This is a genomic window from Parasphingorhabdus sp. W113, from assembly GCF_055693205.1.
This window is the reverse complement of record NZ_CM146328.1, coordinates 3,421,856-3,532,607: the sequence shown is the minus strand read 5'-3', so window position 1 is coordinate 3,532,607 and position 110,752 is coordinate 3,421,856. Positions and strand designations below refer to the sequence as shown.

Annotated in this window: 117 protein-coding genes, 1 tRNA gene and 4 pseudogenes (2 of these 122 cut by a window edge); 54 read left to right on the top strand and 68 right to left on the bottom strand. The window is 57.4% G+C overall.

The window, feature by feature from the left end; translation table 11 throughout:
* The 7 genes from ACZ1GS_RS17210 to ACZ1GS_RS17180 all read right to left on the bottom strand — a co-directional run.
* Positions 1–100, bottom strand: partial view of a DUF4402 domain-containing protein gene (locus ACZ1GS_RS17210; protein ID WP_472696385.1) — the 5' portion only. 389 nt of this gene lie to the left of the window's left edge; only the first 100 of its 489 coding nucleotides appear in the window; it begins with the start codon at positions 98–100; its stop codon lies beyond the left edge, outside the window.
* Between the two features lie 214 nt (positions 101–314).
* On the bottom strand, positions 315–1,271 hold the full coding sequence (locus ACZ1GS_RS17205; RefSeq protein ID WP_472696384.1) for a ParB/RepB/Spo0J family partition protein: 957 nt from the start codon (positions 1,269–1,271) through the stop codon (positions 315–317).
* A complete protein-coding gene (locus ACZ1GS_RS17200; RefSeq protein WP_472696383.1) occupies positions 1,271–2,053 on the bottom strand; it encodes a ParA family protein in 783 nt (260 codons plus the stop codon). The genes ACZ1GS_RS17205 and ACZ1GS_RS17200 overlap by 1 nt, the downstream gene beginning before the upstream one ends.
* A gap of 41 nt (positions 2,054–2,094) precedes the next feature.
* Positions 2,095–2,712, bottom strand: a complete 618-nt coding sequence (gene rsmG / locus ACZ1GS_RS17195) for a 16S rRNA (guanine(527)-N(7))-methyltransferase RsmG (protein ID WP_472696382.1) — start codon at positions 2,710–2,712, stop codon at positions 2,095–2,097.
* Entirely contained in the window at positions 2,709–4,574 is a 1,866-nt protein-coding gene (gene mnmG / locus ACZ1GS_RS17190; protein WP_472696381.1) for a tRNA uridine-5-carboxymethylaminomethyl(34) synthesis enzyme MnmG, read from the bottom strand. The genes rsmG and mnmG overlap by 4 nt, the downstream gene beginning before the upstream one ends.
* Before the next feature lie 81 nt (positions 4,575–4,655).
* Positions 4,656–5,951 carry a tRNA uridine-5-carboxymethylaminomethyl(34) synthesis GTPase MnmE gene (gene mnmE, locus ACZ1GS_RS17185; protein WP_472696380.1) on the bottom strand — a complete coding sequence of 432 codons (1,296 nt, stop codon included), beginning with the start codon at positions 5,949–5,951 and terminating at the stop codon, positions 4,656–4,658.
* 20 nt (positions 5,952–5,971) lie between these two features.
* Complete coding sequence (locus tag ACZ1GS_RS17180) at positions 5,972–6,241, bottom strand: DUF6489 family protein (protein WP_472696379.1); 270 nt, start codon at positions 6,239–6,241, stop codon at positions 5,972–5,974.
* A gap of 131 nt (positions 6,242–6,372) precedes the next feature.
* Here ACZ1GS_RS17180 and ACZ1GS_RS17175 point away from each other — a divergent pair, with 131 nt between their 5' ends.
* Together ACZ1GS_RS17175 and ACZ1GS_RS17170 are read left to right on the top strand one after the other, a co-directional pair.
* Complete coding sequence (locus ACZ1GS_RS17175; RefSeq protein WP_472696378.1) at positions 6,373–7,071, top strand: dienelactone hydrolase family protein; 699 nt, start codon at positions 6,373–6,375, stop codon at positions 7,069–7,071.
* The gene (locus ACZ1GS_RS17170) at positions 7,068–7,469 is read left to right on the top strand and encodes a nuclear transport factor 2-like protein (RefSeq protein WP_472696377.1); all 402 of its coding nucleotides are present in this window, start codon (positions 7,068–7,070) and stop codon (positions 7,467–7,469) included. The genes ACZ1GS_RS17175 and ACZ1GS_RS17170 overlap by 4 nt, the downstream gene beginning before the upstream one ends.
* Positions 7,470–7,509: 40 nt before the next feature.
* Here the strand turns inward: ACZ1GS_RS17170 and ACZ1GS_RS17165 are convergent, their stop codons facing one another.
* The 5 genes from ACZ1GS_RS17165 to hemE form a co-directional block, all read right to left on the bottom strand.
* Positions 7,510–8,238: a TerC family protein gene (locus ACZ1GS_RS17165; protein ID WP_472696376.1), complete on the bottom strand. Its 729-nt coding sequence runs from the start codon at positions 8,236–8,238 to the stop codon at positions 7,510–7,512.
* The gene (locus ACZ1GS_RS17160) at positions 8,235–8,531 is read right to left on the bottom strand and encodes an antibiotic biosynthesis monooxygenase family protein (RefSeq protein ID WP_472696375.1); all 297 of its coding nucleotides are present in this window, start codon (positions 8,529–8,531) and stop codon (positions 8,235–8,237) included. Before ACZ1GS_RS17160 ends, ACZ1GS_RS17165 begins: the two co-directional genes overlap by 4 nt.
* A 17-nt stretch (positions 8,532–8,548) precedes the next feature.
* The gene (gene rho / locus ACZ1GS_RS17155; protein WP_472696374.1) at positions 8,549–9,805 is read right to left on the bottom strand and encodes a transcription termination factor Rho; all 1,257 of its coding nucleotides are present in this window, start codon (positions 9,803–9,805) and stop codon (positions 8,549–8,551) included.
* A 178-nt stretch (positions 9,806–9,983) separates the two neighbouring features.
* Entirely contained in the window at positions 9,984–10,427 is a 444-nt protein-coding gene (locus ACZ1GS_RS17150; RefSeq protein ID WP_472696373.1) for a CopD family protein, read from the bottom strand.
* Complete coding sequence (gene hemE / locus ACZ1GS_RS17145) at positions 10,427–11,458, bottom strand: uroporphyrinogen decarboxylase (protein ID WP_472696372.1); 1,032 nt, start codon at positions 11,456–11,458, stop codon at positions 10,427–10,429. Before hemE ends, ACZ1GS_RS17150 begins: the two co-directional genes overlap by 1 nt.
* Before the next feature lie 303 nt (positions 11,459–11,761).
* On the opposite strand from hemE, the gene ACZ1GS_RS17140 reads away from it, so the two are divergent.
* From ACZ1GS_RS17140 to ACZ1GS_RS17090, 11 genes are all read left to right on the top strand, one after another.
* Positions 11,762–12,607, top strand: coding sequence for a pyruvate, water dikinase regulatory protein (locus ACZ1GS_RS17140; protein WP_472696371.1), 846 nt, complete (start codon positions 11,762–11,764; stop codon positions 12,605–12,607).
* Between the two features lie 16 nt (positions 12,608–12,623).
* Complete coding sequence (locus ACZ1GS_RS17135; RefSeq protein ID WP_472698166.1) at positions 12,624–13,217, top strand: Maf family protein; 594 nt, start codon at positions 12,624–12,626, stop codon at positions 13,215–13,217.
* A complete protein-coding gene (locus ACZ1GS_RS17130) occupies positions 13,214–14,044 on the top strand; it encodes a shikimate dehydrogenase family protein (RefSeq protein ID WP_472696370.1) in 831 nt (276 codons plus the stop codon). Before ACZ1GS_RS17135 ends, ACZ1GS_RS17130 begins: the two co-directional genes overlap by 4 nt.
* Positions 14,041–14,655 (top strand): dephospho-CoA kinase, encoded by a 615-nt coding sequence (gene coaE, locus ACZ1GS_RS17125; RefSeq protein WP_472696369.1) that lies wholly within the window; start codon positions 14,041–14,043, stop codon positions 14,653–14,655. Before ACZ1GS_RS17130 ends, coaE begins: the two co-directional genes overlap by 4 nt.
* Before the next feature lie 27 nt (positions 14,656–14,682).
* Positions 14,683–15,381 (top strand): DNA polymerase III subunit epsilon, encoded by a 699-nt coding sequence (gene dnaQ, locus ACZ1GS_RS17120; RefSeq protein WP_472696368.1) that lies wholly within the window; start codon positions 14,683–14,685, stop codon positions 15,379–15,381.
* A 60-nt stretch (positions 15,382–15,441) separates the two neighbouring features.
* Positions 15,442–16,014, top strand: coding sequence for a ribosome hibernation-promoting factor, HPF/YfiA family (gene hpf / locus ACZ1GS_RS17115; protein WP_472696367.1), 573 nt, complete (start codon positions 15,442–15,444; stop codon positions 16,012–16,014).
* A 139-nt stretch (positions 16,015–16,153) separates the two neighbouring features.
* Positions 16,154–16,627, top strand: a complete 474-nt coding sequence (locus ACZ1GS_RS17110) for a PTS sugar transporter subunit IIA (RefSeq protein ID WP_472696366.1) — start codon at positions 16,154–16,156, stop codon at positions 16,625–16,627.
* 21 nt (positions 16,628–16,648) lie between these two features.
* Positions 16,649–17,125: a PaaI family thioesterase gene (locus tag ACZ1GS_RS17105; RefSeq protein WP_472696365.1), complete on the top strand. Its 477-nt coding sequence runs from the start codon at positions 16,649–16,651 to the stop codon at positions 17,123–17,125.
* 41 nt (positions 17,126–17,166) lie between these two features.
* The gene (locus ACZ1GS_RS17100) at positions 17,167–17,466 is read left to right on the top strand and encodes a DUF1491 family protein (protein WP_472696364.1); all 300 of its coding nucleotides are present in this window, start codon (positions 17,167–17,169) and stop codon (positions 17,464–17,466) included.
* A gap of 196 nt (positions 17,467–17,662) precedes the next feature.
* Positions 17,663–18,367, top strand: coding sequence for a cell wall hydrolase (locus ACZ1GS_RS17095; protein WP_472696363.1), 705 nt, complete (start codon positions 17,663–17,665; stop codon positions 18,365–18,367).
* Positions 18,368–18,455: 88 nt separating this feature from the next.
* Complete coding sequence (locus tag ACZ1GS_RS17090; RefSeq protein WP_472696362.1) at positions 18,456–19,007, top strand: MmcB family DNA repair protein; 552 nt, start codon at positions 18,456–18,458, stop codon at positions 19,005–19,007.
* Positions 19,008–19,028: 21 nt separating this feature from the next.
* Here the strand turns inward: ACZ1GS_RS17090 and ACZ1GS_RS17085 are convergent, their stop codons facing one another.
* Positions 19,029–19,649 carry an ankyrin repeat domain-containing protein gene (locus ACZ1GS_RS17085; RefSeq protein WP_472696361.1) on the bottom strand — a complete coding sequence of 207 codons (621 nt, stop codon included), beginning with the start codon at positions 19,647–19,649 and terminating at the stop codon, positions 19,029–19,031.
* 145 nt (positions 19,650–19,794) lie between these two features.
* On the opposite strand from ACZ1GS_RS17085, the gene ACZ1GS_RS17080 reads away from it, so the two are divergent.
* The 3 genes from ACZ1GS_RS17080 to ACZ1GS_RS17070 are packed head-to-tail and all read left to right on the top strand — an operon-like array spanning position 19,795 to position 21,618.
* A complete protein-coding gene (locus tag ACZ1GS_RS17080) occupies positions 19,795–20,412 on the top strand; it encodes an SCO family protein (protein ID WP_472696360.1) in 618 nt (205 codons plus the stop codon).
* Positions 20,409–20,846 carry a YcgN family cysteine cluster protein gene (locus ACZ1GS_RS17075; RefSeq protein ID WP_472698165.1) on the top strand — a complete coding sequence of 146 codons (438 nt, stop codon included), beginning with the start codon at positions 20,409–20,411 and terminating at the stop codon, positions 20,844–20,846. Before ACZ1GS_RS17080 ends, ACZ1GS_RS17075 begins: the two co-directional genes overlap by 4 nt.
* Positions 20,815–21,618 (top strand): M48 family metallopeptidase, encoded by an 804-nt coding sequence (locus ACZ1GS_RS17070; RefSeq protein ID WP_472696359.1) that lies wholly within the window; start codon positions 20,815–20,817, stop codon positions 21,616–21,618. Before ACZ1GS_RS17075 ends, ACZ1GS_RS17070 begins: the two co-directional genes overlap by 32 nt.
* A gap of 15 nt (positions 21,619–21,633) precedes the next feature.
* Here the strand turns inward: ACZ1GS_RS17070 and ACZ1GS_RS17065 are convergent, their stop codons facing one another.
* Both ACZ1GS_RS17065 and msrB read right to left on the bottom strand, forming a co-directional pair.
* Complete coding sequence (locus tag ACZ1GS_RS17065; protein WP_472696358.1) at positions 21,634–23,745, bottom strand: transglycosylase domain-containing protein; 2,112 nt, start codon at positions 23,743–23,745, stop codon at positions 21,634–21,636.
* An 89-nt stretch (positions 23,746–23,834) separates the two neighbouring features.
* Positions 23,835–24,233 carry a peptide-methionine (R)-S-oxide reductase MsrB gene (gene msrB / locus ACZ1GS_RS17060; RefSeq protein WP_472696357.1) on the bottom strand — a complete coding sequence of 133 codons (399 nt, stop codon included), beginning with the start codon at positions 24,231–24,233 and terminating at the stop codon, positions 23,835–23,837.
* Positions 24,234–24,327: 94 nt separating this feature from the next.
* Here msrB and ACZ1GS_RS17055 point away from each other — a divergent pair, with 94 nt between their 5' ends.
* Positions 24,328–24,882 carry a DUF4402 domain-containing protein gene (locus ACZ1GS_RS17055; RefSeq protein WP_472696356.1) on the top strand — a complete coding sequence of 185 codons (555 nt, stop codon included), beginning with the start codon at positions 24,328–24,330 and terminating at the stop codon, positions 24,880–24,882.
* On the opposite strand, the gene holA is transcribed toward ACZ1GS_RS17055, so the two are convergent.
* The 4 genes from holA to ACZ1GS_RS17035 are packed head-to-tail and all read right to left on the bottom strand — an operon-like array spanning position 24,879 to position 29,525.
* On the bottom strand, positions 24,879–25,907 hold the full coding sequence (gene holA, locus ACZ1GS_RS17050; protein WP_472696355.1) for a DNA polymerase III subunit delta: 1,029 nt from the start codon (positions 25,905–25,907) through the stop codon (positions 24,879–24,881). The genes ACZ1GS_RS17055 and holA overlap by 4 nt on opposite strands.
* A gap of 28 nt (positions 25,908–25,935) precedes the next feature.
* Positions 25,936–26,460 (bottom strand): LPS assembly lipoprotein LptE, encoded by a 525-nt coding sequence (gene lptE / locus ACZ1GS_RS17045; RefSeq protein ID WP_472696354.1) that lies wholly within the window; start codon positions 26,458–26,460, stop codon positions 25,936–25,938.
* The gene (gene leuS, locus ACZ1GS_RS17040; protein WP_472696353.1) at positions 26,457–29,015 is read right to left on the bottom strand and encodes a leucine--tRNA ligase; all 2,559 of its coding nucleotides are present in this window, start codon (positions 29,013–29,015) and stop codon (positions 26,457–26,459) included. The genes lptE and leuS overlap by 4 nt, the downstream gene beginning before the upstream one ends.
* A gap of 57 nt (positions 29,016–29,072) precedes the next feature.
* Entirely contained in the window at positions 29,073–29,525 is a 453-nt protein-coding gene (locus tag ACZ1GS_RS17035) for a DUF3576 domain-containing protein (protein ID WP_472696352.1), read from the bottom strand.
* A 381-nt stretch (positions 29,526–29,906) separates the two neighbouring features.
* On the opposite strand from ACZ1GS_RS17035, the gene ACZ1GS_RS17030 reads away from it, so the two are divergent.
* The gene (locus ACZ1GS_RS17030) at positions 29,907–30,653 is read left to right on the top strand and encodes a hypothetical protein (RefSeq protein WP_472696351.1); all 747 of its coding nucleotides are present in this window, start codon (positions 29,907–29,909) and stop codon (positions 30,651–30,653) included.
* A gap of 65 nt (positions 30,654–30,718) precedes the next feature.
* Here the strand turns inward: ACZ1GS_RS17030 and ACZ1GS_RS17025 are convergent, their stop codons facing one another.
* Positions 30,719–31,279, bottom strand: a complete 561-nt coding sequence (locus ACZ1GS_RS17025; RefSeq protein ID WP_472696350.1) for a thiamine phosphate synthase — start codon at positions 31,277–31,279, stop codon at positions 30,719–30,721.
* Between the two features lie 57 nt (positions 31,280–31,336).
* On the opposite strand from ACZ1GS_RS17025, the gene ACZ1GS_RS17020 reads away from it, so the two are divergent.
* A complete protein-coding gene (locus ACZ1GS_RS17020; RefSeq protein WP_472696349.1) occupies positions 31,337–31,999 on the top strand; it encodes a YggS family pyridoxal phosphate-dependent enzyme in 663 nt (220 codons plus the stop codon).
* A gap of 30 nt (positions 32,000–32,029) precedes the next feature.
* On the opposite strand, the gene ACZ1GS_RS17015 is transcribed toward ACZ1GS_RS17020, so the two are convergent.
* The 6 genes from ACZ1GS_RS17015 to pdeM form a co-directional block, all read right to left on the bottom strand.
* Positions 32,030–33,874: a cation:proton antiporter gene (locus ACZ1GS_RS17015; protein ID WP_472696348.1), complete on the bottom strand. Its 1,845-nt coding sequence runs from the start codon at positions 33,872–33,874 to the stop codon at positions 32,030–32,032.
* Between the two features lie 83 nt (positions 33,875–33,957).
* Complete coding sequence (locus ACZ1GS_RS17010) at positions 33,958–35,217, bottom strand: adenosylmethionine--8-amino-7-oxononanoate transaminase (RefSeq protein WP_472696347.1); 1,260 nt, start codon at positions 35,215–35,217, stop codon at positions 33,958–33,960.
* On the bottom strand, positions 35,214–35,843 hold the full coding sequence (bioD, locus tag ACZ1GS_RS17005; protein ID WP_472696346.1) for a dethiobiotin synthase: 630 nt from the start codon (positions 35,841–35,843) through the stop codon (positions 35,214–35,216). The genes ACZ1GS_RS17010 and bioD overlap by 4 nt, the downstream gene beginning before the upstream one ends.
* A complete protein-coding gene (locus ACZ1GS_RS17000) occupies positions 35,840–36,676 on the bottom strand; it encodes an aminotransferase class I/II-fold pyridoxal phosphate-dependent enzyme (RefSeq protein ID WP_472698164.1) in 837 nt (278 codons plus the stop codon). Before ACZ1GS_RS17000 ends, bioD begins: the two co-directional genes overlap by 4 nt.
* On the bottom strand, positions 36,625–36,981 hold the full coding sequence (locus ACZ1GS_RS16995) for a hypothetical protein (protein WP_472696345.1): 357 nt from the start codon (positions 36,979–36,981) through the stop codon (positions 36,625–36,627). The genes ACZ1GS_RS17000 and ACZ1GS_RS16995 overlap by 52 nt, the downstream gene beginning before the upstream one ends.
* Before the next feature lie 24 nt (positions 36,982–37,005).
* Positions 37,006–37,743, bottom strand: a complete 738-nt coding sequence (pdeM, locus tag ACZ1GS_RS16990; protein ID WP_472696344.1) for a ligase-associated DNA damage response endonuclease PdeM — start codon at positions 37,741–37,743, stop codon at positions 37,006–37,008.
* A gap of 81 nt (positions 37,744–37,824) precedes the next feature.
* On the opposite strand from pdeM, the gene trhO reads away from it, so the two are divergent.
* Both trhO and ACZ1GS_RS16980 read left to right on the top strand, forming a co-directional pair.
* Positions 37,825–38,775 (top strand): oxygen-dependent tRNA uridine(34) hydroxylase TrhO, encoded by a 951-nt coding sequence (gene trhO / locus ACZ1GS_RS16985; protein ID WP_472696343.1) that lies wholly within the window; start codon positions 37,825–37,827, stop codon positions 38,773–38,775.
* The gene (locus ACZ1GS_RS16980) at positions 38,772–39,416 is read left to right on the top strand and encodes a glutathione S-transferase (RefSeq protein WP_472696342.1); all 645 of its coding nucleotides are present in this window, start codon (positions 38,772–38,774) and stop codon (positions 39,414–39,416) included. The genes trhO and ACZ1GS_RS16980 overlap by 4 nt, the downstream gene beginning before the upstream one ends.
* A gap of 25 nt (positions 39,417–39,441) precedes the next feature.
* Here the strand turns inward: ACZ1GS_RS16980 and ACZ1GS_RS16975 are convergent, their stop codons facing one another.
* The 9 genes and pseudogenes from ACZ1GS_RS16975 to ACZ1GS_RS16935 all read right to left on the bottom strand — a co-directional run bounded on the left by ACZ1GS_RS16975 (position 39,442) and on the right by ACZ1GS_RS16935 (position 48,709).
* The gene (locus ACZ1GS_RS16975; RefSeq protein ID WP_472696341.1) at positions 39,442–40,413 is read right to left on the bottom strand and encodes an aspartyl protease family protein; all 972 of its coding nucleotides are present in this window, start codon (positions 40,411–40,413) and stop codon (positions 39,442–39,444) included.
* Positions 40,414–40,468: 55 nt separating this feature from the next.
* Complete coding sequence (locus tag ACZ1GS_RS16970; protein ID WP_472696340.1) at positions 40,469–41,443, bottom strand: aspartyl protease family protein; 975 nt, start codon at positions 41,441–41,443, stop codon at positions 40,469–40,471.
* Positions 41,444–41,503: 60 nt separating this feature from the next.
* A complete protein-coding gene (locus ACZ1GS_RS16965; protein ID WP_472696339.1) occupies positions 41,504–43,939 on the bottom strand; it encodes a ligase-associated DNA damage response DEXH box helicase in 2,436 nt (811 codons plus the stop codon).
* Between the two features lie 58 nt (positions 43,940–43,997).
* A complete protein-coding gene (locus ACZ1GS_RS16960) occupies positions 43,998–44,948 on the bottom strand; it encodes an MBL fold metallo-hydrolase (protein ID WP_472696338.1) in 951 nt (316 codons plus the stop codon).
* Between the two features lie 43 nt (positions 44,949–44,991).
* Positions 44,992–45,408: a DUF1801 domain-containing protein gene (locus ACZ1GS_RS16955; protein ID WP_472696337.1), complete on the bottom strand. Its 417-nt coding sequence runs from the start codon at positions 45,406–45,408 to the stop codon at positions 44,992–44,994.
* Positions 45,405–45,923, bottom strand: a complete 519-nt coding sequence (locus ACZ1GS_RS16950) for a GFA family protein (protein ID WP_472696336.1) — start codon at positions 45,921–45,923, stop codon at positions 45,405–45,407. Before ACZ1GS_RS16950 ends, ACZ1GS_RS16955 begins: the two co-directional genes overlap by 4 nt.
* Positions 45,913–47,321, bottom strand: a pseudogene (pgmG, locus tag ACZ1GS_RS16945) (phosphoglucomutase/phosphomannomutase PgmG). The gene ACZ1GS_RS16950 and the pseudogene pgmG overlap by 11 nt, the downstream one beginning before the upstream one ends.
* A gap of 128 nt (positions 47,322–47,449) precedes the next feature.
* A complete protein-coding gene (locus ACZ1GS_RS16940) occupies positions 47,450–47,893 on the bottom strand; it encodes a J domain-containing protein (protein ID WP_472696335.1) in 444 nt (147 codons plus the stop codon).
* A 3-nt stretch (positions 47,894–47,896) separates the two neighbouring features.
* Positions 47,897–48,709: a division plane positioning ATPase MipZ gene (locus ACZ1GS_RS16935; protein WP_472696334.1), complete on the bottom strand. Its 813-nt coding sequence runs from the start codon at positions 48,707–48,709 to the stop codon at positions 47,897–47,899.
* A 178-nt stretch (positions 48,710–48,887) separates the two neighbouring features.
* On the opposite strand from ACZ1GS_RS16935, the gene panC reads away from it, so the two are divergent.
* Both panC and ACZ1GS_RS16925 read left to right on the top strand, forming a co-directional pair.
* Positions 48,888–49,733, top strand: coding sequence for a pantoate--beta-alanine ligase (gene panC / locus ACZ1GS_RS16930; RefSeq protein ID WP_472696333.1), 846 nt, complete (start codon positions 48,888–48,890; stop codon positions 49,731–49,733).
* 167 nt (positions 49,734–49,900) lie between these two features.
* Entirely contained in the window at positions 49,901–50,197 is a 297-nt protein-coding gene (locus ACZ1GS_RS16925) for a hypothetical protein (protein ID WP_472696332.1), read from the top strand.
* A 15-nt stretch (positions 50,198–50,212) separates the two neighbouring features.
* Here ACZ1GS_RS16925 and ACZ1GS_RS16920 read toward each other — a convergent pair whose 3' ends face one another.
* From ACZ1GS_RS16920 to ACZ1GS_RS16900, 5 genes are read right to left on the bottom strand one after another with little or no spacing between them, the layout of a single operon-like run.
* Positions 50,213–51,367, bottom strand: coding sequence for a GNAT family N-acetyltransferase (locus ACZ1GS_RS16920; protein WP_472696331.1), 1,155 nt, complete (start codon positions 51,365–51,367; stop codon positions 50,213–50,215).
* Between the two features lie 15 nt (positions 51,368–51,382).
* The gene (locus tag ACZ1GS_RS16915; RefSeq protein WP_472696330.1) at positions 51,383–52,159 is read right to left on the bottom strand and encodes a glycerophosphodiester phosphodiesterase family protein; all 777 of its coding nucleotides are present in this window, start codon (positions 52,157–52,159) and stop codon (positions 51,383–51,385) included.
* Positions 52,122–52,589, bottom strand: coding sequence for a RidA family protein (locus ACZ1GS_RS16910; RefSeq protein WP_472696329.1), 468 nt, complete (start codon positions 52,587–52,589; stop codon positions 52,122–52,124). Before ACZ1GS_RS16910 ends, ACZ1GS_RS16915 begins: the two co-directional genes overlap by 38 nt.
* A gap of 25 nt (positions 52,590–52,614) precedes the next feature.
* Positions 52,615–53,274, bottom strand: a complete 660-nt coding sequence (locus ACZ1GS_RS16905; protein ID WP_472696328.1) for an HAD family hydrolase — start codon at positions 53,272–53,274, stop codon at positions 52,615–52,617.
* On the bottom strand, positions 53,274–53,558 hold the full coding sequence (locus ACZ1GS_RS16900; protein WP_472696327.1) for a DUF3572 domain-containing protein: 285 nt from the start codon (positions 53,556–53,558) through the stop codon (positions 53,274–53,276). The genes ACZ1GS_RS16905 and ACZ1GS_RS16900 overlap by 1 nt, the downstream gene beginning before the upstream one ends.
* A gap of 52 nt (positions 53,559–53,610) precedes the next feature.
* On the opposite strand from ACZ1GS_RS16900, the gene ACZ1GS_RS16895 reads away from it, so the two are divergent.
* Positions 53,611–53,979, top strand: coding sequence for a response regulator (locus tag ACZ1GS_RS16895; protein WP_472696326.1), 369 nt, complete (start codon positions 53,611–53,613; stop codon positions 53,977–53,979).
* 58 nt (positions 53,980–54,037) lie between these two features.
* On the opposite strand, the gene rpmG is transcribed toward ACZ1GS_RS16895, so the two are convergent.
* Positions 54,038–54,205, bottom strand: a complete 168-nt coding sequence (gene rpmG / locus ACZ1GS_RS16890; protein WP_066741431.1) for a 50S ribosomal protein L33 — start codon at positions 54,203–54,205, stop codon at positions 54,038–54,040.
* 227 nt (positions 54,206–54,432) lie between these two features.
* Between rpmG and ACZ1GS_RS16885 the strand changes: the two genes are divergently transcribed.
* From ACZ1GS_RS16885 to ACZ1GS_RS16875, 3 genes are all read left to right on the top strand, one after another.
* Complete coding sequence (locus tag ACZ1GS_RS16885) at positions 54,433–54,768, top strand: hypothetical protein (protein WP_472696325.1); 336 nt, start codon at positions 54,433–54,435, stop codon at positions 54,766–54,768.
* A 9-nt stretch (positions 54,769–54,777) separates the two neighbouring features.
* Complete coding sequence (locus ACZ1GS_RS16880) at positions 54,778–55,344, top strand: TMEM165/GDT1 family protein (protein WP_472696324.1); 567 nt, start codon at positions 54,778–54,780, stop codon at positions 55,342–55,344.
* Positions 55,345–55,474: 130 nt separating this feature from the next.
* A complete protein-coding gene (locus tag ACZ1GS_RS16875) occupies positions 55,475–55,942 on the top strand; it encodes a Dps family protein (protein ID WP_472696323.1) in 468 nt (155 codons plus the stop codon).
* 115 nt (positions 55,943–56,057) lie between these two features.
* Here ACZ1GS_RS16875 and ACZ1GS_RS16870 read toward each other — a convergent pair whose 3' ends face one another.
* Positions 56,058–56,720 (bottom strand): cold-shock protein, encoded by a 663-nt coding sequence (locus ACZ1GS_RS16870; RefSeq protein ID WP_472696322.1) that lies wholly within the window; start codon positions 56,718–56,720, stop codon positions 56,058–56,060.
* 187 nt (positions 56,721–56,907) lie between these two features.
* A complete protein-coding gene (locus ACZ1GS_RS16865; RefSeq protein ID WP_472696321.1) occupies positions 56,908–57,249 on the bottom strand; it encodes a DUF4870 family protein in 342 nt (113 codons plus the stop codon).
* Positions 57,250–57,437: 188 nt separating this feature from the next.
* Here ACZ1GS_RS16865 and ACZ1GS_RS16860 point away from each other — a divergent pair, with 188 nt between their 5' ends.
* From ACZ1GS_RS16860 to rpoN, 5 genes are all read left to right on the top strand, one after another.
* Positions 57,438–58,055: a ribonuclease D gene (locus ACZ1GS_RS16860; RefSeq protein ID WP_472696320.1), complete on the top strand. Its 618-nt coding sequence runs from the start codon at positions 57,438–57,440 to the stop codon at positions 58,053–58,055.
* A 61-nt stretch (positions 58,056–58,116) separates the two neighbouring features.
* The gene (gene lptC, locus ACZ1GS_RS16855) at positions 58,117–58,761 is read left to right on the top strand and encodes an LPS export ABC transporter periplasmic protein LptC (protein ID WP_472698163.1); all 645 of its coding nucleotides are present in this window, start codon (positions 58,117–58,119) and stop codon (positions 58,759–58,761) included.
* Positions 58,762–59,310 carry an LptA/OstA family protein gene (locus tag ACZ1GS_RS16850; protein ID WP_472696319.1) on the top strand — a complete coding sequence of 183 codons (549 nt, stop codon included), beginning with the start codon at positions 58,762–58,764 and terminating at the stop codon, positions 59,308–59,310.
* Between the two features lie 262 nt (positions 59,311–59,572).
* Positions 59,573–60,313, top strand: a complete 741-nt coding sequence (gene lptB, locus ACZ1GS_RS16845) for an LPS export ABC transporter ATP-binding protein (protein ID WP_472698162.1) — start codon at positions 59,573–59,575, stop codon at positions 60,311–60,313.
* Positions 60,314–60,347: 34 nt separating this feature from the next.
* Complete coding sequence (gene rpoN / locus ACZ1GS_RS16840; RefSeq protein WP_472696318.1) at positions 60,348–61,874, top strand: RNA polymerase factor sigma-54; 1,527 nt, start codon at positions 60,348–60,350, stop codon at positions 61,872–61,874.
* Positions 61,875–61,892: 18 nt separating this feature from the next.
* On the opposite strand, the gene ACZ1GS_RS16835 is transcribed toward rpoN, so the two are convergent.
* From ACZ1GS_RS16835 to ACZ1GS_RS16810, 6 genes are all read right to left on the bottom strand, one after another.
* The gene (locus tag ACZ1GS_RS16835; protein WP_472696317.1) at positions 61,893–62,432 is read right to left on the bottom strand and encodes a GNAT family N-acetyltransferase; all 540 of its coding nucleotides are present in this window, start codon (positions 62,430–62,432) and stop codon (positions 61,893–61,895) included.
* Positions 62,429–62,638, bottom strand: coding sequence for a DUF5818 domain-containing protein (locus ACZ1GS_RS16830; protein WP_472696316.1), 210 nt, complete (start codon positions 62,636–62,638; stop codon positions 62,429–62,431). The genes ACZ1GS_RS16835 and ACZ1GS_RS16830 overlap by 4 nt, the downstream gene beginning before the upstream one ends.
* Before the next feature lie 23 nt (positions 62,639–62,661).
* Positions 62,662–63,633 carry an oxidoreductase gene (locus ACZ1GS_RS16825; protein ID WP_472696315.1) on the bottom strand — a complete coding sequence of 324 codons (972 nt, stop codon included), beginning with the start codon at positions 63,631–63,633 and terminating at the stop codon, positions 62,662–62,664.
* A gap of 75 nt (positions 63,634–63,708) precedes the next feature.
* A complete protein-coding gene (gene ald / locus ACZ1GS_RS16820; RefSeq protein WP_472696314.1) occupies positions 63,709–64,830 on the bottom strand; it encodes an alanine dehydrogenase in 1,122 nt (373 codons plus the stop codon).
* Positions 64,831–64,918: 88 nt separating this feature from the next.
* The gene (locus ACZ1GS_RS16815) at positions 64,919–65,884 is read right to left on the bottom strand and encodes a peptidylprolyl isomerase (protein WP_472696313.1); all 966 of its coding nucleotides are present in this window, start codon (positions 65,882–65,884) and stop codon (positions 64,919–64,921) included.
* Between the two features lie 307 nt (positions 65,885–66,191).
* Positions 66,192–67,244 carry a peptidylprolyl isomerase gene (locus ACZ1GS_RS16810; protein WP_472696312.1) on the bottom strand — a complete coding sequence of 351 codons (1,053 nt, stop codon included), beginning with the start codon at positions 67,242–67,244 and terminating at the stop codon, positions 66,192–66,194.
* A gap of 172 nt (positions 67,245–67,416) precedes the next feature.
* On the opposite strand from ACZ1GS_RS16810, the gene ACZ1GS_RS16805 reads away from it, so the two are divergent.
* The 5 genes from ACZ1GS_RS16805 (at position 67,417) to ACZ1GS_RS16785 (ending at position 73,522) form a co-directional block, all read left to right on the top strand.
* Positions 67,417–67,504 (top strand) — tRNA-Ser (locus ACZ1GS_RS16805).
* 251 nt (positions 67,505–67,755) lie between these two features.
* On the top strand, positions 67,756–69,207 hold the full coding sequence (locus ACZ1GS_RS16800) for an O-antigen ligase family protein (RefSeq protein ID WP_472696311.1): 1,452 nt from the start codon (positions 67,756–67,758) through the stop codon (positions 69,205–69,207).
* A 257-nt stretch (positions 69,208–69,464) separates the two neighbouring features.
* Positions 69,465–70,016 carry a polysaccharide biosynthesis/export family protein gene (locus tag ACZ1GS_RS16795; protein ID WP_472696310.1) on the top strand — a complete coding sequence of 184 codons (552 nt, stop codon included), beginning with the start codon at positions 69,465–69,467 and terminating at the stop codon, positions 70,014–70,016.
* Between the two features lie 36 nt (positions 70,017–70,052).
* Positions 70,053–72,239: a GumC family protein gene (locus ACZ1GS_RS16790; RefSeq protein WP_472696309.1), complete on the top strand. Its 2,187-nt coding sequence runs from the start codon at positions 70,053–70,055 to the stop codon at positions 72,237–72,239.
* An 80-nt stretch (positions 72,240–72,319) separates the two neighbouring features.
* Complete coding sequence (locus tag ACZ1GS_RS16785; RefSeq protein ID WP_472696308.1) at positions 72,320–73,522, top strand: hypothetical protein; 1,203 nt, start codon at positions 72,320–72,322, stop codon at positions 73,520–73,522.
* On the opposite strand, the gene ACZ1GS_RS16780 is transcribed toward ACZ1GS_RS16785, so the two are convergent.
* From ACZ1GS_RS16780 to ACZ1GS_RS16720, 13 genes and pseudogenes are all read right to left on the bottom strand, one after another.
* Positions 73,511–75,037, bottom strand: coding sequence for a lipopolysaccharide biosynthesis protein (locus ACZ1GS_RS16780; RefSeq protein ID WP_472696307.1), 1,527 nt, complete (start codon positions 75,035–75,037; stop codon positions 73,511–73,513). The genes ACZ1GS_RS16785 and ACZ1GS_RS16780 overlap by 12 nt on opposite strands.
* A complete protein-coding gene (locus ACZ1GS_RS16775) occupies positions 74,985–76,241 on the bottom strand; it encodes a hypothetical protein (RefSeq protein ID WP_472696306.1) in 1,257 nt (418 codons plus the stop codon). Before ACZ1GS_RS16775 ends, ACZ1GS_RS16780 begins: the two co-directional genes overlap by 53 nt.
* Positions 76,242–76,628: 387 nt before the next feature.
* A complete protein-coding gene (locus ACZ1GS_RS16770) occupies positions 76,629–77,135 on the bottom strand; it encodes an acyltransferase (protein ID WP_472696305.1) in 507 nt (168 codons plus the stop codon).
* Positions 77,132–79,005 (bottom strand): annotated as a pseudogene (gene asnB, locus ACZ1GS_RS16765) (asparagine synthase (glutamine-hydrolyzing)). The gene ACZ1GS_RS16770 and the pseudogene asnB overlap by 4 nt, the downstream one beginning before the upstream one ends.
* A 156-nt stretch (positions 79,006–79,161) precedes the next feature.
* Positions 79,162–80,067: a class I SAM-dependent methyltransferase gene (locus tag ACZ1GS_RS16760; RefSeq protein WP_472696304.1), complete on the bottom strand. Its 906-nt coding sequence runs from the start codon at positions 80,065–80,067 to the stop codon at positions 79,162–79,164.
* A 48-nt stretch (positions 80,068–80,115) separates the two neighbouring features.
* Complete coding sequence (locus ACZ1GS_RS16755; RefSeq protein ID WP_472696303.1) at positions 80,116–81,264, bottom strand: DegT/DnrJ/EryC1/StrS family aminotransferase; 1,149 nt, start codon at positions 81,262–81,264, stop codon at positions 80,116–80,118.
* A gap of 9 nt (positions 81,265–81,273) precedes the next feature.
* Positions 81,274–82,269, bottom strand: coding sequence for an NAD-dependent epimerase/dehydratase family protein (locus ACZ1GS_RS16750; protein WP_472696302.1), 996 nt, complete (start codon positions 82,267–82,269; stop codon positions 81,274–81,276).
* Between the two features lie 3 nt (positions 82,270–82,272).
* Positions 82,273–83,462, bottom strand: a pseudogene (locus ACZ1GS_RS16745) (DegT/DnrJ/EryC1/StrS family aminotransferase).
* The gene (locus ACZ1GS_RS16740; protein ID WP_472696301.1) at positions 83,372–83,980 is read right to left on the bottom strand and encodes an acyltransferase; all 609 of its coding nucleotides are present in this window, start codon (positions 83,978–83,980) and stop codon (positions 83,372–83,374) included. Before ACZ1GS_RS16740 ends, ACZ1GS_RS16745 begins: the two are co-directional and overlap by 91 nt.
* Positions 83,977–84,930 carry a Gfo/Idh/MocA family oxidoreductase gene (locus ACZ1GS_RS16735; protein WP_472696300.1) on the bottom strand — a complete coding sequence of 318 codons (954 nt, stop codon included), beginning with the start codon at positions 84,928–84,930 and terminating at the stop codon, positions 83,977–83,979. The genes ACZ1GS_RS16740 and ACZ1GS_RS16735 overlap by 4 nt, the downstream gene beginning before the upstream one ends.
* A gap of 102 nt (positions 84,931–85,032) precedes the next feature.
* Positions 85,033–86,307: a Vi polysaccharide biosynthesis UDP-N-acetylglucosamine C-6 dehydrogenase TviB gene (gene tviB, locus ACZ1GS_RS16730; RefSeq protein ID WP_472696299.1), complete on the bottom strand. Its 1,275-nt coding sequence runs from the start codon at positions 86,305–86,307 to the stop codon at positions 85,033–85,035.
* A gap of 3 nt (positions 86,308–86,310) precedes the next feature.
* Positions 86,311–87,339, bottom strand: coding sequence for an SDR family NAD(P)-dependent oxidoreductase (locus ACZ1GS_RS16725; RefSeq protein ID WP_472696298.1), 1,029 nt, complete (start codon positions 87,337–87,339; stop codon positions 86,311–86,313).
* 31 nt (positions 87,340–87,370) lie between these two features.
* Entirely contained in the window at positions 87,371–88,468 is a 1,098-nt protein-coding gene (locus tag ACZ1GS_RS16720) for an NAD(P)/FAD-dependent oxidoreductase (protein ID WP_472696297.1), read from the bottom strand.
* 116 nt (positions 88,469–88,584) lie between these two features.
* Between ACZ1GS_RS16720 and ACZ1GS_RS16715 the strand changes: the two are divergent.
* Both ACZ1GS_RS16715 and ACZ1GS_RS16710 read left to right on the top strand, forming a co-directional pair.
* Positions 88,585–88,878: pseudogene (locus ACZ1GS_RS16715) on the top strand (sugar transferase); the annotation flags it as partial.
* A gap of 86 nt (positions 88,879–88,964) precedes the next feature.
* On the top strand, positions 88,965–89,141 hold the full coding sequence (locus ACZ1GS_RS16710; RefSeq protein ID WP_472696296.1) for a sugar transferase: 177 nt from the start codon (positions 88,965–88,967) through the stop codon (positions 89,139–89,141).
* On the opposite strand, the gene ACZ1GS_RS16705 is transcribed toward ACZ1GS_RS16710, so the two are convergent.
* Positions 89,138–89,995: an NAD-dependent epimerase/dehydratase family protein gene (locus ACZ1GS_RS16705; protein WP_472696295.1), complete on the bottom strand. Its 858-nt coding sequence runs from the start codon at positions 89,993–89,995 to the stop codon at positions 89,138–89,140. The genes ACZ1GS_RS16710 and ACZ1GS_RS16705 overlap by 4 nt on opposite strands.
* An 81-nt stretch (positions 89,996–90,076) precedes the next feature.
* Here ACZ1GS_RS16705 and ACZ1GS_RS16700 point away from each other — a divergent pair, with 81 nt between their 5' ends.
* Both ACZ1GS_RS16700 and ACZ1GS_RS16695 read left to right on the top strand, forming a co-directional pair.
* Positions 90,077–91,198 (top strand): glycosyltransferase family 4 protein, encoded by a 1,122-nt coding sequence (locus tag ACZ1GS_RS16700; RefSeq protein WP_472696294.1) that lies wholly within the window; start codon positions 90,077–90,079, stop codon positions 91,196–91,198.
* Positions 91,199–91,278: 80 nt separating this feature from the next.
* The gene (locus ACZ1GS_RS16695) at positions 91,279–92,427 is read left to right on the top strand and encodes a hypothetical protein (protein ID WP_472696293.1); all 1,149 of its coding nucleotides are present in this window, start codon (positions 91,279–91,281) and stop codon (positions 92,425–92,427) included.
* A 16-nt stretch (positions 92,428–92,443) separates the two neighbouring features.
* Here ACZ1GS_RS16695 and ACZ1GS_RS16690 read toward each other — a convergent pair whose 3' ends face one another.
* The 3 genes from ACZ1GS_RS16690 to ACZ1GS_RS16680 all read right to left on the bottom strand — a co-directional run bounded on the left by ACZ1GS_RS16690 (position 92,444) and on the right by ACZ1GS_RS16680 (position 96,125).
* Positions 92,444–94,024 (bottom strand): right-handed parallel beta-helix repeat-containing protein, encoded by a 1,581-nt coding sequence (locus tag ACZ1GS_RS16690; RefSeq protein ID WP_472696292.1) that lies wholly within the window; start codon positions 94,022–94,024, stop codon positions 92,444–92,446.
* 359 nt (positions 94,025–94,383) lie between these two features.
* The gene (locus tag ACZ1GS_RS16685; protein ID WP_472696291.1) at positions 94,384–95,517 is read right to left on the bottom strand and encodes a M14 family metallopeptidase; all 1,134 of its coding nucleotides are present in this window, start codon (positions 95,515–95,517) and stop codon (positions 94,384–94,386) included.
* Complete coding sequence (locus ACZ1GS_RS16680) at positions 95,514–96,125, bottom strand: DUF4136 domain-containing protein (protein ID WP_472696290.1); 612 nt, start codon at positions 96,123–96,125, stop codon at positions 95,514–95,516. Before ACZ1GS_RS16680 ends, ACZ1GS_RS16685 begins: the two co-directional genes overlap by 4 nt.
* Positions 96,126–96,273: 148 nt before the next feature.
* Here ACZ1GS_RS16680 and galE point away from each other — a divergent pair, with 148 nt between their 5' ends.
* From galE to ACZ1GS_RS16660, 4 genes are all read left to right on the top strand, one after another.
* Positions 96,274–97,272, top strand: a complete 999-nt coding sequence (gene galE / locus ACZ1GS_RS16675) for a UDP-glucose 4-epimerase GalE (protein ID WP_472696289.1) — start codon at positions 96,274–96,276, stop codon at positions 97,270–97,272.
* 69 nt (positions 97,273–97,341) lie between these two features.
* On the top strand, positions 97,342–98,361 hold the full coding sequence (locus ACZ1GS_RS16670) for an NADP-dependent oxidoreductase (protein ID WP_472696288.1): 1,020 nt from the start codon (positions 97,342–97,344) through the stop codon (positions 98,359–98,361).
* A 134-nt stretch (positions 98,362–98,495) separates the two neighbouring features.
* Positions 98,496–98,621: a type B 50S ribosomal protein L36 gene (gene ykgO / locus ACZ1GS_RS16665; protein ID WP_007165381.1), complete on the top strand. Its 126-nt coding sequence runs from the start codon at positions 98,496–98,498 to the stop codon at positions 98,619–98,621.
* A 9-nt stretch (positions 98,622–98,630) separates the two neighbouring features.
* A complete protein-coding gene (locus ACZ1GS_RS16660; RefSeq protein WP_472696287.1) occupies positions 98,631–99,266 on the top strand; it encodes an HAD family hydrolase in 636 nt (211 codons plus the stop codon).
* Positions 99,267–99,296: 30 nt separating this feature from the next.
* Here the strand turns inward: ACZ1GS_RS16660 and ACZ1GS_RS16655 are convergent, their stop codons facing one another.
* Positions 99,297–100,496 (bottom strand): PQQ-dependent sugar dehydrogenase, encoded by a 1,200-nt coding sequence (locus ACZ1GS_RS16655; RefSeq protein WP_472696286.1) that lies wholly within the window; start codon positions 100,494–100,496, stop codon positions 99,297–99,299.
* Positions 100,497–100,654: 158 nt separating this feature from the next.
* On the opposite strand from ACZ1GS_RS16655, the gene ACZ1GS_RS16650 reads away from it, so the two are divergent.
* The 6 genes from ACZ1GS_RS16650 (at position 100,655) to ACZ1GS_RS16625 (ending at position 108,253) form a co-directional block, all read left to right on the top strand.
* Entirely contained in the window at positions 100,655–101,098 is a 444-nt protein-coding gene (locus ACZ1GS_RS16650; RefSeq protein WP_472696285.1) for a hypothetical protein, read from the top strand.
* A gap of 142 nt (positions 101,099–101,240) precedes the next feature.
* On the top strand, positions 101,241–103,076 hold the full coding sequence (locus ACZ1GS_RS16645; RefSeq protein ID WP_472696284.1) for an acyclic terpene utilization AtuA family protein: 1,836 nt from the start codon (positions 101,241–101,243) through the stop codon (positions 103,074–103,076).
* Positions 103,073–104,695 carry an acyl-CoA carboxylase subunit beta gene (locus ACZ1GS_RS16640; RefSeq protein WP_472696283.1) on the top strand — a complete coding sequence of 541 codons (1,623 nt, stop codon included), beginning with the start codon at positions 103,073–103,075 and terminating at the stop codon, positions 104,693–104,695. The genes ACZ1GS_RS16645 and ACZ1GS_RS16640 overlap by 4 nt, the downstream gene beginning before the upstream one ends.
* A gap of 12 nt (positions 104,696–104,707) precedes the next feature.
* Positions 104,708–105,514 (top strand): enoyl-CoA hydratase/isomerase family protein, encoded by an 807-nt coding sequence (locus tag ACZ1GS_RS16635; RefSeq protein WP_472696282.1) that lies wholly within the window; start codon positions 104,708–104,710, stop codon positions 105,512–105,514.
* Positions 105,514–107,553: an acetyl/propionyl/methylcrotonyl-CoA carboxylase subunit alpha gene (locus ACZ1GS_RS16630; protein ID WP_472696281.1), complete on the top strand. Its 2,040-nt coding sequence runs from the start codon at positions 105,514–105,516 to the stop codon at positions 107,551–107,553. Before ACZ1GS_RS16635 ends, ACZ1GS_RS16630 begins: the two co-directional genes overlap by 1 nt.
* A 4-nt stretch (positions 107,554–107,557) precedes the next feature.
* Positions 107,558–108,253 carry a TetR/AcrR family transcriptional regulator gene (locus tag ACZ1GS_RS16625; protein ID WP_472696280.1) on the top strand — a complete coding sequence of 232 codons (696 nt, stop codon included), beginning with the start codon at positions 107,558–107,560 and terminating at the stop codon, positions 108,251–108,253.
* A gap of 13 nt (positions 108,254–108,266) precedes the next feature.
* On the opposite strand, the gene pyk is transcribed toward ACZ1GS_RS16625, so the two are convergent.
* Complete coding sequence (gene pyk, locus ACZ1GS_RS16620; RefSeq protein WP_472696279.1) at positions 108,267–109,718, bottom strand: pyruvate kinase; 1,452 nt, start codon at positions 109,716–109,718, stop codon at positions 108,267–108,269.
* Between the two features lie 101 nt (positions 109,719–109,819).
* On the opposite strand from pyk, the gene ACZ1GS_RS16615 reads away from it, so the two are divergent.
* The 3 genes in view from ACZ1GS_RS16615 to ACZ1GS_RS16605 are tightly spaced (at most 55 nt apart) and all read left to right on the top strand, a layout consistent with a single transcriptional unit that may run on beyond the window.
* On the top strand, positions 109,820–110,128 hold the full coding sequence (locus ACZ1GS_RS16615) for a DUF1244 domain-containing protein (RefSeq protein ID WP_472696278.1): 309 nt from the start codon (positions 109,820–109,822) through the stop codon (positions 110,126–110,128).
* A 55-nt stretch (positions 110,129–110,183) separates the two neighbouring features.
* On the top strand, positions 110,184–110,426 hold the full coding sequence (locus ACZ1GS_RS16610; protein ID WP_074203789.1) for a DUF2312 domain-containing protein: 243 nt from the start codon (positions 110,184–110,186) through the stop codon (positions 110,424–110,426).
* 42 nt (positions 110,427–110,468) lie between these two features.
* On the top strand, positions 110,469–110,752 hold the 5' portion of the coding sequence (locus ACZ1GS_RS16605) for a heavy metal-binding domain-containing protein (RefSeq protein ID WP_472696277.1). Its footprint extends 37 nt past the window's final position; 284 of the gene's 321 nt are visible here — the first part of the coding sequence; the start codon lies at positions 110,469–110,471; the stop codon falls past the right edge of the window.

Genomic DNA, 110,752 nt, shown 5'->3' with positions numbered 1-110,752 from the left:
GTGCGTCGGCAGAAGCGGTCGCAGCGTGAGCGGCATTGGCACCCATTGCAGACGCAACAAGCACGGAAGAAGCCACAGCGGCTTTGATAAATTTAGACATATGTTCTGGTCCCTATATATTACTACTTAACAGTCGAAAGAGCATCCCGAGCGCAATCACCAAACCCACTGGTCATTGCTGGTATGCCAACATTCAAAAATGCTTATCCACGGGAAAGGATAAGGTTTTGCTGCCAGTCATAGTTAATTTTGCCTTAAGATATTAAGACATTGTTTTATAAGTGTTTTTAGCGGGCCATTCGATCAGGCGGCAACTAGATATGCTCACCGGTCAAGCGCTGGCAGATCAGATCGAGCTGGTCGAGATTGCTATAGTCTATCGTCATCGACCCCGCGCCCCCTTGCCCATGGGTCTGAATCGTCACCTTCAATCCAAGCAGATCCCCGAGATGGTTTTCGACCGCCCGGATGTCGGCATCGTTCTCGGTCACCGCAGATCGGCGCTTCGCCGTCTTGCGGCCCGGGCCGCCGAGGGCCTTGCGGACGAGCTTCTCGGTGTCGCGCACCGATAGCCCCTGTTTGACGATCCGTTCAGCGAGCTCTTCGCTTTCAGGCGCATTGATGAGGGCGCGGGCATGGCCCATGGATAGTTTGTCATCGCTGACCAACGCCCGCACGGGCTCCGGCAGTTCCAGCAGACGGATCAAATTCGCGATATGGCTCCGCGATTTTCCGACCAGGTCGGCCAGTTTCGACTGGCTATGGCCAAAATCTTCCTTCAGCTTGGCATAGGCCTCGGCTTCCTCAATCGCGTTGAGGTCCCGACGCTGAACATTCTCGACAATCGCTATCTCAAGGGTTTCCGCATCGTTCAAGCTGCGGACAATGGCCGGAATCTGGTGCAAGCGCGCCCGTTGGGCCGCGCGCCAGCGCCGTTCGCCAGCGACAATCTGAAAATTCTTGCCATGCGGCCGCACGACAATTGGCTGAATCACGCCGCGGGCTTTCATGCTGTCCGCCAGTTCATCGAGCGCATCGGTATCAAAATGCTGGCGTGGCTGATCGGGATTCGGCCGAATATCAGAAATCGCGACCAGACGCAGACCATCAACCGGACTATCTGCGCCGCTAACCACTCCATCTCCAGGCGGCGATTCTTCTATCGATTCTTCGCGGCGGATATCACCAAAGAGCGAATTTAATCCACGCCCCAGCCCCGTCGGCTTCTTGCTGGCCTTTTTCGGCGTCTGGGTTTCATCCTTGTCAGCCATTATGCCGCCACCTTTCGCTCAGGCAGACGGGAGATCAGTTCCCGCGCCAGATTTATATAGGCCTCGGATCCGCTGCAGCGATGATCATAGATCAGCGCCGGCAAGCCATGGCTGGGTGCCTCGGAAAGCCTGACATTCCGCGGAATGACGGTTTCAAAGACGACATCCCCAAGGCAGGCCCGCACGTCATCCGATACCTGCTCGGTCAGTTTATTGCGGCGATCATACATGGTCAATACAACGCCCATGACCGACAGCACCCGATTAAACCGAGCGCGAATACGTTCCACGGTTTGCAACAGCTGACTGAGCCCCTCAAGCGCGAAAAACTCGCATTGCAAGGGAACCAGCAGCGATTCCACCGCCACCATCGCATTGAGCGTCAGCAATCCCAAAGAGGGCGGACAATCGATCAGACAAATATCCCACTGTCCTTCGTCACCGGCATCAATCGCCCGCTTCAGACGATGGGTGCGCTCCTCAAATTCGACAAGCTCCACTTCAGCACCGGACAGATCGACCGTGGCCGGCACGACATCAAGCCCAGGCACGCGGGTGGTCAGAACACAGTCCTTAAGCGGGGTTTCCGACACCAGAAGATCATAGCTACTATGCACCCGAACCGCCTGATTCAAGCCGAGTCCGGTCGACGCATTGCCCTGGGGATCGAGGTCAATTAACAGGACTTTCCAGCCACTGGCGGCCAAGGCTGTGGCCATGTTGATAGCTGTTGTCGTCTTGCCGACACCGCCCTTTTGATTGGCTATTGCTATCCGAATCATAATTCGAAGACCCTTTGCATCATCACCGCAAAACCAGGGTTTCAACCCAATCCGATTAAAATTCCGGCATCGGTATCGGTCAAACTCTGTTCCACGTGAAACATTTTTTGCTTTTCTGCCGGCAAGCTCTTCATCTCCCTTACCGCATTTTTCCCTTTTGGTAAGAGCCAAACCGTCTTTTCTGTGGAAAACCGGTGCGAAAGTGCCAAAAGTCTGTCGAGCGGAGCAAAGGCGCGCGCGCTGATCACATCAACAGGAAGCGTCGGAATTTTTTCAAGGCGATCGCCAAATATCACGGCATTCCCTGCAATGCCGGCTTTTTCCACGACCGACTGCAGAAATTCTACACGGCGGTTTCGCGATTCCACCATATGGACTTTGAACGAACTCAATATCGCAATCACGATACCGGGAAAGCCAGCACCCGTTCCCAGGTCCAGCCAGACCTTGTCCTGCTGCTCCTTGGGGGCGTGCAAAAGAAGCTGGGCGCTATCGACAACATGGCGGGCCCAGATATGGTCCGCGCTGGCGCGCGAGATCAGATTCTGCCGTTGCATCTCTTCGGCCAGCAGCGCCAGAAAAAGCTCCAGCTGGGCCCATGTTTCACGCGAAACATCGCAGTGGCTGCGCAACCATGTTTGCGCTTCTTCTTCCGTCACGCAGCGATGGTCCCGGTTCCGAGGCGCCGCGCATGGACCAGTATTGCCGCCAGGGCAGCCGGTGTCACCCCGCGCACCCGCGCCGCTGCCGCCAGCGATTCCGGACGCGCGCTATTGAGCCGTTCGACCATCTCGTTCGACAGACCGGCTATCGCGGCATAATCAATCGCGTCACCCAGAGCGATCTTCTCATTCGCTCGCAATTCGCGGAGCTCCGATTCCTGGCGTTCGAGATAAGGCGCATAGCGCGCATCCTCTTCAATCTCGGCCACGATGTCGGCATCATAGTCCGCAAAGCTGGGATCCACAGACTGCAGATCAGCAATGGCAATGTTGGGAAAGCGCAGCCAGTCAAACAGAGATTGCTTGGTCCCGTCGCGACGGACATTGATCCCCGCATCAGCCAGTGTTTCGCTTGAAGAGACGGTCTGCAATTGTTGCAACAGCGCAGACCGATCCGCGTCGCGCTGGGTAAACCATCGGCTGCGCTTTTCGCCGAGGCAGCCCCATTGTTGCGCCACCGGCGACAGCCTTGTGGTCGCATTGTCGGCTCTCAGACGCAGACGATATTCCGCCCGGGCCGTCAGCATCCGATAGGGCTCGGTTACCCCTTGCAGGATCAGATCATCGATCATCACCGCCATATAGCTGGTACCGCGATCGAGCTCCGGGGCAGCCCGTCTCTGTATTGCACAGGCCGCGCCCATCCCAGCGATCAGGCCCTGAGCCGCCGCTTCTTCATAACCGGTCGTGCCATTAATCTGCCCCGCACAGTAGAGACCCTCAAGATCCCGGACCATCAAGTTACGATCCAGCGCGCGCGGATCAATATGATCATATTCCACCGCATAACCTGGTACGACAATTTCAGCCTGCGACAGACCTTCCATCGTACGAACAAAGTCCAGCTGCACATCGGTTGGCAATGAGGTGCTGATACCATTGGGATAGACCAGAGCCGTATCAAGACCCTCGGGTTCGAGAAATACCTGGTGGGAATCGCGATCCGCAAACCGGTGAATCTTGTCTTCGATTGACGGACAGTAACGTGGCCCCTGCGCATCAATGGCCCCGCTAAACAGCGGTGACCGGTCGAGCGAGGCGCGAATAATATCATGGGTTGCCGGAGTGGTCCGGCTCACTGCACAGAAAGTCTGCGGGACGGTGCGTCGCTCGGATAGGGCTGACATCGTCCACGTACCACCATCAGATGGTTGTTCAGGCAAAGCAGCCCAGTCAATCGTCCGCCCGTCTATCCGAGGTGGTGTCCCTGTTTTCAGGCGGGCGATCGGCAAGCCAGCATCACGAATTTGCTGGCCGAGCGAAACCGCACTGGCTTCCCCGGTGCGGCCGCCAGCCACCGCCTCTTCCCCGCGAAACAATTTGCCATTGAGAAATGTCCCGGTGGCCAGAACAACCGCCGCTGCTGATATTATGGTGTCATCGACCATTCGGATTCCGCGCACCGACCGATCGACGATAACCAGCGAAGCGACTTCGCCTTCGACAATCGACAAATTCTTCTGTGCGTCGAGCATCTCGTGGATCGCTGCTTTATACAGCTTGCGATCCGCCTGCACCCGCGGCCCTTGCACTGCTGCACCCTTGGACAGATTCAGCATGCGATAGTGAATCGCCGCAGCGTCGGCCGCGCGGCCGATCAATCCATCAAAAGCGTCGACTTCGCGGACGAGATGGCCCTTGCCCAGCCCGCCAATCGCGGGATTGCAGGACATTGCGCCAATGCCATCTTTGGTGAAACTCACCAGTGCCGTGCGCACGCCCATCCGTGCCGCAACCGCAGCCGCCTCGCAGCCGGCATGGCCGCCGCCCACAACTATCAGATCAAAATCTTGAGTCATGCCGCGCCCATACCGCAACCCCCGGTCGAGGTCAAAATGATCCGGCATCGATTCGGCTGTTCCACGTGAAACATCTGTCGATCATTTGCCGATACAGAATTTTCCAAACAGGCTGTCGAGCATATCCTCCGTACTCGCGGTTCCGGTTAACGCATCGAGCGCCGCGCGCGTCAAACGCAATTGCTCGGCGATAATCAGATAATCATCTGTTTCACCGACAGCATCCAATTGCGCCAGCGCGGCCTTCAAATGACCGGCTTGTCGTTCGTTGACACTGGTTTCATCAGCGCGCGGCAGGATCGTCCGTGCACGCTCTACCAGCAAAGCCGTCAAGGTCTCCATCCCCTCTCCGGTCGTCGGCGACAGGGTCAGAGCCGCTCCGCTCTTCGGTTGATGGTCGGGATGATCCAGCCGGGACGCAATTTCCAGCACATGGGGATGGTCTGGCCCCTCGCCTTCTGCGCCCAGCCACAAAATCATGTCCGCTTGCGCAAACTGATTCCGCGCCCGACCAATACCAATCCGTTCAATCTCCTCGGCCCCTTCATCACGAACGCCGGCAGTGTCGACAAACACAAAGGGAATGCCGTTAATTGCCACCGGGACCTCGATCACATCGCGCGTCGTTCCGGCGGTCGCGGACACGATAGCGGCTTCACGCTCGACCATTGCGTTAAGCAAAGTCGATTTGCCGCTATTGGGTGGACCGCCGAGCACAATCCTGATGCCATCGCGCAGCTTTTCTGCCCGCGGTCGCGCCAGAATGGCTTGGACCTCCCCGCACAGATCGGCGGCAATGCCGCGAACCTCGTCCAGCTTGGCTGGAACCACATCATCTTCGTCAGAGAAATCCAGTTCGGCTTCGACAATTGCTGACAGGCGCAAAATCTGTGCCTGCCATTGGGCGATCTGGCGCGACAAGCGGCCACCAGCCACTTGGATCGCGGCCTGACGCTGCAATTCGGTTTCGGCAAATAGCAGGTCCGACAGACCCTCCGCCTCGGCCAGGTCCATTCGGCCATGGGCAAAAGCCCGGCGGGTGAATTCGCCAGGCTCCGCCTCGCGCAGGCCGTCTTGCGCAATTAATGCGCGCTCGATCGCCCGCACCACCGCCCGACCACCATGGCAATGAATTTCAGCCAGATCTTCGCCAGTCGCTGTATTGGGTCCCGGGAACCAGAGCAGTAACGCGCTATCCAGCAGGTCGCCGCTATCCGGGTCATGCAAATTGGCCAGACTGGCGCGCCGCGGCTTCGGCAACGCGCCGTTCAGCAGCCGGATCGCATCCCCGGCGCGCGGCCCGCTGATACGCACGATCGCAATCGCTGCTGGTGGCTGTCCACTGGACAATGCGACAATCGTATCAGGAGCGGACATGCGCTGGAATTCACACTAAATTATTGTTTTTCAATCTTTTTCTTGGTCGAAGACTTGCCATTCCCACCGGTCATCGCGCCGCCGAGAAAGGAGGAAAACATCTTCAGACCGGCTTCACCCATCGGGGCAATTATCTTGGTGAAATTCTGCAGCTGTTCGACCGAACTCGCGCCCTGGAGAAACTTGGACAATTCCTTGACATAGGTCTCGTTCAATTTTCCGACATCGGGCAATCCCATCATCCGACGTGCTTCTTCCGGCGTGCAGTCCAGTTCTACGGTTACTTTCATGATATCATTCCTCTTCTGCTGCCACCGCAAAGCTTCCCCCTTACGCTGCCAGATGTTGTTTCACCTTGCCTCCTCTGGATATGGGGATATTGTCCGGTAATAATCAAGGGATGATATGAAGGAGCCCCCCAATGAGTGGAAATATATCCGTGGAAACCCTGAGCGGCAGCGAGTCCTTTGATTGCTATGTGGCGCGACCGGATCAGGCTCCGACCGCTGCGATTATCGTGATTCAGGAAATTTTCGGCGTCAATGATGGCATCAAGCGGAAATGCGACAAGCTGGCGGCCGAAGGCTATCTTGCGGTCGCGCCGGATCTGTTCTGGCGGTTGCAACCGGGTGTGTCGCTCGATCCCGATGTTGAATACGAATTTCATCAAGCGCTTGAATTAATGGGTAAATTTGATCAGGATCAAGGGATAAGAGATATTGAAGCAGCGATTCATTACGCCCGCGCCGAAACCAATGGCGGCAAGGTCGGCTGTGTCGGCTATTGCCTCGGCGGCCGGCTTGCCTTCATGGCCGCGGCCCGCACCGACGTGAATGCATCGGTGGGCTATTATGGTGTCGGCATTGACGGCTTGCTCGGCGAGAAAAACGCCATTGCCCATCCCGTGATGCTGCACATTCCAACCGCAGACGGTTTTGTCGACGCCAACACCCAAAAGGCCATGCATGACGGTCTTGATGACCATCCCAAGGTCCATTTGCACGATTATGAGGGTCTCGATCACGGCTTTGCGACCGAATTTGGCAAACGCCGCGACGAAGCCGCAGCGACGCTGGCCGATCAACGAACAGCGGCCTTTTTCGAGGAGAATCTCGCATGACCGCGCAAGAAAATCTGAAGGTCTGGCATGCCCGTATGGAAACCAAGAGCCACGAAGAGCTGAGCGCCCAGCTGGCTGATGACGCGGTTTTCCATTCGCCCGTCGTCCACACCCCGCAAGCGGGCAAACCGCTGGTCATGGCCTATCTCACCGCCGCCGATAATGTGCTCGGCAATGATAGCTTCCGCTATGTCCGGGAGATTGTCGACGACAAGGCCAATATGGCGATGCTCGAATTTGAGCTCCAGCTCGATGATATCCATGTCAACGGTGTCGATATTATCGCATGGAATGACGACGGTCTGATTCAGGACTTCAAGGTGATGATCCGGCCGATGAAAGCAATGAACAAAGTGTGGGATGAAATGGGCAAGATGCTGGAGAAAATGAAGGGTTAGTACCCTCCTGAATTACAGCTTAACCCATTATAATATTACGCTAAAATAGCGTCCAGACCCCGATTGTCTGTTCATCCCCAAACCAGCCGGAATAGATCATTTTGCCAGCCACATAGACGATCACCGCCAGGCCAAGATAGGCGATCCACTTATACCGTTCGATATATTTTGCGATGACGTTTGCCGCCAGGCCCATCAGCGCCACCGACAGCAGCAGCCCCACCACCAGGATTCCCGGATGCTCGCGGGCAGCCCCGGCCACGCCAAGGACATTGTCGAGGCTCATCGAGACATCGGCCGCAGTGACCGCCCAGACGGCACCCCAGAAGGTTTTCTGCGATTTTACGCCGCTATGTTCGTCTCCGGCAATCTCCGGCGATCCCTCGGATTCGCCTTCGTGGAAAATCTCGCGGTAAAAATTCCAGGCGACCCAGAGCAAGAGCAAACCGCCGGCCAGAACCAGTCCGACAATCTGCAGCAATTGCACGACGATCAGCGCGAACAGGATCCGCAACACCAGCGCCGCCCCGATCCCGATCAGGATCACCTTGCGGCGTTGATCCGCCGGCAAGCCGCCAGCGAGCGCGCCGACAACAATCGCATTGTCTGCCGCAAAAACCAGATCGATCAGAATGACTTGTCCAAAAGCGGCCAGGGCTTCCGGTGACCCGATATTGCTAAAATCATGCAGAATCGCGGCCCATATTTCGGACGGCGATCCCAACCCGGTCGGGGCTGCGGCAGACAGGATAGTAAGAAGATCAATCATGAGAATAAGGACGGTCCAAAATAGCTGATTTGGGGCATAGGATCATAAAATTCATGGAGCAAGTCGCGCCATTGCTGATAATCGGCCGACTGCCGAAAGCCGTCGCGATGGGCTTCCACCGTGTCCCAGACGACCAGCAACAGATAGTGATCGGGATGGTCAATCGCTGGATGGACCGCCAGCGATTGAAAACCGGATTGTCGTGCAATCACTGGCCGGGCTTCAGCCATCGCCTGGCGAAACGCGTCCGAACGGCCCGGTTTCACCTGCAACAAGGCCTGTTCGACAATCATTCCAGCCAGCTACAGGCTTACTGGTTCATGCTGTCGAAGAAATCGTCGTTGGTCTTCGAATCCTTCATCTTGTCGAGTAGGAATTCCATCGCATCGATTGTGCCCATTTGCATGAGGATCCGGCGCAGCACCCACATTTTCTTGAGCTTCTCGTCCTCGACCAGCAATTCCTCTTTGCGCGTGCCGGACTTGCCAACATCGAGCGATGGGAAAATGCGCTTGTCGGAGACTTTCCGGTCGAGCACAATTTCCGAGTTGCCGGTGCCCTTGAATTCCTCGAAAATAACCTCGTCCATGCGACTGCCGGTGTCGATCAGCGCGGTTGCAATGATCGATAGCGACCCGCCTTCCTCAATATTACGCGCCGCGCCGAAAAAGCGTTTCGGGCGTTGCAACGCATTGGCATCGACACCACCGGTCAGCACCTTGCCGGAGCTCGGAACAACAGTGTTATAGGCCCGGCCAAGACGCGTGATCGAGTCCAGCAGGATCACCACATCATGTTTGTGCTCCACCAAACGTTTGGCTTTTTCAATAACCATTTCAGCAACTTGCACGTGGCGGGTGGCGGGTTCATCGAAGGTTGAACTGATCACCTCGCCCTTTACCGAGCGCTGCATGTCGGTCACTTCTTCCGGCCGCTCGTCGATAAGCAGGACCAAAAGATAGACTTCCGGATGGTTGTCGGTAATCGCCTTGGCGATATTTTGCAGCAGCACGGTTTTACCGGTCCGTGGTGGCGCCACGATCAGCGCCCGCTGGCCTTTGCCCTGTGGCGAGATAATATCGATCACCCGCGCGGACTTGTCTTTCACGGTCGGGTCGAGGCTGTCGAGTTTCAGCTTCTCGTCCGGATAAAGCGGAGTCAGGTTATCGAAATTGACCCGGTGACGCACCGCATCCGGTTCGTCAAAATTGATCGCGGTCAGCTTGGTCAGTGCAAAATAGCGCTCGCCATCGCGGGGCGCGCGAATTTCACCCTCTACCGTATCGCCGGTGCGAAGGCCGAATTTGCGAACCTGATTGGGCGACACGTAAATATCGTCAGGACCTGCGAGATAATTGGCTTCCGGCGAACGCAGAAAACCGAACCCGTCAGGCAGCACTTCGATCGTGCCCAGCCCCATGATCAGTTCGTCATTGTCCGCCAGTTCCTTGAGGATCGCGAACATGAGATCCTGTTTGCGCAGGGTAGAGGCTCCCTCGACGCCCAATTCTTCAGCCATGGAGACCAGATCAGCAGGCGATTTTTCTTTTAATTCTTTTAAATGCATGGAATTTTATCCAAAAATGTCAGGAAGTTATATTTTGTTTTTGCATGTGCGCGGCGTGTGCGCCGTCAAATGTTCACATGAAATTTCGCCCGGACGGGCTTTGGCGTTCAATTACGCTGTTGCCCTGCCACTGTCAACACGCGGCGATACCGATTATCCGGCGCCACCGAGATCAAAATCAAAAAGGCTTTACGACCACCAGGATGATGATCAGCGCCGCAGCAATACCCGGCACTTCGTTGACCAGCCGCAGCCGTTTGTCGCTCCAGCTCCGCTCGCCCCGCGCCAGCTTCTTGCTATAGCCAACCATCCAGCCATGATAGCCGGTCAGCAACAGCACCGCGAGCAATTTGGCATGAAACCAGCCTTCGGCAAAGGCGCCGACATTATAGGCCAGCACCAGTCCAAGCACCCAGACGATGATCAGCGAGGGATTGAGAATGATCTTGCGCAGTTTCGCTTCGCGATCGATCCATTTGCCATCTTCTTCCGAACCGGCGGCGATTTCCTGATGATAGACAAAGAAGCGCGGCATCATGAATAGCCCCGCCATCCAGAAAATGACAAAGATAAGATGCGCGGATTTGAGCCAGAGATAGAGCATAGTGAGATACTGATCCATTACCGGACTAGTGTAAGAAGCTTTTCGACATGTTCAATGGGGGTTTCCTTGATGATCCCATGGCCGAGATTGAAGATGTGCGGCCGATCACGAAAGGTTTCCAATATATGCGCGGTTGATTTCTCGAGCGCTTCACCGCCAGCGAGCAACGCCAGCGGATCGAGATTGCCCTGCACCGGAATATCCGCGGGCAGGCTTTTATGCGCCAGCACCGGGTCGACCGTTTCATCGAGGCCAATGGCGTCGGCGCCGGTTTCCCGCGCATAAGCGGCGAGCTTGTCGCCTGCGCCTTTCGGGAAACCGATAATCGGCAGATCCGGATGAACCGCCTTTATCCGCGCTATGATTTCGGCATTGGGCGCGATCACCCATTTTTCGAACTGGGCCGGTGACAAGGACCCTGCCCAGCTGTCAAACAATTGCACGGCATCAACGCCCGCCGCGATTTGTCCAAGCAGATATTCGACCGTGGTTTCAACAATTCCGGCGATCAGGGCACCAAAAGCCGCTTCGTCCTGATAGGCAAATTGCCGGGTCACGGCCTGGTCCTTGCTGCCCTGCCCGTGCACCATATAGGTCGCGACCGTCCAGGGGCTACCGGCAAAGCCCATGAACGTGGTTTTGTCATCCAGCTGTGCGGCGACGGAGCGCACGGTGGCATAAATAGCCTCCAGATGCTCCGGAGCGGCTTCGAGAGACGTCAAAGCGGTCTCGACCATGCGCGGCAGCAGGCGGGGGCCTTCTCCGGCCTCAAACCATAATTTCTGGCCCATCGCATGCGGCACGATCAGGATATCCGAAAACAGGATGGCGCCATCAAAATCAAACCGTCTGATCGGTTGAATCGTCACTTCAGCGGCTGCTTCCGCGTCATAACAGAGCTCGAGAAATCCACCCTTTTGGGCACGCAATTCCCGGTATTCCGGCAAATAGCGCCCCGCCTGTCGCATCAACCAGATCGGCGTCTCGGCGCTTTTCTGGCCACGCAGCGTGTTGAGCAGAAGTTTTGGGGAAGCGGAGGCATTGGGCATGAACTGACCGGGGTCCTGTATACTAATAATTATTATATTATAGAATCTTGATTATGAAGATAGGCAGTGGAAAAGGACGGTAACGCGGCTTTGCCGTGTTTACAAACAGATTGACAACAAGGCGTTAACGAAAAATTTACGATTCCCGAAATTCATCCCCGCTATCCACAGAGTGTGGATGGAAAAACCAAAGCTTGATGGCTTGTGGATCAATTTGCGAATGTCGGGGAAGAAATTGCCGATGATGGTTATCCCTGGATTCATCCCTTGCTTTATCCCCAATGAAATCACAGGGTTCCGGCCATGAATCGGCTACACCTCCATTTGCTTTCGGACTCCACCGGCGAGACGCTCGAGAATATCGCAAAAGCCGCGCTGGCGCAATTTGATGGTGTCGAGATCATCAAGCATTTCTGGCCGATGGTGCGGTCTGAAACCCATCTCAACCGGATATTGGTCGAAGTCGCGGATAATCCTGGCCTGGTTATTTTTACGCTGGTCAACCGGGAATTGCGCGCCCGGCTTGAGCGGGAATGCCGGCACCTCGGTCTGCCGGTTGTGGCGGCGCTGGATACGGTCACCGATGCGCTGTCCAATATGCTGGGCCAAGAAGCGAAAGCCCGGCCGGGGCGGCAGCATATTCTTGACGCGGCCTATTTTGCCCGGGTCGAAGCGATCCAGTTCACGATCGCCCATGATGATGGCATTGGGGCCGACAATTGGGAGCAGGCGGATATTATTCTGGCTGGCGTCTCGCGGACGTCGAAAACCCCAACATCAATCTATCTCGCCAATCGCGGCTACAAGACCGCCAATATTCCGATTGTGCCGGAATCCCCGCCGCCGGACTCGCTCTTTCATCTCAAGAATCCGCTGGTTGTCGGCCTGGTAACCGGAGCCAGCCGCCTCATCCAGGTGCGGCGCAATCGCCTGTTGTCGCTCAACCAGACCCCGGAGACCGACTATGTCGATGAAGACAAGGTCAAGGCGGAAACCCAATATGCGCGCCGGATGTTTGCTGATAATGGCTGGCCGACAATTGACGTGACTCGGCGTTCCATTGAGGAATCGGCGGCGGCGATTATCAATTTTTACAACGAGCGCCATACGGCCCAAGCCGACAAGGACAATGCCGGGACCCATGACTGATCCGCATCCCGAACCGATGCTGATATTGGCATCGCGCAGCAAGGCGCGGCGTGCGATGCTGGAGGCAGCGGGCGTTACTTGCGATGCGCTGGCACCAAATGTCGATGAGGACGCCCTCAAGGCCGGATTGCAGGCTGATGGTGTGACCGCGCGCAATCTGGCTGATGCGCTGGCCGAAGCCAAAGCCGTGCGGCTGTCCCGGCGCCTGGGTCCGGCCCTGGTTCTTGGCGGGGATCAGGTGCTTGCTCTGGAAGATGGAACAATGCTGGACAAGCCCAAGGACCGTGATGATGCCAAAGCCCATTTGCGTCTGATGGCGGGCAAAAAGCACAAGCTTTTCAGCGCCGCTGTCATTGCCGATCAGGGCTCACCGGTCTGGCGCCACATCGATATTGCAACCCTGAAGATGCGGACGTTAAGCGATGAATTTGTCGACCATTATGTCGAGCAGGAATGGGACAATATCCGCCATTGCGTAGGATGCTACGAGATTGAAGGCCGGGGCGCACAGCTGTTTTCAGCGGTTCAGGGGAGTCAGTTCACGATCATGGGATTACCACTTTTGCACATCCTCGACTATTTGCGCGTGCGCGGGATCATGGCGTCATGACGGACCAACCTTATGCAGAAGTAATCGGTGATCCGATTGCGCAAAGCAAATCGCCGCTGATTCACAAATTTTGGCTCGAAAAACTGGGTATCGAAGCGGATTATCGCGCCTGTCATGTGACCCCGGACGGGCTTGCGGACTATATTGCACAGCGACGGTCCGACCCCGACTGGCGGGGCTGTAATGTGACGCTTCCCCACAAGCTGGCGGTGATGGACCATGTCGCGGATCCGGGCAACGTGCGCCAGTCGATCGGCGCGATGAATACGATTGCGCGTTCGGAAGCCGCTGATGGCCAGCTCGGCGATTTATTCGGTACCAATACCGATAGCGGCGGCTTTTACGCGCCATTGGCGGATGTCCCGCTGGCCGGTGAGGAGATTGTCGTGATCGGGGCCGGCGGCGCTGCCCGGGCAGTCCTGTTTGCGCTCTCGCGGATGGATGTCGGGCCGGTGACGATCCTCAACCGCAACGTGCTCAAGGCCTCCGCCCTGCTTGCCCAATTTGGCCTGAAGGGTCAGGCCCTGCCGCACGGGTCGCGCTTGCCGCCAGCGCGCCTGCTGGTCAATGCCAGCGCGCTCGGCATGGCGGGCCAGGAAGAGCTGGTCATTGATCTCGCTGATCTGCCGGACGATGCAATTGTCTATGATCTGGTCTATGCCCCGTTGCAGACCCGATTGCTGAAACAGGCCAAACAGCGGGAGCTCGATTCTATCGACGGATTGACGATGCTGATTGGCCAGGCAGCGCTGGCCTTCGAGATTTTCTTCGGAGCGGCTCCCCCTACGGAGGATGACGCTGAATTGCGGGATCTTTTGCTGCGATGACATCTTCTGCTTCCTCTCGACCGATGATCATCGGTCTGACCGGCTCGATCGGCATGGGCAAATCGACGGTTGCTGCAATGTTTGCCGATGCCGGTGTTCCCGTCTTTGACGCCGATGCGGCGGTCCATGTTCTGCAAGGGCCTGGCGGAGCGCTGGTTGCGGAAATTGAACGCCTGTTTCCGGGGACAACCAGTGCGGCCGGGGTTGATCGCAGCAAGCTGGGCGCGGTCGTGCTGGGTGACAAGGCGGCGCTGCAGAAGCTCGAAGCGCTAATCCATCCTGCTGTCGGGCGCTTGCGGCAGGACTTTCTCGCGCAGCATGCGGAGGCGCCTCTCTTGCTGTTCGATATCCCGCTGTTGTTCGAGAAAAGCGGTGCCGAGGGCGTCGATCATGTGGTTGTGGTTTCGGCCACGGCCGCAGATCAAGAGGCGCGGGTGCTGGCCCGGCCCGGAATGACGCGGGAGAAATTCGAGCATATCAAACAGCTGCAAATGCCAGACGCTGAAAAGCGAAAGCGCGCGGACACTGTTATCGATAGCTCGACACCGCTCGAAGAAACCCGGCAGCAGGTGAAAAATACTGTCAAAAAGTTGAAAGCTTCCCTTGCTTAACGGCGAGATGAGTCCGATATTGGATTCATGCGGGAAATAATTTTTGATACCGAAACCACCGGCTTTGATCCGCAAAGCGGCGACCGGATGGTGGAAATCGGCTGTATTGAAATGATTGACCGGGTCGAAACCGGAGAGAGCTTTCACTGCTACTATAATCCGCAGCGCCCGATGCCCAAAGCGGCCGAGGATGTTCACGGATTGTCCGATGTTTTTCTGTCCGACAAGATCCTGTTCAGCGATGGGGTCGATGACCTGCTCGCCTTTCTTGGCGATGCGAATCTGGTGGCCCACAACGCCCAGTTTGACTTTAATTTTCTCAACGCCGAACTCGCCCGGTGCGAACGGGCGGAGATATCCCGTTTTCGCATGGTTGACACGCTGGCCATTGCAAAAACGAAGCACCCGGGCGCGAAACTGTCACTGGATGCCTTGTGTAGCCGTTATGGCATTGATCGCAGCCATCGGGTCAAACATGGCGCTTTGCTGGATGCCGAACTGCTGACTCAGTTATATATCGAACTCACGGGTGGCCGCCAGATTGGACTGGGTCTGCGCGAGGATACCGAAAAAACAAATGCGGAAGAGATGGTGCCAGATCGGCAGGCATCGGCTGGACGGCGCACGTTCATGGCGCCGCGCGCGCATCAACCGACGGCGGAAGAACTGGCGAAACATGCAGCCTTCATGGAAGGCATAGCGGACCCGCTCTGGGGTCAGACATAGGCGGGACGAGCGCGTCGCGCCTGTCCCCGAATATTGCGTAACCTTGATTGGAGAAAAAATATGGAAAATCGTGTTTCAGGACATCAGGTGGATACCGGTGAATCATTGCGCAACCATGTCGATGACCGAATGAAAGCGATTGCCGACAAATATTTTCCCAAAGCGATTTCCTCTCATGCGACCTTCAGCAAGGCACCGCACAACCAGTTTCAAAGCGATATTGTCGCCCATATTATGCAGGGTTTGATGCTGAAGGCCGAAGCGCGGGCGGCCGATGCGCATCAGGCCTTTGAACAGGCCGCTGAAAAGATTGAAAAACAATTGCGGCGTTACATGCGCCGGCTGAATGACCATCATGTCCAGGCGCAATATGCCGCGAAGCAGGAAGAAGCCGCCTATCGTGTGGTTGATGCTGGCGACGAGGAAATCGAAGTCGAGAATAGTGCCGATGCCCCGGCAATTATCGCGGAAACCAGTACCGATATTCCCGAAGCCACGGTGTCTGATGCGGTCATGATGCTCGATTTGCGCAACACCAGCGCGCTATTGTTTAAAAATGCTGGAACTGGGTCGCATAATATGGTTTATCGCCGCCCAGACGGGACAATTGGTTGGGTCGAACCGAACAATTAGTCCATTCATCGCCGAATTCCCCCGTTTAGTGTCATTATTGGCGGAATTTAATTTGTGATTCATCGCATCTGGCTAGCACGATTCGTCGTCGCGGCGAGCATGCGGAGCTTGGGATCGGGCCAAATAAGGGTTCTCGAGAATGAAAATGGATTATTTGTCAGTCAGGATAGACCCCGCTGCGGTTATGACCGATTCAGCGATGGTCTCCAAAGCCGACATATTTGCAACGATCGCCCAGAAAGCAGCCGATTGCTATGGTCTCGACCATGCTGCGGTCGAGCAGGCCCTGCATGCGCGCGAGGCACTGGGTTCCACCGGCTTTGGCGCCGCAGTGGCGATTCCGCACGCGCGCATCAAGGGGCTTGATCAGTGTGTTGGCCTGTTCATGCGGCTCACGGAGCCAATCGCCTTTGATGCGCATGACGGCCAGGCGGTCGATATTATTTTCGGTTTGCTTTCGCCCGATCAGGCCAGCGCCAGCCACCTCAAGGCGCTGGCGGAAGTCTCCCGCTTTCTGCGGGATGACAGCGTGCTCGCAAAATTGCGGGGCGCGGCCGGTGAAGATGCATTATATGTACTGCTGACCGGGCAGCAGGGACAGCAAGCGGCCTGACGGATGACAGAGGGGCGCGATTTGCAACAGGATAGTGACGGATCCCAGGAACATTTTCGCGCCTTGGAGCGCCTCTACAGACAGGCGCCGATCAATCAGCTGTTCGAATCGGATCTCGCAATCACCGAACGCGGCTTTGCGCGGATCACCTTCATGGTCGATGAGCGCTATTATCACGCCGCTGGCGCCGTTCACGGCACCAGCTATTTCAAGATGCTCGACGATGCCGCTTTCTACGCATCCAACAGTCTGGTATCTGACCGCTTTCTGCTGACCACCGCCTTTAACATGCTGTTCACGCGCCCGATAAAAACCGGTTCGGTGACCGCCGAAGGGCGTTGGGTGAGCGGAAAAAGGCGTGTTTTTGTGGCGGATTCCCGTTTAATCGATGCCGATGGCGAAGAGGTGGCGCGCGGCACCGGAACCTTCATGCGTTCGCATATCCCGCTCGCCTCTCTTCCTGGCTATGCCCAGGGCGGATTGACCGAAAGCCCATGATCGCCCCGCGGCTGTCAGCGGAAGTGACGGTGCAGGCCCTGTTGCGCAAAACCAGTCAGGAAGGTGGCTTTGGCATGGTGCTGCGCAAAGGCGATCGAATTTCGGGAGCGATCCTGATTCTGTGCCTCGAAAAGGGTAAAGATCCGCGGCTTCTAGAGAAAATGCCAACCCTGGAAGGCGACTCGTTCTGGACCAGGATATGGCCGCAAAGCACTGATAACAAAGACAATTTGGAAGATTATATTGCGCGTCGGACAGCGGTTGACCCGGACTTGTGGTTAATTGAACTGGACATCCCGGATGCGGAACGGCTCACCGCTGATATGACCGGAAAAACTTGACTATGTTGCAATGCAATATATGTGGCAGTCAACTTTTGACGCGCAGGTTGCCCCGGGGATAGTCACCGACCGATATTTTTGGTGATTGGGGAAAACACGCAGACGGAGGGAACAGGGATAGACCATTTGTTGGTTTTTCGGTCTATTCACGCCGGTGCAAGCCGGTACTGAACCCGCCGCATAAATAAACAGGTATATGAGCAAAATTTTCAAGACTGCGAGCGCTGTGTCGCTTGCACTTTCCACGGTTGCGGCCCTTTCGGTCACCGATGTGTCTTTCGCTTTGGAAGCCACCGATGAAACACCGGAAACCGATATCGTGATTGATCCCGCCCTGTTGGAGCAACCGGGTGCGGAAGATCGGGCTATGACCGTAACCTTTGGTGAAAGTCAGGAAGTTACGGCAGAAATTCCAGCAGATGTGATCGAAGCCGACCGGCTGGCCAATGAAGAACAGACGGCCGGTACAGAATTTTCAAACAGTGGCGCTGGATCCTTGCGCGAACTGGTTAACCAGCAATCCTGGCAAGGCGAGTTGAGCGCAGAAATGCAATGTCTGGCCGGCACGGTTTATTTTGAATCCAAAGGCGAATCGCTGGCGGGACAACTGGCCGTCGCGCGGGTCGTGATGGCGCGGGTAGAATCACCACGTTTTCCCAACAGCATTTGCGGTGTGGTTTACCAGCGCAAGCAATTTTCCTTCATCCGCAACGGACGGATGCCGCGGATCAACACCGGTCACCGGCACTGGCGCAACGCGGTATCGATTGCAAAGATTGCGATGAACGATGGCTGGAAAAGCCGGGTTGAAGGCGCGTTGTTTTTTCACGCGCGCTATGTTTCTCCCGGCTGGCGGTTGAAGCGGATGGCGACGATCGACAATCATATTTTCTACCGTTGATCAGCTGATAACATAAATTAGCTTTGAAAAATAAGGGCTTCCGGATGGAGGCCTTTATTTTGTTCTTTTTATGTTCTATTGCATTCCGATGACAGAACAGATTGATTCGGTACGGGAAACCCGGTTTCCACCGCCAACAGCCAATGCGGCTCCGTCGGATTTGTCGACCGAGCAACCGCTGCCGGAAGGCGCTGCTGCAGTGGCGCGCGGTGTCGCAAGACTATTCTCGCGCCATGATATTGTTCTGCTGTCGGAAGTCAGCCTGCCGAACAAACGCCGGGCGGACCTGATGGGTGTGGATGCGAAGGGACAGATCATCATTGTCGAAATCAAGGTGTCCCGGGCCGATCTGCTCGGTGATGACAAATGGCATGAATATCTTGATTATTGCGATCGTTTTTACTGGGCTTTGCCGTCAGAATTTGATCTTTCTCCGCTTGATCGCCCCGATTTTCTTCCCGATCGCGCCGGCTTGATCGTTGCCGACAGCTATGATGGCGAAATGGTGCGTCCGGCGTCGACTCATGCCTTGTCACCAGCCCGGCGCAAGGCCGAAACCATGCGTCTCGCCCGGCGCGCAATGCAACGGCTGTCGGTCATTCACGGCTGGATTGATCCTGCGACCCAAGGCCAATATTAGCGCTGGATTGCGGGTGTTCGACTAGCCTTCCGGCCCAAAGAAGCGGCCGGATGTTTTCGGTTTCTCGCGGGCATCCGCTTTTTCAATTTCTGCCAGAATCGGTGCCGCGCGGCGATCGCGTTTGGCATAGTCACGCGCCGACAAGCCCGCCAGCGTATCGGGAATGTCAGGATCGGCGCCCATGGTCAGCAACAGCCGGGTCATTTCTGAATCGCGCAGCTGAACCGCGCGGATCAGCGGGGTTTCGCCCTGGTTGTTGGTCATATCGACCTTGGCTTTCTTGGTCAGCAAGACCCGGGCGCCGTCGACAAAGCGCAATTGTACCGCCCGCATCAACGGCGTGGTGCCTTCCTTGTCCCGGACATTGGGATTGGCGCCTTTTTGCAGAAGAAAAGCGGTCCAGGTCGCATCCCGGCGCGCAACCACGATATGCAGCGCGGTTTCGCCGGTCGTGAAATCCTTCGTGTTGACGATCACCGTACCGGGCTGATTGAGAAATTTGGTCGCTTCGGTACCATCGCGATCGCGCACGGCCTTGAGGAAATTATAGCTGGCCGAGAATTGCGCGCTGGCGGTGTTTGGCAATGCCAATGCGAGCGCGACCAGCAAGGCCGCGACGACCTGCCAAACCGGGCGACGCATCGCCGGCGCTTTGTGTTGACCTGAAGTAGAAAAATATGTGCCCCGAAGCATAATGCAGCTGCCCTGTTTCAATCCGATCCTCATGTAAGCCCAAAAGACCATAGACGTCATCAATTATCTGTTGAATTCTGTCATCTAGCAGACCATGTCTGGCCGGATGATGAACAAATGTCTTTCGCTGCTCACTTCCGGACTATTACTCCTGCTTGTCGCTGCCTGCAACCCGGCAGCAACCGGCGACGCTGGCACTGAGCCGCCGCTGGCTGGCGCGAAAATCGGGGGTGGATTCACGCTGACCAATCAGGATGGTACGAAGACCTCGGACAGCGAATTTGCCGGGCAGTATCGGATCATCTATTTTGGCTATAGCTATTGCCCGGATGTCTGTCCGGTCGATCTCGCCAATCTGATGAACGGCCTGTTCCTTGCGGAGAAAGCCGATCCTGCCATTGCGCAGAAAATTCAACCGATTTTCATTTCCATCGATCCGGAACGTGACCGTCCGGAACAGCTCAAGCAATATGTCGCCAATTTTCATCCGCGGCTGATCGGTTTGACCGGCAGCGTTGACGAGATTGCCGAAGTGGCCAAAAAATATCTGATCATCTACGGCAAGCGAGAAGCCGAAGGCTTTAGTGAATATCTGGTTGATCACAGCCGTCAGGCCTATCTGTTCGGTCCCGAGGGTGAGCCTATAGCCTTGTTGCCCTTTGACGGTACGCCACAAGAAGTGGCCGACGAAATTCAACGGTGGACATCATAACGGCCCCGCCCCCTTTCTGGGAACAGCCGCTCGAAACACTGGATCGGGCGCAATGGGAGGCCTTGTGTGACGGATGCGGCAAATGCTGCCTGCTCAAGGCGGAGGATGAGGATGACGGGCAGGTCTATATGACCAATATTGCCTGCAAACTGCTCGATACCGACAATGCGCGGTGCAGTGACTATCGCCGCCGGCGCTATTATGTGCCCGACTGTGTGCGGTTGACCCGGGACAAGCTTGACCAGTTTACCTGGTTGCCGGACAGCTGCGCCTATCGGATGCGCGCCAATGGCGAGCCCCTGCCCGCCTGGCACTATCTGATCTCGGGGGACCGGGATTCGATCCACGCGGCCGGGCAATCGATTCGCGGCAAGGTGATTACGGAGGTGGAAGCTGGCCCGATTGAGCAGCATATTCTCGACCGGCCGCTCTGATCGTCCGCGCGCAGCCGATCGGCGCGCCGGATCCGATTCCACAACGGATCTGGAGATTATCATCGACGGGATGGCCTATCCGGTTCTGATCCGGCGCCTTGCGAGGTCCCGGTCGATTGCGGTCTCGGCCGATATTGTCAAAGGCGCGGTGCGCTTGACCATGCCAAGCTATGCCAGCACCGGTCAGGCCCTGCGCTTTGCCGAATCCAAAGCCGACTGGCTGGCAGAGCAATTTGCCAATTCCCCGCCACCAGTGGCTCTGGTTGACGGCGCAGCCATTGCTCTGGCGGGCGAAACCGTTACGATTTGCTGGTCGCCTGCTTATCCACGCACGCCCGAACGGGTGGGATCGGAGCTGCGTCTGGGCGGACCCGAGCACCGGATCGCCGATCGCGTGATGGCCTGGCTCAAAGCCCGGGCCCGGGCCGCATTTGCCGAAGATCTCGATCATTATTGCGCCCAAGCAGATGTCGCGGTTCCAACGCTATCGGTTGGCGATGCCCGTCGCCGCTGGGGCAGCTGTTCATCCCGGACATCCGGAAAGGCGGGTTCGCGCCGCGCGATCCGGCTGAATTGGCGGCTGATCATGGCCCCGTCTGCGGTGCGCCGTTCGGTGGTGGCCCATGAAGTGGCCCATCTTACCCATATGAATCACAGCCCGGCCTTTTATGGCGAGCTGGACCGGATATTCGAAGGGGATCGCAAGGCGGCTGACCGCTGGTTGAAAGACCATGGCATGGCATTGCACCTGATCGGCGCGAAAGCGGCATAGCCCGTTTCGGTGTTGCTACTCGTCGTCGGATTTGGGGAGCAAAGATACCGGGGCATTGGGTTGATCGGGCGTGTCGGGCTGATTTGACGGCGCCGGTCGTTGGTCTGCCTGGGCCGGTGGCCTTTCGTCGCGGCCAAGCACCGAATCAATCCAGTCCTGATCTAGTTCCGGCGGGCCATCAGGCGCTTGTCCGCCTTCCAGATCATATTCCAGTCCCTGCCCGGTTTCGATCGGCATGCCGTTTTCATCGACATAAATACCGTCTTCCGGCGCGCCGTACAGGTCCTCCTCGTCCGGTTCGAGCTGCCAGTCTGGCAGCACCAGTTCGGTATCAAATTGTTCGACTTTCCGTTTCGCAACCGCGACTTTCATGAACGCGGCAAAGGCGGAAGCCGGCGCGCGACCGCCCTGCAAGCCACGCACCGGTTTCGCATCATCCCTGCCCATCCACACACCCGTGGTCAGGCCGCTGGAAAAGCCCAGAAACCAGCCATCCTTGTTGCTGCTGGTGGTGCCGGTCTTGCCCGCAACCGGTCGTCCGATCCGGGCCGCACGACCGGTGCCGGTGTTCACCGCGGTCTGCAGCAGATCGGTAATGCCAGCCGCGACCCAGGGATCGACGAGCACCCGGCTGCCGTCAAATTTGTTCTGATAGAGCGTGTCGCCCTTCATCGTCGTCACCTTGGTGATCGCATAGGGTGTAATCGCAATGCCCTTGGCGTTGACCGATGCGAATGCCCGGGTCATGTCGAGCAGCCGGGTGTCAGAGGTACCGAGCACCATCGAGGGATTGGTATCGATCGGTGTGTTGATGCCAAAGCGCCGCGCCATATTGGCAACCGACGAGGTTCCGATATCATTGCCAATTGCGGCGGCGACGGTGTTTTTCGAATAGGCGAAGGCGGTGCGCAGCGATATATCACCCGCATAGCGATTGCCGCTGTTGCGCGGGGTCCAGTTGCCAATCTGAATCGGGGCATCAGTAACGATATCATTGGGTGAATAGCCGGCTTCGAGCGCCGCCATATAGACAAAAATCTTCCACGCTGATCCCGGTTGCCGAACCGCTTGGGTGGCGCGATTATAGTTGGACGTCACATAGTCGGTGCCGCCCACCATCGCGCGAACCGCACCGTCGCGGTCGATCGCGACAAGCGCGCCCTGTGCGCCGGCGGGTGCACCGGTTTGGATGGCATTGGTCGCGGCGCGCTGCATCCCGAGATCAAGCGTCGTCCAGACCTCGATCGGTTCGACCGTCTCGTCGATCAGCAAATCGAGCTGCGGCAAGGCCCAGTCGGTAAAATAGCGGACGCTGTTCTGGCGGGGCTCCGGCGCCATCTTGACCGCATCAGGATTGGTGCTCGCGGCCTGCTCTGCGGTGATCGCGCCGGCATCCTGCATCACTTCCAGAACCACCGCCGCGCGGTCGATCGCGGCTTGCGCATCGGCGGTAGGCGAATAGCGCGAAGGCGCTTTGACCAAACCGGCTATGATCGCGGCTTCAGCCAGATCCAGCTCGCGCGCGCTGTGCGCAAAAAACCGGCGGGAGGCGGCATCTATGCCATAGGCGCCGCCGCCATAATAGACCTTGTTGAGATAGAGTTCGAGTATCTGTTCCTTCGAGAACTTGCGTTCCATCGCCAGCGCCAGCAGCATTTCGCGGCCCTTGCGCCCGAAGGTGCGATTGTTGTTGAGAAAGATATTGCGCGCCAGTTGCTGGGTGATGGTCGAACCGCCCTGGGCCCAGCGCCCCCGTTCGAAGCGAACTTTCACCGATCGTGCAATGCCGATCGGATCAACGCCGAAATGGCTGTGATAACGGCGATCCTCGACCGCGATCATCGAATCCTTCATGACCTGCGGAATGACGTCATAGTCGAGCCATTCGCCATAGCTCGGACCCATGGAGAAGAGTTCCCGGCCGCTGACGTCAAGCACCCGGATCATCTGGCCATTGGGCGAGGATTTGAGATCTTCAAAGCCGGGAAGAGAAGAGCGCACGACGAGCACCGCCACGATCAGGGCAATAGCCGCCAGCAGGCCGGCAAACAGGCCGGCCTTGACCAGTCGCATCATCCATGTGCGCACCGGTCCCGATTTTGTGCTGCGTTTTTTGCCCCGCGCCATATTATTCCATTCACTCTACGCTGATAGTGGTAATTTGTAGCGTGTTACCGCCTTACTGCAGGCTGAACGGTGTTGGATAGCGAAATCGCTCAATTGTCGCTGGGTTCGAAATCCAGCGCCGCACTGTTCATGCAATAGCGCAACCCGTTGGCGGCTGGTCCGTCGGGAAAAACATGCCCGAGATGACCATCGCAGCTGCTGCAACGCACCTCGATCCGGCGCATGCCGTGGCTCAGGTCTTCGATTTCGGTCACCGCTTCGGCAGCCGCCGGTTCGGTAAAGCTCGGCCAGCCGCAGCCGCTGTCAAATTTTGTGGCGGTTTCAAACAATTTTGTGCCGCAGCCAGCGCAGAAAAACTCGCCGTCGCGTTTTTCTGCGTTGAGCGCGCCGGTAAAGGCCCGTTCGGTTCCCGCTTCGCGAAGCACGTGATATTGTTCGGGGGTCAGTTTTTCGCGCCATTCGTCGGCGGTAAGGGATATTTTTTCCATACCCGTAAAATGGGAGGGAAAGCCCACAAGGTCAAGCCACTCGCTGCAATCAACCTGTTGTTAACCCTATTTTCAACAGTTTCCGGCAAAATCTGTGACTGTGGGAAAATATTGGAATTTCTGGCCGCTGCTGTGGGCTTTTGGCGCAACGATGATCCTTTCATCGCCCGGCGCTCAAGCCCAATGCCGCCTGTGCGGTGGCGCATCGTCGGCTCCTGCGCAGGGCCGTGCGGCCACCGATAAAACCATTCCCCTGCAGATTGAAATCACCGCCAATCTTGATTTTTCGCGGCTCGCTCTGCTGAACCCTTCGGGCGGAGAGATTGAACTGGATCCGCTGACCGGACAGCGCCGGATCAGTGGCGGTCTGTCTGATCTGGGCGGTCTTTCGCTGCAGGGTGAAGGCCGTCTGACCGGGGAACCCGGCCGCTATGTGCGGGTGCAACTGCCGGACCGTATCATTCTGAGCGCGCCCAATGGATCGACCGCAGAGCTGGTCAAGCTCGACACCGATTTGCCAGCCCAGGCACAACTTGGGCATGACGGCCGCCTGACATTCTCGTTTGGCGGGCGGTTAAAGGTCACCGGCAACGCGAGCGGCCAGTTTCGAGGCCGGATCGCGATTACTGCCGATTACGAAGAATATTAGCGCAAACGTGCTGCCTTGCGGGCGATCGTCAGCAATTCATGTTCGACCAGCACCGCTTCCGGCTGACCGCTGCTCTTGAGCGCGATTTCCAGCGCCAGCAGCCGCTCGATCAACCGCTCAATATGGCGGGATGGCCAGATGTTCAGTTGGCGTGCGAGATTGTCGCGATCCTTCCAGAAAACGCTGGGATGATTGACCAGCTTGCTGACTGCCGCGCCCTGATCAGCCTTGGCCCGCATCTCGGCCAGCTTGTTGAGGTGCCGCAGCATGAGCCGGATCAGGCCGATTTCGCTGAAACCGATGGTGCTGATGGCCGCCATTTCGCTCGCCAGTTTCTGCGTATCGCCGTTAATGGCCGCGTGAATCAGCAAGCCGAGATCTTCTTCTTCATTCTCGGCGCCGAGCAGGGCCAGCAAGTTGAGCCCGGCTTCCTGCTGGGCTTCCGGGGAGGCGTCCAGATAGAGCGCAAGCTTCTCGATCTCGAGTTTTGCGAGAACCAGATCATTGCTGGTCAAGGCCGCAATCGCCGAGGAGACGTCGCGGGTCATCCGCAGACCCTCCTCGCGCGCCATGCTCATGATTTCAGCAATCGCATCGCCTTGTGAAGTTTCATAGCAGGTGGCGATCAAGGCATCGGGGGCGGCGGCGATTTTCTTGGCGAGTGCGGTTTTGTCGGCCATGCCGGCAGCGACGATGAACACCGGATCGCCGCGGGTCTCGCTGGCCAGCAGATTTTCAATCGCTGCCGTGGCGCGGACCGCCTCGCCGCTGTTCAGGCGCAGCATGATGAAGCGCTTGTCGCCGAATAAAGAGGCCGAAGTGGCTTCGTCCTGCAGGCGCGCCGGACTGTCCGACAGGTCGGCAAGGGCCATTTCGACGCGTTCGGCCGATTGTGCCAACGGCGCAGCGAGATCATTGGCCAGAGCCTGACATCGCGTCGCATTGGGGCCGCATAACAGCGCCAGCCGAAAGGCATCGGGATCGGCATGAAAGCGGCGGACAATCTCCTTGTCTTTGACTTTCATGACGTCATGGCTTGGGGATTGCGCGCGCTCACCGTCCGGCTGCGGCCTGCTCCTGCGCAAACAGCGACAGGCGCTTGACGATCTGATCGGCGACCCGGGTCGAGAGATTTTCCAGCGCGGTATCTTCGGCCGCGACGGTCGCATATTCCGAGGACACGACATCAATACCGGCATCAGAGCCGGCGGTCGCATCCAGCACCACCTTGCTGTCGGACAAGCGCACCAGCTGATAGCGCGCCCGCAGGGTCCGGCGTTCGCGGGTGACCCGGTCATTGCTGCGCACACCCAGCCCGGCAATCTTGTCATCGAGCGCGATCATCAGGCGATATTTCGCGTCCGTGCCTTCCAGCGCGCCGAGCTGATCGCGCAACGCATTGCGCATCAACCAGCCGGCCTTGCCGGCAATCGGTTCGATTTCAACCGCCCCGAGATTTTGCGCAACCACACCGTTGGTGCCGCCGGAATAAAGCGGCTGCAGACCGCAGGCGGATAGCAGAAGACCGCTGCAGGCGACCGGAACCAGCAACCGAAGACGGCCGAAAAGACGGTTCATATTACGATATTGACCAGCCGGTCCGGCACGACGATCACCTTTCTTATTGCTGCTCCGTCAATGCTACGCTGCACTTTCTCCGAGCCGAGAGCAAGGGCTTCGAGTACATCCTTGTCGCTGCCTTTGGCGGCGGTCAGCGTGTCACGCAGCTTGCCGCGAACCTGGACCGCGATGGTGACTTCATCTTCCACCAGCAGGCTTTCGTCCACGTCCGGCCACGGCGCATGGGCGATCAGGTCGGTTTCCCCGAACAGCGCCCAGGCCTCTTCGGCAATATGCGGCACCATCGGCGCGACGATCCGCGCAAGCGACCGGATGGCTGCGAAGCGATCTGCCGAAGGCTCCGCTTTTTCGATCATGTTGACCAGTTCAAAGATTTTCGCGACCGCCTTGTTGAAGGACAGCGCTTCGATATCGTCGGCAACACCGGCGATGGTCTGGTGCAATTTGCGTTGCAGCGGTTTGTTTTCGGAGCCGGATTTCGCCGGCGCTTCAACCGCAGTGATGAACAGGCGCCAGAGCCGCTGGACAAACCGCCAGCTGCCTTCGATACCGGCTTCGGACCATGGCAGATCGCGTTCTGGCGGGCTGTCGGAGAGCATGAAAAAGCGCACCGCGTCAGCGCCATATTGGTCGATGATCGGATCGGGATCGACGACATTTTTCTTCGATTTCGACATTTTCTCGATGCGGCCGATTGCGATGGGTGCGCCACCGGATTTCTTGAAAACCCCGCCTTCGCGATGATCTATTTCGTCGGGACTGTAATAGACGATCTTGTCGGTCTGGGTCTCCTCCGACCAGATTTTCTCGAAATAGGTCTCGTGGGTTACCATGCCCTGGGTGAACAGGCTGCCAAAGGGTTCGGTGAAATCCAGCTTGCCAATCGACGCCAGCGCGCGCGTCCAGAAACGGGCGTAGAGCAAGTGGAGGATCGCATGTTCGATACCGCCAATATATTGCGCGACCGGCATCCACTTTTTGACATCCTTGGCATCAAACGGGCGATCATCGGGTTGGCTGGCAAAGCGCAGGAAATACCAGCTGCTGTCGACAAACGTATCCAGCGTGTCGGTTTCCCGCACCGCCGCCTTGCCACATTGCGGGCAATCAACATGCTTCCAGCTGTCATGGCGCTCGAGCGGATTGCCCGGAATATCGAAGCTGACATCGTCCGGCAGAACGACGGGCAACTGGTCTTTCGGCACCGGCACTGCCCCGCAGTCGGTGCAATGGATGATCGGAATCGGCGTGCCCCAGTAGCGCTGGCGGGAAACCCCCCAGTCGCGCAGCCGCCAGGTCGTCTGGGCCCGGCCCCAGCCCTCTTTTTCAGCCTGATCTATCACCGCCTTCTGGCCGGCTTCGATGGTCATGCCGTCAAGGTCGCGGCTGTTCACCAGCTTGCCGGGTCCGGTATAGGCTTCGTCGTCAATTGACGCCTCTTCTTCGCCTTCGGCAGCGACCACGCGCGTGACCGGAAGGGCGTATTTGCGGGCGAAATCGAGATCGCGCTGGTCGTGACCGGGGACGCCGAACACGGCACCGGTACCATAGTCCATCAGCACGAAATTGGCGACAAAGACCGGCAATTCCCAACTGGGGTCGAGCGGGTGGACCGCTTTCAGGCCGGTATCAAAGCCCTTTTTCTCCATCGTCTCGAGTTCGGCTGCGGTGGTACCGCTCTTGCGACATTCGTCACAGAAAGCCGCCAGCGCAGCATTGTCTTCGGCCAGCTGCCGGGTCAGCGGGTGATCCGCGGACAGGGCAACAAAGCTCGAACCGAAAATCGTGTCCGGCCGGGTGGAAAATACTTCAACAGTCTTGATCGTGCCCTGGGCTTCGCTGAGCGCAAAATGGAATTGCAGTCCCTGCGATTTGCCGATCCAGTTGGCCTGCATCGTGCGGACCTTTTCCGGCCAGCCGGTCAGGCCATCGAGTTCGTCGAGCAGCGGATCGGCAAAGTCGGTAATTTTCAGGAACCACTGGCTGAGGTTGCGCTTTTCAACCGCTGCGCCCGATCGCCAGCCCTTGCCGTCAATGACCTGCTCGTTCGCCAGCACGGTCATGTCGACCGGATCCCAGTTCACCGCCGATTCCTTGCGGTAGACCAGATCGCCGGCGAACAGGTCGAGGAACAGCGCCTGTTCCTGGCCATAATAATCCGGCTCGCAGGTTGCGATTTCGCGGCTCCAGTCGAGCGCGAAGCCGAGCCTTTTTATCTGGTCCCGCATGCCGGCAATATTGGCCCGGGTCCACTCGCCGGGATGGACCTTCTTTTCCATCGCGGCATTTTCAGCCGGCATGCCAAAGGCGTCCCAGCCCATCGGGTGCAGCACTTCAAAGCCCTGCATGCGCCGGAACCGCGCGAGCACGTCGCCCATTGTATAGTTGCGGACGTGGCCCATATGGATCCGCCCCGAGGGATAGGGAAACATTTCGAGCACGTAGCTGCGCGGCTTGGTGCTGTCATTGTCCGCTTCGAAAACCTGTTCGTCGGCCCAACGGGTCTGCCAGCGTTTGTCCGCCGCTAGAGGGTTAAAACGCTGTTCGGTCATGGAAATCCTGTGGTTATCGGCGGATTGTGGCCGTAGAAACAGCCCATCCGGAGTGGATCAGTTGGACATCGATCCGCGGCGCAAATCCCGCGCCTTGGTGAGGATGATTTGCTCCAGCTTCTGGGTGGTTGCGGCCTTGACTGGTGCATCGACCCAGGTGTTTCCGCTGCGGACCTGGCGCGACGCAGCGACGCGCAAGGCGTCCGCCCGCAAATCCTGATCGAGGATCGACACGTTCAGCTTCATCCGTTCGGAGGGATTTTGTGGATTCACATACCAGTCGGTCAGGATCACGCCGCCATTGCTGTCGGTCTGGGTCAGCGGCATGAACGAAAGACTGTCGAGCGTGGCCCGCCACAAATAGCTGTTCACACCGATCGTGGTAATCTGCGATGCGGCGAGATCGGCCTGCGGCCGCTCTTTTCCGGCACAAGCGGACAGCAAGGCAACAGCCGCGAGACTGATTATCATCGGGCGCACAGGCGCTGCGGTCAGAAAATGGCGGGACATGGTTCACTCCTCATGGACAGGTCGGCCAACGGGCCTTCGTGCCGGATCTTGTACGGTTCTGGCTTCTCTATAATTGCTTTGCCGCGCGGGGCAAGCCAAAGCACATAAAAACGCCCTAACCCGCCCATGCTGATCGCGGCGTGAACGGCGGTTGAATGATCGGCGCCGGATTTATCGCAAGGGCCCTGTGACCTGAATCATCTCCTGTTCAGAATATCTCCGCTAGGGCGCAGACGATGCGAAAAACCGTAACCGATCTGCAACAGAAAGCGGCCCGTTCGGGAAAATTGAAAGAAAAATGGACGAAATCAGCAAGTTGACTCGTCTGACCGGAAAAAATTTGATATGCAGGGAAACAGTTAAGGGGACTATGACACCGTCATGAAGAAAAATGGCAATCTTTTGGGTTGGTTAGCCGCGGGACTCGCGGCTTCTGGTCTTGCCATGACTCCGGCGTTGGCGCGTGTTCTCTCGGGTGAAAGCGGAGCGTCATCGCTCTCGAAGCTCGATACGATAGGATCTTTTACAACTGCCGGTGCTGATCCGGAGCTGGCGGCGAGTTTCAAGCTCAACGCCCTGCGTGGAAACACCAAGTTCAAATTCACGCCAGCGGGCTCCGATAGCGAAGGCGATCGCGCCGTTACGGTTGTGGTCCGGCAAGGCGGCTCGCAAAAAGCGCTGACGATCCGTGAAAATGTGATCGCAGCCGCGCCCGGTGCCGGTGTCCTGACGCCAACCAAGATCACCCCGATTTCCTACAGCCTTGGTGCTGCCAAGGGATTGAAGAGTTTTGCCATCCCCGTGAAGAAGCTGGGTGACAATCTGCCAGACCTGTCCGAGATCGGTTCCGGCATTGCAGAATCGGACGACAAGAAAACCGGCAAGAAAAGCCGTTTCAATCCACGGATGTCGCTGGACGCCAAATCGCCAATTGGCGCGGCACCGCGTGCTTTGCGGGCGAGTGAACAGGATTATTCTATTGATGTCGGCGGCAGCTATTCGCTGACCCGCAACCTCGATGTGACAGCCGGTGTTCGTTACAAGAACGAGCGGGACCGGATGGCCCCGCTAACCGATTCGCGGCAGGACAGCCAGGCGGTCTATGTCGGAACCCAGTTCCGCTTCTGATCTTCAGATACTTATTCGATGATGCTGCCGGTCGCGCTTTGTGACCGCCGCTGACGCGTGCGCGTTCAGGCGGTGGCGCCAAAGGCGTCGATTGCGGCCCAGCCCGCGACACCCGGAGACCATTTCCGTTCAAATCGGGACGCATCCATGCCGCCGAGCAGGATGACCGGTCCATGGCACATCGCCGTCAGGCGCCGCAGCTGGGTTTGCGACAGCGGCTTCTTGCCGGGGTGCGACCGGGTTGCGCAAACCGGCGAGAGAAAAAACAGATCAGCGCCATTGCTCCGCGCTTGCTGAATCTCCGCACTGTCATGAACCGGCGCGCTGTGGATCAGGCCTGCGGTCCGGTGGCGTTTCCACTGCCGGCCATGGACACCATCTGCGCCCCATTGCCGGGCGAGCGCCGGTGGCCCGGCCAGCAACACCATCAAACCCCGCTGCCGCGCGCATTGTTGAACCGCTTTGAAGCGGCGCGCCCGCACTTGCTGATCGAGATGATGGTGCCGGAAGATAATGCCCGACAGGCGCGGCAAATTGGCGATCCGCGTCTCCAGCCCGGCATCGTTCCGCTTGTCGGTCATCAACCAGATTTTCGGAACAGGCGATAAAAAGCGGGACTGGCGCATAGCCATTCCCTGCCATATAGGCGGCGCACTGCCAATCGAGAAAAAGACCCCATCACGATGACCGACGCCGAAACCCCGCTTGCAGAGATCACCGCCAGGATTGCCAAAGCCGCAGAAAAGGCGCGCCGCAAAGCCGATGCGGTGGAATTGATCGCGATTTCCAAGACCCGTTCAGCGGCAGAAATCCGACCGTTGCTCGATCAGGGTCACCGGTTGTTCGGCGAAAACCGGGTCCAGGAAGCGGAATCCAAATGGCCCGAGTTGCGGGCCGACTATTCCGATGCGAAGGTTCATCTGGTGGGCCAGCTGCAATCGAACAAGGCCGAAGACGCGGTCGCCCTGTTTGATGCGATCCATTCGCTCGACCGGCCCTCCCTGCTCAAGGCGCTGGCCAAGGCGATGGACAAGTTGAACCGAAGAATACCGGTCTTTGTTCAGGTGAATATCGGAGAGGAGCCGCAGAAAGGCGGCTGTGCGATTGGCGATCTGCCGGACTTTCTCGCCAAAACGCGGGCCACTGATATCCCGGTGGTTGGCCTGATGGCAGTCCCGCCCAGCGAAGTCCGCGCGGCGCCCTATTTTGCCTTGCTGGCGAAACTCGCAAAAGACAATGGCCTCGAGAAACTCAGCATGGGCATGTCGGGAGACTTTGAAAGCGCGGTAATGATCGGCGCGACCCATGTCCGCGTTGGGACGGCGCTGTTCGGAGCCCGTGCCTGACCCGCCTTTGCGTTCGCAAATCGCGGCTTTCTAACTATTGGCCTCGCTCGGCTCCGCGCTGCCGTTTCCATTTTTCTCCGCGTCCCGTGCGGCGCGTTCGGCCTTGCGCTCTTCCGGTGTGTCGGGCGCAATGAAGCTGATCACGACATCGCCATCTTCGATCACCGGACCGGCATCGGTGGCAAAAAACAGCAAGCGCCGATCGGGCTTGAACAAGGCAAGTGGTTCTTCCCCGGGCTCGAGATTCTTGCGATATTCGTCGGCGGTGAAAATCTCGGTGATATTGGTTTTGCTGAACCGCCAGCCATCCCGCTCGCGATCGAGCAGGCTGTTAAAGTCGGCACCGGATTCGAACAGCAAACGGCCGTGACCGACCTTGCTTTTGCCGCGGCTGTCATTGGACAGGCGGCTGATCTGGTCGAAACCCATTTCCGGTCCGAGGTCGGCTGTGATCAGCTGGTTGTGGCTGTCATTGTCGGTCGCGGCGATGAGATGCTGGAACTCGCCGAGATCGATATTGTCATTATGGGCCTCATCGAGAATATCGCCCTGATGCACGCGCAACTGTTCGCTGCGGGCGCGGCGCAGCGCAAACTGGCTCGTGTCTGCGATCAGCACGTCGAGATCGAGCGACTTGAGAATCTTGCCGAGCGCAATCGACCAGCGGGTTGCGCCGACGATCAGTACGCCCTCCCCCTTGCCTTCATTGATTCCGAGTCGTTCGGCGACCCAGGCAGCGGAAAAGCCGTGCGCAAATATGGTCGCGATGACCACCGCGAAACTCAGCGGGACGAGCGCTTCTGCGCCAGGGAATCCGTAATCCACCAGGCGGATGGCGAACAGGCCGGTAATCGCCACGGCGACGATACCACGCGGGGCGATCCAGGCGATGAATAACCGCTCGCGCCATGGCAGGGAACTGAACAGCAGCGCCACCAGCACCGAAATCGGGCGCACAACGAAGAGCAGCAAAAACAGGAAAATGATGAATTGCGGCCGGAATTGCTGCACCGTTTCCCAGTCCAGCGTCGCGGAGAGAATGATGAACACCCCGGAGATCAGCAGGACCGCAAGATCTTCCTTGAACCGGTGGAGCGCCTGACTGGAATAGATATGCCGGTTGGCCAGAACTACACCCATCACCGTCACGGTGATCAGGCCGGTTTCATGCTTGATCAGATCGGCGATGACAAATCCGCCGATCACCGTGATCAGCAGAAATGGCGCCTTGAGATATTCCGGGACATGGCCGCGCGGGAACAGCCAGGTAATGGCAAAACCGAGCGCCGCGCCGAGCAGACCAGCCAGAAAACTTGCCGCCAGCACGTCCATGCTGATCGCCGCGATATTGGCGTCGGGGCCTTCATAGGTGATATAGGCATAGATGCCGACAGCGAGCAGGGCGCCGATCGGATCATTCACAATGCCTTCCCATTTGAGCACGTTGCGCACCCGGGCCGGCACCCTCAAGGTACGCAGCATCGGGCCGATAACGGTCGGACCGGTAACGATCATGATGCCGCCGAGCAAGGCCGAGATTTCCCAGGACAGACCTGCGCCATAATGGGCAGCGGCGGTGCCGAGCACCCAGGCAATCGGCCCGGCGACGATGACCATCATCGTCACCGCACCGCCGGCCTGGCGCAATTCGCGGAAATTGAGACTTAGCCCGCCTTCAAACAGAATCACGGCGACCGCCAGTTTGATAATCGGTTCCTGCAGCGCACCAAAGTCGCGCTCTGGGTCAATGATTCCCAGCAAGGGCCCGGCAATGATTCCGACAATCAGCATCAGCGCGATGGCCGGCCGCCCGGTGCGCCAGGCGACCCATTGGGCGCCAATGCCCAGCAAACCGATCAGGGCGATCTTCACCATCAACGAATCAACTATAATCATTTGTAATATATGCCGTTTCCAGAAGGCTTTTGCAAAACGCATCTGTTTTGGTGATGAAGGCGCTAGCCGAAATGATCGATAGCGTCGGTGATACCGGCGTAGATTTGAGCCAGCTGATCTTTGCTAACACAATATGGCGGCATGACGTAGACCGTATTTCCCAGCGGCCGCAAAAGCAGATCCCGGTCCCGGAAAAAGGCCAGCAAGCGCGGCCCGAGATCGGACATATACTGGCCACTGCCATCACCTATTTCCATAGCGATTAAGGTGCCACATTGCCGTATGGCGGTCACGCCGGGCTTGGTGGCCAGCGTCTGTGCAAAGGCATCATGCTGGCCGACAATGCCGTCGATCCGGCTTTGTACCGGTTCGTCGCGCCAGATGGCGAGATTTGCATTGGCCGCCGCGCAGGCGATCGGGTTGGCTGTGAAGCTGCTCGAATGAAAGAACATTTTTGCCCTATCATCCGATAGATGGGCGTCGAATATCGCTTGCGTGGCGGCGGTTACCGCCAGCGGGATCACACCGCCGGTCAGACCTTTGGCCATGCAAAATATGTCTGGCGTCACGCCTGCCTGTTCGCATGCGAACAGGGTGCCGGTCCGTCCCCAGCCTGTCATCACTTCGTCGGCGATAAACAGGACGCCATGGTCCTGGCAAATCGCGTGCATCGCAGCGAGCAGTGCGGGCGAATAGACTTTCATCCCCCCAGCGCCGAGAATCAGAGGTTCGACAATCAGCGCGGCTGGCGGGTTTTCGCGGTCTGCACACAAGGCGGTCAGGCGGTCGAGTGCGGCCTGTTCCCGTCCGGCATCGGGGAACGGGATCGTGCCGACATCGAACAGTAAAGGCCCGTAAGCCTGATTGAACACACCGCGGGCACCGACCGACATCGCACCGATGGTATCGCCGTGATAACTGTTGTCCATCACCAGAATGCGATGGCGTTGCTCGCCCCGATTATGCCAGAATCCAAGCGCCATTTTCAGCGCCACCTCCACTGCCGTCGACCCGCTGTCAGAGAAGAAAATATGGTCGAGGCCGGCTGGTAGAAACCCGGTTAGGTCGGCGGCGAGCTGCTCGGCCGGCTCATGGGTCCAGCCGGCAAAGATGATCTGGTCCAGGCGGGCGGCCTGATCCTGAATCGCGGTGACAATCCGCGGATGGCAATGGCCGTGCGTTTGCACCCACCAGCTCGAGATGGCATCGATAATCCTGTTACCATCCGCGGTATGGAGGATCGCACCATCGGCAGACACGACCTGCGGGATCGGCTCGTTCAGCCCGTGCTGGGTGAACGGATGCCAGATTTTCGCGGTCATGGGAGAAAATTCGATCGGTTGAAATGGGTGTCAAAAGCAGTCTGCAGGCTATCCGGCGTCAAGGGATCGAGATGCGGCAGGCGTCCCAATGCTGGCACGTCGCCAATCCGGCATATCGTATCCTGGCTGTCCGGGACCGCGTCGCCGGTAAAGGCGATGCCGAGAATCGGGACGGACCGGGCGCGCAAGGCTTCTATGGTCAACAAGCTGTGATTGATGGTTCCCAATTTGGTTGACGCGACAATGATGACTGGCTGATGCCAGTGGGCGAAGAGGTCTGCATAGAGCAGTGAATCATTGATTGGAACCAGCGCCCCACCCGCGCCTTCGACAACCAGCGGACCAGGCACTGCGGGGAGTGCGAGTGCGTCTGCTGTGATCGTGACGCCATCGCACGCCGCGGCAAAATGGGGTGATGCGGGTGTTGTCAGGCGATAGCGCTCCGTCAGGATGCGTTCGGCGGGACAACAAGCCAGTCTGCGAACCGCCGCGCTGTCGGTCTCGCCGTCCAGGCCGGCTTGAACCGGTTTCCAGTAGGTGGCGTCCAGCGCGGCCGTGAGCGCCGCGGCAAACACGGTCTTGCCGATATAGGTATCGGTTCCGGTGATTACAAAAACAGGGTTCAAGCGGCCTCTCCTTCTGCCCAGGCGCGCAGCAATGCTTCGGCCAGAGTGATGATATCGTTTGCGGTGATGTTCAGCGACAAAGACAATCGCAGCCGGGCCGTCCCCGCAGGCACTGTCGGCGGCCGGATTGCGCGGACATCAAAGCCGGCCTTCTGCAACTGGCCGGCCAGACGTGTGGCGTGGCCGTCCTCGCCGAGAATGATCGGAAAAATCTGGCTGTTCTGCCGGTTGCTCGGGCATAGCGTTGCGAGCCTGTCTTCGGCCAATCGGATAAGATCATGCAGGCGCTGTCTGAGGCCCGGTTCATCGGCGACATGCGCAATCGCCTTGTGCACCAGATGCGCGGTCAGCGGACTCGGCGCAGTCGAGAATATGAAGGGCCGGGCGCGGTTGATGAAAAAATCGCGCAGCACCGCCGCCATGGTCAGCAGCCCGCCTTCGACACCCAGGGCCTTGCCGCACGTTCGCATGACAATGATATTGTCCCGGCGGCCCAAGCGGTCGGACAGGCCTTTACCGCCCTCTCCAAACACCCCGACGGCATGAGCTTCATCGATCAGAAGCATTGCATCATGGCGGTCAGCCACCGCGGCCAGCGAGGATAACGGGGCCTGGTCTCCGTCCATGCTGTAGAGGCTTTCGACAGCAATCCAGACTGTACCGGTGCGACCGGACTGGCGATAGACCTTGATCCGGCGTTCGAGATCATCACAATCATTGTGCCGAAACGCAGCGGTCGACGCGCGACCGAGCTTCATGCCGTCGTGGCTGCTCGCATGGATCAGGCTGTCAAACAGAACCAGATCGTCGGCTTGCGGGAGGGTCGAGAACAGCGCCAGATTGGCGGCATAGCCGGTGCTGAAAAAAGCGCTGCCTCGGCGCCATAATGGGCGGCGGCAAAGCGCTCGAGCGCTTCATGTTCAGGATGATTGCCGCCGAGCAGCCGGGATCCGCCGGAGCCATGGGGGATGCCAGCGTCGATCGCGGCCCGGACGACATCCTGGAGATAGGGACTGCGGGCCAGTCCCAGATAGTCATTGGAGGAGAAATCCTTGCCGGCGAGCAGGACCAAGGCGCGCTTGCGATCCGCAGCGGCAAGCGCGGTTAATTGGTGATGAAAGGGGGCGAATCGGATCATGGGGGCGGCCGCTATTAGCAGCCCCTAGTCGGACATGGCCAGTGGTAAAGACAGCTGATCGGCAGCATTGTTATCGGACAAGGTCGGACGGGCCGTTGGCGCAAAACTAAGATCGAAACGCAGCAATTTTCCCGTCACCGCGATCAGCGCCTCGGCCGGGCCGCCTGCCGCCTCGGCAATCGCCGGATGATCGGCTGCGAGACCGCCGGTCAATGCCCCGAAGGCCGGCATGATCAGCGCCTGCTCGCTGCGCACAAAACAGCGCCGGGAGACATGCCGCCCGCGCACCGGCACGCGGATCTTGGGGTGAAAATGGCCGGAAATCTCGGGAACAGCGGGATGAGCGCTGGCTTCATGCCGCAGGACCACCGTGTCGCTGATCCATTCGGAAAGCACCTGACCGCCCCATAACCCGCTGACATCACGGTCGTGATTGCCGCTGATCCAGATCCATTCCACCTGGCTGGTCAGGCGTTTCAGCACCGTCACCGCGGCGTCAGCCAACCGCGCTTCGCCGCCATCATCATGATAATTATCCCCCAGACAGAAGACTTTTTCAGCCCCGCACTCCGCAATGAGGCCCGCCAGTTCATCCAGCGTGGCCTGGCTGTCATAAGGGGGCAACATCTGTCCCTGGCGGGCATAAAAGCTCGCTTTTTCCAGATGAAGGTCGGCAACCAGAATCGCCTTCTCCGCAGGCCAGTACAAGGCAGCAGGGGCAATCACATCAAAGTGGTGCCGGGCGAACGAAAGGGGAACCATGCCACTGCTATGCGATGATCAGGCGACCGGTGCAAGCGCGAACCATTGGAAATTCGCATCGACCCGGACTATAGCCGCGCCATGACGGAATCACATCAAACCTGTAAAGTTGCCGCGCTCTATCATTTTGCGGTGGTCGACGACCCAGCCGCCTTGCGCCCGGCTATTCTCGCGCTGTGCGAAGATCAGAATCTCAAGGGAACGCTCCTGCTCGCGTCCGAGGGGATTAACGGGACGATTGCCGGTACCCCCGACGCGGTGGACCAGGTGATCGGGAAGTTGCGCGACGTTCCGCAATTTGCAGGTCTTGAAGTGAAATATTCGACAGCCGAAACCATGCCGTTCCTGCGGATGAAGGTGCGCCTGAAGAAAGAAATTGTCACCATGGGCGTCGATGGCATTGACGCTGCGCGCGCAAAAGGAGATTATGTCGATCCACGCGACTGGAACGCGATGATCGCGGACCCGGACACCGTCGTGATCGATACGCGCAATGCTTATGAAGTGGCGATTGGCAGTTTTGAAGGGGCAATCAATCCCGATACCGAAACCTTTCGCGATTTCCCGGTCTGGTTTGATAATTTTGCCGAGGGCTTAAAGGACGAATCCGGCAAACAGCCCAAGATTGCAATGTTCTGTACCGGCGGGATCCGCTGCGAAAAGGCGACCGCCTATGTGAAAGCCCAGGGCTTTGATGATGTCCATCATCTCAAGGGCGGGATTCTCAAATATCTCGAAAATATTCCCGAAGCCGATAGCCGCTGGCAGGGCGACTGCTTTCTGTTTGATCAGCGGGTGGCCGTGGGTCACGGCCTGAAACAGAGCGACTATGACCAGTGTTTTGCCTGCCGGATGCCGCTCAACGCCGAGGACCGTGCGTCGCCGCTCTATCTGCCGGGCGAGGCCTGTCCGCATTGCCACGACCGCCGCAGCGAAGACCAGCGCGCCCGCTATCGCGAACGGCAGCGGCAAGTGGACAAGGCGGCACAGGAAGGCCGCCAGCATCTCGCGCAGAAGCTGGCAGAGAAATGACCGACCTGGCGCCGATTCTCTACAGCTTCCGGCGCTGCCCCTATGCGATGCGCGCCCGCATGGCCCTGCTGGTCAGCCGGACGCCGGTCCGGCTGCGCGAAGTGGTGCTGCGCAACAAGCCGGAAGAAATGATCGCCGCCTCACCCAAGGCGACCGTGCCGGTGCTGGTACTGGACAATGGGCAGGTGATTGATGAAAGTCTCGCGGTGATGCGATGGGCGCTGGAGCGGAATGATCCCGAAGGCTGGCTGGATGATCAGAGCGCATCCGCCGATCTGATTGCGACGGCGGACGAGGATTTCAAATATCATCTCGACCGTTACAAATATCCCAGTCGCTACGACGATGGTGATCCACTGCCCCACCGTGCGGCCGGCTATGCCTTTCTCGAACAACTTGATCAGAGAATCGCGCGCGAGGGTCAGCTTTTCGGCGCGCGGCCGGGCTGGGCGGACTATGCGATTTTTCCGTTTGTGCGCCAGTTTGCCAATCACGATCGCGGGTGGTTTGACGCTCAGCCGCTGCCCGCTCTGCAGACATGGCTGGCCGGGCATTTGAAGTCGGACCTGTTTGGCACGGCAATGGAAAAATCCCCGCAATGGCGCACTGGCGATCCGGAACCTTTATTCGGCGCGGCCTGATTGGGTTCTTGCTAAGGAAGCGGCGTCAGGATTTGATCCGCGTGTTCTTCGCCCTTTCATAATGCTGCCGGGCATTTTTCGGCGGGACGAAATGGATCTTGCGCTTTTCAAAGTCAATCGCGACGGAATCAAATTTCCGCAACACGTCCATGCCCAGCAACAACGCCGGCTTCTTGGCCATGCCCAGCCGTTCAAACGGCGGTGCATCGGCAAAGGCCACGGACAGGTTGGAAAAGCGGGCGCGGCCGATCCGGAAATCGCGCGCGCGGCCGAATTCGACGCCCAGCGTATCTCCGGTCACCGCGATCAGAATATTGTCATCGCCCTGATCCTTGGCCTGTTTGATCAACCGCTTTTTCAGCACCGAATTTGCGATCGAAACCTGGGCCCCGGTGTCGACAATGACATTGACTCGAATCCCCGAAATGGTCGCTTCGGTAAAAATCAGCTGACCGGACCGGCGCTTCGCCGTGACCACAATTTCCCGGTTGGGCGATCGCCTGGGCGCTTCGGTATCCTCGATCGTGATCTCGTCGGCAATGAAATCAAACAGGATCCGCTGGTTCTGCAAGCCGTCGAGACCCAATATGCCATCCGCGCCGATATTCCGGGCCAGCAATACGGGAGCGATCAGACTGTCATAGCTTTTTGATCCGAGCGTCAGCTTGGGGACATAGACCATGTCGACCGTGCTGTTCCCGGCGATGCTGAGCAGCTGGGCCGGTTCCTCGGCTTCGAGATCCAGTTGCGTCGCGATGCGCCGCGACAGGACGGTGCGTTCGGCGCCGGTATCAATGACAAAGGAAAACGGACCGCGGCCTTCAATGCTGACCGGCACGGTCATCCGGCGGGCCCGGTCTTCATCAATCGCCACGGTTTCGGTGCCGGATTTCGTGAGTGCACCGGGTTCAATCGACTGGCCCATTGGCACCGGATAGGCGAGCGCCAGCACTGGCGCGAAAATGGCGGGAAGAAAGGATGCAGGGAATAACGACATCAGGGTCTCCAGTCGATGGCTCTAAAATCCGGCATGGTCATGAACCCGAAGCGTGTCATGAGGCGCCTTTGGGGATCAGAAAATAGATTTTCCGGTTGGCGAAATCGATCGCCATCCGGTCAAATTTGCGCAGAGCGTCCATGCCCAGGAACATCGCCGGCTTGTTTTGCAGATTAAGCGCCGCAAAGGGGGCGATATCGGCAAAGGCGATCGGGATCACGCCAAACCGCGCCCGTCCGATGTGCAATTCGCTGGCGACGCCATAGTCGGCGGGCACCGACCGGCCGGTCACATCGACCAGCGCGATTTGCTGCATCCCGGAAGAGCGCATCCGCAATTTGCGTTGCAGCGCCTTATTGCCAATCGACAGTTCGCCGCCGGTATCAATGATGACGCTGACTTTGATTCCGGCTATGGTTGCGTTGGTGAAGATCAATTGTCCGGACCGCCGCCGGGCTGTGACGACAATTTCCCGGCGCGAGCGCGCCTTGAGCTTCTTGGTGGTGTCTTCAACCGAGATTTTGCGGTCGATAAAATCAAACAGGATGCGCTGGCCTTGCAGACTGTCGAGCCCGAGCACGCCGTCGGCGCCGATATTGGTTGAGCGGAAGGTCGGAGAAACCAGGCCGCCATAGCTGCGGGTTCCGAGCGTCAGTTCGGGCACGTACACCGTCTGGACGATGGTGCTGCCAGCCAGCGCGACAATATTGACCTCATCTTCAATTTCGAGTGTCAGACTGCCGGCAATTTCCTTGGACAATATGGTGCGCTGGGAAGCCGTATCGATGATGAAATCATAAGGACCAGAGCCCTCGATATTGACCGGCACGGTCATCCGCGCGATCCGGTCTTCGGCAATGGTGATCTGTTCGGCATCCGATTTGATGAACTGATCCGGCAGGATGTCCGCGACAATCGCCTCGGGCTCCGGCTCGGGTTCCGGTATCGCGCCATCAGCGGCCATGGGCGCGGCAATTTGCCAGGAAAATAACAGCGGCAGGGCGGCGGCAAAGGGGAAAAAACTGCTCATCACCAGGATGCTACTCCAATTTGCGCGTCGCGACAAATATTGTCGCCATTCCGTCGCTCACTAATCGCCGCGCATTGCTTCGGCGATCAGGCCTTCCGCCTCGATCAACTGGGCGTCGTCGGTGGCGCCTTGCGCAACATGCTCGCGGCCGATCATCACCAGCACCGGCACCGCCAGCGGACTGACCCGTTCGAGATCGACATGCACCATCGATCCCGCCGCGCGGTCGAGCAGGTCACCGAGGCGCGCGACATCGGTCATCCGCGCGCGGGCATCGGCCCACGCTGCCTGCATCAGCAGATGGTCGGGTTCATATTTGCGCAGGACGTCGAAAATCAGATCGGTTGAGAACGTCACCTGTTTGCCGGTCTTGCGCTTGCCGGGATGCTGGCGGTCGACCAGCCCGCTGATCACCGCCACTTCGCGAAACGCGCGCTTGAGCAGATAGGAGCCTTCGACCCAGTCGAAAAATTCCTCCTCCAAGATGTCGGCGCTGAACAGGCTGGCCGGGTCGGTAATCGGTTCCACGCCCCAACAGGCCAACGCATAGTCATTGGCGACAAATCCGATCGGTTTCAGCCCGCGGCTTTCCATCCGCCGGGTCAGCAGCATGCCGAGCGACTGATGGGCGTTCCACCCTTCGAAGCAATAGGCCGCCATATAATATAGCCCCTTGTGCGGGAAGGTTTCGACCAGCAGCTCGCCCGGCTCTGGCAGGCGCGAGCGATAGTCCTGCATCTCGAGCCATTCGCGGACATCATCCGGAAAGCGCGCCCACCCGGCCCGATCGGTCAGAAAGCCGCGGACGCGATCCGACAAATGGGTCGTAAGCGGCAGCCGGGCGCCCATATAGCTCGGGATCATCGCCGCTTTTTTCGACGCGCGGACAACCACATCGGCCGTGTCGATTTTCAGCAATTCGAGGCTCATCCCCGCGAAGAAAAACGTGTCGCCGGGACTGAGCATGGCGGCAAAACTTTCCTCGACCTTGCCCAGATTGCGGCCATTTTTGAACCGCACGGTCATCATTGCCGCATCGACGATAATCCCGGCATTGAGCCGGTGCTGGACCGCGAATTTGGGATGGGTGAGATGCCAGAATCCGGCGCTGTCGCGGCGCAGCCGTTTGAACTTGTCATAGGCCTTGAGCGCATAGCCGCCGTCGCGCGTAAACCCGAGCACACGATCAAAACTGGCCTTGTCGAGCGCGCTATAGGGCAAGGCCGACTGCAGCTCGTCGAGCAAATCCTCCTCCTGAAACGGCGCGGCACAAGCGCAGCTCATGACATGCTGGGCGAGCACATCGAGACCACCGGCGCGAAACGGTTCGCCGTCGCGGCGCCCTTCGTTGACCGCGTCCAGCGCCGCCTGCGCCTCGAGATATTCGAACCGGTTGCCGGGCACCAGCAGCGCCCTGGACGAGATATCAAGCCGGTGGTTGGCGCGGCCGATCCGTTGCAGCAGGCGCGAAGAGCCCTTCGGCGCGCCCATCTGGATGACGCAGTCAATATCACCCCAGTCGACCCCGAGATCGAGCGACGCGGTGCAGACCAGCGCCCGCATCTGTCCCGACGCCATCGCATTTTCGACCTTGCGCCGGGCTTCGCGGGACAGGCTGCCGTGATGAATGCCGATCGGCAATGTTTCGTCATTAATATCCCACAGCTTCTGGAAGGTGAACTCGGCGAGAAAGCGGGTGTTGGTGAACACCAGCGTCATCCGGTTCGCCTTGATCTGTTCCATCACCTGCGGAATCGCATAGACACCGGCATGCCCGGCCCAGGGTACGCGGACCTTGTGGCCGTCGGGTGTCTCCGGGATCATGATTGCGATATCCGCCGGGGCGCCCTCATCGCCAAGCACATGCGCGGCCGCATCAATATCGCCATAGGGAGCCAGCCAGGCCCGGAAATCATCGGGTTCGGCCACAGTTGCGGACAAGGCGGCGCGCTGCAGGGCCGGCGCAATCCGCTGCAACCGGGCGAGCGACAGGGACAGCAGATCGCCTCGCTTGCCGGTCGCGAAAGCGTGCACCTCGTCGATGATCACATGTTCGAGATTGGCGAACAGGGTAAAACTGTCTTCCTGGCTGAGCAGCAGATTGAGCGATTCGGGCGTGGTCAGCAGGATCTGTGGCGGTTTGACGCGTTGCCGCGCTTTGCGGTTCGCCGGCGTATCGCCGCTGCGGGTTTCGACGCTGATCGGCAGGCCCATTTCGGCAATCGGCGTCAGCAGGTTGCGCTGCACATCGACCGCGAGCGCCTTGAGCGGGGATATGTAGAGCGTGTGCAGTCCGTCAAAATCCGGTTGTTCAATCAGATCCACCAGCGTTGGCAAAAACCCAGCCAGCGTTTTCCCCGCTCCGGTTGGCGCCGTCAGCAGCGCATGTTTGCCCGATCGCGCAGCGGCCAGCATCTCGCGCTGATGCCGCCGGATCGTCCACCCCCGCGCGGCGAACCAGCTGTTGAGAATTTCGGGCACAGGCGGTGTTGGCATGGTCCGGATATGGAATTAATCGGCCGTCAAAGCAATGCGCAACGCCGGGCGTCCGATCTCAGTTCCGCAACTCTGCCATCAGGCCGAAAAGCTGAGTCACGTCCGGCGCTGATGTGTCGCCGGCATATTCCCGGTAGAGGGTCGAGACATTGACCGCGATCCGCTCGCTGTCACCCCAGCTTGAAAAGTCCCCGAGCGCAATATCATGCGCGGCGTCGCGGACCGACACACCGGCGTCATAGCGTTTGCGGGCTTCGCCATCGATATAGTGAAGATAATCCTGCACCCGGCGGACACCGGCGGCGTCGGTTAGCGGGCCATGGCCTGGCACGATCGTCTCGGCATCGAGCGCAATGATCCGGTCGCAGGCCGCGATCCAGTTGGCCACCGGCCCGGCCCACATGATCGGCGAGCCTTCGATAAACAGGATATCACCGGTAAACACGGTCTTGTCATCCGGCACATGGACCAGCACATCACCAGCGGTATGCGCCGGACCCACTTCAATCAGGTCGACCTGCTTGGTGCCGACGGTGACGCTATATTCGCCGCTGAACGTCTGGGTCGGGTGCTTTTCCGCCACGTCGGTAAAATCGAAACTGCCGAAGATATCGACCAGATACTGACCCGCCGGGCCCATGTCCCGTGCCTGGGCCATGATCGCTGCCAGCTGCGGTGCGGGCAGTTCTGCCATTTCCCTGGCGCTGGCATCAGAAGCGATGACCTCGGCATGCTGGCACAGGCCGTTGCCATGGCAATGATCGCCATTGGCATGGGTATTGACGATCGTGCCGATATCATCCGCGCTGACACCCGCGGCATCGGCCATTGTCGCGAGCATGTCGCGAGTCAGGCTGGCATCGAACAGGGTGTCCACGAGCAGGGACTGCCCGCTATCGGTTACCAGACCGGCATTGGACCAGCCCCATCCGCCATCCGGCTGGAGATAGGCGAAAATGCCGTCGCCAGTTTCATACAGGCCTTTTTGAAAGGGAATGGCGGTGGTCATCGGGCGCTCCTGTCCTGACCGGCCGGCTTGCCTTGGCGTCGGTCTATTTTCGCAAATGATAGGTCAATGCCATCGCAATGCAATGCTGTACCGCTTCGGCTGGCATGGGATCTGTCACCGTAAATACCACAGCACGGGAGCCTTCGAACGTCAGGATATCACCGTAAATCGCCTTGTACCGCTCGACCAGGTCGGTCTGGCAATGGACATAAAAGGCATATTCGTCATCGGATTTCTTGTGGCGATTGATCCGGATGGTGGTCCCCGATTTGGTTGCGCTGGGAAGAAAGGCCGGCTCACCCCATTTGAGCGTTTCCTCCAGCGGACCGATAGCAGGATCGTCAGCGGCGACAGCAAGGATATGCGCGCGAAGCTCGCTCAGCCGGGCCGCCATCGGGTCTGGCAGCCGATCAAATATCTGTTGTGTCTGTTCCGGGATATCGGATTGTATGATCGTCATTTGCTGGCCGCCTTTCGCATGGCCATCCGGGAGGTTATCAGGCGCCAGAACAGGCGGACAGGAAAGCCGCGATAGGCTGGAGCGTCATTCGCGATCGGAAGGCTTGATGTCCTATGCTTGATCTTGGTTCGCATTTCAATCAGCGGCAACGGGTTCGCAAAGCGCATGCGATAGGCCGATACCCAGTGGCCGGGCGCGAATTTGACAAACATGCCGGTATTGCAGCAGGCCGCGACAAATCGCTGTGTCGGCGAATCATCGCGGTTCCTATAGCCGATCAACCGGTTCTGTCCCGCGACACAGGCGAAGCGGTCGTCCCGGTAGGTCATATAGGGCGTTCCACCATCCGGATCGCGGACTTTCGGTGCTGCAGCCAGCGCTTCCAGGGTTCCGCCACCTTTCTGGCAATCGGTGCAATAGCAGATGGCGACGACGATCGGCGTGCCGACGGCCTCGCAACGGACCCCGCCGCAACGGCACGTCGCGACGCGTATGACAGGCGGGTCAGTGGCCAACCGTTTCTCCGCGTTCCAGCCCGGAGAGCGCCAGCTGTTCATCAATCTGGGCCATCAGCCGGTCGAGACCCTCTTGCGACTTGGCTTCGGCCCGCGCAACCAGAACATCCTGGGTGTTCGAAGCGCGCAGCAGCCACCAGCCATCATCGGTATTCACGCGCGCGCCGTCGGTATTGTTGACGTCGGCGCCGCTCCCGGCGAGCCGTTCCAATATTTCATCAATCACCGTGAACTTGCGGCTTTCGTCGACCTGAAAGCGCATTTCCGGCGTGTTGATCATCTCGACCATGTCGCTGCGCAACTGGGTGACGCTCTTGCCGATATTGGACGCAGCCTGGATCAGCCGGACCGCGGCATAGGGGGCGTCGTCAAAGCCATAATAGTCATGTTTGAAAAACACATGCCCGCTCATTTCTCCGGCGAGCGGCGAGCCCGTTTCCTTCATTTTGGACTTGATCAGGCTATGCCCGGTTTTCCACATCAGCGGTTTGCCGCCGAGACTGGCGATGCGGTCGTAGAGCGCCTGCGAAGCCTTGACGTCTGCGATAATTGTCGCGCCCGGTTCCGACACGAGAACATCCTCGGCATAGATTTGCAGCAGCTGATCACCCCAGATCACCCGGCCTTGACCGTCAATCGCGCCGATGCGGTCACCATCGCCATCAAAAGCCACTCCGAAATCGAGATTCTTTTCCGCGACAAGCGCCTTGAGATCCGCCAGGTTTTTCTCCTCAGTGGGGTCGGGATGGTGGTTTGGAAAATTCCCGTCAACCTCCGTGTAGAGAAGATGATGCTCCCCCCATTGATGCGGGTGAGACTGGCCGTCAGCTTCTCTATCACCGGCCCTGCTGCCCCATTGCCGGCATCCCAGGCGATGCGATAGGGTTTCCCGGTGAAATTATGAGTCAATCTTTCGACATATTGGTCAATGATATCAATGCGCTCTACGGAAGCGCCATTGCCATCCTGGGGACTATCCCAATCGCCATCCGCTGCCATCTGGCCGAGCTTCTGGATGTCTGCACCAAAAAAGGGGCGCCCCTGAAAGACCATTTTAAAGCCGTTATAATTGGCGGGATTATGACTGCCGGTAATCTCGATTCCGCCTTGCACCTGATCAAGAACGCATTCGGCGTAATAGAGCATCGGGGTTGGGCCCATGCCAATCGAAACCGCGCTGATGCCGCTGTCGTTGAGACCCTTGATCAGCGCGTCTTCGAGCATGGGCGAGCTGGTCCGGCCGTCATAGCCGGTAGCCACTGCCGTCCCACCGCCCCGCGCGATGAGTGTCCCAAACCCCCGGCCAATGGCATAGGCGTCGTCTGCGCCAAGGGTTTCACCGATAATCCCGCGAATGTCATATTCGCGCAGGCTGGTCGGATGAAAAGCGTGGGAGATAGCAGAACTCATCAAAATTGTCCTTCGGTATTAGGGGTTTGACCAGATATGGTCGAGTCCGGATCGGCGCTCCTCATAGAAAGAAAGGCATCGGAAATCCAGCCCTTCGGCGACCAAGGCCGCGATGATCAGGCTTCTGCGCCGGCTTCGAGCTGTTCCAGCAGAAGATCCCGGGCGCGGTTGATCTGGCGGGCCAGCTGTTCATCCCCACCCCGGTCGGGATGATGTTCCGACAGGCGCTGTCGCCAGGCATTGTTGATCGTCGTGACGTCGGCCCGGTCATCGACGCCCAGCAGGGCGCGGGCGCGATCCACTTCAAAGTCGCGCGGTTTCGGTTTGCGATCCGGCTTGCCCCAGCGGGCCTTGAGACCTTCCCAGAAGAACGACCCCCGCCAGACGGCTGCCCCCGCAATCAGCGCCGGGCCGGCGATCCAATTGCCGCCGCGCATGAAATTGACGCCAATCAGGGCAATGGCGACGGCAAGCCAGTCATTGGCCTTCATGGTTTTGGCGTGGCCGGACAATAGCAACGAAGCAATGACGGCACTGCTGAAGATCAGCATGAAGGTCATGGGTCAGGCGACCAGTTTCGGCTTGCCAAAGGCGGGCTTGCGCCCTTCCGGTTGCGGCAGGGCAAGATGCTTGATCAATTCCCGGAGTTCCTGACGGGCGGCGATATGACTGGTCGCGAGCCGCCCGAGATGCTCCTTGTCGAGCATGGTCAGGCCGGCTGGAAATAATTCGCGATAAATGACCCGTTCGCTGAGACCGGGAATGACGCGGAAGCCGACACGCCGCGACAGTTCGGTCAGCGCGTTGACGATGCGCTTCATATTATGCGCTTCGACATGCTGTGTCCGGTTGCGCAAGACCACCCAGTCGATCGAAGTGCCGTCGGCCTGGGCCCGCGCCTTGCGCGCCTCCCAGATCAGTTCGGCGTAAAAGCTCAATTTGCGGACCTTGTAGGTTTCCGGATCGACCTGGCCGATCAGATCGAAATCGACAAAACTGTCGTTAATCGGTGTGACCAGCGTGTCCGCCCGGGTCGCAACAAAGCGGGCATATTTGTCATCGCGGCCTGGCGTGTCATAAAGCAGATAGTCGACACCATGACCGAGCCGCTCCACCAGCTGTTCGAGCCGGGCCAGATTATCCTGATCAAACACTTCGAAAAACGGCTGGGGAATGGTGATTCCGAGCCGCTCCATCGTGGCATGCCGGTTTTCCAGATAGCGATAGAGCGTGCGCTGACGCGGATCGAGGTCGATCACCGCAACCTTATAGCCCTGATAGGCGAGCGCGACGGCGACATGCACAGCGGTGGTCGATTTGCCGGTGCCGCCTTTCTCGTTCGCGAAGACAATATGGTGCGGGCTTTTGTTGATCACGATATTGAAAACCCCCTCACTCCAATGGTTGCGGTGACAGAATGCCGCCAGCTCACCACGGCCCATCCTATCGGCTGATGTTGCTGACAATCCACCGGAATTGCTCTTGCGATAGGTGGACCATCGCCGCATAGTTCGCAACTTATTAGGCGTAAATTCTAGTGATATCGGGACTGACATGCAAATCATAAGACAGCTTGCCCCGCTGCGGGGCGCTCTGGACGGGCTTCGCGATGGCGCGCGGACGGTCGGGCTGGTGCCGACCATGGGTGCTTTGCACGCCGGCCATATGCGGCTCGTCGAGACGGCTATCGCGCAATGCGATGCCGTCGTGGCGTCAATTTTCGTCAATCCAACCCAATTTGGCGAAGGCGAAGATCTCGACGCCTATCCGCGCCAGGAGGCCGCCGACGCGGGCCAGCTCGAGGCGGCCGGCGTCGATCTGCTATGGGCGCCCAGCGTCGACCAGGTCTATCCGCACGGTTTTGCCACCAATGTCAGCGTCAGCGGCGTCAGCACCGGTTTGTGTGGTGGATCCCGCCCTGGCCATTTTGATGGTGTGGCGACGGTGGTGGCAAAACTGTTTAACCAGGTCCGTCCGGACGCTGCCTTTTTTGGCGAAAAAGACTATCAGCAACTGGCGGTCATTCGCAGAATGGCGGAAGATCTCGATTTTACCCATGCGATTGTCGGCGTGCCGACGGTCCGGGATGCCGATGGCCTCGCGCTGTCTTCGCGCAATGCCTATCTGGATCCCGAACAGCGCGCCCAGGCGGTGGCGCTTCCTGACGTCATGAAACGCGCTGCCGAGGCGATCAGAAACGGCGCGGATATTGACGCCATATTGGAGCAATCATGCGCCGAATTGCTGGCGTCAGGTTTTCATAAAGTGGACTATTTCGAGCTGCGCGATGCCGAAACGCTGCAAAATATGACTGATTTTACATCTTCCGGCCGGCTTTTGGCCGCCGCTCATATCGGAACCACCAGATTGATCGATAATATCGCTGTAAGCGAGCGTTAGCGCGGCTTCGGTTAACCTTGCAAAATTGTGTAAAATGTTCGTTTCCGGGCTATTTTCGTCATTTTGGATCAAATAATCGCGATTCGCGTTAACCATTCTTTTAAGAAATTGCGTTGAATGTCCGTGTTGTCACCAGATGTGGTGGCCGAAAACAGGGACTGAAAATTATGGGCAACAGCATGAAAAGCGCAGCCTTCTTGATCGAAAGCCGACTGGCCGAAGCGGCACAGGGAAGCAGCAATGCTTATTTTGAACTCGGCGTGATCTATTCCACCGGATCCGAAGGTGTCGATGTCGATCTGACCGAAGCACATAAATGGTTCAATCTGGCGTCATTGTCCGGTCATGAAGAAAGCAAGGTCTGCCGCGCAGAAATTTCGCTTGAGATGACCGCGCGCGAAATTGCCGAAGCCCAGCGCGAAGCGCGCAACTGGTTGCACGAAACAACCCGCCGCGCCGCTTGATCGTCACCATTTGACTCAGTCCGTTTTCTTGAACGGGCCCATTTCTGCCAGAAATTCGATATCCGCTGCGACCGCCTTGCGTTCGCGCTCGAGATAGTCGGCAATGGCAGTCCGAAAACCGGGATCGACAATATAATGCGCCGACCAGGTCGGCACCGGTTGATAGCCGCGCGCCAGTTTATGGCTGCCCTGTGCCCCCGCCTCGACAAATTGCAGGCCGCGCTCGATCGCCGCGTCAATCGCCTGATAATAGCAAATCTCGAAATGCAGAAACGGGATATCGCGGGTGCAACCCCAATAACGTCCATATAGCGTCGTCTCGCCGACGATGTTTAACGCGCCCGCCACCGGCTCGCCGCCTTGCAAGGCCAGGATCAGCAACAGCTGATCGCCCATTTTCTCTTGCATCAAGTCGAAAGCGCTGCGGGTGAGATAAGGCGTTCCCCATTTGCGCGCTCCGGTATCCTGATAGAAGGTCCAGAAACGGTCCCAATGCGTGTTGCTGATTTCCGTGCCGCGCACATGAACAATCTCGACCGCTTCCTGGGCCTTGCGGCGTTCGCGCTTGATCGCCTTGCGTTTGCGCGAGGACAGCGCAGCGAGAAAGCCATCAAAATCCGCATAATCATCGTTGCGCCAGTGAAACTGGCTGTCCGATCGGATCATCCAGCCGGCCTCGCGAAAATAACCGAGCTGGTCTTCGGTCACAAAGGTCGCGTGGACCGACGAAATCCCGTTATTTTGCGCCAGCTGTTCGGCCGCCCGCAGGATCGGAATGGCCATGCATTCGTCACGCAACAGGATTCGGGGCCCGGGAACCGGAGAAAATGGCGCCGCGATCTGGATTTTGGGATAATATTGGCCACCTGCATTTTCAAAGGCATGGGCCCATTGCTGGTCAAAAATATATTCGCCCTGGCTGTGCGATTTGAGATAGCTGGGCAGACAGGCGACAATCTCTTTGGCGTCATTCTCGATCAGGATCGGCAGGGATTTCCAGCCGGTTCCCGGTCCGACGCTGCCGGATTCTTCCATCGCCGACAAAAAGCCGTGGGAAACAAACGGATTGGCCGATCCCGCGCAGGCGTCCCACTGCGCGGCCGGCAGGCTCGCAATGTCATTCGCAACGCGGGCCAGGACAGCGGAAGGGGGAGATGAAGAATCAGCCATGGAAACAGGATGTTATCAGGTCTCGGCAATCTCATAAACCGGTTCGTCGGCATAGCGGCTCGCGCGCTTCTCCTGCTCGGCCGTGCGCACGGTCCAGGTGACCACGGGAAGCCCGCGCTGGCGATTGGCGGCGGCGAAGGAGGATGGCAGGTCGCGAATGTCATAAGCGAGAAAATCCGGCCGGGCCGTCCACAGATTGCGATGCCGCGCAATGCGTCCCTTGAGGCCCTTGCTGCCTTCTTCAGTGACAACAAGACCACGCACAATATGCGGGGCATTTTTGGCAAACCAGGCACCGACCAGCGGATTGAAGGACATGATGGCGGCGTCGCCGGCATAGCCTTCCAGCGCCCGCCTGACCGATAAACATAACGGTCCTACCCGCCGGTTGCGGGACTTGATCTCGATCAGAATGGGAACGGCACCGGCCACTTGTGTTAATATGGCCTTGAGCCGCGGAATCTTTCCATGGCCATCCCTGAGTTCGATCTGGTCTATCGCATCGGCGCGCAACAAGGCCAGCTCGCGATCCTCTGTTGTCAGCCGCCCGGTTTCAAAATCGTGGAAAACAAAAGCGGTGCCGTCTTCCGCCGCCTGGACATCACATTCGATCCCGTGACCGGCGGCGATCGCCGCGGCAAAGGCGGCCGGGCTGTTTTCAAGAACCCCATTGCCGTGCAGACCGCGATGGGCATAAGGCTGCCCCTTCAGAAACGCGACGCGGCCGGGGTCGGGCGCCGGAGAGAGCCAGTTATCAAGAAGGCGTGATAGCGACAATCGCGTCGACCTCAACCGCCACGCCAAGCGGCAGAGCCGCCACGCCAACAGCGCTGCGGGCATGTTTGCCAGCCGCGCCGAAAATCTCCTCGATCATGTCCGAGCAGCCATTGGCAACCTTGGGATGGTCGACATAATCCGCCGTGCTGTTGACGAACACGCCAAGCTTGACGATCCGCTCGACCCGGGTGAGCGAACCGGTCGCCTGCTTGATCTGCGCAGCGATCATCAGGGCACAGGCCTTGGCGGCTTCCTGGCCTTGCTCGAGCGTCATATTCTCGCCGAGACGACCGGTGATCAGCTGGCCGTTCGCCATCGAGACCTGACCGCTGATATAGAGCAGGCCATCCTGTTCAACGGCCGGCACATAAGACGCAACCGGCGCTGCCGCTTTGGGCAGCGTGATGCCCTTTTCAACCAATTTCCGTTCGATCGCGTCTGTCATGTCTAAGCCTCCAGTGGTTCAGAATTTATTGCGTTACCTGTTCGGCTCCGTCCATCGGCGGTGCAGATTGCCCGTCTTCAAATTTCGACAATATCCACGGCACGGCGTCGGACCACAGATCCCGCCGGTCATGCGCCGCGGGATGGGTCTTGATATGGCGCGCCAAAATCGGTTCGCCGACCATTTGCAAGCGCCAGACATCGGGGAGATGTTCGGCGACGCTCTTGTGCTGATGCCCGAGATCATCGACGAACACGCAAATGCCGGGGTTGCGATCCGCGATAATCGCCTTGAGCGCCTCGCCTTTGCCGCCCTGGTTGCAGAAGACCGGAAAATCGATGCCAACCGCCCGCAATTGCTCGGCCCGCGCGTCGCGGCGATCATCGAGCAGGTTGGTGAGGATCACCACATCGGCGACTTGGGACAGCTGATTGATCGCTTCAACCGCGCCGTCAATCGCGCCCTGGCGGTGCATTTCGCCGTCAAAAAATTCCTTCAGCATCGGCCACACCGCCTCGCGCTCGACCAATGTGCCATCATGTTTGTGGCGCAAAGCATCGACAAAATCGCCGGACTCCAGGTCGAAATGAATATGCTTGTCCTGATCGAGCCATTCGCGAAACGGGACCACCATATGAAGCAGCACTTCATCACAGTCACTGATCAGAAGGGGCTTGCGGTTCATCAATAGTCTCCGGACTGGTTAAGATAGGCGGCCGCGGCGGCCAGCTTGGCAGGCTGCGTGCCAATGGCTTCCGCACAGGCGACGAGATCGGGTTCGTGATTGGCGAGAAATCCGAGCAAAGCAGAGAGCATGGTCGGATCTTCAAGGCCCGAGCGCAGTTCGCGCGGATCCAGTCCGGTCAGCGCCAGCAACCGCTGGGCGCGATCTTCATCCTGCAGCACCCAGCCAAGCGACTGCAATGCCAAAATTTCGACTTCTGCATGGTTAATGTTATTTGTTTCCATCTGGCGTTTCGCCTAAAGCGTTGCAACCGGCTTGAAAAGGGGCAATTTCACTATGGCCAAAAGAGTATTAGTGGTCGAGGATAATGAGCTGAACCTGAAGCTGTTCTGCGATCTTTTGCGGGCGCATGGCTTTGTCGTGGAGCCGGTCAAAGATGGTCGGGAAGTGCTCGAAAAGGCGCGGAGTTTCGTGCCTAATCTGGTGATTATGGACATCCAGCTGCCGCATATCAGCGGGCTTGAGCTGATCGAGCAAATCAAGAAAGACGCCCAGCTCAAGATCATTCCGATCATGGCGGTGACGGCTTATGCCGGCAAAGGGGATGAAGACCGCATTCTGACAGCCGGGGCCGAGGCCTATGTCTCCAAGCCCATATCGGTGGCGAAGTTTATCGAATCGGTTCAGCAAGTGCTGCACCGATAGCCGTTTATCTGTGGGTTGCCATCAAAGCCGTGGGGCCGCGCGGGCCCGGTGGAACCAGTTACTTGATTTTGGCTTCTTTGAATTCGACATGTTTGCGGACCACCGGATCATATTTCCGCTGGACCATCTTCTCTGTCAGATTCCGCGGGTTCTTGCGGGTTACGTAGAAGAATCCGGTATCCGCCGTGCTGACGAGTTTGATTTTTACATTGGCTGGTTTCGCCATGGCGCATTCCTTAGAAGCAATTTGCTGAAAATATGATGCAACGATAAGACCGGTGGTTCGATCCGTGGTCTCCGCCGCGAGTGCAGGCGCTAATGCTGAAAGCCGCTGCCAATGTCAAGAAAAAGCCGCGTGGCGGCTGGCCGTGGCGCGGTTGCTTGCGATAAATTCGCTTTTACCGCTCCTTAACCATGTTTTGCCATGGTCGCCGTGACAACAGGGCGATGTTCATGGATCACGATCAAAAATTACTCATCCACGCAGAAATGCTGAGCTTGCTGGAAGGCATGCCGCCGGCGTTGATTGAATCCCATCCGCTCCAGTTTCTGCTCCATCTCGACCAGATCAGGCAAAAAGCCGCGCGCCACAATCTGTCGGCGCTGCACGATCTGAGCTGTGCGCTCGAAACCGCGCTGCAACAGGCGATGCAAAATGGATCCGGCATGATGGTAGCGTCCTCCTATCTCGAGGTGATGCAGGAATCGCTCCACTGCGAATCCCTGAACGCGGGACAGACGGAAGCGCTGCTGGCAAGTGTTGCGCTGCGTCTTGGCGGCCAACCTTAAGCTGGATTGATGGACGGTTTTCTCACGTCCTTGTTCGCCCTTGCTCTGGCCGAATTTGGTGATCGGCCGCAAATCCTGTGCGCCGCCTTGGCGATGCGCTATGGCAGGATGGCGCCGATTATCTGGGGACTGGGCCTTGCGACTGCATTAAATTGCGTGATCGCGGCGCTGGGCGGCGCAGCGGTCCATGACTGGATCAGCGAAGAACCGCTGCGACTCTTCTATGCGCTGTCCCTGCTGTTTGCAGGGCTTGGCATGGTGGGCTGGCGGCGATCGGTTGATCTGTTGCAGGACTGGACTCTGGGCCCCTTCTGGACGGCGTTTCTGGGCATTTTCATTCTGCAATTTGGCGACAAGGGGCAGTTCATCCTGGCGGCGACGGCGGCCCGGACCGACGCCTGGGCGTTTGCTGCCATAGGGGGCTGGATCGGCGTTATGGCCGCGTGCCTCCCGGCGATTGTCTATCAAGAAAAACTGGCGGCCATGGTCCCGATCAAGCCGATTCGGATCACCGGTGGCGTCGCCTTTCTGATCATCGGCACCGGCCTTGCCTTAAGCGCCTGGGGCATCTTGTAATCGCATCAATCGATCAACATTTGGATAAAGATCGACTAAGCCAATTATACAGAACCAGGTTTTGCGTTGGATAAACTCTGGCACAAGGCCTATCTCGGTCATGGAAACAGATATTCAATGATGGAGACAAATGATGACCAACGGAGACAATGCAACCAAAGCCCTGGCTGAAGCGCTCAATGCCGTGCTCGCTGACAGTTTTGCGCTATATTTGAAAACCAAGAATTTTCACTGGCATGTGTCAGGCCCCCATTTTCGGGATTATCACCTGATGTTTGATGATCATGCTGCCGAAATTCTGGCGACAACCGATCTGATTGCAGAGCGTGTGCGCAAAAATGGCCAGCGCACCCTGACATCGATAGGCGATATTGCCCGGCGCCAGACAGTCACCGACAATGATGACGCCAAAATATCGGCTGACGCGATGCTGGCTGAATTGCGCAACGACAATCTTGCGCTGGTCCAGCAATTGCGGGCCGCCAAGGAACTGGCGGGCGAGGCCGGCGACAATGCAACCGACGGGATTATCGACGACTGGACCGATCAGGCCGAACAGCGCGCCTGGTTCCTGCTCGAGAGTGCCTCGGACGCCTGAACCGGCCCCGATTGCCAAGACATAAAAATAGCGGGCCGAAACCCGCTATTTTTATTGTGATGCTGCCGGCTTTGCGCAGATTGCTGCATGTGCCGGGAAAGCGGTTGGATCCGGTCTATTTGGAAACCAGATTGACCGCAGCGGTTTTGCCGCGCCGATCGACTTCCAGTTCAAATTCCAGCTTGTCGCCTTCCTCGAGGCCGGACATGCCAGCCCGCTCGACCGCCGAGATATGCACAAAGGCATCCGGCTGTCCGTCGTCGCGCTGAATGAAGCCAAAGCCCTTCATGCTGTTGAAGAACTTGACCGTTCCGCTGGCTTTTTCACCGGTGAGCTCGCGCTGCGGTGGCCCGCGATCGGCCGGAGCCGCGACTTCGATAAGGTCGCCTTCAATCTGGATATCGGAAGCGGACACTTTGCCACCCCGGTCGACCAGAGAAAAGCGCAGGCCCTGTCCTTCGGCCAGCCCTTTCAGGCCAGCCCGTTCGACTTGACTGATATGGACAAATACATCCTCGCCGCCGGCATCCTGAACGATGAAACCAAAACCTTTCTGGGCATTGAAGAATTTCACCTTGCCGGTACTTTCTCCAACCACCTGATCCGGCATGCCGCCGCCTGCGTTACCGCCGCGATTGCCGCCACCATAGCTGGTTTCTGGTCTGGTATATCTCTCTACCGGGGGACCACTATCTGCTTGATATCCATCAAAATTTTCATCACCAAAACTGTCACGCTTGTCCCGGCCTCTGCCACGCCGGTTTCTGTCAAAACCCATTCTTCAATCGTCTTTCACTTCGCCCGATAAATATCTTCAAATGTCGAAGCGGACGATGGCTCGATCATTTTCCTGCGCGAATCCCGATTTCGCACGGCGTAACTATATAGAAAAACGGCGACTTATGCGAACAAAAATCCGCATAGGGTTAATTTCCATTCATTCGCGAAGGTCTGAATCGCCTCGTTTAGAAGAACCAGGTCTTCGGATCAGCGATCGGTTCGTGCTTCTGGGCTTTCAAAAGAGCGAGCACCGTGCGGACCAGATACCAGACTGTCAAAGCGATCAAAATCGGAATTCCGATCAGCACAAAGGACAATATGAATCCGATAATGCCGACCACGAACCCGATCAGAAATGTCATGATATGGAACTGCAAATGACTCTCTTCCCAGGTTCCGGTCACCTCATCTTTCCAGACAAAGGCGAGGACCAAACCGACCAGGCTGGAGAGATATAGCAACGAAATGATCGTCGCCTTGTTGAAATCAAAGCCGCCGGCGGCTGGCTGTGGTTGTTGGTCTGGCACGTATTTTCCCCTGGTAAAGCTGCATTCGCTGTTTCCTGTCGCCAATCTATATCTTGCGATTTTCTGGCTGGTCCGGCACATAGCATATCGATGGACTCAATGATGTCAATTTTAACAAAATCAGCGGCTTGCCTTGTTCCGACTCCGGCTTCCGGCCAGGCCCCGATAATCCGAAAAAGCGAGGCATAATGGCGGTTTATTTTCACGAAGAGGATCTTCCTGCTGACGTGCTGGCCGAAGGGCCGGTGGCCGTTGATACCGAGACCATGGGGCTCCAGACGCTCCGCGACCGGCTCTGTCTGTTGCAAATTTCCGACGGCAATGGCGACGAGCATCTGGTGCGCTTCGGACCGGACAGCGATTATGCTGCGCCCAATCTGAAGCGGGTGCTGGCGGATCCAGCGCGGCTCAAACTCTACCATTTTGCCCGGTTTGATCTCGCCGCGATCGAACATTATCTCGGCGTCGAGGCCGGGCCAGTCTTTTGCACCAAGATCGCCTCGCGGCTGATCCGCACCTATACCGACCGCCACGGCTTGAAAGAGCTGGTTCGGGAGTTGCTTGGGCAGGATATTTCGAAACAGCAGCAGTCGAGCGACTGGGGTGGCCCGGTGCTGAACGATGCACAGCGTGACTATGCGGCTTCCGATGTGCGGTTCTTGCATCGTCTGATGGATGAACTGGTGGTTCGTCTCGAGCGCGAAGGGCGCACGGAACTGGCGCAAGCCTGTTTCGATTTTCTGCCGCATCGCGCCCGACTCGACCTTGCCGGCTGGCCTGAAACCGATATCTTCGCGCATGCCTGAGGCGCGCTCCCGTTCACCACAGATTGCTTTCGGCCTGCTATAACAACGGCGCATGATGACTATGACCCCATCTTCCCAGCACGAAAAATCGAAGCGGCAGATATTTGCGTCGCCGGGCAGCACGCATGATCGCAATATCCGCATCCTGCGCATTTTGCTGCCAATCGGCGTAGGCGCCTTGGGGGCGGTACTGGCGCTTGCGCCGTTTACGATGAGCGGCGAAATCAGTTTCGTGCTCGACAAGAATAGCGTGGATGTCGCCAAGGAACGGATGCGCGTGACCGAAGCACTCTATCGCGGTGAAGACAGCGAAGGCCGGCCATTTTCGATCAAGGCCGGATCGGCGGTTCAGAAAAGCTCGCGCGAAGCGGTGGTGGATCTAAGAGACATGTCCGCGCGCATATTGCTGCAGGACGGACCGGCGCAAATCCGGGCCGGGCAGGGGCGCTATGATATGGATCTCGAAATGGTCAATGTCCCGGGTCCGGTTCAGGTCGAGAGCGCTGGTGGCTATCGTCTGACGACCAATGATGTCACCGTCGACCTCAAGGCGCGGACGCTGGAAAGCGAACGGCCGGTCGAGGGGCGCACCAATATCGGGACCTTTCGCGCCGATCAACTGAAGGCCGACATGGCCGAACGGACCGTCACACTGGATGGCAATGCCAAGTTGCGCATTGTGCAAAACGGATTAAGAGGACGATAGATGACCAGACGCACATTTCTTGCGGTTTCAACCGGATTGCTGATCGGCGGGATGGCCTTGCTGAGCCCGGCGACACCGGCGCCGGCGCAGGTGTTTGGCGGACATAACAGCAACGCCCCGGTCAATTTTGACGCCGGTCGGATCGAAGTCCAGGACCGCGCCGACCGCGTCGTGCTGTCTGGTGCGGTGCGGGTGGAACAGGCCGGGCTGGTGCTGAACTCGGCGCGAATGACGGTGGCCTATCGCAACAGCGGCGGCATCGAAATCGACCGCATTGACGCATCGGGCGGTGTCAATATTCGCAAGGGCACGGACACCGCGACCGGTGATGTCGCCATTTATGATCTTAATCGCCGGTTGATCACGCTGGTCGGCGGCGTCACCCTGACCCAGGGCAATAATCGCCTGTCCGGCGGGCGCGTGATCATTGACCTGAATTCCGGCCGCTCGACCATTGACGGCCGCGCCGCTGGCAGCCCGCAAACCGGCACGCCAGGATCCGATGGCCGGGTCTCCGGCACCTTCACGGTTCCCCAGCGCACCGACTGAATTTTCCGGCGACAGCCCTGACCCAGTCCATTGTGCTTATGGTTAATATATTCCAAATCCGACAGATTTGGTGGTGTCCGACCGCGCCAAAAAGAACCATTTTCGATCAATCATGCATAAAGCTTGCCAATTTCGTTTCATTTGGGCCATGTTGTTAACCATTAGACAATGAATTGCGGCCCAAGATGGCGCCAGCAGAAGGAAAATTATGAGCGACGCACCTGTTCTTGACACTCCGGCCATCGCGCCAACGCGATCGGCGATGGCCAGCGATGCCATGGAACATGGCCTGGCCGTCGTCTCGATCGCCAAAAGCTATGACAAGCGGGTCGTGCTATCTGATGTGTCGCTGTCGGTCGGTCGCGGCGAAGTGGTTGGCCTGCTCGGCCCCAACGGCGCCGGCAAGACCACCTGTTTCTATTCGGTCATGGGTCTGGTGCGACCCGATTCCGGACGGATCATGCTCGATGGCGAAGATATCACACCGCTGCCCATGTATCGCCGGGCGATATTGGGCATTGGCTATTTGCCTCAGGAAACATCGATTTTCCGCGGCATGACGGTGGAACAGAACATCCTCGCGGTACTCGAAATGGTCGAGAATGACAAAGCCGTTCGCGCCGAGACGCTCGACCGCCTGCTCGACGAATTCGGGCTGACCGGTTTGCGCAGTTCGCCGGCCATGGCTTTGTCGGGCGGTGAACGGCGACGCTGCGAAATCGCCCGCGCGCTGGCCGCTAGCCCTTCAATCATCTTGCTTGACGAGCCTTTTGCCGGGATTGATCCGATTTCGATCTCGGATATTCGCGATCTGGTCGTGCAATTGAAGAACCGCGGCATTGGCGTCCTGATCACCGATCATAATGTCCGCGAAACGCTCGATATTGTTGATCGTGCGTGCATTATCTATGACGGCCAGGTGCTGTTTGCCGGCAGTCCCGAGGCGCTGGTCGCCGACGAGAATGTCCGGCGTCTGTATCTCGGCGAAGGATTTGCGCTGTGATGACCGCTGACAGCCATAAGAGTCCGATCGACTAATGGCGATGGCCCCCCGCCTCGATTTGCGACAGAGCCAGTCGCTGGTGATGACGCCGCAATTGCAGCAGGCGATCAAGCTGCTGGCCTTGTCCAATCTCGAGCTGGAAACCTATATCGCGACGGAAATCGAGAAGAACCCACTGCTCGATACCGGTGATCTGAATGTCGAATCCAAACCCGATGATGGCGGCCCTTCGGAATCGGGTAGTGATGCAGAGCCGGGGGCCGATCTGCAAGGCAGTGACGAAATCCTGTCGGCCGGGCCCGCCGAAGCTGAATCGGCGATGGATCTGGAGGGCGCTGCCGATCAATATTCGAACAACAGCCTGAGCGCGAGCGATGGCGGCCTCGATGGTACGCTGGGATTGAACGGCGCGAGCAGCAGCAGCGGAGCGATTGGCGGCGAAGCGCCGGACTTTGAAAATATGCTGGTCGCCGAAACCACCTTGGCGGATCACCTGCTCGAACAGGCGGGAGCGATCCTTTCGGGCAGCGACCTGTTCATTGCCAGCCACCTGATCGACCAGATTGACGAATGCGGCTATTTGCAGGCCGATCTTCTCGAACTGGCGCACCGGCTGGGGGTTCAGCTGGACGACGTCAAGCGGGTGCTGACTCATGTCCAGAGCCTCGAGCCGGTTGGTGTGGGCGCGCGCGATCTGTCGGAATGCCTGGCGCTGCAGGCGCGCGAAGCGGACCGTTATGATCCCGCCATGGCGCGGTTGATCGACAATCTGGATGTCCTTGCGAAAGGCGCGCTGCCCCAGCTCAAGCGGATTTGCGGCGTCGATGACGAAGATCTGATGGACATGATTGCCGAGTTGCGGGCCTATGATCCCAAACCCGGCTGCAAGATTGGCGGCGGCGATGTGCAGGCTGTGGTGCCGGATCTGTTCATCGCCGAGCGGCGCGGCGCGTGGCTGATCGAGATCAACAGCGCGACCCTGCCCAAGGTGCTGGTCAACCGGACCTATTATAGCGAGCTGAAAGACGGCGCCCAGGACAAGGCGTCCAAGGAATGGCTCAACGACTGTCTGGCGGATGCCAGCTGGCTCATCAAAGCGCTCGACCAGCGCCAGCGCACGATCATCAAAGTCGCAACCGAGATCGTCAAGCAGCAGGAAAATTTCTTCCGCGAGGGCGTCGAACATCTCCGGCCGCTGACCCTGAAAAATGTTGCCGATGCAATCGAGATGCATGAATCGACGGTCAGCCGGGTGACGTCCAACAAATATCTTTCCTGCGCCCGGGGGACGTTCGAGCTGAAATATTTCTTCACCAGCGGTATCCAGTCGTCAACCGGTGGCGAGGCGGCGTCGGCGGAGGCGGTGAAGAGCCATATCAAGGCGCTGATCGACAATGAGGATCCCAAGAAGATCCTGTCCGACGACAAGCTGGTGGCGCTGCTCAAGGACAAGGGCTTTGACATTGCCCGCCGGACGGTGGCCAAATATCGCGAAGCGCTGGGCCTCGGCAGTTCGGTGCAACGGCGCCGGCAAAAGGCGCTTGAAGGCAAGGCTGCCTAGGCCGCAGCCAGCCCGGGTCTAGCGCAAGACCTTGCGCAAGACGACAAACTCCAGGGCATCGGTTTTCGGCAGCCCGTAGCGGGGGTCGTCCATCGGAAACGGCCGGGTTTCGCCGGTGCGCGCATAGCCACGGCGTTCGTAATAGGCGATGAGATCGGTGCGCTGACCAATCACCGTCATCTCGATGGCGGGCGCCTGCCAATGGTCCTGGACATAGGCTTCGCCGGCTCGCAGCAGAAGCTTGCCAAGCCCGGCGGCCTGGCGCTCCGGATCCACGGTCAGCATGCCGAGATAGGCGCAGTCTTCCCGTTGTCGTGCAAGCTGGACACAGCCGTTGATCGGTTCTGCCGTGCTGGCATCATCACCGGTTCTGGCCACCAACATGACCTGCCGAGGGTCCGAGAAAATCGCTTCCAGCGCGGCTGTGTCGGTGCGCTGCCCGCCGAGCAGATCGGCTTCATGGGTCCAGCCCTGCCGCGCGCTGTCGCCGCGATAGGCGCTCTCGATCAGCGCGTGCAGCGCGGCAATATCGTCCGGATCGGCGGGCGCGATCTTCATGCCAGTCGCACCCCTTCGGCCTCGAGCACCTGTTCGGCGACCAGCATGGCCTTGACCACGACGCGCTTTTCCACCTCATCAATCGGCAGCCGCAGCAATTCGAGCCGATAGCTTTTGCCGTCATCGCATTGCAGCACAAAACCGCCGGCATCGCGGATCAGCAGCCCGGCATATTCATCTTCGGCGGTTGGTGCCTTGTCGATCATCGTGCTGCCTTGCCGTGCCCTGCTCAGGCCGCGGCCAGCAAGGTTTCGCTGAGCGCCCAAAGCCGTTCAGCGTCATCATCATCGGCAATATGCGGCGCACAGTGAAGATAGGGCGGCGAGTCCGCGGCCATGAGTTGCGCGACATCGCAATCCTCGCAATAGAGCCCGTGCTTGCCATCCAGCATCGGCGATGTCGCCGCCCACAGGGTGGTGGTGCAGCCCTGGGTCGTGGTTTTGAAAATCTTGGCTGCGGTCTCGCTGATTTCGCCATCTTCGCCGAGCCAGCCCAGCGCGATCTGTTCTTCCTTGGGCAAATGCCGCTGCAACGGGGTGAAAATTCCCCCGGGATGCACCGAAAATGCGCGTCCGCCAAAATCTGCCATGCGCCGGCTCAGGCCATTGGCAAACAGCGCATTGGCGCTCTTGGCCTGGGCATAGGCAACCCATTTATCATATGCGCTATTGTCGAACTGGATGTCGTCCCAGAGGATGCCGTTGCGTTTATGCGCGATCGAAGACAGCGCGACAACCCGCGGGCTGTCGGCCTTTTCCAGCAGCGGCATCACCGCCGTCGTCAGCGCAAAATGACCCATATGATTGATGCCGAACTGGCTTTCCCAGCCCGGCCCGACCCGGTCCAGCGGGCAGGCCATGACCCCGGCATTGTTGATCAGCAGATCGAGCCGGTCGAGCTGGTCCGTCATCGCATCGCCAAAGCGGCGCACCGAAGCCAGATCGGACAGATCCATGGTCGCCGCGGCCACGTCACCCGCAACACCGGACAGATTATCCGCCGCTTTGGCTTCGTCGCGCACCGGAACGATGACCTTCGCGCCCTTGCTCGCGAGCGCGCGGGTGGTTTCCAGACCGATGCCGGAATAGCCGCCGGTGACAATCGCGGTCTTGCCGGTCAGGTCAATGGCGGCCAATATATCCTGCGGTTCACTCTTGGGCGGAAAGCCGGAGCCAAGCGGTTTCTGATCTGCTGCTGCCATAAACTGCTCCTGCGCATCATGAATTGGCGACCTGACAACCCGCCCCTGCCGGCGCTGCTTGTCGCAAAATTATAGTCAGGCCTTGGTCCCCACTATTTCGGAAACCGGCATATATTCATAGCCCAAATCCTCGGCAACCGCGCGGTAGGTGACCTGACCGTTCCACACATTAAGGCCCTCGGCGAGGTGCAGATCATCGCGCAGCGCGGCTTTCCACCCCTTATTGGCAATGGCCAGCGTGTGGGGCAGGGTGACATTGTTGAGCGCATAGGTCGATGTTCGCGATACCGCGCCGGGCATGTTGGCGACACAATAATGGACAATATCATCGACCACATAGGTCGGGTCCTGATGGGTGGTGGCTTTCGAGGTTTCAAAGCAACCGCCCTGATCAATCGCGACATCGGCGAGCACCGCGCCGGGGCGCATGGTCGACAGCATCGCGCGACTGACCAGTTTCGGCGCTTCGGCCCCGGGGATCAGCACCGCGCCGATGACCAGATCGGCCTCGGCGACACATTCGGCGAGATTGGCCTTGTTCGAAAAGCGGGTCTTGGCGCGGGCTTCGAAATAATTGCCGAGGCTTTCGAGCACATCGGGATTGCGGTCGAGAATCGTCACATCGGCGCCCAGGCCAGCGGCCATTTGGGCCGCGTTGAAACCGACCACGCCGCCGCCGATGACGGTGACCTTGCCGGGGGACACACCGGGAACCCCGCCGAGCAGAATCCCGCGCCCGCCATGGGCTTTTTCCAGCGCTGTCGCGCCGGCCTGGATCGACATCCGGCCAGCAACCTGACTCATCGGCTTGAGCAGCGGCAGGCCGCCCGAACCGGTCACGGTTTCATAGGCGATACAGGTCGCCTTGGATTTCACCAGATCCGCGGTCTGGTCCGGATCCGGGGCGAGGTGCAGATAGGTGAACAAGATCTGGCCTTCGCGCAGCATCGCCCGCTCGGGGGCCTGCGGCTCCTTGACCTTGACGACCATTTCGCAACGTTCGAAAATCTCTGCAGCCGTCGCCGCTATGGTTGCCCCCGCGTCCTGATATTCCGTGTCTTCCGCGCCGATGCCCAGTCCGGCACCGGTTTCGACCAGAACGTCATGGCCATGGGCGGTCAGCTCGCGGACGGACTCGGGGGTCAGACCGACACGATATTCGTGATTCTTGATTTCTTTCGGGGTTCCAACACGCATGGGGAGGCTCCTGTCCTGTTCGACTCTGTTGCGGTATCACACGCCAAGCCCGATGCCACGCGCGGGCCTGCTACGCAATAAAATTACATCATTCAGCAATTTTCCGTACCGGCACTGGCACGGTGCAAATATTCCCATAGCCGCCATGGGCATCAATATATTGGAGCAGGGACGGGCTGTAGCTGGCGAGATATTCGTAGCGCGGTTGCTGGGCAATCGGCAGTTCGCTGGCGAGGCGCAGCGACTGAATCGGAATATGCTCCGCCTTGGTCGCGTAAAAGCCGCCGGGTTTGGTGCCAAGCGGCAGGTTGGTGACATGTTCCAGGCCATTAATGACCCGGCCAACCAGGCCGAATGTACCATCCAGCCCGCGCGCCTCGACCCCGGTGATGATCGAGATTTCCGATCCGGTGCCGGTATCGGGCGGATCATAATGGGCCGGCGACAGCGAACCCCGGCACATCAAGGCATAGCTTTGTCCGTTCTTGCTGCCGACTGGCCAGCCGCCGCCAAAGCCGACTTTTGCGCCATAATTTTCATAGATGATTTTCATCAGCGGACGAATGGTGGTGCCCTGATATTGGTTGCTATAATTGACCGCCGCTTTCAGCGCCGCCATATCGGTATCGCGCCGCGCGCCGATCGCGGCGTTAAAATATTCGCTCTCCGGCACCGTCTCGAGATTTTTCGGCATCGGCTTGGACTGGGGCGTGCCGCCAAACTGGGTGACAAAGCCTTTCGCCACGCGATAGATTTTGGTGTCATCCCACCACCGCGCTTTGGCGAGCTTGCGGACATTGCGCACATGACCACCGGAAAACTTGGCCGGGAGCAACTGGATCACCGCCTGGCGTGGCTGGCCCTCGGCATCGTCCGGCAGGGTCAGGATCATCAGGTCGGTCACCGGGATCGGGATCCAGTGCTCCGCCGGCGCGGCGGCCAGAACCTGTTCCGGCGTCAGCGCCGGACTCTCGTCCCGCGCCCGCGCCGGGGCGCTGATCAGCAGACCGGAAGCACCAAGCAGGGAAAGCGCTATTCGGATAGAAAAGGCCATGATATCAAACAGTTCCTTTTTCAAAGTTCACACATATCACAGGGTATTTCCGTATTTGATGAGAAGCGGTTTCGCAGTGAAAGTTCACACATGTCACACGGGTCTGTTTCGCAAATAACAGCGCGCGGGCCGGTCGGGAAAGGGAGTCCATCATGGGTGGAATTTAAACCTTTCGATCATTGTAGGAAAGTAAAACTTCCCTTGTGCTCCCGCGCAGGCGGGAGTCTCTCTCCGATCAGTAAAACCACAGGCCGGGCGGGAGATAGATTCCCGCCTGCGCGGGAATACGGACAGTGCAGTGTTGATGCTATTCCGCTGCCACCCGCCGCACCGGCACCGGGATATTGCAGATATCGGCGCCGCCCGCTGGCTTGATGAAAAACGGATCGCGGCGATTGGCGCGGGCATCGGCATAGCGGGCAAAGGTCTCGCTGGCGGTGTCGAGATATTCGAACCGCGGTTGTTCGGCCGCGGGCAGGGCGTCACCCTGGCGAATTGCACGGATCGGCACGCGCTTGCTGGCATCAGCATAAAAGCCAAGCTGCCCCTTGCCGCGTGGCAGGCTGGAAAGATGTTCGATACCTTCAATTATCCGCCCAACCACCGCGATATTGCGATCAAGATGGCGCGGCGCATGGCCGATCACGGTGTAGAGTTCGGCCCCGGTGCCGGTATTGGGCGAGAGATTGCGGCCGACCCCGACAGCACCGTAGCAGTGGATGGGCCATTTCCCTTCTTCGGTTTCATCGAAGGCAATTGGCCATCCTTTTTCAAAATAATCGCCATCCAGTACATAGGGTGTTTCGCCAATAGCCGGCTGCGGGACATCTGCACCATCAGGGGCGTTGTTTTCCTCGCCGATACGATTCATTTCCCAGTTAAAGTGATCCTCGAAAAGCTTTAGTAGCGCCTTGACTTCTGTGGGCCCGGGTTTGAGCGCATACGCACTCTCCGGCACCAACTCCAGATCCTCCGGCAAAGCCTTTTGCTCGGTCTCCCCCGATTCCGGATTATCGTATCCGGCATCGCCCCATTGCACGACATAATTGTCCTGCACCCGGTTGATGCTGGTGCCGTCCCAGAATCGCGCCGCGGCGAGCTTGCGGATATTGCGGATCCAGCCCTGCGAGAAGGGCTCCGGCATCAGCTGGATGATCACCCGCCGCGCCTCTCCCTGCGCATCCGGTTCGAGATCCATGACCATCAGATCGCGCGCCGCAATGCTTTGCCAGTCGCCCGCCGGTGCGGCATCGACAATTGCATTGGGGCTGGGATGGGGTTTTTCGGGCAGCGCCTGGGCTGCAACCGGAGACAGGCCGACGATGGCGGCAAGCGATATGAGCAGCGAAATTCTCTTCATCTTTTTCGGTCCTGTCCTTGGTCTCGGGGCGGTTCCGCACATGCAGTCTCCCCGGCTGCGATGATTATCACGACCCTAGGCGCACACAAGCCCTTGCGAAAGACCGTTTCGCGCACTAGGGGAAGCGGCGCTGCCAGAATTTCGACCATGGAATGATTCTGGCGTGCATTGCGGAGCCGTGGCAGAGTGGTCGATCGCGCACGCTTGGAAAGCGTGTATAGGGCAACCTATCGAGGGTTCGAATCCCTCCGGCTCCGCCATTTTTCATTACAATATTGAGAATGCTGATGTGCATGATCGATGGCAGCGCAATTGTCCGATGTGTTCACCATATGTGAGGCCGCAACGCCGACTTGGTGACATAAAAACCGGTGCGCGCTGCCGCGGCGGCGATGGGTGCATACACCAAACGTCGTTGATATGACCCATATAGCGTTATTTATGTTGACCCTTGAAGGGAACACGCTAGTTCCCGGTCATCTTGTTCAAGCAGAAAACAGATAAACTGATAATGCAATCCAACAAAGAATCTGTATCGGCGGTTCTCTCGTCTTCCCGTGCCCGCTTCTATGCTTTTGTGCTGTTCATGATCTGCGTGTTTCTGATGGGTGGTGGATCACGGTCCGATATTCAGTCCTTGCTGATATTGCGGCCCTTATCCGTGCTGTTTGTCGCATATGCCTTAATTGTCAAACGCCCCGACATGGAACGCGGACGATTGATGCCGCTTTATTTTTTGCTCCTATTGGCGGGTATCATCGCGCTTCAGCTTGTGCCCATGCCACCGTTGGTTTGGACCAGCCTGCCGCATCGGGAAATTTATACCAGTATTGCAGTGCTTGCGGGCATTGAGCAGCCGTGGCGGCCGCTGACATTGTCGCCAGCAAAAACGTGGAACAGTCTTTGGTCTCTGACCGTCCCGCTGGCGGCCCTTTTATTGTATATGGGACTGGACGCGCAGGATCGCCGCAAGGCTATTGTCACGCTAATAATATTGGCGGCGTTAAGTGCGTTGCTCGCCATTTTCCAGATCGCGGGATCGTCGCAAGGCCCTCTGTACTTTTACCGGATCACCAATTCCGGTACCCCCGTCGGATTGTTCGCCAATCGCAACCATCAAGCGGTTCTGCTGTCCTGTCTGGTTCTGATGCTGGGCTGGTATGCCGGGACGAAGAGCCATCGCGGCAAACTGGCTTCGGTGAAAGTGAACAGCGCCATTGCAGTGGCGGTTTTGCTGGTGCCTTTGATCGTCATAACCGGGTCCCGAGCTGGCCTGATTCTGATGTTTCCGGCTTTGTTCATGGTTGGCATCTTTGCCCTGTTTGGTGAATTTTATGCGCGCAAGGCAGAGACGAATTTCTCTCTCGGGAAGCGGCGCTGGAACGTGTCTGTTCGGACCGTATTGCTGGTGGTCATTGGCGCCTTGTTCTCGTGCGTTATTGCGCTGACCCTGTTTTTGTCGCGCTCGCTCGCTTTTGATCGCCTGTTTGGTAAGGACCTTATCAGCGATATGCGCGGACAGGTTTCTTCGACGCTGGAAACCATGGCTCAGGCGTATTTCCCGTTCGGCAGTGGTTTTGGCTCCTTCGAGCATGTGTTCAAGCAATTTGAAACCTATGAATTGTTGCGCCCGACCTATTTCAATCAAGCGCATAATGACTGGCTGCAAATCGTGATTGAAGGCGGGCTTCCGGCGGTTCTGCTGGTGGTGGCGCTGGTGCTTTGGGTGGCAAAGCGGGCGCTTTTTGTTGTGCGATCGGGTGTTTGGACCGCCGCGGGCAAAGCCTGTATCATGGCATTGGGTGTGTTGTCTTTTTGCGCTGCCGCCAGTATCGCCGATTATCCGCTCAGAGTGCCGTCGATGATGGCCCTGGTGATCATCATGCTGGGTTTCTTCTGCGACAACAGCCGCCAGAGCAATTTGGTTCGAAGGAACCCTGCGGCTTCGGCAGAACGCAGCTGATATTCCGACAGGGTGTCTCGTTCCAATCTCATTCATGGTTTACGTGCCACTGAAGCTGGTCTATTTGGCTATTTTGTCTCAGGTTAAGGGTTTCTAACTGTATGGCGATTCGTTTTTTCACTCTTATTTTCAGCATGTTCCTGGTATCTTGCGGCAGTACTGGACCGATAGGATCGAGTTCTGAAGTCACTGTGGTTTCAGACGAGGGGCTGCCAGAGCCGACCCGTGCGGACCTTCTCGCGGCTAGCCGGCCTTATTTGATCGGACCATTTGACAAGCTCAAGATCGATGTTTTCGGCATTGAAGACCTCACGAAAGAAGTGCAGATTGACGCCAGTGGACGATTGTCCTTTCCGCTCATTGGTGTTGTCGAGGCCTCTGGGCGCACGCCGGGAGAATTGGCGGCCATTATCGAGCAGCGGCTGCGCGGGCGTTATGTCCGGGACCCCGAGGTTACGATCAACCTTGATGAGACCGTGAGTCAGGTCATTACAGTGGATGGGCAAGTTGGCGAACCCGGTTTGTATCCCGTGGTCGGCAGAATGACCCTGATGAGAGCGGTGGCCACGGCCGGCGGCACTTCGGAATTTGCCAAATTGAGCGACGTGGTGATTTTTCGCAACGTGAGCGGGCAACAACTGGCCGGTCTTTACAATTTGAAAGCTATTCGACGCGGAAACTACGGCGATCCGGAAGTCTTTGCGAACGATGTCATCATTGTCGGGGATTCCCAGGCGCGCAGACTGTTCAAGGATATCTTGCAGGCTTCACCGCTTCTGACGACGCCGCTGGTCATTCTGACCCGCTAACGTCATTCGGCCCCCAAAAATATCGGAACCGTTCGCATGAACCTTGTAAGTAACAGCCCATCGCAAAATCCGGACCAGCAGGCTCCCGGCTATTATGACGATGCAACACACGGGACTCCCCCGTTGCTGCGCTATTGGCACGCCATATTGCGGCACAAGATTGCCATCGCGACGATCGTCGCTGTCACGCTGATGATCGGCGTGCTGTTCACGTTGCTGACGACGCCTTACTATACCGCAACTTCGCGCATTGAAATCAATCGCACGCAAGACAAGGTGACCAATGTTGAGGGCTTGCAACAGGAAGATACCGGGCAGAATCTCGAATTTTATCAAACCCAATATGCACTGCTCGAGTCCCGTTCGCTGGCTGAGCGGGTGGCCCGCGCCCAGAATCTCGCGATGAAAGACAGTTTTTTTGAAACATTCGGTGTTGATCCCGACGGCGGGGGCTTGTTGACGGCGAAGGTGAATCCCAACAGCGCCGCTGAACGCAATCGGCGCTTAAAACTTGCGACAGACTTGCTGGTCAAACATATTTCCATCGCGCCTGTTCGCGGGTCAAGCCTCGTCGATATCAGCTTTGAGAGTCCAAGCATAAAGCTGTCGGCTGATATTGCGAACTCCTGGGTCCAAGAATTTGTCGCATCGAATCTTGACCGGCGATTTGAATCGAGCGCCGAGGCGCGCAAGTTTCTGACCGAACGCCTTGCGCAGCTGCGCCAGAGGCTGGAAGAATCTGAACGGCAACTGGTGCTATATGCTGATCGTGAACAGATCGTCACTTTGTCATCAACGACGGGCCCCGATGGACGGACGGTCGGTGGACAGACGCTGGCCACGGCGAATCTTGAAGCGTTGAATGCGGAATTGGCGCAGGCCACGGCTGAGCGGATTGCGGCCGAGAGCGAGGCGCAGCAACGCACCGCGAACAAGGATGCAATGGGCAATCAGGCGATTAACGGTATTCGCCAGCAACGGGCCGTCGCGGCATCCGAATATGCGAAACTGTTGGTACAATTTGAACCGGAATATCCCGAAGCCAAAGCCCTGGCATCGCAAATCAGGGCGCTGGACGGTGCCATTGCTCAAGAAGAGGCCCGCATTCGGTCGGGTAATCAGAGCAGCTATCGGCAAGCGTTGGCGAAAGAAAAGCAGTTGCGCGACAAGGTCAATCAATTGAAGAATTTGTTTAGTGGGGAACGGCGCGCCTCTATTCAATACGGCATTTACCAGCGTGAAGTGGATACCAACCGGCAACTCTATGAAGGTCTGTTGCAGCGGTTCAAAGAAATTGGGGTTGCGGGAGTCGGCAGCAATAATATCTCGATCGTCGATCGCGCCCGACTGCCTGACAAGCCGTCCAGCCCGCTTCTGCTGCTGAATCTCCTGCTGGCCACTTTTGCCGGTCTGATTTTTGCCGCTCTGTATGTTTTTGTTTCGGAACAAATTGATCAGACGGTGAATGACCAGTCTGATGTTCGGCCCAATCTCGGCATAGCGGGTCTTGGCTCCATTCCCGATTTGGAAAAAAGCGACATTCTGGATACCCTGCAAGACAAAAAGTCGCTGGCTTGGGAGGCCTATCTGAGTATTAGCACCAGCCTGTCCTTTCTGACCGACCACGGTGTTCCCCGATCCTTTTTGATGACCAGTACCCGACCCAATGAAGGCAAAAGCACATCGGCCATTTCGTTGGCAACCGTGTTGGCGAGTACTGGCCGCAAGGTGTTGCTGATCGATGCGGATATGCGCAATCCGTCGTTGCACGTTCTGCTGCAAGAAAAGAACAACGCCGGACTGAGCACCTATTTGTCCGGACAGGATGATTTGAACGACCTTGTGCAGGTTTCGGACGTCTACAAATTTCATGTGATGAAAGCAGGTCCTATTCCTCCCAATGCCGCCGAACTCCTGAGCAGCGACAGGGTCGCGAAACTCGTGATGCGGCTGAAGGATGATTTCGATCACATTATCATTGATGCTCCGCCTGTTCTGGGTCTGGCGGATATACCGCTATTGGCCACAACGGTGGAGGGTGTGGTCTTTACGATTGAGGCCAAAGGCCCGAAGTTGAAGGCGATTGAAGCGGCGCTGGACCGGATCAAGACATCGCGCGCGAAAATATTTGGCGCGATTGTCACAAAGGTGGCTAAGCAGCATAGTGGTTACGGTTATAGCTATGAATATAGCTATGGCAGCGATGCGCAGGAAGCGAATTGAATTGTGACAATGTGCCATAGCCACCATGATTTGAACGGCGCACCTCGTGCTGCTGGACGCATGTCGAACTTGGAAAAACTATGATTCGGACGGGTGTGATCCTGATAGTTGCGGCGGTCTTGGCATGCTTGGCCGCCATGCAAGCCATTGGCGGGATTTCCAAGAAACAGAACCCGGCCCTGGCGCTGGCGGTTTGGCCAAAGAACGGGTTTGCCTATGAAACTCTGGCGATTAACGCGTTCACGACCGTCGTTGTTGAGAATGCAGGACAGTTTCCCGAAGATATTGATGACGCTATTCTCGACCAAGCCAAAAAATCGTTTCTGGTGGAACCGACTGCTGCTGCTTCGGTGGCCCTTCTGGCCCTCAACCAAGGCCGGGACAATCGCAAAGAGCTGATGGACTTGGCTCAGGGCCTGTCGAAGCGCGAGCTGCTTAGCCTCACCTGGTCGATCTATGACAGCGGTGAGCGCGAGAATGTGGCAGAGCTGTTGACCTATTATGACCGTTCGATGCGCACCAGTCGAACATCGAGCACCACTTTGATTCCGGCCATAGTGTCCGTGATCGGACATGACGGTTTTGCTGAACCAATGGCCAATTTGCTCAAAAGGGATCCGCCATGGGCGGGCCAGTTCTGGAAACAAGCGGCGAACAACAAGGCTGCTGTTGTTCATGCATCGAAATTGCGCGCTATGGTCAATGAGAGCGATATTGATCGGTCACAATTGCACGATCGCGATCTGATCATCAATCTGGTCCGCAACAATCATTTTTCCGAAGCGGAAAAGTTGTTTTCTCAATCCCTGGCTGCCAAGGGGCAAGCTGGCCAGATGACCCGCATTGCGCCACTGGACCGGGAGCCCCGCCTTCCTCCGATAGACTGGCAACTTTATTCCAGCGGCAAGTTTTTCGCCTTTATTGATGCGGAAAACCGAATCCTGAATCTTAGTCTTGCCGCTGGTGCCAGCGGGGTCATGGCCCGCCAACTTATCCGCATGAAACCGGGTACCTATGATCTGTCGTTGAACGTCGTGGCGGAGACTCTCGCGACAGATTCTTTGCGCGTGTTCTTGCGATGTGCGGAGCCGGAGGCGACCGACGAGATACCCCTGTCCGCGCCAATTAGGTCTGGTGCAAATAGCAACCAGTTTTCTATTGATGGCGGGTCTTGTCAATATTACTGGCTGTCCATCGTGACCGGTGCCGGCGAACGCGTTGCCGGACAGGATGTTGCGATTGACCAGATTCAGCTGCAGCCGGTCAACCGATCACGGTCTTGAGGGCGTTTTTTCCGTAATCGTGTAGATTCTATACGCTCTCAATGTGAGCAGAATAGCTGCCATGATCGCCGCCAACGCGATCAAGATGGATCGCGCCGACGGGACACTGCTGTTCAAAAACAGGGTATCGGTTTGGAGCGAAACCGCGGTCGCCAGCATCCCGCCGAGGATAATACATATCTGAACCATCGGCCATTTGGGACCTCCCATCTTGCGAGCGAGCGCGGCTTCCAGGAACCAAATTGCGAGATTACTGCCGAAGAAGCCGATCGGAACCGCTGCTATGCCGATGCGGGGAAAAAGGGCGAGGCTGAGGGTCAGTCCTGCGATAAGATTGACTATGTACAAAGCCAGCTTGGTTTTGCTCGCCTTGGCGATGGCGAAGCCCAGGCTGGTGAATGTCGAGAGGCTGCGCAGCACGATCACCAATCCAATAAACGGGAAAAGGGTCGCGGCGAGAGGATCTCCGATCGGGACGAACAGCGCGATGATAAACTGGGCCAAGAGGGCAAAGACCATGTAAACCGTGCCGATCAACGCCGCGGTGATGATCGCGATAATATCAAAGGTCGAGCGGTCGCCTTCGGCATGTTTCTTGAGCGCGTAAGGCGTCCATGCCGAATTCAGCACCTGGATCATGATCCCGATCAGCAAAGCTGGAAATGCGGCAGCAGCATAACGCGCAAGCAGCATCGGATCGCCAAAATGAAGGATCAGGACCCGTTCGAGAGCGGGTTGGAGACTGGCGATCACAACAATAACGGCGAGCGGGGCACCATAAGCCAGCAGGGGTTTGATTTTCGAGAGGATCTCGGCCGACATAGTGACATATGTCCGGAGTTGAAAACTCGTGAAACAGGCGGCTGCAACGGCCCCTGCTGCCAAAGCACCAAATAGTAGATGAAGCTCAACATTCGGCGCTGCGGCGATGGCAATTAAGGGTGCGGTTCTCAGGACCAGGCCTGTTCCGGTTGCGACAAGGAAGGTTCTTTTCAGAAAAAGCGCCCGCATGAAGCTGGTGTTGAGCGCGTAAACCGCAAGACCAATGCCATAGACCACCAGACCGAAAACCAGTGGCAGATCAATATATTGAGCCGGCAGATAGCCATGACTAAATTGGTACAAAATGGCTGCTGCAATCGTGAAGATGACAGCCGCGATGAATGTGATCACATAGGTTGCGCTCAACAACTTTCGATGTTCGGTTTGGTCGTTTTTGTCAAAAACCAATCGGACGATCGCGCTGTCATTGCCGGTGATAAAAATGTTCGAAATAATGATGCCGATGATCAGCAGGTTGTCGAAAAAGCCAAATTCCGCCGTCGCCAACACGCGCGCGGCGATCATCAGGACAATGAATCGAACGGCCGCATTGGCCGCAACGCCAAAGCCATATATGACGAGATCTGATCCGAACCGGGAAAGTTGATTTTGAGGGGTCAAGATTCTACATCGCCTGCATTTATCGCACCGGAGACTTGCGGAGGAAAACCAGTATCTGGGGATGTTCGGCAAAGGGCACGGCATCCCAAGCGTGCATGTCCAATTGCCAGTCCGGCAACCGTTTGGCCAGCTCGGCTTTTTCTATAATCAGACAGTCAACGGCAAACCGTTGGCATAGTTGTTCAACCTTGGTCAATTCAGGATACGGGTAATCTTCATAGGGTTCGAGTTCGGTCTTTTGCTCTTTGGCAGCAAGAATCGGGAAAAAGGTCCGATGGCCTGTCTCGACCATGATCCGGTATGGCGGCAAGACGTGATAGGGATAGCTCAAAACAGTCCGCTGGTCCGGCAGCGCCTTTAGCGTGGCAACCAGCGCCTTTTCATGGGCTTTCGTCCCGAAGGGCTGCACTATTGCAAACGCAAATAACTCGACGATCCAGTATATGAGACCATAGAGGATGAGGCCTGCGACCAACCATTGATTATGGGGCATGGTCAAATCGAGTATCTGCGGCAATGCCAGGCAAAACAGGATGGCGGCATGGGTCAGATATCTCTCGGCCTCGCCCAGGAAAAGCAGATATTTGAAGCTCGTTGCCAAATAAATGACAAGCGCTGCGAAGAGGACCGCCTGTAGGTTGCTCAGAACCGAGAAGCCATTTTCAAAAACGGCCACAATCAGGAGAATGATCACCCCTAAGAATGCCGGTGCTTTCAGTATAACCAACGTCAGGCTGTTCTGGGCGAGCCAGTTAAAAACGATGTTCTGAATATTTTTGGTAATCCTGTCTTCTTTCGCCCAGGCCCATAAAAGTTTCACAGAATTGCGATTGGCGACAAAGAGCTTTCCGTCGGCAACACTCCGGAAATACCAGGTCAGATGGTTGATCTGCTCCTTCAGGATCTGCAGGAAAGCGCCACGCGACAAGACGAGCGTTATCAACAATGCGGCGATATAGGCCAAAGCCAATAGCCCGTCGGCTGTAAAAATGCAGACCAGAATGACAAAAAAGGTTAGCGCTTGGACCCCGAATTTTGATGACATCAGAATGACCGCGCCAAGCGTGCTGCACAGAAGAAACGTGATCCAGAGTGGCAATCCATGGTCCAGGAACCAGACGAGGAATAGCAGCGGCAGGAGTATCTCGGATATGATCCGCGTTGTAAAATTGGCGACACGCGGACCGATGGCTATTTTTGAATAGCACAAAGGGGTAAAAATATAGAGCAGCGCGCTGACCGCAATGGTGACATCCGAAAAGTTTGCGACGCGCAATAATGCTACGCATGCGAAGAGGAATATCGCGTCTATGGCGGGATTGAGAAGATGGTTGAACCCGACCAAAAATTTGGCTGGAAACAAACTGTATAGCCAATGCGAAAAGAGCGGGTAGTAAAAGGCGCCGCCATTGACGACGGGCGGATATATCGCGCCAAATGGACCTGACTTGTTTTTGCGAACGCTGTCGACGAAGAAAATGTGACCCCAGCTGTCAAACGCGGTGCCTTGTTTCCACGTCAGGCTTAGCCTCTGCAAGAAGCAAAGCAGCGGGAGCCAATATAGGGCGTGAGAAATTTCCTGTATCAAATTGGAGATGCCATCCATGACCATCGACTAAGAAAACGGAGACGCGTCAAATCGCGGGCGCTGGAGCTAGTGTAATCAGCGCTGCACCTTGGCGGGATTTCCCCAGGCTTTGGAATCGCTTGGAATATCCTGCAAAACCAAGCTGTTTGCACCGACAACACAGCGATCCCCTATCTGAACACCTTTTGCTATAACCGTATTTGGTCCGATGTAGCAATCATTGCCGATGCTGGTAGGACCATATTCATAAGGGTCCTTGCCTCCCGACAGGGCCCAGGCGACCGTGTCGTGGGAATAAATTTGTACGCCAGCGGATATGGAGCAGTGGCTGCCGATCGTCAGCCCTCCTGATCCGTCCAAAATGGTGTTCGGCCCGATCCAGCTGTTTCTACCAACCTGGACATCGCCGAATATGCAGGCGTTGTCATATATGGACGCCCCTTCGCCAAACCCTAGTGCTTCGGCTTTTTCCCAGCGATCGACAATATAGTCCCCAAATGGCAGGGTCCGCCGATATTCTGCGTCTACGGTCTTGCGGCGAGACTGCCAGAAACGCTTCAAATCCTGGAGCAAATTTGTCAAAATATTTGCTCCAGCCAACTGTCGAAGTTCAAGGCAGACCAGATGAACAATCTGCGATTCTCATGGCCATCCAAGTGCGTGTTGATTATTCTGTGGACAGTCTCGCGATCAAGATAGTCATAAATAGGGCTGTCATTTTCGATGAGCTTCTTGCGAACAAAGTCAATGCTTTCCCCTCTGAACCAGCTGGCATCAGGAGCAGAGAAGCCTTGTTTCGTGCCGTTGGCAATTTCGTCGGGAATATATTGCGCCATCACATCGCGTAATATTTGCTTGCCGTCTTTGGTTTTCTGGAAATGCGATGATTGCTTCTTGCCGATATCATTTTCGTCAACCTCGATAACATCGGTCAGCTTGTTCAGCTTCATCCCGACCGGGCATTTCATCGCAAAGTCGACCAGGTCATTGTCCATGAACGGAACACGGGTTTCCAGGCTTTGTGACATGCTGATCTTGTCTTCAATGACAAACAAGCCGTGTAAAAATGTCTTCGCCTCGAAATAGAGGCTGTGGTTAATATAGTCCTCGGGGCGATCCAGTTGATTGTCGTGACTCTTGAAGACATCCCTGAAAATGTCGCGCGGATCAATGTTGTTCGCAATATCAGCCACCGGAGCAAACAAAGCGTTCCGGTCCTGCTCCGGGATAAGCCGGTGCCAAAACTGGTAATATTGACCGACATAATCGTCAAAATTCTGGCAATTGACCGCGCGATAATATCGCCACGGGTAACCCCGAACAACTCGTCCCCGCCGGCGCCGGACAAGACCACTTTGACGAATTTGCTCGCCAGTTTGGCAGCATAGAAATTCGGATAGCTCTGGCCGACGCGTGGTTCTTCAATATGGTAAGCCAGGGTGTTGAGACACCGCTCCATGTCACCGGCCTTCAAGACCATCTCATAATGCTCGGTGCGGAAGGCCGCTGACATTGCCTCGGCTTTCTGGCGTTCATCATAGGCCAATTCAATGCCCGATGCCGAGCTGATATCGAACCCACAGGTGAACGTTTTGATGTACGGCACTTCGTTGACGGCAAGCGCGGTCAGAGTGCCGGAATCCATGCCTCCAGACAGATAGGAGCCAATTTCGACATCACTGACCATCTGACGATATACCGCCTGGGTCAAAAGCCGGTTCAGTTCTTCGCGATATTCCCGGGGATCATATTTGCCGCGCGGTTCTTCGAAATGATAGTCCCAATAGCGGGTGGTCGAAATGCGGCCGCCGGACGACATGTCCAGTTCCAAAATGGTTGCAGGCGGAAGGATCTCGATATCTTCAAGCAGGGTCCGATTGGTGAAAATGTTCTGGAACGTGAAATATTCGACCATCGCGGCCTGGTCCAGCGCCCGGTGAACTCCGGTATTGGCCAGGATCGCCTTTTGTTCGGAACCGAAAAGAAACTGATTGCCGGTTCTGGTCCAGTATACCGGTTTAATGCCATAACGGTCGCGCGCCAGAAACAGGGAATTGCGGACTTTGTCCCAGATTGCAAAGGCGAACATGCCGTTGAAACGCTCAACACATTTCGGCCCCCAGGCGCGCCACGCTTCCAGCACCACCTCGGAATCGGCCTGGGATTTAAACCCATGACCCAAAGCCTGCAGTTCCAACCGCAGTTCCCGGAAATTGTAAATCTCGCCATTATAGCTGAGCACAAAGTTGCCATCAGCGGTTTGCATGGGCTGGCTACCCAGCGTCGAGATATCGATAATCGACAGTCTGCGGTGGCCCAAACCGACATTCTTATCGACAAAATAGCCGCTGCCATCAGGGCCGCGATGGGCCACGGCGTCGGCCATGGCCTGCAGAGACGACCGCGATACCGGCTTACTATCGAGATTAACTATGCCAACAATTCCACACATGGTTTTCTATTCCCAGCCGACCAGCGATCTGATCCCATAAAATCCAGCGAGACGGTTTTTTGTCCAGTCTGCTATGGCGTTACCGTCTAACAAAGCGTCCCGAGTGACAAGCCTCTTCTGATTGGATGAAGGCCATTTTCATCGCGTTGTCATTGGCTAAGCTGTTGACGTCCTGAAGACTAAAACGCTTGGCATTGCTGGGGCTGTACCAGTCAAAATTAGTGGCGACCGAGGTCTCATGCCCCAGTTCCGGGTTCCAGAAACATTTGAGGAAATTCCAGTACAGGAAACGCTGGATATCATATTCCCCCCCTTGATCCCCAGAACCGGAATATCCGGACATTCGAACGCCACATCAAGTTCGGACAGCGTCTTGCCGAGCGTGGTCAATTGCTCAGACAGATCCCAAAGCTGTTCTGACGAAAGGTCTTTACAGGCTATCCGAAAATAATCATCGATCAACTCCCTCGGCAGTGCTTTCTTGGCATAGAAATAACAGGCAAATTCGCCAATGTCGGGATCACAAATGCGGCAAAGTTCGGCAAATGTTTGATCTGGATTTTCGGTGTGCATGATCACTTGATCACAGCTGACATAGCTGACGCTGCCATCCTGAAACGGTGTTGCTGCAATATCGCCGCGCATGAACAGCAAGTTGGGAATGTCGGCATAGATTTCCGCCGCTTGCCGCGCCGCATCGGAAAAATCGACGCCAATGACCAAGCTGTCCGGCGCAAGTTTTGCGAACCAGGCCGCCTTGTAACCGAGGCCGCAGCCGGCATCCAGAATGACTTTTTTGTCTTGCAAGAATGCTTTCAAATGGGCTTCGGATTCAAAGCCGTATAGCTTCAGGTACCAGTCCCTCTGAAAGGCGTAGAGACTCTCTTTGGCCTGTTCGGCATTGTCGTCATATTTGGACCATTTTTCCGAGAACACATCATTGGTTTGTTGTTGATTCTGATGGTCGGAGGCTTGCCCAACAACGGCGAAATTACCGTCGAAATTGACGGGATTAGAAAGAATACCATTCACAAAATGGATATTATTTTGGGTAACAGACATAAAACCTCGTTGAATGGCAAATTGGCCAAAAAGATGAGTTAACGGCTCTCAGATGGATTTTAGCGCTGCGATGACATAGGCATAGTCCGCTTCAACCATCTTGTTGTGGAGCGGGATGGCCATCGTGTTGTTGTTGCATGACAACGCCCCGGGATAGTCTTCCGGCTTGATATCAAACCGGTCGCGATACGCGCCGAGCATATGAACGGCGTGGGTTCCCGGCCGGGTTGCCACGCCTTGTTTTTGGAGGATGTCCATCATCTCGTTGCGCGTGGTGGGAGCAAGATCGGGGTTAACAAATGTCACGAAAGACTGCCAGGCATGGCTGTAATCTGCCGGAACCTCTGGTGTCACGAGCCATTCTATGTCGGCTAGTTCCGCCATGTAATGCTGCGCCCAGCTGTTGCGTTCGGTAATATATTCATCCAGCTTCTTGATCTGGATGGCTCCCACCGCACCCTGCAGATCGGTCATTCGATAGTTAAATCCGATCACATCAAATTCAGGCAGAACATAAGGTCTGGGGCCATGATGGCGTTGTTCTTCGGAAATACTGGCCCCGTGATTGCGAAGACTATCAATGCTGGCGGCATAGGCCGCGTGGTTTGTGGTGACCATCCCCCCTTCACCGGTGGTAATCGATTTTCTCGGATGGAAGGAAAAGGCGCCGACATCCCCGAGGGAACCGGCTGGTTTGCCAAAATAGGAAGCGCCAGCGGCGCAGGCCGCATCTTCGATAATGACGACATGATCGGGCAATATGGCTTTGATGGCATTGATATCAGCGCAAAGGCCAAACAGATGGACCGGAATAATCGCCTTGGTGCGATCGGTCACCCGATGCGCGATGTCCGCAGGATCGATATTATTGGTTTTCGGATCAACATCGACAAAAACCGGAACAGCGCCACAGTGAATAACGACATTGGCTGTCGAGACCCAAGTGAAGGCGGGCACCAGCACCTCGTCTCCCGGGCCAATCCCGGCCGCGACCAGAGCCAGATGCGTCGCGGTGGTGCAGGACGTCACCGCGAAGGCATGACTCACCTGATGACGAGCCGCAAAAGCTTTCTCGAATTCCGCGACGCGGGGTCCTTGGGTGATCCAGCCACTGCGCAAGGCCTCTTGCACGGCCACAATTTCATCTTCACCGATGGACGGCAGGGCGATCGGGATCTGGCGCGATTCTTGAGTCATAAATTTCCCCTATGATCGTGTTTTCAAGCGCCGCGCGGCCACTTCGTCTTTGTGCGATGCGCGCCATTCAATCAGTCGCTTCAAGCCGTCGTCGATACCAATTTTAGCGGTATAACCGATTTCCTCGGTTGCCTTTACAGGGCTACCGATACGATTGCGCACCAAAGTTGCCTGGCTTCTCGGGGCATATTGAATTTCCTGATTGCTGCCGGTCAATGCGACCAGCCGTTCAGCCAATTCCTTGAGCGATGTGCGGATACCCGTACCGACATTGTAAAATTCGTCTGTGGCATCGGATTTCATGCCGCAAATATTGGCCAACGCACAATCTTCCACCGCCACGAAATCAAAAGCCTCCGACCCGTCGCCCATGATTGTCGGGCCTTCGCCCCGATCAATCGCGTCGAGCATCTTCATGATCACCGCGATATAGGCGCCCTGATAGTCTTGACGGGGCCCGTAGACATTCATGTAGCGCAAGCCGATATAGTCCAGGCCATAGCGGTGATGGAAGGCCCGCGCCATCGCTTCGCCGGCAATTTTTGTGGCACCATAAAAATTCTTGTTCATGAACGGATGATCTTCCGTCATCGGTTCGCTGACGGCATCGCCATAAACTGAAGCGGATGAGGACCAGACCAGTCGTTTGACATCCTGCTGAATACACGCTTCCAGAACATTGAACACGCCTTCGATATTGACGTTGAACGCGGATCGCGGATATTCGTGGCATTGCAGCAACCAAAGCGCTGCAAAATGAAAAACCCCATCCGCTCCCTTCAAAGCGCTGTTCAGAATATCACTCTGACAAATGTCGCCACCGACATCATATATTTTGACACGCGGATCTTTCAGGGCCTCGCTGAGATTGCCCATCGAGCCGCGGGCGAAATTGTCGTAGATAACGACTTCTTTGACATCTTCCTGGGTAAGCAGGTCAACGGTATGCGAACCAATAAGACCAGCACCGCCGATGACGACCAGTCGCTTTCCTTTAATATCCATAATTCAGCTTAGAACCTCTTTTAGAGTTGAGATGATGTGGTTCTGATCCTCCAGCCGCAAGTCTGCGCTCATAGGCAAGCTGAAGACCTGTTTGGAAAGTTCAGAACTGATCGGTGTATTATGTTGGTTGAATTGCCGATACGCGCTTTGCTCGTTGAGTGGGATCGGATAGTGGACCGCGGTTGGTATGCCGGCAGCAGACAAAGCGGCCACCAGAGTCTCGCGATCATCGGTTTTTACCGTATACTGGCCAAAGACAGACGTATTTTCTGGCAGAATTTCAATTTTTGTGAGTTGATTGGAGAGACCGGCCAGCCCAGCGTCATAGCGCGCGGCAACCGCCTGACGCATTCCGATTTCGTCAAGAAACCTAGGGAATTTCGCCAATACAATCGCACATTGCAGGGTGTCCATACGTCCGCCAATGCCAATTTGGTCATGGACATATCGTTTTGATTGCCCATGAACGCGAATTTGGCGCATCGTTTTGGCTAGGTCGTCATCATCGGTAAAAATCGCCCCGCCATCACCGTAGCAACCCAGCGGTTTGGAAGGGAAAAACTCGTGCATCCGATAGCACTCAAGCTGCATGAACGCCGCTTTTTATAGGTTGCACCAAAACTCTGTGCCGCATCTTCAATTACCGTCAGATCATGCGCTTTTGCGATCGCGTTCAACGGATCCATGTCGCAGCATTGGCCATAAAGACTGACCGGTATGATTGCTTTTGTTCGTGCCGTGATAGCGGCTTCGACCTTCGTCACATCAAGATTTGCAGTGGCGGGATCAACATCAACAAAAACCGGTGTTGCGCCCAACAGGGCGATCACTTCTGCTGTCGCAATGAACGTAAACGGCGTGGTGATGACCTCGTCACCAGCGCCGACCTTCAAGGCCATGAGTGCAATCAGCAGCGCATCGGTGCCGCTGGAAACCGTGATACAATGTCTGACGCTGACAAAGGCGCTGAGGGTGTCCTCGAGCTCGTGCACTTCCGGTCCCATGATGTACTGGCCGTGCTCGAGAACCGTCTGGATCGCTCGATCAATTTGCGGTTTGCGCGCCTGCTGCTGGCTCCGGAGGTCAATAAAGGGTATCGTGTTCACGTTTCGCTTCCAACAGTGTCGGATGGGTTCGCAGTCGCTATCATATTGCCGTCCTGCAGGATATAGCGATCCCCGGTGTCCGGGCATATAGCAGACCCATTGCCTTCGAGTGGCAAGTCCAGGCGACTGCCAAATCGGCTCATCCAGCCAATTTGTACGGCGGGGACTCCCACCATCAGCGCAAAGTCCGGGACGTCCCGGTTCACCAGTGCCCCTGCGCCGATCATGGCGTATTTTCCGATCGTAACACCACATATGATGGTACAATTTGCACCCAATGTGGCGCCTTCCCGAACCAGAGTCTCGCGATATTCCGATTTTCTTTCGACCAAGGCGCGGGGATTGTAGACGTTGGTAAACACCATGCTGGGGCCACAAAAAACGCCGTCCTCCAGGGTCACGTCGTCATAGATGGATACGTTGTTCTGGACCTTGCAATCATTACCGATAGCGACCTTGTTGCTGACAAAGACATTCTGGCCCAGGGATACGTTGTTGCCGATCTTTGCACCGCCACAAACGTGAACAAAGTGCCATACCCGGCTGCCGTCGCCGATCGAGGCGCCGTCGTCGACAATCGCACTGGAATGAATTTGTGCAGTCATTTCAATAGCTTTGTCAAGAAAGGATGAAAATCGCCGGTCGCGGGCGCAATCTCGGCATTGCGAATGGTCGAAACCGTTTCGATGGCGCACCGATTGTCTTCAAGGCCAAAGCTGCGGCCTGCTAAAATTTCGCGGTAGCTGACAGTGTGAAGCTCGGTAAACCCGTCTGAAAATTCTATTTCCTCCCCGTCACAGACAATAGATCGATAGGTTCTCTGACCGGTGGCGCGATATTTTTCGGGGACATCATCCTTGTCGATAGACAGAAACCATCGGACCCTGGCATGTTCATATTCCAAATATCCGCAAGACTTGGTTGGAGAGCGATAATGCACCACATTTTGTTGCAACGCGCCGAATACAAAGTGGAGCATGTCGTAGAAATGCACGCCGATATTGGTGGCTATGCCACCAGACTTTCCGTCTTTGCCTTTCCAGGACTGGAGGTACCAGTTGCCGCGCGATGTCACATAGGTCAGATCAACATCATATTTTTCGGTTTTGTCTGACGCTTCCACCCGTTCTTTCAGCGCGATGATGGCCGGATGGAGGCGCAATTGCAAAATTGTGCTGACTTTCCGTCCGGTTGCTTTCTCGATTTCGATCAATCCATCAATATTCCATGGATTGAGAACCAGCGGTTTCTCGCAGATTGCCGCAGCGCCCGAACGCAGCGCAAAGCGAATATGAGAATCGTGGAGATAATTAGGCGATGCGACCGCCACATAGTCCACCATATCCGGTGAGTTTTCGCGCCTCAGCTTGTCGATATGCCGATCAAAACGCTCGAATTCCGTGAAAAAGCTGGCCTCTGGAAAATAGCTATCGATAACGCCTACGGAATCATTGGGGTCCAGAGCGGCGACCAGGTTCCCGTTATTGTCTTTGACTGCCTTCAGGTGGCGTGGCGCTATATATCCGGAGACACCAATAATCGCGAAATTTTTCATAGAATGTCCATGCACAGTTTAAGCTTGTCCGAAGTTCTTGGTTGTGGGCCGCCCATGCTAGTTATTAACCTTATTGTCAAAGACAGTCCTGTTTTCCAGTCCCTACATGCGCAGATCGACTGAACCCTGGTCGAAGACATATTTCAGGTCGAACAGGACGTGGTTGCTGCGACCCCATTCCCGGATTTTCTCCACGCCCAGATTCTTGTAGTGATCGTGGGCAACGGCGAGGATTATGGCCTCATAATGCCCCTGCTCTGGCGTGTCGATAAGGTCCATCCCATATTCATGACTCGCTTCGGCATGCGATGCGCTGGGGTCATGAATGTGCGGGACAGCGCCATAGGCTTTCAACTCATGCACCACATCAATGACCTTGGTATTTCTTATGTCCGGGCAATTTTCTTTGAATGTGAAGCCCAGGACAAGAATGTTCGCGCCCTGGACCTTAATGTCCTTGATGATCATCTCCTTGATCAGGTCCGCTACGATGTGCTTGCCCATCTCGTCGTTTGTCCGGCGACCGGCCAATATCATTTCCGGATGATAGCCCGCTGCTTGCGCCTTGTGGGTCAGGTAATAGGGATCGACGCCGATGCAATGTCCACCGACCAGCCCGGGGCGAAACGGTAGAAAATTCCACTTCGTACCCGCCGCTTCCAACACAGCCAGCGTATCGATATCGAGGCGCGAAAAGATCCGCGACAATTCGTTAATCAGCGCGATGTTAACATCGCGCTGGGTGTTTTCGATCACCTTTGCCGCTTCAGCAACCTTGATCGTCGGAGCCTTGTGGGTGCCGGCTGTGATAATCTCTGAATAGAGGGCATCGACATAATCTGCGGTTTCCGGTGTCGATCCCGAAGTGACTTTTTTAATTGATGGCAAACGGTGCTCTTTGTCGCCCGGGTTGATCCGTTCCGGGCTGTATCCGACAAAAAAATCCTGGTTAAAGATCAGGCCCGAAGTCTGTTCCAGTATCGGCACACAATCTTCTTCCGTGGCGCCGGGGTAGACGGTGCTCTCATATATGACGACATCATCCTTTTTCAGGCAGGCGCCAACCGTTTTCGACGCGGCGATGAGTGGCGTTAAGTCGGGGTTCTTGTGCTTGTCAATGGGGGTTGGCACCGTGATGATATAGACGTTGCAATCCGCAATATCGGACAGATCTGCTGCAAAATGCAGTTGGCCGGCTGCCTTGAGTTCGTCGGCATCGACTTCCAGCGTCGCATCATGGCCGTTAGCCAGTTCGGATATCCTGTCGGCGTTGATGTCGAAGCCCATTGTTGGAAATTTTTTTCCAAATTCAACAGCGAGCGGCAGGCCTACATAGCCGAGCCCGATGACGGCAATTTTTGCTTGTGACACAGACATTTTTTATCCATTCGTAGATGAGATATTATAGTAGCTTAGGTACCAATCAATAAATTGGCGGATGCCATGTTGAATTGAGGTGTCAGGACGGAAGCCCGTCAGACTTTCCAGCAACGACGCATCTGCCCAGGTCGCAGGAACGTCCCCGACCTGCATGTCCATCATGTTCTTGATGGCCTTTTTATCGAGACAGCGCTCAATTTCGTCGACAAAATCTAGCAGCTTCACGCTATTGGAATTACCGATATTGACGATACGATAGGGCGCGACGGCAGACAGGCTATCGCCCGGAGCAATATCTTCGGGACGCTCTGGTCTGATCGGTTTGGTGTCGATCAGCAACCGGATAGCGCGGACCAGATCGTCAACATAGGTAAAATCCCGGAACATATCACCATTATTGTAGATATCGATCGGGGTGCCTTCGATAATGCCTTTCGTAAATTTGAAAAGCGCCATGTCCGGCCGACCCCAAGGGCCGTAAACGGTGAAAAAACGAAACATTGTGGTCGGCAAATTCCAAAGATGTGCATAGGAATGCGCCATGGATTCCGCCGCATGCTTCGTCGCTGCATAGATGGTCATTGGGGTTGCCACTTTTTCCGTTTCCCGGAAAGGCATTGCTCCGTTGGCACCGTAGACCGAAGAGGTGGAGGCCATCAAGAGATGCTCGACCGCGAACAGGCGGGCGCACTCCATCACGTTAAATGTGCCAACAATATTGGAATCGATATAGGCCCGTGGATTTTCCAGACTGTATCGCACACCGGCCTGGGCAGCGAGATGGACAATGATATCGGGTTTCTCCGCTTCGCAAAGGCTTGTCAGGGCATCCATGTCTTCAAGTCTTGCGATTTTGCAGGAGAAATGCTGATTTTGCAGCAGCATTTGATGGCGGCGCTCCTTGATCCGCACATCATAATAGTCCGTCATGGCATCGAATCCAACGACCCGAAAGCCTTCCCGGAGCAACAGGCTGCACAAATGAAAGCCGATAAAACCAGCGGATCCAGTTACAAGTACAGTTTGCATTAAAATCGCCCTAACTTTTGCAAGTCGGTTGTCAGCTCCAGCATTTTTCTGTCTCTATACACACATGCTCCGCGATTGAAAGGGCGCTCGTGAGCCCAGGAGATTCCACCCCAAAAAGATTAATTAAACCAGTAACTTGATGATCAGAATCGGTTGAAATCAGGAAATCTGAATCGCCGTCTTCTGGCCTTGATATTTTGGGCCTGACGCCACAATAATCCGGGAAAAGGGCGTTGTCGGGCAGGGCGGGCCAGAATCGTCGGATGCGCGCGTAGAATTCAGTCTGTCTTTTGGAATCCGGCTTGACGTCATATGTCTCTGTCCACTCGACATCCGGTCCAAAGCGTACGCTTCCGCTCAGGTCGATCGTTGCGTGCACGCCAAGCCCGCCGGGTTCGGGAACCGGATAGATGAGGTGACGAAAAGGCGCCCGGCCTTCCAAGCCAAAATAGGTCCCCTTGGCAAAATATCGCTGGGGAATATTTGCGGCCCGCAGCGCGTCAATTTTCTGTGCCAGTGGAATGGCGCCATGACCGGCAGCATTTATCAAGATTTTGCTACGGAGTTCAAAGGGTTGCTCGCTGTCGACATGCACGGTGAATCCGCTTGATGGATCATGCCGGACCTCTCCTGCCGTGCAACCCAGACTGAGAATGGCGCCGGCATTTTCGGCGTCATGAAGCAAGGCGATCATGAGACCGTGACTGTCAACAATGCCGGTTGATGGCGACCATATTGCGGCTCGACCAATGATGCTGGGTTCCATCCGCCGCATGGCGGGTTCATCAATTATGGACAGATTTCGTGCGCCGTTGGCCTCTCCTTTGCGCTGTATTTGCATGAGCTTTTCCGCTTGCTGATCATCGGCCGCGACAATCAGTTTGCCTAGCTTTTTGATCGCAACATGGCGGCTGGCGCAATAGTCATAAAGCAGGCCGTTGCCGGCAACACAGTGACGCGCTTTCAAACTGCCGGGCGGATAGTAGATGCCGGCGTGGACGACTTCGGAATTGCGCGAACTGGTCTGCGTCCCGATGGCATTTTCTCGTTCGAGGATCACGACTTCGCGTCCGCTCTCGGCCAGACTTCGGGCAATGGCCAACCCGATAACACCGGCCCCGACGACCACGATTTCGGTCTTGTAACTTTCCATGTGAACCGCCGTGATCCTTTGCAAAAGGCTTGTTTACAAGCCGAAATTGAAATGGCAAGGACCCACCGGAAGCCTATCGAGGATTTGCTGCTTTGAAACGAATATTTGACCTGATATTGGCGATCTTGCTGTTCGTTCCGGCGCTGCTGTTCGTTGGCCTGGCGATGCTTGCCATCCGATTGAACACGAAGGGTCCTGCTCTTTTTGTACAAACACGGGTCGGTCTCAATGAGCGTCCGTTTCAGCTTTACAAGCTCCGAACGATGACCGTCGACACACCGGATCGGGCCTCGCATGAGGTATCACAGAGCAGCGTCACACCCATCGGCGCCTTTCTCCGAAAAACAAAAATAGATGAATTGCCGCAAATTTTATCGGTCCTGAAAGGAGATATGAGCTTTGTTGGCCCGCGCCCGTGCCTTCCGGTTCAGCATGAATTGATCAAAGAGCGGGCCAAAAGGGGGTGTTCACGGTGCGGCCGGGTATTACCGGTCTGGCCCAAATATCGGGCGTCGATATGTCCGAGCCCGTTCGTTTGTCGATCATCGATGCCGATTATATTGAGGCATCGACATGGCTTTTGGATGCCCGAATATTATTGGCGACGGTGACCGGAAGTGGTCGTGGTGACGCAGTGGGAATGGGTTAGTCCGCGACATTCCCGACCGCGCGTGCGATCGCCGGGGCAAAGTCTATCGGCGCCGCAAACCCTGTGGCCTGACGAAATCGCCTATCATCATAGCATGAGTTTTCCATCAGGCTCGAGGCCCTTGCGCCGAGCAGGGTCGACAGGATGGGTCTTGTCATTGGCCCGAGAGATATACTGTTTGCACTTTTGCCGTTGGCCAAGCACATCGCGTCGTAAAATTCACTCACGGTTCGGGCGGGATGATCGACAACGTAAAAGGTCCCGTCAAGATCCGCCTTTATCGCGCTGGCGACGGCATGGGCGAAATTGTCGACAAACATGAAGTGCCGCAAGTTCGTGAGGTTTTTGACCGGAAGCGGTAAGCCAAGCGCTGCGGCTTTCTTCAGTAGGCTGAAAACGCCCTTGGCATCGGCTCCGTAGAGAATAGGAGGGCGCAGCAGGCACAGAGTATCGGTCGACTTTCTGAGGGCGTTGAGTCCGTCTTCACCCGTTTTTTTGCTTCTTCCATAGTCCGTATCGGGGGCGTCTGGCTGATCTTCATCAACAAGAATGCCGGCCGGGGTTATGCTTTGTCCGGCCGCCACCGAACTGACATGAAGAAACCCGCCATCGCATTGCGGGGAGAAATGTTGAAAGAGTTGTGACGGCAAATCAGCGTTCACGTCTTGCAAGTTTTTGGTCCCGCCGGAACAATTCACCACCCAATCAAATCGTTTCCCCGGATCAATGCCACGGGCGAGTATATTTTCAGTTGCCAACCGATCGAAGGGAGTTATAGAAAATCCCGTGGTCCCGAGGATTCTGCATATATTTGACCCGACAAACCCGGTTGCGCCGATGACGGCTATCTTCATGCTCTGGCTCCGTTTTTCCTATTCAAATTTTCGATCCGACGCTTCTGACGTTGCGACACAGGCGAACTGGCTTATGACGAAATGACTGAAATGAAAAAGATTGTTCTCATTAACGGATCCCACCCAGACTATTTGTTGAAATTGCGCGGCGATCTTATTCGAAAGCTGTGCGCCATGGGCTATTCTGTCCATGTGTCGACCCCTGATATTGACGAGTTGGCACTGAAAAACATCACGGCTTTGGGCGCGGTAGCACATGAGGTCCGTGTTTCAAGGCGAAAGCTGAATCCTTTCAGCGATTTGAATTATCTTTTTCAAATGTGGCGACTGATGGGACGGTTGAAGCCGTATTTTGTCCTCAACTATACAATCAAACCAAATATCTGGGCAAGTTTTGCTGCCCGGTTGGCCAAAGTGAGATATGGTTTCATGGTCACCGGTCTCGGCTATGCTTTTATTCCAAGTGACAACAAGCTGCGGTCGGCGTTGCAAAAAGCGGTTCACGGTTTGTATCGTTTTGCTTCCGCGGGTGCCTATGCGGTGCTTTTTCAAAATCCAGACGATGTTGAGGATTTCGGGAAAGCAGGCTGTCTGCCTGATCCAAGCAAAGCGAAAATCACGAACGGGTCCGGCGTGGATATTGCGCATTTTTATCCCTGTGCGCTTCCGCAGGAAGACAGTTATCTTCTCATCAGCCGTTTGTTGATAACCAAGGGCATACGTGAATATGTTGAGGCCGGTCTGAAATTGAAGGCGGAATCGCCAGAGGTCCAAATCCGGCTGGCAGGCTTTCTGGATTTTGGGCCAGACGCAATCAGCGAAGAAGAGCTGAACAGCTGGATTGATCGCGGTGTCGACTATCTCGGCAAGCTGGAGGACATCAGGCCGGCGATGGAAGCCGCTGCGGTTTATGTGCTGCCGTCCTATCGCGAGGGAACGCCGCGAACCGTGCTTGAGGCGATGGCGATGGGGCGACCGATAATTTCGACCGATGCCCCCGGGTGCCGGGAGACTGTCGAGCATGACAAAAATGGGTTGCTGGTTAGGGTGGCGGATGCGCAATCACTATATCTTGCGATGAAGCGATTGCAGGGCGATCATCCGCTGAAAGAGGCTTTTGGTCAAAGATCGCGCTCTATCGCGCTGGAGAAATATGCCGTAGAGCGAGTGAATCAAGCAACGACCGACTATTTTGGTCTGTGAAAAGGTTTCGGTTGTGGCCGGTCTGTTAGCGAAGGTAGCACTCTGATATGCGCATTTCGTCCGTCATCATATCCGCCGGCTTGATCGTCCGGCTCGCGCTTATATTCGTGATCTTATATTCAAACAAATACGAAGAATATATACCCAAAGATGCGATGATGTTCTTCATCGAGAGCATGGGCATAGCGAAGGGCGCAAGCTATTTCGAGTTTTCGATAGGATGGCGGCCCTATGTGAACTTCTTCGGGTTTATTATGCAATATGCTGGATCGAGTATCATATGGATGTGCATCTTTTCGGTTCTGGCATGGCTGCTTTCCATCATCCTTTTGAACAAGACGCTGATAATCCTCGAGATCGAGAGAAAATATAGACTGCTGGCTATCCTCTTGCTTGCATTTGTTCCCTCTAATGTCGCGATGACTTATGTGCCTTTGCGGGAATCTCTCCAGCTTCTCGGGTTGACCATAATCCTGTTTTCCTTGGTGAAATTCTACGTCAGCAAAGAGATCAACTATTGGATTGCATTGGCCTTTGGCGTGGCGTTGACTGGCATATTGCACCTTGGACTTCTGGCTTCAATCATGGCTGGTATCGCCCTGTCCCTATATTATCGCTCTGCGTTGAAAGGGCGGATTTTTCCCGTCGGACAAATCATGATCACCGTGGTGTTGTTTGTAGCCGCATTATTTGTGCTGAGCAATATTCTGGAAGGCCGGGGCCAGCTGGCGGATACGGGATTGGTCGGTACCGTGGAATCCTATCAACAAGGGAGCACGGCGGGTTATGCCCGTGCAACCTACAAGACCGATGTGCAGATCGGTTCCGGATTTCAAATGATCCAGTTCGCTGTTGTCGGGTTTGCGCAATATATGCTGGAACCCTTTCCCTGGAAGATAGCCACGGCGGCAGATATGTTGCTATTTTTGGAAAATATCATGCGAGTCCTGTTGGTTTGTATGGCTATCAAAGCTGCGATCAGCGGTCGCGATACGCATCGAGCGACGGCAATCTATGGGTTGTTATTCTACCTGATCATTGAATTTGTCTGGTCGCTGGGAACCGTGAACTGGGGCACTGCGGCGCGGCATCATGTGGTCGCGTTTCCGTTTCTGCTGGTTGCGGCATGCTGCCTCTTTCCGTTTCGATCCGTCCCGGACGCGCGCACCAGACAGCCGCGCTCAGGGAATGAATTGCGAACGGGCGTAAGCGTGACAACGCCCCTATAATCCTATTTTGCAACCGTTAGAGATAGGGTTTCCGGTCTAGTTCGATCTGTTGCAATTGCGGCCGGTGGTTATTGAAATCGATCGTCAGACCTGATCGTCCCGAGCGCAATTTTGCCTGCCGGATCGCAATGGTGCTGGACAAAATGTCGAAAACCTTCAGGTGGCTATCGTCGCGCGTTTCGAATGACTGGATCTGTACCGCCCCATCGAGAATCGCGGCGTGACCAAGGGCGTAATCGGCGCGGTTGATATTCGCTGTGGTAACGAGGCCAAAACGGCTTTCCGTATTGGCCTCTGTTCGGAGCCCGCCAGCTTGTGATCCATCCAGGTGGAGGATGTCCACCTTCAGGTCCCTGTTGCCATGGTGAAATCGCGTTCCATCTACCTCGAAGCTCCACAGGACGCCGGGTTTTGCGGATGCGCGAATGATCGCATCGCATTGTTTGATGTGAATATCGTCATAATCTGAAATCCTGACAATCGGATAATTGCCGCCCCCGGTTTTTTCCAGGACAGCGTGCCCGATGAACACCGCCCGTGCCGAGCCGATCGCCAGGCCATAAGTTGATTGCACGTCCCGGCAGATCAATCGATCAATGCGAATGCGCTCGGGCGCGCTGACGCCGGCAATGATGAAACCAGCGCCGGTATTTTCGGACAGGACTTCTCCGAAATGAATATCCTGCACTTTGTCAGGCGCGCGATTATTGGGCTCTATGTCGATGGCCGCTTTGGGAGAGGTTCGGCGGACATTCTTGATGTGGATCCTGGCACAAAATAGCGACTGCGCGGATATGATACTCATGCCCTGGCGACCGCAATGCTCGATTGCGATATTGCCAACCAGCTGAATGTCGGCGCTGTTGCGCCGCTTTTGAAGGGAGCTGTGCGAATAGGCAATATAGATCCCGTCCGTCCAGCAATTGCGCACCACCACATTGTTTATGGTGACGTTGCGAGTGCCCCATAAACCGATCCCGAACGCGTTTCCATCGCCTTGCACATTGGACCAGTCAATTTTGGCCATATTGCCATCGATGCAGACGTCGGAAATGACAATATTGTCAACATTTTCATAATTTTTCGGTCGCAGAACCTGTTGGATCGTTTTTGTCGATGGAGGCTTCGAAAAACCGAGCTTGATGATGCTCCCTTCGCCCAGGCCTAGTATATGGTTGTTGCTCACGAAACCACGATCAGGGCCGGGTTCAAACATATAGGTTCGCCGGCTGAGCCGGACCGGGCCGCCCATATCCAATGCGGTCTGTAAAGCCGCTGTGTCCTGTTCCAGTGACTCGCCGATCGGCCCGAACCATTCGGGGCGAACCCCGTCAGCATATTGTCTGACCCAAATTTTGCCGGGGTCGATATGGGATCTGACAAAGAGCGTGTCCGGAGGCGCCAAAGCCATTTGCGCCAAGTGCTCGTCGATCGCCTCACATCGCCACCATGAATCGTCAACAAATTGATCTCCGGCTTCGGGTGACAGGTCGCTCAACTGGCTTTGGGTGCGCTTCGGTGCGTTGACGCGGGGAACAGGTCTCGCCTGCGCGCGCGTGAGCGATGCCAATGACACGCCCGCCAGGCCGGCCATCATCGCCCGTCGGCCGAATGATCGCGGGTTATCGGCTGGCCGCTGGCGGTGGCGGCACTTTTTCTGTTGATCACGCCATGTCGGAATTATCTTGTTCCTTACGGTTAGAGCATGACCCTATTGTCTGTGTATAAGGGGCATAGTTGCAAGCCGATATATTGGGTTATTCCCGCGCTGCGATACTGCGCTATCCATGCTTTGCGGTTCCACTTGTTTGGTCAGGCAACAGACTTGTTATCTATCGCAGAGGCGATCCTAACCAGCGATGAACGTGGAGCCGCCGGCAGGCCAAAAGCTATGGGACCGCACGTCTTCGCGAAATATGGGATCAGATACTTAATATTGTCGATATCCCAGCCGCCTCAAATATCCTCGATCTGTTCCGCAAGCGTCGCCAGGCAGTCGCGGCCGAGCAATTTGCAGCGTTCCGGCGACCAGCCTTGTTCCGGGTCGGGCAGGTCGCGATTATCCTTGAACGGCATTTCCAGGGTCATCGCAATCGCGCCAAAGCGTTCGGCCACCTGATTGGTCGACATGGAAAGATTGGCCTTGCCCTTCGCCGCAGTGGGATAGCCCAGCTTGGTCTGAAAATCGGGTGTCCGCTCGGCGAGGCGGTCGCGATAGGCGTCATATTTGCGGCCCATTTCGTCGGTCCAGCTCGGAATGCCTTCGAAACCGGCGATGAACACCGCCGGAATCGCCTCGTCGCCGTGGACGTCCATGGCGAAATCGACCCCGCTGGCGTCCATCGCATTGCGCACGCACAGCACTTCGGGGCTGCGTTCGGCGGTCGGTTCATGCCATTCGCGATTGAGATTGACTCCGGCGTAGTTGGTTCGCAAATGTCCTCTAAACGAACCATCTGGGTTCATATTGGGGACGATATGAAACCGGCATTTCTGCAGCAGGAATCGCGCCTGCGGGTCAGCCGGATCGGCGAGCATCTCGAGCGCGCCTTCCATCCACCATTCGGCCATGGTCTCGCCGGGATGCTGCCGGGCATAGAGCCAGACCTGCTTGTCGCCACTGCCCATTTCGAGGCAATCAATCGGCTGCCCTTCCAGACTGCTGCCCAGGGTACGGCAATGGACGCCTTCCAGCGCCGACAGTTCGGCGATCAGGTCGTGATGGCGGTCCATGCTATAGGGGGCAAAATAGGCGAACCACACGATATTGCTGGTGGCAATATAGCGGATCGTCAAAACGCCCGCTTTCTCATCATATTCCCCGTCAGCGCGGCCCCAATAGTCGCGATCCTCGCTGACGCAGGCGCCATAGCCGGGCCAGCCCTGAGGATAGGCGCTGTGATCGAGACCATGAATGGCGAGTTCCAGTTCGTCGCCGATTTCGCAGCTGACGCGAAAATGGAACCACTGATAAAATTCGCTGTCCTTGTCCTTGCGGATGGTCAGTCTGGCGGTGCTGCCGGAAATTTCATCGACATGGATATTGCCGCTGTCAAAAGCGGCGGTGATGTGAATCGGGTTTGTGCTCATGGAACCCTAGTAGTGGTTCCTGACTCTCCGGGGAAGTCCCTGAATAGGGCTTCGGCCAGTTTGGCGGCAGCGAGGCCGGGCTGGCTGGCCGGCGAACCGTCTTTGGCTTCCACCGACGACCGGCCTTCCCAGATCGTCACATTGTCGGCCCGCCGGATGATCCGGACGGCAAGATCGGTCGCAATGCGGTCTTTCGGCTTGCCGCTGAGATTGAGGCCGATGCCGAGGCCAATGCCCGACCCGTAGCTGCCGGTGCTGCCGCCGACTCCGACCGAAACCGGGGACCGGCCGCCGCTGGCCGAGATGCGGCTCTGCTCGACCGAAACGCGGGCGACATAGGTGCTGGTGGCGGTCAGATCGCGCTCTTCGGTATAGCCGATCCGCTGCAGTTCGCGCAGTACCGCGGCTTCATAGCTGCGCTGTTCGAGGCCGGGCTTGGCGGCATTATCGATGCTGCGAGAGCTGGCTATCGCAATCGAGCCGGTCTCGATCGGACGGTCCTGCGCAGTGTGAAAGCGGGTCACGCTAACCGGCGGTGTCGTCGCAACACAAGCGGTCAGCGACAGCGCCAGCAGCGCCAGGGATAAACGGGTGCGCGTGGTGATCATGGTCATTCTCCCGGAATTACAGACGGCATCCTAGCCGAAAATTGTGTGTGACCGCGTAAATAATTGCATCTTGATGGCTGCATGGTTAACCGAATCGCGACTTTCCCCGCTTAAACGGCGTCAGAACACGCTTTCTAAAGGACCCGAAATGGCAGATCGCTTTACAATTTTGGTTACTGGCGGCGCCGGTTATATCGGCAGCCACGCGGTTCTGGCGCTGAAAGATGCCGGCTGGCCGGTGGTGGTGATCGACAATCTGGTCACCGGGTTCCGCTGGGCAGTGCCGGAGGATGTGCCCTTTTACGAAGGAGATATTGCCGACGGAGATTTGCTCACGAAAATTATCCAGGACGAGCAAGTCGGTGCGATCATGCATTTTGCCGGATCGGTCGTGGTACCGGAATCGGTTGAAAATCCACTGAAATATTACGATAATAATAGCGCCAAAAGCCGCAGTTTGATCGAATCAACGGTAACCAACCAGGTCCGCCATTTCATTTTTTCTTCGACCGCGGCGACCTATGGTATTCCCGAAACCAGTCCGGTGAGCGAACAGACACCGCAGGTTCCGATCAATCCCTATGGCATGTCGAAACTGATGACCGAGCATATGCTGCGGGACGTATCGGCAGCCCATGCGATCAATTTTTGCGCCTTGCGCTATTTCAACGTGGCGGGCGCGGATCCGGCCGGCCGCTCGGGACAGTCGACCGCTGGCGCGACTCATCTGATCAAGGTCGCGGTTGAAGCGGCGCTTGGCAAACGCGACAGCGTCGCGGTCTTCGGCACGGATTATGACACGTCCGATGGCACCGGCGTGCGGGATTATATTCATGTGTCCGATCTGGCGGCCGCCCATGTGCTGGCGCTCGAGGCGCTGATTGCCGATCCCGACCAGAATCATCTGCTCAACTGCGGCTATGGCCGCGGCTTTTCGGTGCTCGAAGTGCTCGACGCTGTCGACCGCGTGACCAACCGGACGATTGTCCGCGAGATGCAGCCCCGCCGGGCCGGCGATCCCGACATGCTGATTTCCGACAATCGCGCGATCATGGACCGCTTTCCCTGGCAACCGCAACATGCCGATCTCGACACAATTGTCGCCCATGCGCTGGCCTGGGAAAGGGCGCTGTCCGACCGGCGCTAACTCCTGACTTGACGGGCTTTCCTCGCGACCGCATGGTTGCCATCGAAACCCCTTTTCAGGAGAGCAGAGATGACCACCAATAGAAGCTGGATATTGCGCAAACGACCCCAGGGCGATCTTGCGGATGGCGATCTTGAACTGGTGACATCCGAAATGGGGCCGCTGGCCGGTGGGCTCGTGCGGGTCAAGACAATCTACCTCTCGCTCGACCCGACCAACCGGATCTGGATGAGCGATATGGACGGCTATATGCCGCCTGTGCCGATTGGCGATGCCATGCGCGGCGGCGGCATTGGCGTGGTGGTCGAGAGCAAGTTTGACGGCCTGGCCCCCGGCGATATCGTGAATACCGGCCTGTCGACCTGGGCCGACTATAATGACCTGCCCGGTGCGCAGCTCAACGCCTTGCCGAAAATACCCGGTGTGCCATTGACGGCCTTTACCGGGCCGCTGGGCATGACCGGCATGACCGCCTATTTCGGTCTCACCGATATCGGCCAGCCCAAGGAAGGCGATACCCTGGTGGTATCGGCTGCCGCGGGGGCGGTCGGATCGATGGTCGGCCAGATCGGGAAAATCCACGGATGCCGGGTGGTCGGTATTGCCGGCGCCGATGACAAATGCCGCTGGCTGACTGAAGAAGCGGGCTTTGACGCCGCGATCAACTACAAGACCGAAGATGTCGGCGCGGCGCTCGACAAACATTGTCCGGATGGCATTGATATAAATTTTGAAAATGTCGGCGGGCCGATCATGGATGAAGTGATTGCCCGGCTGAACGACTTTTCGCGGATGCCGCTATGCGGGCTGATCTCGAGTTATAACGCGACCGAGCCGGTGCCCGGTCCCTATAATTTCGCGAATCTGCTGATGCGGCGGACGCTGGTCAAGGGATTCATCATTCTCGACTATCTCGACCAGATGCCCGCGGGCATGCAGGCTATGGCGGGCTGGCTGATGGAAGGCAGGCTCAAGTTCGCGACTGATGTGGTCGACGGCCTCGAGCACGCCCCGGCTTCGCTGGAACGGCTGTTTACCGGGAAAAATCTCGGCAAGCTGGTGGTCAAGGTCAGCGACGAGCCCGAATAGGGCGGGCGCCGACAGGATTTGCGCAGCGGATCGGGCTTCAAAGCTTGACTTTGCTCGGGGGCAACCTTAGTTGCACGGCCTGTTTTCAAGAAATCGCTATCGATTCTAGCATTAGATTAAGGTGTGGTACCAAAATGAAGATCCGCAACTCTTTGAAGTCGCTCAAAAACCGTCATCGGGATTGCCGCGTGATCCGTCGTCGTGGCCGCACCTATGTGATCAACAAGACGAATCGCCGGTTCAAAGCGCGTCAGGGCTAAACCCTTGCGATGGCAGGTCATTCTGCCGCTTCCTCCCTTGATACCGTTATCTTCGATGTGGGCCATGTGCTCTATCGCTGGGATTTGCGCTGCCTGTTCGGCAAGCTGATCGCCGATCCCGAAGAGCTGGACTGGTTCCTCGCCCATGTGGTGACACCGGAATGGCATTTTCAGCAGGATGCTGGCCGACCGCTCGCTGAAATGGTGCCCGAGCGCATCGCGCAATTTCCGGACTATGCCGATCATATTCATGCCTATGCGACGCGATTCCCCGAATCGATTCCGGGGCCGGTCGCTGGGGTCCATGCTCTCGTCGAGCGCCTCGCCGCTCGCCAGGTGCCCCTGTTCTGCATCACCAATTTCGGCCATGAATTCTGGCAGATGTTCCGCCCGACCGCGCCGATTTTCGACCTGTTTGCGGATGTCGTGGTGTCCGGCGAGGAAAAGCTGCTCAAGCCGGATCCGGCGATTTACCATTTGGCGCTGAACCGATTCGGTGTCGCGGCCGAACGCTGCCTCTTTGTCGATGACCGGCCGGAAAATATTGCCGCCGCTGAAAAGCTCGCCATAAACGGGCATCATTTCCGCGATGCTGCCTCACTGGAGCAGGACCTGCTGGCGCGCGGCTTGCTCGATTGCTTATGATGGCGGACTTTTGCGCGGTCAAACGCCGCCTCAGCCCTTCGGTTTGACCCGCAGCACTTTGCTATTGGGGCCCGAAGGATCCTCGGTCAGCAGATAGAGATAGCCATCCGAACCCGTCCGGACATCGCGAAACCGTGCGTCGAGCTCGCCAAAAAGCTCCGCCTGCGCGCCCAGCGAGCCATCGGGATTCATTTCGACATGGCGCACATGCTTGAGCACCAGGGCCGACAGGAACAGATCGCCCTGCCACTCGGGAAAGGCGTCGCCGCTATATTGGGCAAAGCCCGAAGGCGCGATCGAAGGCGTGAAGTGGACCAGCGACTGTTCGGTGCCCGCGCGCGCTTCAAATGGTGATATGCGGCCGCCGGAATAATCGAGACCGTAAGAAACCGTGGGCCAGCCATAATTTTGGCCGCGCTTGATTGCGTTGATTTCGTCGCCGCCGGCTGGGCCATGTTCATGCGCAAAGACACGGCCATCGGCAGCGCGTATGATGCCCTGGGGATTGCGGTGCCCGCGGCTCCAGATTTCCGGCAGCGCGTCTTCGACATTGACGAACGGATTGTCCCCGGGGACCGAACCATCTGCATTCAGGCGGACAATCTTGCCGAAATGCGTGTCGAGCTCCTGTGCTTTCTCGCGAAAATGAAAGGCATCGCCAATCGGCATCAGCAAAGTTCCATCGGGGAGAAACTGGATGCGGGCACCATAGTGATTGCCTTGCACGCGGGTTGGCGAGGCAGCGAAAATCTGCTTGCCGGCGGACAGGCTTGGGGTTGGTTCGGCATCATATTGAAAACGCATCAGCAGCAGTGTATTTTCATCGCCCTGCTTGGCGGCGTAGGAGATGTAGAGCTGCTGGTTGGTGTCAAAGGCCGGGTCGAGCACGACATCAAACAGACCCGCCTGCATGCCGCTTCCGAAATGCACTTTGGGATGGTCTTCGCCGCTGGTAAAATCGTAGACCAGCGTAACCGCGCCATCGGAAGCGATATGCTTCAATTTGCCGGTGCGTTCGGTGACCAGCATGTTGCCGTCGGGCAAAAAGGCCAGCGACCAGGGATGGTCAAGACCCTCGGCCACTGTCTCGATCTGATAGGTGATCGGGGCTGCGGCGACCCGGCCGACCGCCTCGCTGGTCTTGTCGCCCGATGGCGAAGCGCCCTGGTCGGCACAGGCCAACAGCAGACAGGATGTCAGCAGCGGAAGAGCCAATTTCTGAAAATGCATGATGATACCCCTTTTGCAATCGGGGTTTTCGATCATGGCGGCATATTGGTCAACCGGATTTAATGAGGCGATATGCCACCGGCATTTGCTCTCGGGCATTTGCGCTTGATCGTCCAACGAAAGCGGGTAGGTTCGGTGCTCAACAGGGGATAGACAAGATGATGGCTTTTGTGCGCTTCGTTCTCGGGCTGCTGATCGGCGCCCTCGTTACCTATATCGTCGGCACTGCGGTGAACGCGCAATTTGTCATTCAGGCGCATGGCGTCCCGGTCGCTTTCGCCGACCGGTTCAATATGACCATGTTCGATATATCCAACATGCTGCTCTATTTCGTGATCATCGCGGTGAGTTTCCTGATCGCCTTTCTGATCGCCGCCATGCTCAAGCGGCTGCTGCCCAATCTCGCTGCGATTGCCTATCCGATTGCTGGCGCGGCGGCGATGGGGACCGCGCTCGGTCTGATGTATGTGATGTTCCAGACGGTACCGATCAGCGGTGCGCGCTCGGCATTGGGCTTCGTTGCCCAGATGATCGCTGGCGGCCTTGGCGGCTGGGTCTTTGGCCGGATCATCGCGGGACAGTCTCAGGCGGCCGCGGCCTAGCCTTTCAAAGCGGGCAAGGATTCCGGACCGCGCCGGCGGCGATTCATTGACAGGCCCCAAAAATGAATGATACTCACTATAAATGAATCGGACTTAGAATTTTGAAGCCGGACCGATCCCGGTCTTTCCATGGAGTTGCCTGATGGCCCATACCCCCCGTGCGCAGTCTGATGCCGACAAGACCATCCGCATCGGCGGAGCGAGCGGCTATTGGGGGGAAAGCGCGATGGCGACGCCGCAGCTGCTGACCGCCAATCTCGATTATCTGGTCTATGATTATCTCGCCGAAATCACGATGTCGATTCTCGCTCGTGCGCAGGCGAAAAATCCGGACGCAGGCTTTGCCACCGACTTTATCAGCGCGGTACTCAAGCCGCATGTCCGAGCCATCGCTGCCAAGGGCGTGAAGGTCATTGCCAATGCCGGCGGGGTCAATCCGGCGGCCTGTGGTGCGGCGGCGCGGGCGCTGATCAAGGAGCAGGGGCTCGATTTGAAAGTTGCGGTGATCACTGGCGACAATCTGCTGGCCCGCAAGGAGGAAATCGCGCGCGATCCGCCGACCGAGATGTTTACCGGCACGGCCTTTCCGGACAAAGACAAGATTGCCAGTATCAACGCCTATCTCGGCGCTTTCCCGATCGCGAAGGCACTGGATGACGGCGCCGATATCGTGATCACCGGACGGGTGGTCGACAGCGCCGTGACATTGGGGGCCTGTATTCACAGCTTTGGCTGGCAGGCCGATCAATGGAACCTGCTCGCCAGCGGCAGCCTCGCCGGACATATTCTCGAATGCGGTCCGCAAGCCACCGGCGGCAACTTCACCGATTGGGAAGACGCCGGCAATATCGCGACCATCGGCTATCCGATCGCGACCGTCTCGGCCGACGGGTCGTTTGAAATGACCAAGCCCGAAGGCACGGCCGGGATCGTCAATATCGGCACGATCTCCGAGCAGATGCTCTATGAAATCGGCGATCCGCAGGCCTATATCCTGCCCGATGTGATCTGCGATTTTTCGGAGGTCACAATCACCCAGCAAGGCGCCAACCGGGTTCATGTGTCACCGGCCAGAGGCCGGCCGGCGCCGGACAGCTACAAGACCTGTCTGACCTATGCCGACGGATTTCGCGGCGGCACCTATCTGAGTTTTTACGGTTTTGATGCCGACCGCAAGGCGCAGGCTTATTGCGACGCTGCTCTCGCCCGATCCGAAGCGGTTCTGCGCGGGCATAATCTGGGTGCCTATGCCGAGACCAGTGTCGAGATTATCGGGGCCGAAAGCCAGTTCGGTGATTTCGCCGCGGATCACCGGCCGCGCGAGGTGGTCGTCAAGATCGCCGCCAAGCATGAAGAGGCGGCGGCGATCGGGATTCTGCTCAAGGAGCTGACCGGACAGGGGCTGGCGACGCCGCCGGGTCTGAGCGGCTTTTCCGGGGCCCGCGCCAAGCCATCGCCGGTGGTGCGACTATTTTCCTATCTGACGCCCAAGGCGGATTTGACCACTACGATCGATGTCGACGGGGTTTGCACGACGCATCAGGACGGGCCAGGTGCGCGCCCGCAGGCGGATGACATCGCCCGTCCCGAAGCGCCGCCACTGCCGGATCTCTCCGATGCGACCGTAGAGGTCCCGCTGATCAAGCTGGCCTGGGCGCGGTCTGGAGACAAGGGCGACAAGGCCAATATCGGGATCATTGCCCGTGACGCGGCTCATCTGCCCTATATCTGGGCGGCGCTCAGCGCGGATAATGTGGCCGCGCGGTTCACGCATTTTATCGCCGGTAGGGCCAGCGCGGCCAAGGTTGAAAAATTTTATCTGCCGGGTTCGCATGCGATCAATTTCCTGATCGATGCGGTGCTCGGCGGCGGCGGGGTGGCCAGCATTCGCAACGATGCCCAGGGCAAGGGCTTTAGCCAGATCCTGCTCGCCCATCCGGTCGCAATCCCGGTCCAACTGGCGGAGCAAATGGCATGACGGTTTTTCAATCCAAGGTGCAGGTCCAAAGCGAAGGCTTTCAGAAAAACCATGGCGAGATGTCCGCGCTGGTGGCGAAGCTGCAAGAACTGAATGCACGCGCGCCGGCCGCGTCGGCCAAGCGCAAGGACCGTTTTGAAAAGCGCGGTCAGCTGATCCCGCGGGACCGGCTCGCCCGGTTGCTTGATCCCGGCATGCCCTATCTCGAAATCGGTAATCTGGCTGGCTATCTGATCGATACGAAGGATGAGGAAAAATCTATTCCCGGATCGACGATCATGGCTGGCATCGGCTTTGTTGCCGGGGTCCGCTGCATGGTCGTCAATGATGATAGCGGGATCAAGGCCGGGGCGATGACCACCGGCGGTGGCTATCGCCTGCGCCGCGCCGAACAGATCGCGCTCCAGCAAAATCTGCCGTTCATCCATCTTGTTGAAAGCGCCGGCGGCGACCTGATCAACTATACGGTCGAGGAATTTCTCGCCGGCGGCGATCTCTTCGCCAATCTCGCGCGCCTCAGCAAAAAGGGCATTCCGGTCATCTCGGTGCTGCACGGATCATCAACTGCCGGCGGCGCCTATATGCCGGGATTGTCCGACTATGTCATTGCGGTGAAGGGCAAGGGCAAAGCGTTTCTCGCTGGTCCGCCGCTGCTCAAAGCCGCGACAGGGGAAATCGCCACCGAGGAAGAATTGGGCGGGGCCGAAATGCACGCCACGGTTTCGGGTCTGGCCGAGTTTCTGGCGGAAAATGATGGCGAGGCGCTGGTCATTGCCCGCGAAGTGGTCGACCGGCTCGGGTGGAACCGCCATTGTCCGAAGCCGGCGGTCGCCAGCTATCGCGAACCGCTTTATGATGCCGACGAGATTCTCGGGATTGTCTCGCCCGACTATCGCAAACCCTATGATGTGCGCGAAGTGATTGCGCGGGTGGTCGACGGCTCCGATTTCTCCGACTTCAAGCCCGGTTACGGGGTGTCGACCGTGTGTGTGCGTTCCGAAATCTATGGCCAGCCCTGCGCGATGATCGGCAATAACGGGCCGATTGATCCGGACGGGGCGACCAAGGCAGCGCAGTTCATTCAACTGTGCGACCAGGCCAATGTGCCGCTGATCTTTCTGCAAAACACGACCGGCTATCTGGTCGGCAAGGATTATGAGCAGGGCGGCATGATCAAGCATGGCGCGAAGATGATTCAGGCGGTGACCAATGTCGATGTCCCGCGGATCACGCTGATGATCGGGGCGAGCTATGGCGCCGGCAATTATGGCATGTGCGGACGCGGCTATGACCCCGACTTCCTGTTCACCTGGCCCAATGGCTCGACCGGCGTGATGGGCGGCGAACAGGCCGCGCAGGTGATGGAGATTGTCGCCGAGGCCGGTGCGGCGCGCGCCGGGATCGAACTGGATCGCGAAAAAATGGCGGCCCAGAACGCGCATCTGACGCAATTGTTCAATTCCCAGGCCGGGGCCTTTTACACCTCGGGTCATATGCTGGATGACGGGATGATCGATCCGCGCGACACGCGGCAGTCGCTCGGCTTTCTGCTGGCGACAGTCTGGGAAGGGCGCAACCGGACGGTGCGCCCGAACAGCTTTGGCATTGCGCGGATGTAGGAGAGAATTGCCATGACATCATTACCCGAGACAGAGAAAATCGTGCTGGAGCTGGACCAGGGCTGGCTGACCATCGCCTTTGACACGCCGGAGAACCGCAACGCCCTGTCGAGCGAACTGGTCGCGGAGCTGGTCGCCACACTGGCTGCGGTGCGCGATGACCGGCAGGTGCGCGGTATCACCCTGCGCGGCCGCGGCGGGGTCTTTTGTGCGGGCGGTGATCTGAAGGGATTCCAGTCCGGCTTTCATGGCGGTGAGGCGGATCATGAAGCAGTGGCACAAGCCAATCGCGCTGGCGGCGAGATGTTTGCCCTGATCAACAGCATGCCGCAGGTGGTGCTGATCCTGGTCGACGGCGCGGCGATTGCCGGCGGGCTTGGCATGGTCTGCTGCGGCGATGTGGTGGTGGTGACCCAGGACGCAAAATTCTCGCTGACCGAAACCCAGCTTGGCATCGCACCCGCCCAGATCGCGCCCTATGTCGCGCGGCGGCTCGGCGTGTCGAAAGCCCGGCGGCTGATGCTCACGGCGCAGCGGTTTACCGGTGCGGAAGCGAAGGACCTCGGGCTCGCGGATTTTGTTGTCGAGAATGAAGCGGGTTTTGCGGCGGTCGAAGCGGATATTCGCAAGAATGTCATGCGCTGTGCGCCGGGGGCTAATGCGATCACCAAGGAGATATTGCTCGCGGTGCCGCATCTTTCCACCGAGGCGATGATGGATTTTGCCGCCGACGGATTTGCCCGCTGCATGCTCAGCGCCGAAGGGCGCGAAGGCATTGCCGCTTTTGTCGAGAAACGCAAACCGGATTGGGCGGCGTGATGACCAGCCCAGCCCCGAACCGTTTCTCTTCATTGCTGGTCGCCAATCGCGGCGAAATTGCCTGCCGGGTGCTGCGCTCCGCCAAGGCGATGGGGCTGCGGACGATTGCGGTCTATTCCGATGCGGATGCCGACGCGCCGCATGTCCAGATGGCGGACGCTGCCTATCGTCTGGGGCCGGCGCCGGTCGGCGAATCCTATCTCGACCGCGACCGGATCATGGCCGCGATTGCCGCCACCGGGGCGGAAGCGGTGCATCCGGGCTATGGGTTCCTGTCCGAAAATGCCGATTTTGCCCAAGCCTGCGCTGATGCCGATGTGGTCTTTGTCGGCCCGCCGATTGGGGCGATTGATGTGATGGGCGACAAGGCGAAATCGAAGCGCCGGATGATCGCCGCGGGCGTGCCCTGTGTGCCCGGCTATCAGGGCGAGGATCAGGACGATGCGACGCTGATCGCGGCCGCGCAGGAGATTGGCTTTCCGATCATGGTCAAGGCGGCAGCCGGCGGCGGTGGCCGCGGGATGCGGCTGGTGACGGAGCAGTCGACGCTGCCTGATGCGCTTACCGCAGCGCGCAGCGAGGCGCGCAATGCGTTCGGTTCGGACGAACTGATTCTCGAACGCGCCATTATCGCGCCGCGCCATGTCGAGATTCAGGTCTTTGCCGATCAGCACGGCCATGTCATCCATCTCGGCGAGCGCGACTGTTCGGTCCAGCGCCGCCATCAGAAGGTGCTCGAAGAGGCGCCCTGCCCGGTGATGATCGCCGCGTTGCGCGCCGAAATGGGGGCCGCAGCGGTTCGGGCGGCGCAGGATGTCGATTATGTTGGTGCCGGCACGGTCGAATTTCTGCTCGATGCCAGTGGCGCATTCTACTTTCTCGAGATGAACACCCGGTTGCAGGTCGAACATCCGGTCACCGAGATGGTCACGGGCCTCGACCTGGTTGCGATGCAGATCCGGGTGGCGCAGGGCGATGTACTGGATCTGGCACAGGACGCGGTGACGCTTTCCGGCCATGCGATCGAAGCGCGGCTCTATGCCGAGGATCCGGCGCAGGATTTTCTGCCGGCAACCGGGCCGGTGGATCTGTGGGTTCCGGCAAGCGGCGACGGTGTCCGGGTGGATAGCGGTATCGCCAGCGGCGGGGCGGTATCGCCGTTCTACGATCCGATGATCGCCAAGCTCATCGCCCATGGCGCCACTCGCGAGGAAGCGCGGCGCAAGCTGATCACTGCGCTCAAGGACACCCGGCTGTTCGGCGTGACCACCAACCGGCGGTTCCTGATCGACGCGCTGGAACGCGAAGCCTTTGCCTGCGGTGACGCAACGACGGCGTTTATCGGCGATCAATTCAGCGATGCCGATCTCGAACGACCGGCGCTGACGACGACCGAGGCGGCGGTCGCGGCGGTGCTGCTATTTGTCACCGCGCGGCAAAACATGCATCACTCTGCCGTGGCGGTTGTTCCCGATCTGCTCAACTGGGCGAGCGCGACACCGCTGACCACGCCTTATCGGTTTGCCGATGGCGACGAGAATTGCGATGTCGCGGTTACGCCGCTGGATGCCGATCATTACACCGTGACCAGCGCTGACGATGATGGGGCGGATCAGACGGTCACCATCCGGTTGCTCGCGCTCGCGGATGGCTGGGCGCAGCTTGTGGTTGATGGCGCGCGGCAGCAGGTGGCGTTCCATCGCCCGGCGCGCGATTCAGCCGGCGCGCGTATCCAGCTGTCGGTCGATGGCCGGGATCACGACCTGACCAATGCCCATGCCGTGTTGGCTTCGGCCACCGAAGCGGCCGGGGCGGGTGCGGTGACCGCGCCGATGCACGGTCTGCTGCTGGATCTGTTCGTGACCGAAGGCCAGACCGTGGCCAAGGGCGACCGTCTGGCAATTGTCGAGGCGATGAAGATGCAGCATGAGTTATACGCCGATGTCGATGGCACGGTCACCGCCATCCATTTTGCCGCCGGCACCCAGGTTGCGGCCAATGCGCTGTTGCTCGATATCGCCATGGCGGATGGTGGCTAGAGCGATGGCCAGTCAAGCCGCCAAGACCAAGCAGGAACGCGTTGCCGAAAAGGAATCCAAGATTATCGCGGCGGCGCGGCGGATCTTTCTCGACAAGGGCGTCGAGGGCACCCGGATGTCCGAAATCGCGCGCACCGCCGATGTCGCCGAAGGGACGCTTTATCTCTATTTCCGCAACAAGGAAGCGCTGCTCCATGCGATCAGCGGCGCGCACTGGGCGGAACTGACCCAAGGCGCTCACCGCGCCATCGCCAGCTGTGAAAGCGCGATGGACGGGCTACACGCGCTGGCCGATTATCACATGGCGATCATGATCAGGGACCGGCCGCTGATCGAACTCAGCGTCGCTCTTGCGGGCAGCAGCGCCGCGGGTGAGCATGCGATCCACGCGTCAAAGCGCGCCTATGCCGGGATTTTTGACCGGCTCTACACGCGCGGAGTTGATCGCGGAGAATTTCGGCCCGATGCCGAACGCTGGTTCATGCGCGACCTGTTTTACGGGACGCTGGAATATGCCGCGCGCACCATTGCGCTGCATGATAAACCGGATGATTGCGCGGTCGCGGTTGCGAGCATGATGCGGGTGCTGGCCGATACGCTGACGCCAGAGCCCAGCCCCCGCGCAACCGGTGATGATCTCGCCGCAGTGACCGAACGGCTGGTGACCGCCGCGAACCAGCTCGAGAAACTGGCGCGCTGATCTCGGGGCCAGTCTAGCCGCGTTTCAGTTCGTTGCCAGTCAGCCGCACGACGTGCAGCAAATTGGTCGATCCCGGTGTTCCAAACGGCACCCCGGCGCAGACGATCAGACGCGAGCCCGCCTTGCCGAGCTTGTGGCGCAACGCCATGCGTTTGGCCTTGGCGATCATTTCCTCAAAATTGCTGACATCGCGGGTGACCACGGCATGCGCGCCCCATAATAGCCCGACCCGGCGTGCGGTGCGGCGATCCGGGGTCAGCACCAGCAGCGGCACCGAGGGGCGTTCACGCGCCATGCGGCGGGCGGTGGATCCGGACGTGGTGAAACAGACAATCGCAGATGTCTTGACCGTCCGCGCGATATTATAGCTAGCGGCGGCCAATGCATCGGCGGTGGTTTCGTCCGGCAATGTCTCGGTGAAATGGACCCGCTTGGCATAGGACGGATCGCTCTCGACCCGCGCCGCGATCCGGTCCATCATCGTGGCGGCCTCGATCGGCCAATCGCCGACGGCCGATTCCGCCGACAGCATGATCGCATCTGCGCCGTCATAAATGGCCGTGGCGACGTCCGAGACTTCCGCGCGGGTTGGCGTTGGCGAGGTGATCATCGATTCCAGCATCTGGGTGGCGACCACCACCGGTCGGCCCAGCTTGCGCGCTTTGGAGACAATTTCCTTTTGCAGCGGCGGAACATGTTCCGGCCGCAGCTCGACGCCCAGATCACCGCGCGCGACCATCACCGCATCGGACAGTTCGAGAATTTCGTCGAGCCGTTCAATCGCCGCGGGCTTTTCGATCTTGGCGAGCAGCGCCGCCTTGCCATCGATCAGCGTTCGGGCTTCGGCGACATCCTCGGGGCGCTGGACAAAGCTCAGCGCGATCCAGTCGACCTCCTGCTCGAGCGCGAAGGTGAGGTCGCGGCGGTCCTTGTTGGTGAGTGCGCTGACCGGGATCACCACTTCGGGGACATTGACGCCCTTGCGATCGGACAGCTGTCCGCCGGTCATCACTTCGGTGGTGATCTCGAGATCTGCGCTGGCGATCACGCGCAAGCGGATTTTGCCATCATCGAGCAGCAATATCTGCCCCGGCTCCAGAGTCTGCAATATTTCCTTGTGCGGCAGAGTGACCCGTTTGCTGTCGCCTTTTTTCTTCTGGTTATCGAGCGTGAACTTGTCTCCCGCCTTGAGCATGATCGGCCCTTTGGCAAAGGTCCCGATGCGCAATTTTGGACCCTGCAAATCGGCCAATATCGTGATCGGCCGGCCGACTTTCTTTTCCAGCGCGCGGATCGATTTGACATTTTCCGCATGGGCGGCATGTTCGCCATGGCTCATGTTCATGCGAAACGCATCAACGCCGGCCTCGAACATTTTTGCGATCATTTCCGGACTGCCGCTGGCAGGTCCGAGGGTCGCGAGCACCTTTACTTTGCGGTCGCGGGAGAACATATGCGATGCCATGCCATTTTCCTGTTTGTTCGCTTCGGTGCAGAGACCGTTAAGGCGGGTGTTACTGGCGAATCATGACAGGATCAAAACAAAAAGCAACGAAAGCCGATCTTATGACAGAACAAATTTCCGACGCCGCCGCCGCTGCCGCCTTTCGCCGTCTGGTGACCCATTTGCAGCATCGCCATGATGCCGAAAATATCGACCTGATGGGGCTTGCCGGCTTTTGCCGCAATTGTCTTGCGGACTGGGTGATGGAAGCCACCAACGCCGCCGGCGGCGCCATGACCAAGGATGAAGCGCGCCAGGCGATCCACGGCATGCCGACGTCGGCGTGGAAGAAAAACTTCCAGACCGAAGCAACACCGGAACGGCTACAAAAGATGAAGGAAAGCGTAGCCAAAAACGCCGACCCGTCCTAAAGACCCCCGATCGAATCCAAAAACCCATTTCACAGATAAACCGAGGACTGAATTTATGAGCGAAGGCAATGTTGCCGCAGACCAGTTGCGTCTGTTCATTGAACGTATCGAGCGGCTGGAAGAAGAGAAAAAGGGCATTGCTGACGATATTCGCGATGTCTATTCCGAAGCCAAATCCCAGGGCTATGATGCCAAGATCATGCGTCAGATCGTCCGCTTGCGCAAAATGGAAACCCATGACCGCCAGGAAATGGAAGCGATCCTCGACACCTATAAGTCGGCGCTTGGTCTGGCGTGATCGATCGGCTAGGCTCCGGTCCAAACAGGCGGGAGAATAGCAATGATTGTAACAACCACCCCTTCGATTGAAGGCCGCACCATCCGCGACTATCGCGGGATCGTGATCGGCGAGGTGATCGTCGGAGCGAATCTGTTCCGCGATCTGTTCGCCAGCATCACCGACATTGTCGGCGGTCGGTCGGGCAAATATGAAAATGTGCTCAAGCGGGCGCGTGACGAGGCGCTGCAGGAAATGCAGGCCGAAGCGGCGAAGCTCGGTGGCAATGCCGTGGTCGGCGTGGATCTTGACTATGAGGTCGTCGGCGACAAGGGTTCGATGCTGAT

What these genes read in the sequence shown, in the direction of transcription:
- ACZ1GS_RS17205 (WP_472696384.1), bottom strand. Translation starts at nt 1,271, where the DNA reads ATGGCTGACAAGGATGAAACCCAGACGCCGAAAAAGGCCAGCAAGAAG.
- ACZ1GS_RS17200 (WP_472696383.1), bottom strand. Translation starts at nt 2,053, where the DNA reads ATGATTCGGATAGCAATAGCCAATCAAAAGGGCGGTGTCGGCAAGACG.
- mnmG (WP_472696381.1), bottom strand. Translation starts at nt 4,574, where the DNA reads ATGACTCAAGATTTTGATCTGATAGTTGTGGGCGGCGGCCATGCCGGC.
- mnmE (WP_472696380.1), bottom strand. Translation starts at nt 5,951, where the DNA reads ATGTCCGCTCCTGATACGATTGTCGCATTGTCCAGTGGACAGCCACCA.
- ACZ1GS_RS17180 (WP_472696379.1), bottom strand. Translation starts at nt 6,241, where the DNA reads ATGAAAGTAACCGTAGAACTGGACTGCACGCCGGAAGAAGCACGTCGG.
- ACZ1GS_RS17175 (WP_472696378.1), top strand. Translation starts at nt 6,373, where the DNA reads ATGAGTGGAAATATATCCGTGGAAACCCTGAGCGGCAGCGAGTCCTTT.
- ACZ1GS_RS17170 (WP_472696377.1), top strand. Translation starts at nt 7,068, where the DNA reads ATGACCGCGCAAGAAAATCTGAAGGTCTGGCATGCCCGTATGGAAACC.
- ACZ1GS_RS17165 (WP_472696376.1), bottom strand. Translation starts at nt 8,238, where the DNA reads ATGATTGATCTTCTTACTATCCTGTCTGCCGCAGCCCCGACCGGGTTG.
- ACZ1GS_RS17160 (WP_472696375.1), bottom strand. Translation starts at nt 8,531, where the DNA reads ATGATTGTCGAACAGGCCTTGTTGCAGGTGAAACCGGGCCGTTCGGAC.
- rho (WP_472696374.1), bottom strand. Translation starts at nt 9,805, where the DNA reads ATGCATTTAAAAGAATTAAAAGAAAAATCGCCTGCTGATCTGGTCTCC.
- ACZ1GS_RS17150 (WP_472696373.1), bottom strand. Translation starts at nt 10,427, where the DNA reads ATGGATCAGTATCTCACTATGCTCTATCTCTGGCTCAAATCCGCGCAT.
- hemE (WP_472696372.1), bottom strand. Translation starts at nt 11,458, where the DNA reads ATGCCCAATGCCTCCGCTTCCCCAAAACTTCTGCTCAACACGCTGCGT.
- ACZ1GS_RS17140 (WP_472696371.1), top strand. Translation starts at nt 11,762, where the DNA reads ATGAATCGGCTACACCTCCATTTGCTTTCGGACTCCACCGGCGAGACG.
- ACZ1GS_RS17135 (WP_472698166.1), top strand. Translation starts at nt 12,624, where the DNA reads ATGCTGATATTGGCATCGCGCAGCAAGGCGCGGCGTGCGATGCTGGAG.
- ACZ1GS_RS17130 (WP_472696370.1), top strand. Translation starts at nt 13,214, where the DNA reads ATGACGGACCAACCTTATGCAGAAGTAATCGGTGATCCGATTGCGCAA.
- coaE (WP_472696369.1), top strand. Translation starts at nt 14,041, where the DNA reads ATGACATCTTCTGCTTCCTCTCGACCGATGATCATCGGTCTGACCGGC.
- dnaQ (WP_472696368.1), top strand. Translation starts at nt 14,683, where the DNA reads ATGCGGGAAATAATTTTTGATACCGAAACCACCGGCTTTGATCCGCAA.
- hpf (WP_472696367.1), top strand. Translation starts at nt 15,442, where the DNA reads ATGGAAAATCGTGTTTCAGGACATCAGGTGGATACCGGTGAATCATTG.
- ACZ1GS_RS17110 (WP_472696366.1), top strand. Translation starts at nt 16,154, where the DNA reads ATGAAAATGGATTATTTGTCAGTCAGGATAGACCCCGCTGCGGTTATG.
- ACZ1GS_RS17095 (WP_472696363.1), top strand. Translation starts at nt 17,663, where the DNA reads ATGAGCAAAATTTTCAAGACTGCGAGCGCTGTGTCGCTTGCACTTTCC.
- ACZ1GS_RS17090 (WP_472696362.1), top strand. Translation starts at nt 18,456, where the DNA reads ATGACAGAACAGATTGATTCGGTACGGGAAACCCGGTTTCCACCGCCA.
- ACZ1GS_RS17085 (WP_472696361.1), bottom strand. Translation starts at nt 19,649, where the DNA reads ATGCGTCGCCCGGTTTGGCAGGTCGTCGCGGCCTTGCTGGTCGCGCTC.
- ACZ1GS_RS17080 (WP_472696360.1), top strand. Translation starts at nt 19,795, where the DNA reads ATGTCTGGCCGGATGATGAACAAATGTCTTTCGCTGCTCACTTCCGGA.
- ACZ1GS_RS17065 (WP_472696358.1), bottom strand. Translation starts at nt 23,745, where the DNA reads ATGGCGCGGGGCAAAAAACGCAGCACAAAATCGGGACCGGTGCGCACA.
- msrB (WP_472696357.1), bottom strand. Translation starts at nt 24,233, where the DNA reads ATGGAAAAAATATCCCTTACCGCCGACGAATGGCGCGAAAAACTGACC.
- holA (WP_472696355.1), bottom strand. Translation starts at nt 25,907, where the DNA reads ATGAAAGTCAAAGACAAGGAGATTGTCCGCCGCTTTCATGCCGATCCC.
- lptE (WP_472696354.1), bottom strand. Translation starts at nt 26,460, where the DNA reads ATGAACCGTCTTTTCGGCCGTCTTCGGTTGCTGGTTCCGGTCGCCTGC.
- leuS (WP_472696353.1), bottom strand. Translation starts at nt 29,015, where the DNA reads ATGACCGAACAGCGTTTTAACCCTCTAGCGGCGGACAAACGCTGGCAG.
- ACZ1GS_RS17035 (WP_472696352.1), bottom strand. Translation starts at nt 29,525, where the DNA reads ATGTCCCGCCATTTTCTGACCGCAGCGCCTGTGCGCCCGATGATAATC.
- ACZ1GS_RS17030 (WP_472696351.1), top strand. Translation starts at nt 29,907, where the DNA reads ATGAAGAAAAATGGCAATCTTTTGGGTTGGTTAGCCGCGGGACTCGCG.
- ACZ1GS_RS17025 (WP_472696350.1), bottom strand. Translation starts at nt 31,279, where the DNA reads ATGCGCCAGTCCCGCTTTTTATCGCCTGTTCCGAAAATCTGGTTGATG.
- ACZ1GS_RS17020 (WP_472696349.1), top strand. Translation starts at nt 31,337, where the DNA reads ATGACCGACGCCGAAACCCCGCTTGCAGAGATCACCGCCAGGATTGCC.
- ACZ1GS_RS17015 (WP_472696348.1), bottom strand. Translation starts at nt 33,874, where the DNA reads ATGGTGAAGATCGCCCTGATCGGTTTGCTGGGCATTGGCGCCCAATGG.
- ACZ1GS_RS17010 (WP_472696347.1), bottom strand. Translation starts at nt 35,217, where the DNA reads ATGACCGCGAAAATCTGGCATCCGTTCACCCAGCACGGGCTGAACGAG.
- ACZ1GS_RS16995 (WP_472696345.1), bottom strand. Translation starts at nt 36,981, where the DNA reads ATGATCCGATTCGCCCCCTTTCATCACCAATTAACCGCGCTTGCCGCT.
- pdeM (WP_472696344.1), bottom strand. Translation starts at nt 37,743, where the DNA reads ATGGTTCCCCTTTCGTTCGCCCGGCACCACTTTGATGTGATTGCCCCT.
- trhO (WP_472696343.1), top strand. Translation starts at nt 37,825, where the DNA reads ATGACGGAATCACATCAAACCTGTAAAGTTGCCGCGCTCTATCATTTT.
- ACZ1GS_RS16980 (WP_472696342.1), top strand. Translation starts at nt 38,772, where the DNA reads ATGACCGACCTGGCGCCGATTCTCTACAGCTTCCGGCGCTGCCCCTAT.
- ACZ1GS_RS16975 (WP_472696341.1), bottom strand. Translation starts at nt 40,413, where the DNA reads ATGTCGTTATTCCCTGCATCCTTTCTTCCCGCCATTTTCGCGCCAGTG.
- ACZ1GS_RS16970 (WP_472696340.1), bottom strand. Translation starts at nt 41,443, where the DNA reads ATGAGCAGTTTTTTCCCCTTTGCCGCCGCCCTGCCGCTGTTATTTTCC.
- ACZ1GS_RS16965 (WP_472696339.1), bottom strand. Translation starts at nt 43,939, where the DNA reads ATGCCAACACCGCCTGTGCCCGAAATTCTCAACAGCTGGTTCGCCGCG.
- ACZ1GS_RS16960 (WP_472696338.1), bottom strand. Translation starts at nt 44,948, where the DNA reads ATGACCACCGCCATTCCCTTTCAAAAAGGCCTGTATGAAACTGGCGAC.
- ACZ1GS_RS16955 (WP_472696337.1), bottom strand. Translation starts at nt 45,408, where the DNA reads ATGACGATCATACAATCCGATATCCCGGAACAGACACAACAGATATTT.
- ACZ1GS_RS16940 (WP_472696335.1), bottom strand. Translation starts at nt 47,893, where the DNA reads ATGACCTTCATGCTGATCTTCAGCAGTGCCGTCATTGCTTCGTTGCTA.
- panC (WP_472696333.1), top strand. Translation starts at nt 48,888, where the DNA reads ATGCAAATCATAAGACAGCTTGCCCCGCTGCGGGGCGCTCTGGACGGG.
- ACZ1GS_RS16925 (WP_472696332.1), top strand. Translation starts at nt 49,901, where the DNA reads ATGGGCAACAGCATGAAAAGCGCAGCCTTCTTGATCGAAAGCCGACTG.
- ACZ1GS_RS16920 (WP_472696331.1), bottom strand. Translation starts at nt 51,367, where the DNA reads ATGGCTGATTCTTCATCTCCCCCTTCCGCTGTCCTGGCCCGCGTTGCG.
- ACZ1GS_RS16910 (WP_472696329.1), bottom strand. Translation starts at nt 52,589, where the DNA reads ATGACAGACGCGATCGAACGGAAATTGGTTGAAAAGGGCATCACGCTG.
- ACZ1GS_RS16905 (WP_472696328.1), bottom strand. Translation starts at nt 53,274, where the DNA reads ATGAACCGCAAGCCCCTTCTGATCAGTGACTGTGATGAAGTGCTGCTT.
- ACZ1GS_RS16900 (WP_472696327.1), bottom strand. Translation starts at nt 53,558, where the DNA reads ATGGAAACAAATAACATTAACCATGCAGAAGTCGAAATTTTGGCATTG.
- ACZ1GS_RS16895 (WP_472696326.1), top strand. Translation starts at nt 53,611, where the DNA reads ATGGCCAAAAGAGTATTAGTGGTCGAGGATAATGAGCTGAACCTGAAG.
- rpmG (WP_066741431.1), bottom strand. Translation starts at nt 54,205, where the DNA reads ATGGCGAAACCAGCCAATGTAAAAATCAAACTCGTCAGCACGGCGGAT.
- ACZ1GS_RS16885 (WP_472696325.1), top strand. Translation starts at nt 54,433, where the DNA reads ATGGATCACGATCAAAAATTACTCATCCACGCAGAAATGCTGAGCTTG.
- ACZ1GS_RS16880 (WP_472696324.1), top strand. Translation starts at nt 54,778, where the DNA reads ATGGACGGTTTTCTCACGTCCTTGTTCGCCCTTGCTCTGGCCGAATTT.
- ACZ1GS_RS16875 (WP_472696323.1), top strand. Translation starts at nt 55,475, where the DNA reads ATGATGACCAACGGAGACAATGCAACCAAAGCCCTGGCTGAAGCGCTC.
- ACZ1GS_RS16870 (WP_472696322.1), bottom strand. Translation starts at nt 56,720, where the DNA reads ATGGGTTTTGACAGAAACCGGCGTGGCAGAGGCCGGGACAAGCGTGAC.
- ACZ1GS_RS16860 (WP_472696320.1), top strand. Translation starts at nt 57,438, where the DNA reads ATGGCGGTTTATTTTCACGAAGAGGATCTTCCTGCTGACGTGCTGGCC.
- lptC (WP_472698163.1), top strand. Translation starts at nt 58,117, where the DNA reads ATGACCCCATCTTCCCAGCACGAAAAATCGAAGCGGCAGATATTTGCG.
- ACZ1GS_RS16850 (WP_472696319.1), top strand. Translation starts at nt 58,762, where the DNA reads ATGACCAGACGCACATTTCTTGCGGTTTCAACCGGATTGCTGATCGGC.
- lptB (WP_472698162.1), top strand. Translation starts at nt 59,573, where the DNA reads ATGGCCAGCGATGCCATGGAACATGGCCTGGCCGTCGTCTCGATCGCC.
- rpoN (WP_472696318.1), top strand. Translation starts at nt 60,348, where the DNA reads ATGGCGATGGCCCCCCGCCTCGATTTGCGACAGAGCCAGTCGCTGGTG.
- ACZ1GS_RS16835 (WP_472696317.1), bottom strand. Translation starts at nt 62,432, where the DNA reads ATGAAGATCGCGCCCGCCGATCCGGACGATATTGCCGCGCTGCACGCG.
- ACZ1GS_RS16830 (WP_472696316.1), bottom strand. Translation starts at nt 62,638, where the DNA reads ATGATCGACAAGGCACCAACCGCCGAAGATGAATATGCCGGGCTGCTG.
- ACZ1GS_RS16825 (WP_472696315.1), bottom strand. Translation starts at nt 63,633, where the DNA reads ATGGCAGCAGCAGATCAGAAACCGCTTGGCTCCGGCTTTCCGCCCAAG.
- ald (WP_472696314.1), bottom strand. Translation starts at nt 64,830, where the DNA reads ATGCGTGTTGGAACCCCGAAAGAAATCAAGAATCACGAATATCGTGTC.
- ACZ1GS_RS16815 (WP_472696313.1), bottom strand. Translation starts at nt 65,884, where the DNA reads ATGGCCTTTTCTATCCGAATAGCGCTTTCCCTGCTTGGTGCTTCCGGT.
- ACZ1GS_RS16810 (WP_472696312.1), bottom strand. Translation starts at nt 67,244, where the DNA reads ATGAAGAGAATTTCGCTGCTCATATCGCTTGCCGCCATCGTCGGCCTG.
- ACZ1GS_RS16800 (WP_472696311.1), top strand. Translation starts at nt 67,756, where the DNA reads ATGCAATCCAACAAAGAATCTGTATCGGCGGTTCTCTCGTCTTCCCGT.
- ACZ1GS_RS16790 (WP_472696309.1), top strand. Translation starts at nt 70,053, where the DNA reads ATGAACCTTGTAAGTAACAGCCCATCGCAAAATCCGGACCAGCAGGCT.
- ACZ1GS_RS16785 (WP_472696308.1), top strand. Translation starts at nt 72,320, where the DNA reads ATGATTCGGACGGGTGTGATCCTGATAGTTGCGGCGGTCTTGGCATGC.
- ACZ1GS_RS16760 (WP_472696304.1), bottom strand. Translation starts at nt 80,067, where the DNA reads ATGTCTGTTACCCAAAATAATATCCATTTTGTGAATGGTATTCTTTCT.
- ACZ1GS_RS16755 (WP_472696303.1), bottom strand. Translation starts at nt 81,264, where the DNA reads ATGACTCAAGAATCGCGCCAGATCCCGATCGCCCTGCCGTCCATCGGT.
- ACZ1GS_RS16750 (WP_472696302.1), bottom strand. Translation starts at nt 82,269, where the DNA reads ATGGATATTAAAGGAAAGCGACTGGTCGTCATCGGCGGTGCTGGTCTT.
- ACZ1GS_RS16740 (WP_472696301.1), bottom strand. Translation starts at nt 83,980, where the DNA reads ATGACTGCACAAATTCATTCCAGTGCGATTGTCGACGACGGCGCCTCG.
- ACZ1GS_RS16735 (WP_472696300.1), bottom strand. Translation starts at nt 84,930, where the DNA reads ATGAAAAATTTCGCGATTATTGGTGTCTCCGGATATATAGCGCCACGC.
- tviB (WP_472696299.1), bottom strand. Translation starts at nt 86,307, where the DNA reads ATGTCTGTGTCACAAGCAAAAATTGCCGTCATCGGGCTCGGCTATGTA.
- ACZ1GS_RS16725 (WP_472696298.1), bottom strand. Translation starts at nt 87,339, where the DNA reads ATGCAAACTGTACTTGTAACTGGATCCGCTGGTTTTATCGGCTTTCAT.
- ACZ1GS_RS16705 (WP_472696295.1), bottom strand. Translation starts at nt 89,995, where the DNA reads ATGAAGATAGCCGTCATCGGCGCAACCGGGTTTGTCGGGTCAAATATA.
- ACZ1GS_RS16700 (WP_472696294.1), top strand. Translation starts at nt 90,077, where the DNA reads ATGACTGAAATGAAAAAGATTGTTCTCATTAACGGATCCCACCCAGAC.
- ACZ1GS_RS16690 (WP_472696292.1), bottom strand. Translation starts at nt 94,024, where the DNA reads ATGATGGCCGGCCTGGCGGGCGTGTCATTGGCATCGCTCACGCGCGCG.
- ACZ1GS_RS16685 (WP_472696291.1), bottom strand. Translation starts at nt 95,517, where the DNA reads ATGAGCACAAACCCGATTCACATCACCGCCGCTTTTGACAGCGGCAAT.
- ACZ1GS_RS16680 (WP_472696290.1), bottom strand. Translation starts at nt 96,125, where the DNA reads ATGATCACCACGCGCACCCGTTTATCCCTGGCGCTGCTGGCGCTGTCG.
- galE (WP_472696289.1), top strand. Translation starts at nt 96,274, where the DNA reads ATGGCAGATCGCTTTACAATTTTGGTTACTGGCGGCGCCGGTTATATC.
- ACZ1GS_RS16670 (WP_472696288.1), top strand. Translation starts at nt 97,342, where the DNA reads ATGACCACCAATAGAAGCTGGATATTGCGCAAACGACCCCAGGGCGAT.
- ykgO (WP_007165381.1), top strand. Translation starts at nt 98,496, where the DNA reads ATGAAGATCCGCAACTCTTTGAAGTCGCTCAAAAACCGTCATCGGGAT.
- ACZ1GS_RS16660 (WP_472696287.1), top strand. Translation starts at nt 98,631, where the DNA reads ATGGCAGGTCATTCTGCCGCTTCCTCCCTTGATACCGTTATCTTCGAT.
- ACZ1GS_RS16655 (WP_472696286.1), bottom strand. Translation starts at nt 100,496, where the DNA reads ATGCATTTTCAGAAATTGGCTCTTCCGCTGCTGACATCCTGTCTGCTG.
- ACZ1GS_RS16650 (WP_472696285.1), top strand. Translation starts at nt 100,655, where the DNA reads ATGATGGCTTTTGTGCGCTTCGTTCTCGGGCTGCTGATCGGCGCCCTC.
- ACZ1GS_RS16645 (WP_472696284.1), top strand. Translation starts at nt 101,241, where the DNA reads ATGGCCCATACCCCCCGTGCGCAGTCTGATGCCGACAAGACCATCCGC.
- ACZ1GS_RS16640 (WP_472696283.1), top strand. Translation starts at nt 103,073, where the DNA reads ATGACGGTTTTTCAATCCAAGGTGCAGGTCCAAAGCGAAGGCTTTCAG.
- ACZ1GS_RS16635 (WP_472696282.1), top strand. Translation starts at nt 104,708, where the DNA reads ATGACATCATTACCCGAGACAGAGAAAATCGTGCTGGAGCTGGACCAG.
- ACZ1GS_RS16630 (WP_472696281.1), top strand. Translation starts at nt 105,514, where the DNA reads ATGACCAGCCCAGCCCCGAACCGTTTCTCTTCATTGCTGGTCGCCAAT.
- ACZ1GS_RS16625 (WP_472696280.1), top strand. Translation starts at nt 107,558, where the DNA reads ATGGCCAGTCAAGCCGCCAAGACCAAGCAGGAACGCGTTGCCGAAAAG.
- pyk (WP_472696279.1), bottom strand. Translation starts at nt 109,718, where the DNA reads ATGGCATCGCATATGTTCTCCCGCGACCGCAAAGTAAAGGTGCTCGCG.
- ACZ1GS_RS16615 (WP_472696278.1), top strand. Translation starts at nt 109,820, where the DNA reads ATGACAGAACAAATTTCCGACGCCGCCGCCGCTGCCGCCTTTCGCCGT.
- ACZ1GS_RS16610 (WP_074203789.1), top strand. Translation starts at nt 110,184, where the DNA reads ATGAGCGAAGGCAATGTTGCCGCAGACCAGTTGCGTCTGTTCATTGAA.